The organism is Mediterranea sp. ET5 (assembly GCF_023337025.1).
In the GTDB taxonomy this organism is placed as follows: Bacteria; Bacteroidota; Bacteroidia; order Bacteroidales; family Bacteroidaceae; genus Phocaeicola_A.
On record NZ_JAMBLN010000001.1, the window covers coordinates 1 to 115,343 of the forward strand.

General features: G+C 52.9%; 88 protein-coding genes, 4 tRNA genes, 1 pseudogene and 1 riboswitch (1 of these 94 running past the window's edge). Of the genes and pseudogenes, 57 read left to right on the plus strand and 36 right to left on the minus strand.

Annotated elements, in window-relative coordinates:
• Positions 1-462: 462 nt before the first annotated feature.
• The 6 genes from M3087_RS00005 to M3087_RS00030 all read right to left on the minus strand — a co-directional run bounded on the left by M3087_RS00005 (position 463) and on the right by M3087_RS00030 (position 4,537).
• A tRNA-Gly gene (locus M3087_RS00005) sits at positions 463-535 on the minus strand.
• Positions 536-541: 6 nt separating this feature from the next.
• Positions 542-625 (minus strand) — tRNA-Leu (locus M3087_RS00010).
• 30 nt (positions 626-655) lie between these two features.
• Positions 656-737 (minus strand) — tRNA-Leu (locus tag M3087_RS00015).
• A gap of 43 nt (positions 738-780) precedes the next feature.
• Positions 781-853 (minus strand) — tRNA-Gly (locus M3087_RS00020).
• A 79-nt stretch (positions 854-932) separates the two neighbouring features.
• Complete coding sequence (nspC, locus tag M3087_RS00025; RefSeq protein WP_249092886.1) at positions 933-2,126, minus strand: carboxynorspermidine decarboxylase; 1,194 nt, start codon at positions 2,124-2,126, stop codon at positions 933-935.
• 98 nt (positions 2,127-2,224) lie between these two features.
• Entirely contained in the window at positions 2,225-4,537 is a 2,313-nt protein-coding gene (locus M3087_RS00030) for an ATP-dependent helicase (RefSeq protein WP_249092887.1), read from the minus strand.
• Positions 4,538-4,925: 388 nt separating this feature from the next.
• On the opposite strand from M3087_RS00030, the gene M3087_RS00035 reads away from it, so the two are divergent.
• From M3087_RS00035 to M3087_RS00070, 8 genes are all read left to right on the plus strand, one after another.
• Positions 4,926-7,421 (plus strand): DNA translocase FtsK, encoded by a 2,496-nt coding sequence (locus M3087_RS00035; protein ID WP_022386103.1) that lies wholly within the window; start codon positions 4,926-4,928, stop codon positions 7,419-7,421.
• Positions 7,422-7,444: 23 nt separating this feature from the next.
• The gene (locus M3087_RS00040; RefSeq protein WP_249092889.1) at positions 7,445-8,083 is read left to right on the plus strand and encodes a LolA-like putative outer membrane lipoprotein chaperone; all 639 of its coding nucleotides are present in this window, start codon (positions 7,445-7,447) and stop codon (positions 8,081-8,083) included.
• A gap of 29 nt (positions 8,084-8,112) precedes the next feature.
• Positions 8,113-9,057 carry a thioredoxin-disulfide reductase gene (gene trxB / locus M3087_RS00045; RefSeq protein WP_022386101.1) on the plus strand — a complete coding sequence of 315 codons (945 nt, stop codon included), beginning with the start codon at positions 8,113-8,115 and terminating at the stop codon, positions 9,055-9,057.
• Between the two features lie 123 nt (positions 9,058-9,180).
• Positions 9,181-9,699: a C40 family peptidase gene (locus M3087_RS00050; RefSeq protein WP_022386100.1), complete on the plus strand. Its 519-nt coding sequence runs from the start codon at positions 9,181-9,183 to the stop codon at positions 9,697-9,699.
• Between the two features lie 171 nt (positions 9,700-9,870).
• A complete protein-coding gene (gene rplU, locus M3087_RS00055) occupies positions 9,871-10,188 on the plus strand; it encodes a 50S ribosomal protein L21 (protein ID WP_022386099.1) in 318 nt (105 codons plus the stop codon).
• A 20-nt stretch (positions 10,189-10,208) separates the two neighbouring features.
• Positions 10,209-10,472 carry a 50S ribosomal protein L27 gene (gene rpmA / locus M3087_RS00060; protein ID WP_022386098.1) on the plus strand — a complete coding sequence of 88 codons (264 nt, stop codon included), beginning with the start codon at positions 10,209-10,211 and terminating at the stop codon, positions 10,470-10,472.
• Between the two features lie 128 nt (positions 10,473-10,600).
• Positions 10,601-11,875 (plus strand): serine--tRNA ligase, encoded by a 1,275-nt coding sequence (gene serS / locus M3087_RS00065; protein ID WP_022386097.1) that lies wholly within the window; start codon positions 10,601-10,603, stop codon positions 11,873-11,875.
• A 79-nt stretch (positions 11,876-11,954) separates the two neighbouring features.
• The gene (locus tag M3087_RS00070) at positions 11,955-12,980 is read left to right on the plus strand and encodes a threonine aldolase family protein (protein WP_022386096.1); all 1,026 of its coding nucleotides are present in this window, start codon (positions 11,955-11,957) and stop codon (positions 12,978-12,980) included.
• 95 nt (positions 12,981-13,075) lie between these two features.
• On the opposite strand, the gene M3087_RS00075 is transcribed toward M3087_RS00070, so the two are convergent.
• Positions 13,076-14,476 (minus strand): C1 family peptidase, encoded by a 1,401-nt coding sequence (locus tag M3087_RS00075; RefSeq protein WP_106484744.1) that lies wholly within the window; start codon positions 14,474-14,476, stop codon positions 13,076-13,078.
• A 3,197-nt stretch (positions 14,477-17,673) separates the two neighbouring features.
• Between M3087_RS00075 and M3087_RS14390 the strand changes: the two are divergent.
• Positions 17,674-19,149 (plus strand): annotated as a pseudogene (locus tag M3087_RS14390) (translocation/assembly module TamB domain-containing protein); the annotation flags it as partial.
• A 140-nt stretch (positions 19,150-19,289) separates the two neighbouring features.
• Here M3087_RS14390 and M3087_RS00085 read toward each other — a convergent pair.
• Complete coding sequence (locus tag M3087_RS00085; RefSeq protein ID WP_249092893.1) at positions 19,290-20,105, minus strand: DUF6261 family protein; 816 nt, start codon at positions 20,103-20,105, stop codon at positions 19,290-19,292.
• A gap of 650 nt (positions 20,106-20,755) precedes the next feature.
• On the opposite strand from M3087_RS00085, the gene M3087_RS00090 reads away from it, so the two are divergent.
• The 3 genes from M3087_RS00090 (at position 20,756) to M3087_RS00100 (ending at position 22,943) form a co-directional block, all read left to right on the plus strand.
• Positions 20,756-21,553 carry an RsiV family protein gene (locus M3087_RS00090; protein ID WP_249092895.1) on the plus strand — a complete coding sequence of 266 codons (798 nt, stop codon included), beginning with the start codon at positions 20,756-20,758 and terminating at the stop codon, positions 21,551-21,553.
• Positions 21,554-21,610: 57 nt separating this feature from the next.
• The gene (gene rsmG, locus M3087_RS00095) at positions 21,611-22,237 is read left to right on the plus strand and encodes a 16S rRNA (guanine(527)-N(7))-methyltransferase RsmG (RefSeq protein ID WP_022386090.1); all 627 of its coding nucleotides are present in this window, start codon (positions 21,611-21,613) and stop codon (positions 22,235-22,237) included.
• A gap of 64 nt (positions 22,238-22,301) precedes the next feature.
• Positions 22,302-22,943, plus strand: a complete 642-nt coding sequence (locus M3087_RS00100; protein WP_106484739.1) for an MBL fold metallo-hydrolase — start codon at positions 22,302-22,304, stop codon at positions 22,941-22,943.
• Positions 22,944-23,078: 135 nt separating this feature from the next.
• Here the strand turns inward: M3087_RS00100 and thiD (M3087_RS00105) are convergent, their stop codons facing one another.
• Positions 23,079-23,891, minus strand: a complete 813-nt coding sequence (gene thiD / locus M3087_RS00105) for a bifunctional hydroxymethylpyrimidine kinase/phosphomethylpyrimidine kinase (protein WP_106484738.1) — start codon at positions 23,889-23,891, stop codon at positions 23,079-23,081.
• Between the two features lie 47 nt (positions 23,892-23,938).
• The gene (locus tag M3087_RS00110) at positions 23,939-26,389 is read right to left on the minus strand and encodes a S9 family peptidase (protein WP_249092897.1); all 2,451 of its coding nucleotides are present in this window, start codon (positions 26,387-26,389) and stop codon (positions 23,939-23,941) included.
• Positions 26,390-26,597: 208 nt separating this feature from the next.
• Here M3087_RS00110 and M3087_RS00115 point away from each other — a divergent pair, with 208 nt between their 5' ends.
• From M3087_RS00115 to M3087_RS00235, 25 genes are all read left to right on the plus strand, one after another.
• Positions 26,598-28,463, plus strand: a complete 1,866-nt coding sequence (locus M3087_RS00115; protein WP_249092899.1) for a right-handed parallel beta-helix repeat-containing protein — start codon at positions 26,598-26,600, stop codon at positions 28,461-28,463.
• Positions 28,464-28,492: 29 nt separating this feature from the next.
• A complete protein-coding gene (locus tag M3087_RS00120) occupies positions 28,493-30,745 on the plus strand; it encodes an alpha-xylosidase (protein WP_249092901.1) in 2,253 nt (750 codons plus the stop codon).
• A gap of 23 nt (positions 30,746-30,768) precedes the next feature.
• The gene (locus tag M3087_RS00125) at positions 30,769-32,574 is read left to right on the plus strand and encodes a corrinoid protein (protein ID WP_249092904.1); all 1,806 of its coding nucleotides are present in this window, start codon (positions 30,769-30,771) and stop codon (positions 32,572-32,574) included.
• Positions 32,575-32,707: 133 nt separating this feature from the next.
• Positions 32,708-34,279, plus strand: a complete 1,572-nt coding sequence (locus tag M3087_RS00130) for a sodium:solute symporter (RefSeq protein ID WP_249092907.1) — start codon at positions 32,708-32,710, stop codon at positions 34,277-34,279.
• Positions 34,280-34,570: 291 nt separating this feature from the next.
• Positions 34,571-34,664: riboswitch (TPP riboswitch) on the plus strand.
• Between the two features lie 66 nt (positions 34,665-34,730).
• Positions 34,731-34,931, plus strand: coding sequence for a sulfur carrier protein ThiS (gene thiS / locus M3087_RS00135; RefSeq protein WP_022386082.1), 201 nt, complete (start codon positions 34,731-34,733; stop codon positions 34,929-34,931).
• Positions 34,932-34,936: 5 nt separating this feature from the next.
• A complete protein-coding gene (locus M3087_RS00140) occupies positions 34,937-35,557 on the plus strand; it encodes a thiamine phosphate synthase (protein WP_249092908.1) in 621 nt (206 codons plus the stop codon).
• 27 nt (positions 35,558-35,584) lie between these two features.
• Positions 35,585-36,361, plus strand: coding sequence for a thiazole synthase (locus tag M3087_RS00145; RefSeq protein ID WP_106484732.1), 777 nt, complete (start codon positions 35,585-35,587; stop codon positions 36,359-36,361).
• Positions 36,362-36,425: 64 nt separating this feature from the next.
• Complete coding sequence (thiC, locus tag M3087_RS00150; RefSeq protein ID WP_022386079.1) at positions 36,426-38,126, plus strand: phosphomethylpyrimidine synthase ThiC; 1,701 nt, start codon at positions 36,426-36,428, stop codon at positions 38,124-38,126.
• A gap of 37 nt (positions 38,127-38,163) precedes the next feature.
• Positions 38,164-39,297 (plus strand): 2-iminoacetate synthase ThiH, encoded by a 1,134-nt coding sequence (gene thiH, locus M3087_RS00155; RefSeq protein ID WP_022386078.1) that lies wholly within the window; start codon positions 38,164-38,166, stop codon positions 39,295-39,297.
• A 143-nt stretch (positions 39,298-39,440) separates the two neighbouring features.
• On the plus strand, positions 39,441-40,136 hold the full coding sequence (locus M3087_RS00160) for a HesA/MoeB/ThiF family protein (RefSeq protein WP_249092910.1): 696 nt from the start codon (positions 39,441-39,443) through the stop codon (positions 40,134-40,136).
• Positions 40,137-40,189: 53 nt separating this feature from the next.
• Positions 40,190-40,798, plus strand: coding sequence for a thiamine phosphate synthase (locus tag M3087_RS00165; RefSeq protein WP_022386076.1), 609 nt, complete (start codon positions 40,190-40,192; stop codon positions 40,796-40,798).
• Between the two features lie 165 nt (positions 40,799-40,963).
• Positions 40,964-41,905, plus strand: coding sequence for a ribose-phosphate pyrophosphokinase (locus M3087_RS00170; RefSeq protein ID WP_199881906.1), 942 nt, complete (start codon positions 40,964-40,966; stop codon positions 41,903-41,905).
• 166 nt (positions 41,906-42,071) lie between these two features.
• Positions 42,072-43,196: a TlpA disulfide reductase family protein gene (locus M3087_RS00175; RefSeq protein WP_022386074.1), complete on the plus strand. Its 1,125-nt coding sequence runs from the start codon at positions 42,072-42,074 to the stop codon at positions 43,194-43,196.
• Positions 43,197-43,681: 485 nt separating this feature from the next.
• Entirely contained in the window at positions 43,682-44,512 is an 831-nt protein-coding gene (locus tag M3087_RS00180; protein ID WP_022386072.1) for a peptidylprolyl isomerase, read from the plus strand.
• A 6-nt stretch (positions 44,513-44,518) separates the two neighbouring features.
• Entirely contained in the window at positions 44,519-45,760 is a 1,242-nt protein-coding gene (locus M3087_RS00185) for a M16 family metallopeptidase (protein ID WP_249092911.1), read from the plus strand.
• The gene (locus tag M3087_RS00190) at positions 45,757-47,109 is read left to right on the plus strand and encodes an MATE family efflux transporter (protein WP_249092914.1); all 1,353 of its coding nucleotides are present in this window, start codon (positions 45,757-45,759) and stop codon (positions 47,107-47,109) included. The genes M3087_RS00185 and M3087_RS00190 overlap by 4 nt, the downstream gene beginning before the upstream one ends.
• On the plus strand, positions 47,093-49,615 hold the full coding sequence (locus M3087_RS00195; protein WP_249092916.1) for a hybrid sensor histidine kinase/response regulator: 2,523 nt from the start codon (positions 47,093-47,095) through the stop codon (positions 49,613-49,615). The genes M3087_RS00190 and M3087_RS00195 overlap by 17 nt, the downstream gene beginning before the upstream one ends.
• Before the next feature lie 37 nt (positions 49,616-49,652).
• Positions 49,653-51,017 carry a sigma-54-dependent transcriptional regulator gene (locus M3087_RS00200; protein WP_106484723.1) on the plus strand — a complete coding sequence of 455 codons (1,365 nt, stop codon included), beginning with the start codon at positions 49,653-49,655 and terminating at the stop codon, positions 51,015-51,017.
• A gap of 239 nt (positions 51,018-51,256) precedes the next feature.
• On the plus strand, positions 51,257-51,655 hold the full coding sequence (locus tag M3087_RS00205) for an FKBP-type peptidyl-prolyl cis-trans isomerase (RefSeq protein WP_022386067.1): 399 nt from the start codon (positions 51,257-51,259) through the stop codon (positions 51,653-51,655).
• A complete protein-coding gene (locus tag M3087_RS00210) occupies positions 51,652-51,924 on the plus strand; it encodes a DUF1294 domain-containing protein (protein ID WP_249092918.1) in 273 nt (90 codons plus the stop codon). Before M3087_RS00205 ends, M3087_RS00210 begins: the two co-directional genes overlap by 4 nt.
• Positions 51,925-51,968: 44 nt before the next feature.
• Entirely contained in the window at positions 51,969-52,265 is a 297-nt protein-coding gene (locus M3087_RS00215) for a hypothetical protein (protein ID WP_249092920.1), read from the plus strand.
• A gap of 83 nt (positions 52,266-52,348) precedes the next feature.
• Positions 52,349-53,782, plus strand: a complete 1,434-nt coding sequence (locus M3087_RS00220; RefSeq protein ID WP_249092921.1) for a glycoside hydrolase family 28 protein — start codon at positions 52,349-52,351, stop codon at positions 53,780-53,782.
• A 156-nt stretch (positions 53,783-53,938) separates the two neighbouring features.
• Entirely contained in the window at positions 53,939-54,763 is an 825-nt protein-coding gene (thiD, locus tag M3087_RS00225) for a bifunctional hydroxymethylpyrimidine kinase/phosphomethylpyrimidine kinase (RefSeq protein WP_022386063.1), read from the plus strand.
• 73 nt (positions 54,764-54,836) lie between these two features.
• Positions 54,837-55,727: an ACP S-malonyltransferase gene (gene fabD / locus M3087_RS00230; RefSeq protein WP_106484719.1), complete on the plus strand. Its 891-nt coding sequence runs from the start codon at positions 54,837-54,839 to the stop codon at positions 55,725-55,727.
• Positions 55,728-55,835: 108 nt separating this feature from the next.
• Positions 55,836-57,536 carry an alpha-amylase family glycosyl hydrolase gene (locus M3087_RS00235; RefSeq protein WP_249092923.1) on the plus strand — a complete coding sequence of 567 codons (1,701 nt, stop codon included), beginning with the start codon at positions 55,836-55,838 and terminating at the stop codon, positions 57,534-57,536.
• A gap of 133 nt (positions 57,537-57,669) precedes the next feature.
• Here M3087_RS00235 and M3087_RS00240 read toward each other — a convergent pair whose 3' ends face one another.
• Both M3087_RS00240 and M3087_RS00245 read right to left on the minus strand, forming a co-directional pair.
• A complete protein-coding gene (locus M3087_RS00240) occupies positions 57,670-58,107 on the minus strand; it encodes an outer membrane beta-barrel protein (RefSeq protein ID WP_022386060.1) in 438 nt (145 codons plus the stop codon).
• 24 nt (positions 58,108-58,131) lie between these two features.
• On the minus strand, positions 58,132-59,613 hold the full coding sequence (locus tag M3087_RS00245) for a DUF3843 family protein (protein WP_249092925.1): 1,482 nt from the start codon (positions 59,611-59,613) through the stop codon (positions 58,132-58,134).
• Positions 59,614-59,709: 96 nt separating this feature from the next.
• Here M3087_RS00245 and M3087_RS00250 point away from each other — a divergent pair, with 96 nt between their 5' ends.
• The 4 genes from M3087_RS00250 to M3087_RS00265 all read left to right on the plus strand — a co-directional run bounded on the left by M3087_RS00250 (position 59,710) and on the right by M3087_RS00265 (position 66,323).
• Positions 59,710-61,716: an AAA family ATPase gene (locus tag M3087_RS00250; protein ID WP_249092927.1), complete on the plus strand. Its 2,007-nt coding sequence runs from the start codon at positions 59,710-59,712 to the stop codon at positions 61,714-61,716.
• A gap of 110 nt (positions 61,717-61,826) precedes the next feature.
• Positions 61,827-62,438, plus strand: a complete 612-nt coding sequence (locus M3087_RS00255) for an L-threonylcarbamoyladenylate synthase (protein WP_106484715.1) — start codon at positions 61,827-61,829, stop codon at positions 62,436-62,438.
• Positions 62,439-62,477: 39 nt separating this feature from the next.
• Entirely contained in the window at positions 62,478-65,729 is a 3,252-nt protein-coding gene (locus M3087_RS00260; protein ID WP_249092929.1) for a S41 family peptidase, read from the plus strand.
• A gap of 159 nt (positions 65,730-65,888) precedes the next feature.
• Positions 65,889-66,323 (plus strand): hypothetical protein, encoded by a 435-nt coding sequence (locus M3087_RS00265; protein WP_022386055.1) that lies wholly within the window; start codon positions 65,889-65,891, stop codon positions 66,321-66,323.
• A 291-nt stretch (positions 66,324-66,614) separates the two neighbouring features.
• Here M3087_RS00265 and M3087_RS00270 read toward each other — a convergent pair whose 3' ends face one another.
• From M3087_RS00270 to araJ, 3 genes are read right to left on the minus strand one after another with little or no spacing between them, the layout of a single operon-like run.
• Positions 66,615-67,310, minus strand: coding sequence for an LrgB family protein (locus tag M3087_RS00270; protein ID WP_106484713.1), 696 nt, complete (start codon positions 67,308-67,310; stop codon positions 66,615-66,617).
• Positions 67,294-67,695 (minus strand): CidA/LrgA family protein, encoded by a 402-nt coding sequence (locus tag M3087_RS00275; protein ID WP_249092931.1) that lies wholly within the window; start codon positions 67,693-67,695, stop codon positions 67,294-67,296. The genes M3087_RS00270 and M3087_RS00275 overlap by 17 nt, the downstream gene beginning before the upstream one ends.
• Positions 67,692-68,870 carry an MFS transporter AraJ gene (gene araJ / locus M3087_RS00280; RefSeq protein WP_249092934.1) on the minus strand — a complete coding sequence of 393 codons (1,179 nt, stop codon included), beginning with the start codon at positions 68,868-68,870 and terminating at the stop codon, positions 67,692-67,694. Before araJ ends, M3087_RS00275 begins: the two co-directional genes overlap by 4 nt.
• A gap of 260 nt (positions 68,871-69,130) precedes the next feature.
• Between araJ and M3087_RS00285 the strand changes: the two genes are divergently transcribed.
• Genes M3087_RS00285 through M3087_RS00300 form a run of 4 tightly spaced genes read left to right on the plus strand, consistent with a single transcriptional unit; the run spans position 69,131 to position 74,539 of the window.
• The gene (locus tag M3087_RS00285) at positions 69,131-70,537 is read left to right on the plus strand and encodes an amidophosphoribosyltransferase (protein ID WP_022386051.1); all 1,407 of its coding nucleotides are present in this window, start codon (positions 69,131-69,133) and stop codon (positions 70,535-70,537) included.
• A gap of 37 nt (positions 70,538-70,574) precedes the next feature.
• The gene (gene pepT, locus M3087_RS00290; protein WP_249092936.1) at positions 70,575-71,798 is read left to right on the plus strand and encodes a peptidase T; all 1,224 of its coding nucleotides are present in this window, start codon (positions 70,575-70,577) and stop codon (positions 71,796-71,798) included.
• 5 nt (positions 71,799-71,803) lie between these two features.
• Positions 71,804-74,089 carry a cation:proton antiporter gene (locus M3087_RS00295; RefSeq protein WP_249092938.1) on the plus strand — a complete coding sequence of 762 codons (2,286 nt, stop codon included), beginning with the start codon at positions 71,804-71,806 and terminating at the stop codon, positions 74,087-74,089.
• Between the two features lie 24 nt (positions 74,090-74,113).
• Positions 74,114-74,539 (plus strand): HIT family protein, encoded by a 426-nt coding sequence (locus tag M3087_RS00300; protein ID WP_022386048.1) that lies wholly within the window; start codon positions 74,114-74,116, stop codon positions 74,537-74,539.
• A 171-nt stretch (positions 74,540-74,710) separates the two neighbouring features.
• Here M3087_RS00300 and tpx read toward each other — a convergent pair whose 3' ends face one another.
• A complete protein-coding gene (gene tpx / locus M3087_RS00305; protein WP_022386047.1) occupies positions 74,711-75,214 on the minus strand; it encodes a thiol peroxidase in 504 nt (167 codons plus the stop codon).
• A 268-nt stretch (positions 75,215-75,482) separates the two neighbouring features.
• Here tpx and M3087_RS00310 point away from each other — a divergent pair, with 268 nt between their 5' ends.
• From M3087_RS00310 to bioD, 11 genes are all read left to right on the plus strand, one after another.
• Positions 75,483-76,052: a nucleosidase gene (locus tag M3087_RS00310; RefSeq protein WP_262918834.1), complete on the plus strand. Its 570-nt coding sequence runs from the start codon at positions 75,483-75,485 to the stop codon at positions 76,050-76,052.
• 58 nt (positions 76,053-76,110) lie between these two features.
• Complete coding sequence (locus M3087_RS00315; RefSeq protein ID WP_249092939.1) at positions 76,111-77,430, plus strand: DEAD/DEAH box helicase; 1,320 nt, start codon at positions 76,111-76,113, stop codon at positions 77,428-77,430.
• Between the two features lie 197 nt (positions 77,431-77,627).
• The gene (serC, locus tag M3087_RS00320) at positions 77,628-78,698 is read left to right on the plus strand and encodes a 3-phosphoserine/phosphohydroxythreonine transaminase (protein WP_106484706.1); all 1,071 of its coding nucleotides are present in this window, start codon (positions 77,628-77,630) and stop codon (positions 78,696-78,698) included.
• An 85-nt stretch (positions 78,699-78,783) separates the two neighbouring features.
• On the plus strand, positions 78,784-79,704 hold the full coding sequence (locus M3087_RS00325; protein ID WP_106484705.1) for an NAD(P)-dependent oxidoreductase: 921 nt from the start codon (positions 78,784-78,786) through the stop codon (positions 79,702-79,704).
• Positions 79,705-79,856: 152 nt separating this feature from the next.
• Entirely contained in the window at positions 79,857-81,104 is a 1,248-nt protein-coding gene (locus M3087_RS00330; protein ID WP_022386041.1) for a DUF1015 domain-containing protein, read from the plus strand.
• A gap of 1,072 nt (positions 81,105-82,176) precedes the next feature.
• The gene (gene bioB / locus M3087_RS00335; RefSeq protein WP_249092941.1) at positions 82,177-83,133 is read left to right on the plus strand and encodes a biotin synthase BioB; all 957 of its coding nucleotides are present in this window, start codon (positions 82,177-82,179) and stop codon (positions 83,131-83,133) included.
• Positions 83,123-84,412, plus strand: coding sequence for an adenosylmethionine--8-amino-7-oxononanoate transaminase (gene bioA, locus M3087_RS00340; protein WP_249092943.1), 1,290 nt, complete (start codon positions 83,123-83,125; stop codon positions 84,410-84,412). Before bioB ends, bioA begins: the two co-directional genes overlap by 11 nt.
• Positions 84,413-84,419: 7 nt before the next feature.
• On the plus strand, positions 84,420-85,571 hold the full coding sequence (locus M3087_RS00345) for an 8-amino-7-oxononanoate synthase (protein ID WP_249093228.1): 1,152 nt from the start codon (positions 84,420-84,422) through the stop codon (positions 85,569-85,571).
• Positions 85,568-86,239 carry a DUF452 family protein gene (locus M3087_RS00350; protein WP_249092944.1) on the plus strand — a complete coding sequence of 224 codons (672 nt, stop codon included), beginning with the start codon at positions 85,568-85,570 and terminating at the stop codon, positions 86,237-86,239. The genes M3087_RS00345 and M3087_RS00350 overlap by 4 nt, the downstream gene beginning before the upstream one ends.
• Positions 86,224-86,982, plus strand: coding sequence for a malonyl-ACP O-methyltransferase BioC (bioC, locus tag M3087_RS00355; RefSeq protein WP_249092946.1), 759 nt, complete (start codon positions 86,224-86,226; stop codon positions 86,980-86,982). Before M3087_RS00350 ends, bioC begins: the two co-directional genes overlap by 16 nt.
• Before the next feature lie 20 nt (positions 86,983-87,002).
• Entirely contained in the window at positions 87,003-87,644 is a 642-nt protein-coding gene (gene bioD, locus M3087_RS00360) for a dethiobiotin synthase (protein WP_249092949.1), read from the plus strand.
• Between the two features lie 84 nt (positions 87,645-87,728).
• Here bioD and M3087_RS00365 read toward each other — a convergent pair whose 3' ends face one another.
• Positions 87,729-88,514 (minus strand): META domain-containing protein, encoded by a 786-nt coding sequence (locus M3087_RS00365; protein WP_249092951.1) that lies wholly within the window; start codon positions 88,512-88,514, stop codon positions 87,729-87,731.
• A 279-nt stretch (positions 88,515-88,793) separates the two neighbouring features.
• On the opposite strand from M3087_RS00365, the gene M3087_RS00370 reads away from it, so the two are divergent.
• The gene (locus M3087_RS00370; protein WP_022386032.1) at positions 88,794-90,128 is read left to right on the plus strand and encodes an alpha-L-fucosidase; all 1,335 of its coding nucleotides are present in this window, start codon (positions 88,794-88,796) and stop codon (positions 90,126-90,128) included.
• 288 nt (positions 90,129-90,416) lie between these two features.
• Here the strand turns inward: M3087_RS00370 and M3087_RS00375 are convergent, their stop codons facing one another.
• The 19 genes from M3087_RS00375 to mnmA form a co-directional block, all read right to left on the minus strand.
• Positions 90,417-93,287 carry a bifunctional fucokinase/fucose-1-phosphate guanylyltransferase gene (locus tag M3087_RS00375; protein WP_289551361.1) on the minus strand — a complete coding sequence of 957 codons (2,871 nt, stop codon included), beginning with the start codon at positions 93,285-93,287 and terminating at the stop codon, positions 90,417-90,419.
• On the minus strand, positions 93,277-94,344 hold the full coding sequence (locus M3087_RS00380; protein WP_106484695.1) for a mannose-1-phosphate guanylyltransferase: 1,068 nt from the start codon (positions 94,342-94,344) through the stop codon (positions 93,277-93,279). Before M3087_RS00380 ends, M3087_RS00375 begins: the two co-directional genes overlap by 11 nt.
• A gap of 240 nt (positions 94,345-94,584) precedes the next feature.
• Positions 94,585-95,901 carry a xylose isomerase gene (gene xylA / locus M3087_RS00385; RefSeq protein ID WP_022386029.1) on the minus strand — a complete coding sequence of 439 codons (1,317 nt, stop codon included), beginning with the start codon at positions 95,899-95,901 and terminating at the stop codon, positions 94,585-94,587.
• Positions 95,902-95,953: 52 nt separating this feature from the next.
• On the minus strand, positions 95,954-97,438 hold the full coding sequence (locus M3087_RS00390) for a xylulokinase (RefSeq protein WP_249092954.1): 1,485 nt from the start codon (positions 97,436-97,438) through the stop codon (positions 95,954-95,956).
• A 33-nt stretch (positions 97,439-97,471) separates the two neighbouring features.
• Positions 97,472-98,212 (minus strand): NUDIX hydrolase, encoded by a 741-nt coding sequence (locus M3087_RS00395; RefSeq protein ID WP_410796730.1) that lies wholly within the window; start codon positions 98,210-98,212, stop codon positions 97,472-97,474.
• A gap of 421 nt (positions 98,213-98,633) precedes the next feature.
• Positions 98,634-99,482 (minus strand): mechanosensitive ion channel family protein, encoded by an 849-nt coding sequence (locus tag M3087_RS00400; protein ID WP_022386026.1) that lies wholly within the window; start codon positions 99,480-99,482, stop codon positions 98,634-98,636.
• 162 nt (positions 99,483-99,644) lie between these two features.
• Positions 99,645-100,223, minus strand: coding sequence for a rubrerythrin (gene rbr, locus M3087_RS00405; protein WP_022386025.1), 579 nt, complete (start codon positions 100,221-100,223; stop codon positions 99,645-99,647).
• 269 nt (positions 100,224-100,492) lie between these two features.
• Positions 100,493-101,260, minus strand: a complete 768-nt coding sequence (gene lpxA / locus M3087_RS00410) for an acyl-ACP--UDP-N-acetylglucosamine O-acyltransferase (protein WP_022386024.1) — start codon at positions 101,258-101,260, stop codon at positions 100,493-100,495.
• A 170-nt stretch (positions 101,261-101,430) separates the two neighbouring features.
• Positions 101,431-102,819, minus strand: a complete 1,389-nt coding sequence (locus M3087_RS00415; protein WP_249092956.1) for an efflux transporter outer membrane subunit — start codon at positions 102,817-102,819, stop codon at positions 101,431-101,433.
• Positions 102,816-106,247 (minus strand): efflux RND transporter permease subunit, encoded by a 3,432-nt coding sequence (locus M3087_RS00420; RefSeq protein WP_249092958.1) that lies wholly within the window; start codon positions 106,245-106,247, stop codon positions 102,816-102,818. The genes M3087_RS00415 and M3087_RS00420 overlap by 4 nt, the downstream gene beginning before the upstream one ends.
• Positions 106,248-106,264: 17 nt before the next feature.
• Positions 106,265-107,371, minus strand: a complete 1,107-nt coding sequence (locus M3087_RS00425; protein ID WP_410796763.1) for an efflux RND transporter periplasmic adaptor subunit — start codon at positions 107,369-107,371, stop codon at positions 106,265-106,267.
• Positions 107,372-107,746: 375 nt separating this feature from the next.
• On the minus strand, positions 107,747-108,853 hold the full coding sequence (locus tag M3087_RS00430; protein ID WP_022386018.1) for an Mrp/NBP35 family ATP-binding protein: 1,107 nt from the start codon (positions 108,851-108,853) through the stop codon (positions 107,747-107,749).
• A gap of 54 nt (positions 108,854-108,907) precedes the next feature.
• Entirely contained in the window at positions 108,908-109,666 is a 759-nt protein-coding gene (trmB, locus tag M3087_RS00435; protein ID WP_106484688.1) for a tRNA (guanosine(46)-N7)-methyltransferase TrmB, read from the minus strand.
• Positions 109,667-109,788: 122 nt separating this feature from the next.
• Positions 109,789-110,808, minus strand: a complete 1,020-nt coding sequence (locus M3087_RS00440) for a branched-chain amino acid aminotransferase (protein ID WP_022386016.1) — start codon at positions 110,806-110,808, stop codon at positions 109,789-109,791.
• A gap of 188 nt (positions 110,809-110,996) precedes the next feature.
• The gene (locus M3087_RS00445) at positions 110,997-111,434 is read right to left on the minus strand and encodes an HU family DNA-binding protein (RefSeq protein WP_022386015.1); all 438 of its coding nucleotides are present in this window, start codon (positions 111,432-111,434) and stop codon (positions 110,997-110,999) included.
• Between the two features lie 334 nt (positions 111,435-111,768).
• Positions 111,769-111,978, minus strand: a complete 210-nt coding sequence (gene xseB, locus M3087_RS00450) for an exodeoxyribonuclease VII small subunit (RefSeq protein ID WP_249092962.1) — start codon at positions 111,976-111,978, stop codon at positions 111,769-111,771.
• Between the two features lie 14 nt (positions 111,979-111,992).
• Positions 111,993-113,324, minus strand: coding sequence for an exodeoxyribonuclease VII large subunit (xseA, locus tag M3087_RS00455; protein WP_249092965.1), 1,332 nt, complete (start codon positions 113,322-113,324; stop codon positions 111,993-111,995).
• A 7-nt stretch (positions 113,325-113,331) separates the two neighbouring features.
• Positions 113,332-114,693: a S8 family peptidase gene (locus tag M3087_RS00460; RefSeq protein ID WP_410796733.1), complete on the minus strand. Its 1,362-nt coding sequence runs from the start codon at positions 114,691-114,693 to the stop codon at positions 113,332-113,334.
• A gap of 7 nt (positions 114,694-114,700) precedes the next feature.
• Positions 114,701-115,343: the 3' portion of a tRNA 2-thiouridine(34) synthase MnmA gene (mnmA, locus tag M3087_RS00465; protein ID WP_289551362.1), read on the minus strand. Its footprint extends 482 nt past the window's final position; only the last 643 of its 1,125 coding nucleotides appear in the window; its start codon lies beyond the right edge, outside the window; its stop codon occupies positions 114,701-114,703.

The following is a 115,343-nucleotide window of genomic DNA, read 5'->3' on the forward strand; positions in this document are numbered from 1 at the left end:
AACTTACAAACTTTCTATACATATACTTCGATTTTAAACAATAATATCTTATTCATAACACACAGGAATCAACCACCTATCCGTTCAGCCCTGATAACATCATACTATTCATTATGTTTTATCACGTTGCATTCTACACCTACCACTATTAGTATCCAAAGGTAGGCTCCTGCGATCGGTTTCACAATGGACTGCCATACATAAACCTGCAGTTTTGTTCTTCTACCTTATCAAAAATGACAGAACACATGAAATTACTGTGATTTAAACAAACGTCCATATAGATAAACGAGAGCGTAGACTGCTATGTGCCACCTTGCACATGACAACTGATAATAATAATTCCACAAATGAAAAATAAGCTGAGTGGGGAAAGAAGGAACATAAGAAGAACCCTGTAAATACAGAGCGGTCTGGATACAAAAAAAGGAAGACTATCTTTTCAATAGACTTCCTCTGACGAGCGGAAAACGAGACTCGAACTCGCGACCCCAACCTTGGCAAGGTTGTGCTCTACCAACTGAGCTATTTCCGCAAAGCGTGAAGAGAATGAGACTCGAACTCACACGGCATAATTGCCACTACCCCCTCAAAGTAGCGCGTCTACCAATTCCGCCATCTCTCCAGCATGTCAAAAATTTGCTTTCAAAATCAGTGCCCAAAACAGGACTCGAACCTGCACGGCTGTTAACCACTCGCACCTGAAACGAGCGCGTCTACCATTCCGCCACTTGGGCAACTGATACCGGACACTTCCGGATTGGTTTCATCGATTGATTGAGCGGAAAACGAGACTCGAACTCGCGACCCCAACCTTGGCAAGGTTGTGCTCTACCAACTGAGCTATTTCCGCATCAATCTTTGTTTCTCGATTGCGGTTGCAAAGGTAGGCATAATTTTGAAACCTGCAAACAATTCGACAAAAAAAATCACTAACTCATGCGATTTTTATAGTCTTCATAGGTAAAACGCTTATATACGTCTAATGTCCCATCCGCACGCAACAAGGCGATTCCAGGATGTTGGATGCCATTAAACATATTGGTTTTCACCATTGTATAATGTATCATATCTTCAAAGATGACAGGCTCACCCACTTGCAGGAAGTGATCGAAGCGCCAAGCCCCCATATAGTCCCCGCTCAAGCAACTATTTCCGCCCAAACGGTAAATCGGGTCATTGGGCTTTGCATGTTTCACCGCTTCATCCGGCAATGTTTCCGCTCCACGTACTTTAGGCTGATAGGGCATCTCCAGGCAATCGGGCATGTGACAGGTAAAACTTACGTCCAAAATGGCTGTACGTATACCACGGCTCTCCACGATGTCTACTACCCGACTGACGAGCGGTCCCGTCTGCCAGGTAAAAGCGGAACCGGGCTCCAGGATAAGATGCAGATGGGGAAACCGCGCTTGCAAGCCTTGCAACAGACGGATGAGATGTTCCACATCATAGTCCTCCCGAGTCATCAAATGCCCGCCCCCCAAATTGAGCCATTTCAATTGAGGGAACCAACGGGAGAATTTCTCTTCCAAATGCTGCAACGTATGTTCCAGCTCATAGGAACTGCTCTCACAATGACAATGACAATGAAATCCTTCGATTCCTTCAGGCAACTGCTCCGGCAACAAATCGGCAGTCACTCCAAAACGGGTACCCGGCGCACAGGGATTGTACAGCTCCACTTCCACTTCCGAATATTCGGGATTGACACGGATGCCACACGATATGGGTTCCGCATAAGCTTTCACCTGCGGATAGAAACGTTCATATTGACTGAAAGAATTGAATGTAATATGACTGCTGCACCGCAATATTTCAGAGAAGTCCTCCTCCGTATAAGCAGGAGAATAGGTGTGTGCCTTACTCCCAAACTCTTCAAAAGCCAAACGGGCCTCATAGGGAGAGCTGGCTGTCGTAAAATGAATATATTCCCGGAAAATCGGAAATGACTTCCACATGGCAAATGATTTAAATGCCAATATGATTTCCACCCCGGCACGTTCCTTGACCGAACGAATCAGTTCAAGATTCCGACGAAGCAGTTCCTCTTCCATCACATAACAAGGAGAAGGGATAATGTCCAGATGTTCTGACACCTTTGAAAAATGAAGGTTGCTTTCCATTCTATAAACTATTGTAGATTTATTTATTTCACATTTCGATTCGGCTGAAGCCACTCCCAGCTGCAGCCAGCCGGAAGCAATGGACCGGTTTCCACCGCTTACCCGATAACCTTGAAACGGGCAAACTTCAACAGAAGTTGCTTTACTCCGGCATTTTGGAAACGGACAGTCGCTTTACAGTTCTCTCCCGTCCCCTCCACGCGTTCGATTATTCCTATGCCAAAGCGCTCATGTTCGATCTGTTGACCGGCACATACTCCATAGCTGTTCGTACCCGAAGATGCCACAGGCTCCGTGCTGGTCATTTTCTTCAAGCGGGGAGTCTCCGTAGCTTCCGTCTTGCCCTTCGGACGTTCTTCTGCAAAAAGACGGGAACGTACGGGCTCGGTAGTCTTGCGCACCGGTGTGACACGTCGGGAAGAAGCCTGCATGTTTTGGGGGAGTTCCAAGAATCGTGCATCAATATCACGCAGGAAACGGCTCGGATTGCCAAACTCCATGTGCCCATAACGGAACCGACTCCGTGCAAAAGAAAGGAAGCAATGTTTCTCTGCCCGGGTAATAGCCACATAGAACAAGCGACGTTCTTCCTCCAGTTCCCGATAAGAGTTCTTTGCCATCGCACTGGGGAACAAGTCCTCTTCCAAGCCTACGACAAAGACTGTGTTAAACTCCAAGCCTTTAGCTGAATGTACCGTCATCAAGGTAATCTTCTCTTCGGAATCAGAACGATCCATATCCTGGTCGGACAGCAATGATACTTCAGACAGAAAATCCGGCAGATACACATGTTCCGCCTCTCCTTCTTCCTGACGGGTACTACAGAAATCATGTATACCATTCACCAGTTCTTCCACATTCTCCTGACGACTCAGGCTTTCCGGAGACTTGTCCTGATAGATTTCATTGATGATACCGGACTGACGTATGATGTCTGCTCCAAGTGTGTATGCATCCTCCGTCATCACACGTGCCTGAAAATTCGCTATCAACTGCCGGAACGCCATCAGCTTGTTTGCAGTGCCCTTATTAATGGACAGTGCATACGCCTCAGGCTGGCACAGAACGGTCCACAGACTGACGTGAGCTTCAGTGGCTGCCTGAATGATCTTATTGACAGTCGTATCGCCGATACCACGGGCTGGATAATTGATGATACGCTTGAACGCTTCTTCATCGTCGGGATTCACCACCAGACGGAAATAGGCTATCACATCCTTGATTTCCTTCCGCTGATAAAATGACAGACCTCCATAGATGCGATAAGGCAAAGACCGTTTACGCAATGCCTCTTCAAAGATTCGCGATTGTGCATTGGTACGGTACAGGATGGCGAAGTCGGAATAAGCTATATCTTCCCGCCGATGCAGCTCCACCACCTTATTGGCCACAATCTCTCCTTCTTCCACATCGGAATAGGCATCTGTCACTTTGATGCGGTCCCCGGTCTCATTCTCCGAAAAGACTTCCTTGCGGATCTGTTCCCTGTTTTTCTCAATCAGACTGTTGGCTGCGTTTACAATCGTCTGTGTCGAGCGATAGTTCTGTTCCAGCTTGAACAGCTTGGCATCCTTATACTGGCGGGTAAACTTCAGAATGTTGTCGATATTCGCACCCCGGAAGGAATAGATACTTTGCGCGTCATCGCCAACGACACAGACACGTTGCCGCTCCCTGGTCAGTTGCCACACAATGCTATGCTGGGCAAAGTTTGTATCCTGATACTCGTCGACCAGCACATAAGCAAAACGTTCCGCATATTTATGACAAATTTCAGGATGTTCTTCAAACAATAAATAGGTATAGAGCAACAGGTCATCAAAGTCCATGGCTCCGGCTTGCCGGCAACGTTCCCAATAGCGAAGATATACCTTATATATATCACCCATCTTCGCTTCCCGGTCCGACTCCCGCAATTCCGTATTGGAGGCATACGCCTGCGGTAACACCAGATAGTTTTTTGCATTGGAAATCCGACTCTGAACAGAAGCCGGCTTGTAAGTCTTATCGTCCAGCCCCATTTCCTTGATGATTGCCTTTATCAGGCTACGGGAATCGGTCTGGTCATAAATGGTGAAGTTGGACTTGAAGCCCAGGACCTCAGCCTCCGTCCGCAAGATGCGTGCAAAGATGGAATGAAAGGTTCCCATCCATAAATACCGGGCACGCTCCCATCCCACTTGCCGTGCCACGCGGCTCTTCATCTCCGCTGCGGCTTTATTGGTAAAGGTCAACGCCAATACGGACCAAGGTTCATAGCCCTGTTCCAGCAGATAAGCAATTTTATAGGTCAATACGCGCGTCTTACCTGAACCGGCTCCGGCTATCACCAACGAAGGTCCGTCAATATACAACACGGCCTCCCGCTGACTCTCATTCAATTCATCTATATAATTTGTACTCGCTTGCATCAGAATTTCTATTTGGGCGCAAACTTAGACAAAGTAGAATAAACAGGCAAAAAATCATAGCCCTAAAAAGATTTCCTCTCAAGCAGCTGACCGGCACGTCACCTTTCTCCCCGACAGAGAAACCAAACGCTACAGAAAACGGGCAGTGCCCAACATAATGACAGCTTTCCGCGAAGATTTCTTCGTTTATTCCGGAGAAATTCCGTAAGTTTGCATGAAAATTCGACCCGATTGTTCATTGGCTTTTGAGTGGATTTTTGATTTAAAACGAGTCTGTCCAAACAAGCTAAAGACCGTCCGGGAAGAAACAGTCATGATTGTACAAGCCATGACAGACAAACTAGAGAATGACCATAAACGAAATCATCCGTAAAATTTCGAACAGGCTATGACGAAAAAAAAGACAGAAGCTGCTGCTTCTACAGACAAATTATCCACCTTACGCAATATCATTCACATCCTGAGAAGTGAAACCGTCCAATTCATTTTCGGGCTTTTGTGTATTATATTCTCTTTCTACCTATTGCTGGCATTTACCTCCTTCTTCTTCAACGGAGGTGCCGATCAAAGCATTGTAGCGAATCCGGAGGCAGGAGAGCTACTTTCAGTCGACAACAACATACAGAATTCAACCGGTTCACGAGGAGCTGTTCTTGCAGAATTCCTCATCAATCGCTGCTTCGGTTTTTCCGCCTATTTCATCGCAATCTTCTTGGGGATCGCCGGTCTGCAGCTTGTCAAGGCTGAGTATCATTTCCGGATATGGAAATGGTTCATCAGCTGTACAATTCTGATGATATGGGGTTCTATCTTCTTTGGCTTTTTGTTTGAAAGTACGTTTGGAAACAGTTTTATCTACCCGGGCGGAATCCACGGACATAACATCAGTATGTGGCTGTCTTCACAGATTGGTGCTACGGGAGTTATCCTCCTGCTATTGGGGGTAGCTGTCATTTACCTTGTATATATGAGCCGTTCCACCATCCGTGTCGTACGCCGTATCCTTCATCCGTCTCTCAAGAAGAAGAAAGATACAACCGTGTCTGCTGCTGCGGCGGCTCCTGCTCCACAACAGAATGATACAACAGGACCAGAACGTACGGAAGAAAAGACACCGGACACAACATCTCAGGATGTGGAAGAGGAGTCCCAACCGCTGACTTTCAATCTGGATACGACTCCGTCATCGCCTGCAAACGCCTCCCGTCGCCAGGCAACACTCACAACTACGGAGGAAGAAGCGGAAGAAACGCCTGAGGATGAAAAAAAAAGCACATTAGTACCCCCTCCGACTCCTCCGAAGCCTGACAAGGCCCCGGAAATGGAAGTCAGTATCGGTGGAACGGAAGAAGACAACGAAATCACCCAGCTTCCTCCCTACAATCCCAAACTCGATTTGGAGAACTACCATGCACCGACCATTGACCTGCTGAAAAAATACGAGGACAACTCTCCGTCCATCGACCGGGATGAGCTGGATGCCAACAAGGATCGCATCATCGACGTGCTGCGTAGCTTTGGTGTGGAAATCTCTTCCATCAATGCCACAGTCGGTCCGACCATTACCTTGTATGAGATTACGCCGGCACAGGGAGTGCGCATTGCCAAAATCCGCAACCTGGGCAGTGACATTGCCCTGAGCCTGGCAGCCAAAGGTATCCGCATCATTGCCCCGATACCCGGCAAGGGAACGATCGGTATCGAAGTGCCTAATTCGAAGGCTAAGATTGTCCCCATGCGCGACATCATTGCCAGCAAGAAATTCCAGGAGTCAACTTTCGACCTTCCTATCGCATTGGGTAAGACCATCACCAACGAAGTGTTTGTCGCTGACTTATGCAAAATGCCACACGTCCTGGTTGCAGGAGCTACCGGACAAGGTAAGTCTGTCGGATTGAACGCCATCATTACCTCCTTGCTCTATAAAAAGCACCCGGCAGAATTGAAATTCGTCATGGTTGACCCCAAAATGGTCGAATTCAGCATGTACAATCCCATCGAGAAGCACTTCCTGGCGAAACTGCCCGATGGCAATGAAGCAATTATCACAGACCCGACCAAAGTGATACAGACGCTGCAATCACTCTGTATCGAGATGGACAACCGTTATGAATTGCTCAAAGCTGCAAACGTCCGCCAAATCAAGGAATACAACCAGAAGTTCATCAACCGGCAACTGAACCCGGAAAAGGGACATAAGTTCCTGCCCTATATCGTTGTCATCATTGACGAGTTCGGCGACTTGATCATGACAGCCGGTAAGGAAATCGAGACACCGATTGCCCGTATCGCCCAGAAAGCGCGTGCCGTGGGTATCCACATGATTATCGCGACCCAACGTCCTGCCGCCAATATCATCACGGGAGTCATCCGGGCTAACTTCCCGGCACGGATTGCCTTCAAGGTATCCACGATGATGGAGTCACGCATCATCCTCGACACCCCGGGAGCGGACCAACTCATCGGACGTGGAGACATGCTGATTTCCCAGTCAAACGAACTGACCCGTATCCAATGCGCCTTTGTCGATACGCCTGAAGTGGAAAACATCACGGAGTACATCAGCCACCAGCAAGGCTACCCGTCGGCCTTCTACCTGCCTGAATATGTGGGAGAAGAGAGTGACAGCAGCATGAATGAGGTGGACATGAACCGACTCGACCCGATGTTTGCCGATGCAGCCAGACTGGTTGTCAGCTACCAGCAAGGTTCGACTTCCCTTATCCAACGCAAGTTCTCCATTGGCTACAACCGGGCGGGACGCATCATGGACCAGCTGGAACATGCAGGTATCGTCGGTCCCAGTGAAGGCAGCAAGGCACGTCAAGTGCTATGCGTAGACTTGGATGACCTGGAGACGCGATTGGCTAATTTGCAACAATAAACTTTAGTAAGCTCAATATCATTATGAAAATCAGGAACATTTTATCATGCATATTATTATCCGTCTGCACCTTGGGAGTGCAGGCGCAAAAAGAGACGCAGGCCCGTCAGCTGTTGGACAAGACCGCTGCCATCTTCAACGATAAGGGGGTAGACGTGAAATTCAGATTCTGGACGAATGGGAACAAACAGGATCAAACCTCCGGAAGCATTGCCGTAAAAGGCAACAAGTTTCATCTGACAACCCCATCCGCCATCACGTGGTTCGATGGAAAGACACAGTGGAGCTACCTGCCTGCCAACCAGGAAGTGAACGTCAGCAATCCGACACCTGAAGAGCTGCAGAGTATCAATCCCTATGCTTTCATCGGCCTGTACAAGCAAGGTTACACCTACCGCGTAGGGGCATGCAAGAACTATCAGGGAAAAGCTATCGACGAAATCGACCTGCAAGCGGAAAATCCCAAACAAGAGATTCAGGCTGTCAAGTTGTATGTCGACAAGCGCAATGCGCAACCTCTTTATATCAAAATAACAGATTGTAACAAAAATATCAATGAGATAGAAGTTACATCTCTGAAAAAAGCTCTACTTTTACCGGACAATCGGTTTATCTTTGACACAAAGCAATATCCGAATGTTGAAGTAATTGACTTGAGATAATCAGAATCACATAAATAAGATCAAACAGTATGAGTACAGAAAGAGTTAGATGCCTGATCATCGGTTCAGGTCCTGCCGGATATACAGCGGCAATTTATACCGGTCGTGCAAATATTGCTCCGGTCCTTTATGAAGGAATCCAACCGGGCGGCCAGTTGACTACGACGACAGAAGTTGAGAATTTTCCCGGATATCCGGAAGGTATTACCGGACCGGAACTGATGGAAGACTTGCGCAAACAGGCTGAACGCTTCGGTGCTGACATCCGCAGCGGTATCGCCGTAGCAGCTGACCTCAGCAAAGCTCCTTATAAGGTAACGATTGACGATGGAAAAGAAATCGAAGCCGACACCATCATCATCAGCACCGGCGCAACTGCTAAATACCTGGGACTGGAAGATGAAAAGAAATACGCTGGTATGGGTGTCAGTGCTTGTGCTACCTGCGACGGATTCTTCTATCGCAAGAAAGTGGTAGCCGTAGTCGGAGGTGGTGACACTGCCTGCGAAGAGGCTACCTACCTGTCGGGATTGGCTTCCAAGGTATACCTCATTGTCCGCAAACCTTATCTGCGTGCATCCAAGATCATGCAGGACCGTGTACTGAACAACCCGAAAATCGAGGTGCTTTTTGAACACAATACAGTAGGCTTGTTTGGAGAAAACGGTGTTGAAGGCGCACATGTTGTCTACAAGATGGGTGAACCGGAAGAGAAGCGTTACGACATTGCTATTGACGGATTCTTCCTCGCCATCGGCCATAAACCGAACTCCGACATCTTTAAGCCCTACGTAGACACCGACGAAGTTGGCTACATCATCACGGAAGGAGCAACTCCGCGTACAAAAGTACCCGGCGTATTTGCTGCCGGCGACGTGGCCGACCCGCACTACCGTCAGGCTATCACGGCGGCAGGAAGCGGTTGCAAGGCAGCCATCGAAGTGGAAAGATACTTGAGCGAACATGGACTCTAAGCTCGTGTAACGGATAACGCAGATGACATCAGGCTATCACAAGCCATGCCATCTGCGTTCTTTTCATTGGGCAAGCGAACGAAAGGCTTGCCTATTCCTATTCTTCAACCAACGACTTACGAGATGAGAAAAACTACTCTCCTATCCTTCAGCCTGTGTCTGCTGTTTCTTGTGTTTCTGTCTTCGTGCCGCAGCATCACCCCCTCCTACAATTACCGCGAACTGGCACGTGCCGGTATCACCTTGGGAATGGACATCGAGCAGGAAGACAACCACCGTCTCTACGTGGAAGCATCCAAATGGATTGGAACTCCCTATCGCAACGGAGGAAGCAACCGCAAGGGAGTGGATTGTTCCGGACTGACAGCCGCCCTATATAATAAGGTATATAAGGTCAAGCTGCAACGTTCCAGCGACGGACAACTCAAAAAGGACTGCCGACGCATCAGCAAACGGCAGTTGCAGGAAGGCGACCTCGTCTTTTTTCATGGAAAGCGTTCCCGACGCACTGCCAATCACGTCGGTGTTTACCTGAAGAACAACAAATTTATCCATGCCAGCAGCAGCCAGGGAGTCATCGTCAGTGACTTGGATGAAAGCTATTGGAAACGCTACTGGCTCTCCGGAGGAAGAGTAAAATAACATTTATTAGTAGGGCAAGCCTGATACTGTTCTGTTTTTTCTCTACAAACATTTGTGTATATCAACCGATTGATGTAATTTTGCGCCCGATTTAGTCCGTTCGGGTACGAAGAAGTAATATCGGAAGGCCGATATTCACCTGACGGAGAAACCGTTTAATCTTATTATAAAATGTACGTAATCGTAGAAATTAACGGACAACAGTTCAAAGCTGAAGAAGGCAAGAAGCTGTTTGTACACCACATTCAGAATGCTGAAAACGGCGCAACTGTTGAATTTGACAAAGTTTTGTTGGTTGACAACAATGGTAATGTAACGGTAGGTGCTCCTACTGTAGAAGGTGCAAAAGTTGTTTGCGAAGTAGTTTCTCATCTGGTTAAGGGCGACAAGGTCCTCGTATTCCACAAGAAGAGAAGAAAAGGCTACAGAAAGTTGAACGGTCACCGTCAACAATTCACAGAGTTAACAATCAAACAAGTTATTGCTTAATCATTTAAATTTTAGTAGAAATGGCACATAAAAAAGGTGTTGGTAGTTCAAAGAACGGCCGTGAATCAGCAAGTAAAAGATTAGGCGTAAAGATATTTGGTGGACAAGTTTGCAAAGCTGGTAACATCATTGTTCGTCAAAGAGGTACTGTGCACAATCCCGGTGAAAACATCGGCATGGGTAGTGACCACACTCTTTACGCATTGGTAGATGGTACTGTATGCTTCAAAAAGGGACGTAACAACAAGAGTTACGTATCAATTATCCCGACGGCTGAAGCGTAAACCTCATACTGAAGACATAGAAAGGCTCATGGAAAATCCGTGAGCCTTTTTTGTATTTTATACAAAGGAATCTCTATCTTTGCAAGCGATTCTACATACCATTCAGGAATTTAACAAGACATACAGATATGCTTACCATCAAACAAATTACAGACGACACGGAGAAAGTCATCCGTGGACTGGAAAAGAAACATTTCGAACACGCAAAAGAAGTCATCGCTAAAGTAATAGAACTAAACGATAAACGAAAAGCCTCACAAGCACTACTCGACAACAACCTTGCCGAAATCAATACTACTTCCAAGACAATCGGCGCACTGATCAAGAGCGGAAAGAAAGAGGAAGCCGAAGCGGCAAAAGCACGCGTGGCTGAAATCAAAGAAGCCAACAAAAGCCTGGAGGAAGCCAAGGAAGGGGCTGCCAACGAAATGCAGGCTCTGCTCTACACGATTCCCAACATCCCTTACGACGAAGTGCCTGAGGGCAAGACTGCGGAAGACAACGTTGTGGTCAAGATGGGCGGCATGGAGACAGAACTGCCCAAGAACGCACTGCCTCACTGGGAGCTTGCCAGGAAATACGACATCATCGACTTTGACTTGGGCGTAAAGATTACCGGCGCCGGATTCCCCGTATACAAAGGGAAAGGGGCACGGCTGCAACGTGCGCTGATCAACTTCTTCCTGGATGAGGCACGCGAGGCAGGCTATACGGAAATCATGCCGCCGACGGTCGTGAACGCCGCATCGGGATACGGCACGGGACAGCTGCCTGACAAGGAGGGACAGATGTATCATTGCGAAGTCGATGACCTCTACCTCATCCCGACGGCTGAAGTGCCTGTCACGAATATCTACCGCGATGTCATCCTCGATGAGAAGGACCTCCCGATCAAGAATTGCGCATACACGGAGTGTTTCCGTCGGGAAGCCGGCTCCTATGGAAAGGAAGTACGCGGACTGAACCGCCTGCATGAATTCTCCAAGGTGGAACTGGTGCGCATCGACAAGCCGGAGCATTCCCGTCAGTCACACCAGGAAATGCTGGACCACGTGGAAGGACTGCTGAAGAAACTGGAACTCCCCTATCGCATCCTTCGTCTGTGCGGAGGAGACATGAGCTTCACCTCTGCCATCTGCTATGACTTCGAGGTTTATTCGGAAGCTCAGCAACGTTGGCTGGAAGTCAGCTCCGTATCCAACTTCGACACCTATCAGGCAAACCGCCTGAAGTGCCGTTACCGTACGGCGGAAAAGAAGACGGAACTCTGCCACACCCTCAACGGCTCTGCACTGGCATTGCCGCGTATCGTGGCTGCATTGCTGGAGAACAACCAGACACCCGAGGGTATCCGCATCCCGAAGGCACTCGTTCCGTATTGCGGCTTCGACATGATCGACTGATTCATACTAATAAATTCACACAAAGCACGAATCCGGGGAACTTGCGGGTTCGTGCTTTTATCTTTACACCTGACTCAACATGCTACATTTCGACTGCGACTACATGGAGGGAGCGCATCCGCTCATCCTGGAACGTCTCCTGCAGACAAACCTGGAACAGACACCCGGTTATGGCTGCGACATCTACACACAACGTGCCAAAGAGAAAATCCGGCAAGCCTGCAACTGTCCCGAGGCTGCCGTACATTTCCTGGTAGGGGGCACACAGACCAACGCCACGGTCATCGACGGACTGCTCCGCACGTATGAAGGCGTACTGGCTGCCGAGACCGGACACATCAACGTGCACGAGTCCGGAGCCATCGAAGCCAGCGGGCACAAGGTACTGACCTTGCCACAAACCGACGGGAAGGTCCAGGCAGAGGATGTGGACCGCTACATCACGTCGTTTTACCAGGATGCGACCTACGAACACATGGTGGCTCCGGGGATGCTGTACATTTCCTTCCCGACTGAATATGGCACGCTCTACAGCCGGAAGGAACTGGAGGCGCTCAGCGAAACATGCCACCGCCACCACATCCCGCTCTTCATCGACGGGGCGCGGATGGGCTATGGACTGACGGCCACGCCGGCAGATGTCACGCTGGAAGATATTGCACGCTGGAGCGATGTCTTCTACATCGGTGGGACGAAAGTCGGGGCGTTGTTCGGCGAAGCGGTCGTCGTGACCAATCCTCGGCTGCTGACTCACTTCTTCCCCATCATCAAGCAGCACGGTGCCCTCCTGGCAAAGGGACGTCTGCTGGGCATCCAGTTCGACACGCTGTTCACCGACGGGCTGTATTTCCGCATCGCCCGGCACGCCAACGACATGGCAGAGAAGCTCAAGAAGGGATTTGCTGACAGGCACTACCGTTTCTTCATGGATTCGCCGACCAACCAGCAGTTCGTGATTCTCGACAACCGGCAGAAGGAGGAACTGCACCGCCATGCGACCTTCGAGACGTGGGCGGTCATCGACGAATCGCACTCCGCCGTCCGGTTCGCTACGAGCTGGGCGACCCGCGAAGAGGATGTGGACGCACTGATTGAACTTTTATAAGAATACCTGCTAAAACAAAGGTGGCACCCTCCGCAAAGAAGATGCCACCTTTTTTATGATGCAACAGGATGTTTCCCGTAGGCTGAAATCGTCACTTATTCCTCATCCGCAAACATTGGATCCCAGGCGGGCAGGCGGACGGGTTTCTCCTTCTCAAGCAATTCCAGCACCTTGGCAGGAACATACTTCTTGTTGACAGCCAAGCGGAACATGTATTCATCAAACCATTGGTCGGTCATGATGAGATGGCCTTTGTATCCCACCTGTCCCCAGCTGTTCTCCACCATCCATTTCTTGGGCTTGCCATTGGCGTCCAGGTCTACCGCCATCAGGGTCATGGCATGCGTCGAACCGCTGGCGAAGGTTTGGATGCGTTGCTTCTTGTCCATGCCGAACGTGGTGCCGAAGAGCGAATCGTAATCGTAGTTGCGCAGGTCGAGCAAGCCGCGTTTCTGGTTGAGGAACTTGCCCACATCGCAGGAGAAGTACATCATCGTGCTGTCCTTGATGGAGGCAATCGCCATCGGCTTGATTTCATCCATCGGCAGATTGACGTACAACCAGTTGTGGCCGTCGTAGGCATGCCGGTCGTAGTCGATTTCATACACCTTCCAGTAGGGGCGTGACGGGTCGTTCATCACCATGATGTAGTCGTTCACATAGTCTTCGTTGATGAATTCCTTGAAGAAGGATTGCGGCGTATAGGTCTTCATCTCACCGCGCGGCTTGCCGTCGGCGTCGCGCATCACCCACTGGAACTCGGTGACAGGCTCGCCCAGCGTGAGTACCAACATGCGGTAGATGGTTCCCAGCATCTCCGTCTTGCTCTGTTCCAATTGCTTGGCTTTGGCGCCTTTTGCCGCCTGATCGCGCAACTGCAGACCGAACTCACGCAGCTTCAGCTTGATGAAGTTTGCCATCTGTGCCGTGTTCTCGCTGCTGAAGGTCTCCGGCATTACTCCCTTGGGCACGACACCGTATTTCATCACGATATCCATGACACCGGTGAACTGTCCGCCGTCGCTCAACGGATTCTTGAAGAGATGCTCCACCATGCGGTCGTCCATCGGACGGTCTGCCGTATCGATGATGCCCTGCAGGAAAAGGTTCGACTTCTCCAGCTGATCCCAGAAGAAACCGTAGCTCTGCGAGAATTCCAACGAAGGGAGGTCATACTTGGCAATCATTTTGGCACGCATCACGTTCAATCCCGTGAACAGCCAGCAGCGGCCCGATGATTTCTGGTCGGTGATGCCACGCGACAGGACCTTGTCACTGAAATACGTGTCAAAGTCCGCTGCATTCTCGTGATTCAATGCCAACACACGGATGTCATTGGCTGTAATGGCGTTCAGCAAAGCCTTGTCGGCTGCCGTACCTTTGTACGCTTTTCTGATTTCGCGCAACATGTCTTCAGAGATGCCTCCCTGCTGCTGTGCCTGCAATCCGCCCCATGCCAGGGTCATTAAGCAGACTGAAAGGATAGATTTCTTCATAGATTGAAAGAATTTTAAAAGATATTTGTCGCAAACTTAAAAAAGAATCTTGAGCCTGCAACAATCTTTTACGCTCTTTTTCCGCGGCAAGACGCGAGAATTCGTATTTTTGCTCCTCAAACGAAAAAGACAGACGACTTATCAAACGACTTAGCAACATCGCGCGCATCTGCATCACCGGCATACTCTGCCTCTATGCAGCCCTGATACTCCTGCTGAACATCCCCTATGTCCAGCAGCATCTGTCCGTATGGGTATCAAAAGAATTGAGCAAACTCCTGCAGACGGAGGTCTTTGTGGGCAACGTCGACGTCGGGCTGGTCAACCGCGCCATCATCGACAATGTCAGCATCGAAGACCGCGAGGGCAACGTCCTCCTGAAGGCGGACCGCGTCTCTGCCAAGTTCGACTTGCGCGCCTTGCTGCAGGGAGACATCGTCATCAACAACGTGCAGCTGCACAACATGCACCTCAACCTTGCCAGGCGCGACTCTGCCGCCGTCCCCAACTACCAGTTCCTTATCGACGCCTTCTCGTCCGACGAACCTTCGTCGGGGAGCGACCTGAGCCTCCGCATCAACGCCTTGCTCATCCGCCACGGACGCATCACCTACAACCTGGCGTCTGCAGAGGAGACTCCCGGACGGTTCAACGCCCGGCACCTCGCACTCGAAGACCTCCGGGCGAACATCTCGCTCAAGGCGCTCCGCAACGACTCCATCAACACCACCATACGCCACCTCAGCTTCCGGGAACACTCCGGGCTCACGCTGGAGAACCTTGCCTTCAAGCTGGTCGCCAATCCGCGTCACCTGACGCTCTCGCGCTTTGCCTTGCAGATGCCGGGCACACTCCTGCGGCTCGACACGCTGGAGGCTGCCTACGACTCCGGCGCCCGGGAGCCGTGGAAGACGATGCGTGTCAGGGGCGGCATCGGACGCTCGTCCGTCACGCTGAGCGACCTGCAATGCTTCGTGCCCGCCCTCGCGTCCTTCAACGACCCGCTGTGGGTGCAGGCAGGCATACAGGGCAATGAGAAGGAGGTCACCCTCAGCCACCTGCAGATACGTTCCGACAACAACGACGTCCGCCTGCGCCTGCATTGCCGCGTGCGCAACCCGTTCGAGCCGTCGCGCCGGTTCTTCGACTGCACCTTGCCGGAACTGAACGTCACCAGCACCGGCTTCCACTTCCTGACGCAGAACCTGGGCATGGAGACCATCCATCCGCTGCTCACGAGGCTGGGCTATCTCTCCTTCCAGGGCAGCGCACGGGGCATGCTCAAGGATTTGCAGCTCCAGGGACTCATCCGGAGCGCGGCAGGCGAACTGGACACCAACCTGCACCTGGGACTGGACGGACAGCAGAAGACCTTCCACGGGCAACTCCTCACCGAGGGATTCCAACTCGGAAGCCTCCTTGCCCAACCGGACCTGGGGCGCGTCTCGCTGAACGTCGAGGTCAAGGGACAGCAGACCGGCAGCAGTTACCCGGCACTGAACGTGACGGGACACCTGCCCCTCGTGGAATACAAGGGACACAGCTACGGCGACATCCACCTCAACGTGAACTACCGCGAAGGCTACTACCGGGGCTTCCTCAACCTGGAGGATGCCGACGGGAGCCTCGCCGTCAGCGGGGACTTCAACCCGACGAAATCCATCCCCGAGTTCAACCTCCTCGCCTCCCTCGACCACCTGCGGCCGGACCGCCTGGGGCTGACGGACAAGTATCCCGGCTGCGAACTCTCCGCACGCATCCGTACCAACTTCACAGGAAACACCTTCGACAACTTCACGGGAAACATACACGTCGACAGCCTGCACTTCCGTTCACCGGAAGGCAACTACGTCCTGCACCACTTCACCGTCAGCTCCTACCCCAATGAGCAGAAGGAACGGGAGATTCACATCGACTCCGACTTCCTCAACGGCGAGGGACACGGACACTTCACCTTCGCCGACCTGCCGCGGGGCTTCACACGGATGCTCGGCAACTACCTGCCCCTGTTCATCCGCAAGAACACCGACACGGAGCCCGGCAACAACCGGCTGAGCTTCTCACTCCGTCTGACGGACACCGAGATGCTGGAGAAGATGTTCCGCGTCCCGCTCGACGTCCGCATGCCCGCCACCATCAAGGGATACTTCCACGAACGCAACAACCAGGTGAAAGTCGAAGGCTATTTCCCTGCCTTCAGCTACAAGGGCAAGCGTTACGAGTCGGGCATGGTGCTCATCGACAATCCGCAGGACCGGCTGCAGGCATTGGTGCGGCTCACGCAACAGATGCAGGGCAACTCCATGCTGAACCTCTCGCTGAAAGCCGAGGCACGCGACAACGAACTCAAGACCTTCTTCCACTGGGGCAACAATACCGAGCGCACCTACAGCGGCGAGTTCGCCACCGTGACACGCTTCCGTCAGCGGGACACGAAGCACGACAACCCGAGCGCACGCATCGAGATTCTCCCCTCGGACATCATCATCAACGACACCACCTGGACACTCCGCCCGTCGGTCATCGACATCGACTCCGGACGGGTCGTCGTCAACGACTTCCGCTTTGAACACGGGCCGCAGCACATCCACATCGACGGCAAGCTGACCGAAAACGAGCACGACGCCGTCCGTGTCGACCTCAATGACATCCGCCTGGAGTACATCTTCGACATCATCCAGTTCCATCCCGTCGACTTCCGCGGGTTCGCCAGCGGAAAGGCAGTCGTGACGCAGGCGATGAAGAGCCCCGCGCTCGACGCCGACCTCCGCATCCGCGACTTCACCTTCAACCACGGCTACATGGGCGACATGAAGATTCGCGGACTGTGGAACGCCGAGGAGGGCGACATCCATCTCGATGCCGACATCCGCGACGCCTCCCGCCGTGCCCGCACCACGGTGAAGGGTTGGGTCTCCCCACCCAAGGCGGGGCTGGACCTCCACATCACCGCCGACAGCACCAACCTGGAGTTCCTCAACATGTACACCGCGAGCGTGTTCCGCCACCTGTCGGGACGCGTCACGGGCGACATACGCCTGCACGGACCCTTCGCCAACCTGAATCTCGAAGGCAACGCCTCCGGCAACGCCCGCGTCGACGTCGGTGTACTCAACGCCGCCTACGACCTGCAGCTCGACTCCGTCAGTCTCCTTCCCGGCTCCATCGAATTCCGTCAGGCACGCATGACGGACAAGGACGGGCACACCGGACAGGTGGAAGGCACCCTCGCGCACGACCACCTGCGCAACCTGCGCTACCGCTTCACCTTCGACACCGACAACATGCTGCTCTACAACGCACCCGAGAGCGAGGATGCCCTCATCTACGGCAGCATCTACGGCACCGGCATCACCACCCTGCAGGGCGACGACAGCAGCCTGAACGTGAACACCAACCTGCGCACCGGCAAGAACACCACCTTCGTCTACAACCTCGGGACGCCCGAAGAAATAGCCAGCAACGAGTTCATCACCTTCGTCGACAAGACTCCCCACGCCAAGTGGGAGAACGACTCCATCCCCGACCCCTTCCGCCACCCCGTGTCCGAAGAGACCGACGAAGAGGAGGACGAAGGCACGTCCGACATCCACATCAACGCCCAGCTGGACGTCACCCCCGACGCCACCATCAAGGTCATCATGGACCCCCTGTCGGGCGACTACGCCAACGCGCAGGGCAGCGGCAACTTCCAGGCAAGCTACTACAACAAGGGCGAGTTCAAGCTCTACGGCACCTACACCCTCGACCACGGGCTCTACAAGCTCAGCCTCCAGGAAGTCATCCGCAAGGACTTCCTCCTCCAGCCCGGCGGCAGCATCACCTTCAGCGGACGGCCCGAGAACGGCGACATCAACCTGCAAGCCGTCTACACCGTCAACTCGGCGTCCCTGAAAGACCTTGCGCCCAACGCCGCCTTCACGCAGAACACCGCCAAGGTCAACTGCCAGCTCAACCTCACCGGCAAGCTCGCCACGCCCAACCTGCACTTCGACCTCGAGCTGCCCAACGTCAGCGAGGAAGAACGCGAACTGGTGAAGAGCTACATCAGCACCGACGAGCAGATGGAGATGCAAATCATCTACCTCCTGGGCATCGGCCGCTTCTACACCTACGACTACTCCAACGCCAACGTCGACAACGGCACCCAGTCGTCAGCCATGAACTCCCTCCTCTCGTCGACCCTGTCGGGACAGCTCAACAACATGCTCTCCCACATCATCAACAGCAGCCAGTGGAACTTCGGCACCAACCTCAGCACGGGCGACAAGGGCTGGACGGACATGGAAGTCGAGGGCATGCTCTCCGGACGCCTCCTGAACAACCGCCTCCTCATCAACGGCAACTTCGGCTACCGCGACAACCAGCTCGCCAACACCAACTTCGTGGGCGACTTCGACGTCCAGTGGCTCCTCACCCCCTCGGGCGACATCCGCCTGAAGGGCTACAACCAGACCAACGACCGCTACTTCGCCAAGACCACCCTCACCACACAGGGCATCGGCTTGCTCTTCAAGCGGGACTTCGGTCACTGGAAGGAACTCTTCCACCGCACCGTCCGCCGCCCCGTCGCCGACAGTCTGCGCACCGACACCGTCCCGTCCGCCAAACAGAAGAAGAAGGCGAAGAAGCGCCGGAAGGCACGCCGGAAGAAACTGTCGTGGGACTTCTGACCGCCCGCCGTTCCTTCCCTCGCCGGCACACATGACGGCAGACAGGCGGACCGCCCGCAGGAGATGCCCCTCTGCATCCTCCCTTCCGGATGGTCCGCCTGTCTGCCGTCTGTCTGACTCCGCCTTTTGTTCAGCGGACGTCAGATTCCGTCATCCACGTCCGTATTGTCTTGTTCAGCCGACGGGTGAGCCGGCGTTTCCCCCGCCTCCGTCCGCCCGTCCGGTTGTTCAGCCGACGCCGACGGCGCCTTCGCCCGCTGCCCGAGCACCTCGCGCTTGTAGTGCACCACCTCCGTGTTCACATAGTCGATGAATTCCGCGTAATCCGCCTCGTTGTCCAGCAGGGCGAGCGCGTTGACCCACCTCACCAGCAGACGGTACGCCGCATCCGACGCCTTACGCGCCCGGGCGAGTGCCCCCGGCTCCAGCGTCATCCGCTCATACGTGCGGTCCCTGGTCAGCCGACGCAGACGCTCGTTGACCTCCTTCAGCCCCGTGACAAAAGGCGACAACGACAGCGTGGCGACCTGCCCGGCATAGCGGGTCTCCAGGTCGGCAAGAAAATTCACCAGCAGACCCGTCTCCTTGTCCAGCTGCTCCCGCGGGTCAATCCGATAATCCGTCAGATGCTGGTCCAACTCCCTTGCCGCCTGCGACAACTTCCCCTCCGGCAGGCTGAGGTAACTGCGGACTGCATTCCGGTACGCACCGAACAGCACGTCGCGCTCGTGGTCCGCCTTCCGGATGTCATCCGTCAGCAGACTCTTCCGCGAAACAGCCAGACACCGGTCCTCCTCCTCGACAGCCGTCCGCAGGGCAGCCAATGGCTCCGCCGCCTTGACCGGGAGCTTCCCGTGACTCTCGGCACGCGACAGCATGGTGCTCATGTAGAGGTAATGCGCACCGTTGTTCATCCGTTCCAGGCTGATAGCCTTAATCTCTTTCATTCCTTCCATACTTTTTTAGGTGAAACAACAGGTCAGGTTTCCTATCCTTTCCTTCGAAAGTACGAATGTAAGCAAAAAGCCCCGACAACGGGCTTCCGTCGGTGGAAAAGTGCCCCGCCCCACGCACAATCGCTTCAAACAGCCTTCGAACACCCTTCAAACGGCATTCGATGCTTCCTCCCACCTCGTTTTCCGGACGCTGACGTCCGTTTTTTCCTTCAAACCGACCGACGAGACAAAATATACACTGTATGTAACGCTAAACACATCCGCAACACAAAATATACACTGTATGTAACGCCAAACACATCTGCAATACAGAATATACACTGTATGTAATGCTAAACACATCCGCAACATGAAATATACACTGTAGGTAACGCCAAACACATCTGCAACACAAAATATACACTGTATGTAATGCAAAACACGTCCGCAACACGAAATATACACTGTATGTAACCCCGCGTCGTTCCCGGTGAGCCTGACTTCCGCTGAAAACAGCCCCGAACCGCACGGGGAAACGGAAAAACGGCGTCCGCGAAACCCACCGGGAAAGAAAATAGACAAGAAACAATGCCCGCAAGGGACAAGGACTCCCGGGAATCCAAAGATTATCGCTACTTTTGCACCTGATACCAAAAAAATTCTATGAAGTTATGAAAAAGAACTTGTTTGCTGTATGTATGATAGGTGCAGGCATGAGCGTATTCTTCGCCGGATGCCAGCACCAGGTCGCCCCCGTCGAAAGGGGTGTGGATTCGATTGTCATCAACACCACCGAACGCCTCATTCAGGGCGACAGCCTCTCACCTGCCTGCGACTTGCGCATCAACCTGGCGTACGCCACTCCGGACGACAGCATCAACCGCCTCATCAACGAGGCAGTCGCCCACGCTGCGTTCGACTATACGGGAGTCACCCTCCCCGCCGCTGCCGACTCGTTCGCCAACAGCTACATCGCCCGCTACCACAAGGAGCTGGAGCCTTTCTATGAGAAAGAGAAGCGCAAGGGAGAGGTCGGCGGATGGTACAACTACGAATATGAGCTCAGGGGCAGCTTCGTCCCGGCACGCGACAGCCTGCAGGGCTATCAGCTGGAACTCATCTGCTACGAAGGCGGCGCACACGGCAGCCACACCATCAGCTACATGAACTTCGTGCCCTCCACGGGACAGCTCCTCACGCTCGACGACGTGTTCGCACCGGATTACCAGGAGCCCCTGACGCACATCCTGCTCACGGCACTGGAGGAGAAGCTCGGCGTGAAGACGCTCGACGAACTGCATGACAACGGCTTCCTGACGTGGACCGAGATGTATCCGTCGAAGAACTTCCTGCTCGCCCCCGAGGGCATCCGCTTCTACTACAATGCCTACGAGATTGCCCCCTACGCCGCAGGACCGACCGAACTGACGATTCCCTACGAAGCCGTGAAGGACCTGGAGAAGAAGTAACCGACTCCGTCCGGCTGTAAACCTTGTCACCCATAAAACTTGCCAACTCAAACAATCATGGACATCATCTTGAAATATTTCCCCCAGCTCACCGACCGCCAGAAGGAGCAGTTCGGGGCGCTCTATGACCTCTACACCGACTGGAACGCGAAAATCAACGTCATCTCGCGCAAGGACATCGGCAACCTGTACGAGCACCACGTGCTCCACTCACTCGCCATTGCCAAAATGATTCATTTCCGTCCCGGCACCCGTATCATGGACCTGGGGACGGGCGGCGGCTTCCCCGGAATCCCGCTCGCCATCCTTTTCCCCGAATGCCACTTCCACCTGGTGGACAGCATCGGGAAGAAGATTCGGGTAGCCACGGAAGTGGCGTCCGCCATCCACCTGGAGAACGTGACCCTGCGCCACTGCCGTGCGGAGGAGGAACGCGAGCTGTTCGACTTCGTGGTCAGCCGTGCCGTGATGCCCCTTGCCGACCTGGTGAAGATTGTCACGAAGAACATCGCCCGCGAGCAGCGGAACGCCTATCCCAACGGGCTCATCTGCCTCAAGGGCGGCGAGCTGCAGCACGAGGTCATGCCCTTCAAGCACCGCATGGAGCAGTGCGACCTGAGCACCTGGTTCGAGGAGGAGTATTTTCAGACGAAGAAGGTGGTGTTCGTGTCCATCGACCGTTGACGGCGCTCCGGCAGACCGCCGACGTGCCTCATCAAGCAATTACCGACTTAAAACACACAGGCTCATGTTAAACATCAAGACTTTTGAATTCAATATGCTCCCGGAGAACACGTATGTGGTGTGGGACGAAACGAAGGAAGCCGTCGTCATCGATTGCGGCTGTTATTACGACTCGGAGAAGGAGGAGTTCAAGCGCTTCATCCAGGCGAACGGGCTGCGCATCGTGCGACTGATTGACACGCACCTGCACTTCGACCATGTGTTCGGGAACCGCTTTATCTGGGAAACCTACGGCATCGGCGCCGAGGCGCACCGGGCAGACCAGCCCTGGCTGGACCAGCTGACGGACCGCATCCGCTCGTTCGGCATCATGGAGTGCGAACCGCCCGTCCCGCTGAAGGGATACCTCGACGAGGGGGATGTGGTGAAGTTCGGAAACCATGCATTCACCATCTTCCACGTGCCGGGACATTCCCTGGGGTCGCTGTGCTTCTACTGTGCCGAGGAGCATGTCCTGTTCACGGGCGACGTGCTGTTCCGTTTCAGTATCGGACGGACGGACCTGGGCGGCGGAGGCGAGGAGCTGCTGCTGGACGGCATCCGGCGGAAGTTGCTCCCCCTGCCCGACGAGACACGCATCTACTCGGGACACGGACCCGCCTCGACCATCGGCGAGGAGAAGAAGTACAACATCTACCTCCGCTGAGCGGACCCAACGCCGTGAGCGCCCCGTGCGCCCGGCAGACAAAGCAAAACGACAACGCGGGTGGCGCGTCTTCCCTGTTCCGGAGAAAAGGAACGGGAAGCGCGCCACCCGCGTGCTGTTTGCAGGGACGGAGGGTCAGCGTTTGTCGCCCTTGCGCCAGAGGCGGTAAAAATGGGCGACGGGTCCGAAGCCGGTCCCGAACCGGTACGTGGCGCCGCGGTGGATAGCGCCGTCGATGTAGTCTTCGGCGAGTGTCACGGCGTCCTCCAGGGTGTATTTCTGCGACAGGAAGGCGGCGATGGACGAGGAGAAGGAGCAGCCGGTGCCGTTGACGTTGCGCGTGTCGACTTTCTCCTTGACGAAGGTGCGCATGCCGGTCGCCTCGCTGTAGAACACGTCCATGAGCCCCTCGGGATGGGGGACGGACTTCACGATGGCGGCATTGCCCCAGCGGCAGAGTGCGCGGATGTCGGCTTCGGGTGAAGCGGCATCGAACGTGTGATCCAGCAGGAGGTTTGCCTCGCGGAAGTTCGGGGTGATAATCGTCGCAAGGGGGAAAAGGCTGTCCTTGTAGGCATCGATTGCCTCGCGACGGATGAGCGGGGTGCCGCCGGAGTCGACCATGACGGGATCGACCACAAGCGGGATGCCGCGGTAGTCACGCAGGGTGCTGCCAAGTTCGCGTACGAGTTCTTCGGTGAAGAGCATGCCGGTCTTGATGGCGGTGGCGCGTACATCGTCGAGAAACGAGCGCACCTGCCCGATGACAAGCGCGACAGGCAGGGGATAGACTTCCTTGACACGGGTGGTGTCCTCGTTGACGATGCAGGTCAGTGCACCGGCGGCATAGCTTCCGCAGGCAGAGATTGCCTTGATGTCTGCCTGGACACCGGCGCTGCCCATGGGCTCGCTGCCGGCAATTGCCAGGACTTTGGGATATTCGTTCATTGAGTTATAAAGTTTAGGGAGGGAACAAGTTGACAAGCAGGCGGGGCTCACATCTTCCGTTCGGGATAAAGCGTGTTCCACCAGGTGGAATCGCCCTGCAGGTACTTCGCGAACCAGGCGAAGATGGTGTTCTGCCAGAGGATGCGCTTGCGGTAATCGGTGATGAGGTGGTTCTCGCCGTCGATGGTGACAAACGCGGTCTCCCGTCCGAGCAGCTTGAGGGCGGTGAACATCTGGATGCTCTCTCCGATGGGGACGTTGGTGTCCGCCGTCCCGTGCAGGAAGAGCAGCGGGGTGTGTATCTTGTCGGCATGGAAAAGCGGGCTGTGCCCGGTGTACAGCTCCTCGTTGTTCCAGGGATAACTGTCAGCCGACGCCGCCTCGCTGTAGGAGTATCCCCAGTAGCCTTCGCCCCAATAGCTGGTGACGTTGCTGATGCCGGCGTGGGAGACCGCTGCGGCAAAGAGGTCTGTCTTGGTCTGGAGGTACTGGGTCATGAAGCCGCCGTAGGAAGCGCCGATGCAGCCGACCTTCTTCGCGTCGACAAAGGGGTGCGTCTCGCAGAATCGGCGCGTGCCCTCGATGATGTCGTCGGCGGTGTAATCGCCCCACGCATTGACATGGCGTGCAGAGAATTCCTGACCGAAGCCAATCGCCCCGCTGGGCTCTACGACGTAGACCACGTAGCCCAAGGCGGCATACGCGTGGAGCGGATAGCGGCTTTCGAAGGAGCGGTCGATGGGTGTGCATCCGCCGTAGTAGTTGACGATGAGGGGATACTTCTTGCTGGCATCAAAGCCGGGCGGGAGGTAGAAGCGTCCGCAGATGCTGTCCCCGCGGGAGTTGCGGAAGTTCCAGGCGTGACATTCGCCCAGGCGGACGCCGTCGGTGAGCCGGCTGCCCAGGTCTTCGCGCAGGACGGGCTTGCTGCCTTTCAGGTCAAAGGTGTAGAGGCGTCCTCCGTTGCAGGCGCTCTCGCCGTAATACGCCATCAGGGGTGCTTCCGCTGCCAGGCAGAAACGCTTCACCACTTCCTCGCCCGCGGCAAGCTTGTCGATGCGTCCGCCGGGCAACTGCATGCGGTAGAGGCTCACGCAATCCCGGTCGTTCGCCGTAAAGTAGACGCGCCCGTCCGCCTTGTTCCAGAAGGTCGTTGACACGCTGGGGTCGAAGTCCCGGGTCAGTGCCCGTGCCTTCCGCGAGGCAAGGTCGTAGAGGAAAAGCTGGTTGTCGTAGTAGCTGGACTTCTGCCCTTCGCGGATGTTCAGCCCGATGCCTCCGAACGCGTCGCCCGAGCCGGTGACGAGCAACTGCTTGCCGTCCGGTGAAAGGATGCAGCCGGAGAGGAAGCCTTCGTCGGCGAGCAACGTGTCCACCCGGAGGGTCTGCACGTCCATGCGGTAGACCGACGTCAGGTTGAAGGGCCGCTGGGTGATGCGCTGCCTGCCGACGGAGAAGACAATCTCCCTGCCGTCAGCAGAGAAGCCGCTGAAGTAGGCACTGCGGTAGCCGTAGGTCAGGCGTTGCAGGAGTCCGCTCTGCAGGTCGTAGCGGGCGAGGTAGCTGCGGTTGCGCCATCCCGGCTGCCGGTCGTCGGGTTCCAGGATGCGACGGATGTCTTCCGGCTCCTTCGGTCCCTCGTCGGTCAGTGTATAGAGCAGATAGTCCTCGGAGGGCGCAACCTCGAACGCTCCGTCCGGAATGCCGGAGGCGAGCACCGTTTCACTCAGGTCACGGGCATCGACGGTCACGAGGTCGTTCCCGCTGACATTCTTCCTTATATAATAGTAACGGCTGCCCTTGGGCATCCAGCTGATGTTGCGGTCGGTCTCGGCGACGGTCTTTCCGGTGGCAGTCTCCGTCACACGGAACAGACGGCTCTTCGAGGTGTCGTCGTGCGTCGTGGTGTAGGCGGTGATGAGGTAGCGTCCGTCAGGCGACAGGCTGATGCCGCTGAACCGTGTGCCGTTGAGCACGTCCGCCAGCGTGTAGGCGCGCTTCCCCGTTTCGTTGAGCCGGAAGATGTCCTCCTGTGCACTCTCCAGCGAGACCGAGAGCGTGTCGTCGGTATTGGGCTGGGTGAGGCACTTGATGACGATGCGGTGAGTGGCAGGTTCGAGACTCACCTCCTCCCCCTTGTGCTCCTTGCCGTCGATATAGACGGTGTAGTGCTTGACGCCCCGCACGGTGAGGCGTCCCTTGGCAAAGCGGGTGTTGTCCACCGTGAAGCCGGCGAGGTGCAGGGCATAGCCTGCGGTGTGAAGCAACACGCCGCCTTCGAGCGATTTGCCCGAGCGCAAGGCGTCGAGCGACAAGGTACTCTGCAGGAGGTCCTCCTCGTGGAAGAGCTTCCCGCCCACGTTCGCAGAATCGGTCATGAAGGGCTTCTGCACCACGTAGGGTCCTGCATACCGGAATGTCTTCACGTCGACATTCCCGGCGTTTGATGAGAGTGCTCCCAGACAAAGGGCGCATCCCACGATGATTCCTTTCTTCATAGTCGAGTTGTGTGTTTAGAAAAACAGATGCAAAACTAAGCAATAAATAATTATCTACAAACGCACGGGACATTCATCCGTAAACCAAAGCCATCAAGGCGAAAGGCGATTGCAGAGATTTGTACAATTTATTCGTTTATTACGGAAGAATTGTGTAAGTTTGTCGCCATCTAAGACTATGAAGTCTCGAAAACACAACATTCCTATCATGAAAAGATTTTTCTACATGCTGGCATTGTGCCTGTCATGCAGCTCCGTGGCACAGGCAGGCGACATCTGGGTATCTCCCGCCGGCAATGACAACCATTCGGGGACGCGCGAAGCTCCACTGCGTACCGTGGCACAAGCCGTGAAGCAGGCACGCGAATGGCGCCGTCTGCGCATGCCCGAAGCGGAGGGCGGCATCTGCATCCACCTTGCCGAGGGTGTCTATCCTCAGTCCGAACCCCTGTTCATCCGTCCCGAAGACAGCGGAACGGCCGACAGCCCGACCATCGTGCGTGGCGAGGGGGACGCCGTCATCAGCGGCGGCGTGCAGGTGGAAGGCTGGCGTCCGGTAGCTGCCGGTGAAGCCGCCCGTCTGCCTCTGGCTGTCCGCGGCAAGGTGTGGGTAGCCGACGCGCCTGTCGTGGGCAACCGTCACCTGGAGTTCCGCCAATTCTGGGTCAACGGACGGAAGGCACAGCGTGCGTCGCAGTTCGCCGACGGGGTGATGGAGCGCATGTACGCCTTCGATCCCGTCCGCGAGACCATCACCATCCCGACGCCCGACCTGCCGGACCCGTCCGCAGCCGACCAGCTGGAGATGATCGTCCACCAACGTTGGGCGATTGCCATCCTGCGCGTCCGCAGTCTGGATGTGCAGGGCGATTCGACCATCGTCCGTTTCCATAATCCCGAGAGTCGGCTGGAGTTTGCCCATCCGTGGCCGCAGCCGGTCATCGGCGGAGAGAAGGGGAACTCCTCCTTCTGCCTGGTGAACGACCTCGCGCTGCTCGACGAGCCCGGCGAATGGTTCCAGGCTTATCCGTCCGGGAAAATCTACTATTATCCCCGTCCGGGGGAAGACATGACCCGCGTCGCAGCCGTCGCGCCCGCCCTGGAATCCTTGATGCGGGTGGACGGTTCGCTGGAACGCCCGGTGCATCACCTGACATTTGAAAACATCCGCTTCGAACATACCGCCTGGAACCGTCCTTCACGGGAAGGGCACGTCACCCTCCAGGGCGGACTCCGTCTGCTGGATGCCTACAAGCTGGCAGTCCCGGGACTGCCGGAAAAGGCTTCGCTGGAAAACCAGGCGTGGGTGGCACGTCCCGAAGCTGCCATCCGGGTACGCGGTGCCCACGACATCCGGTTCGAACGGTGCACCTTCCGTCACCTGGGAGCGACGGGACTGGATTATGAATGGGCGGTCCACCACTCGTCCGTCAGCCAAAGCCTGTTCACGGACATCGGCGGGACAGCCCTGCTCATGGGAGCGTTTCCCGACGGAGGCTTCGAGACACATGTCCCGTTCAAGCCGGTCAACGCCGACGAGCTCTGCTCCCACCTCACCGTGACCGACAACCTCATCACCGAAGTGACCAACGAAGACTGGGGCTGCGTGGGCATCGGTGCCGGCTATGTGAACGACGTGGTCATTGCCCACAACGAGGTGTCCCACGTCAACTACTCCGGCATCTGCGTCGGTTGGGGATGGACACTGCGTGAAAGCGGCATGAAGAACAACCTCATCGAGAACAACTACGTGCACCACTTCGCCCGCAGGCTGTATGATGCCGGCGGACTCTACACGTTGTCCTACCAGCCCGGCTCGCGGATGTGCGGCAACCGCATCGAGCACCTGACCGATGCGCCGTACGCCACCAACGACCGCGCCTTCTACATCTACTTCGACGAGGCGACCGACGGATATACCGTTGCCGACAACTGGTGCCCCGAGGAACGCTTCGACTCCAACCAGCCCGGTCCGCACAACGTCTGGAAGACCAACGGTCCGTCGGTGGATGAAGGCATCAAGATGAAAGCCGGACGCAGGACCTCCGCCGGAACCCCGGCAACAACCCGCTAACAACCGTATCAGCAAACAACCCTACATTTATGAAACCAACCAACTATCACCTGTTCGACTTCATGGACTTCGACCTTGACCTGTCAAGGGACGAATCGCTGTGGAAAGCCTGCAAGCCGACTGCCGTCTACGAGAAGGACGGCGACGTCTGCGTGGACGTGCCTTTCCAGAAACAGATGCTGTCGAACGACATGGCAGCCGACACGGCTGTCGCCCGCGAAACATACACATTGATTCTCCGCCAGTACAGCAACAAGGTCCTCCGGCTGTTCTGCGGTTTCGACGAGCATGAGCTGACCGACCGTTCGGAGATGCTCCAGTTCAGCGACCGCGTACAGAAACTCCCCTTGCAGGTGGAAGCCGGAGAGGGAGAATGGGTCATCCGTTCTTCCGACGGGATCTGCCGGGCACGCATCAACGTCAAGGAACCCGTACTCGACCACTGGAGCGACCTGCTCCCCGCCCCGCAGGAGACACTCGACCTCACGGTCTACCCTGACGGGAAACGCGAAATCCGTCTGGCAGCCTACGACCACTTCTCCCCTCCCCGCTACGACGGACTGCCCCTCGCCTACTGCGTCCGCGAAGGACACAAGGAGCGCGCCACCCTCTCCTTCGAATGCAAGGCAGACGAGTGCTTCGCCGGGACGGGCGAACGCTTCACCAAGATGGACCTGAGCGGACACACCTTCTTCCTGAAGAACCAGGACGGACAAGGCGTGAACAACCGGCGTACCTACAAGAACATCCCCTTCTATCTCTCCAGCCGCCTCTACGGCACCTTCTACCACACGTGTGCCCACAGCAAGCTCTCGCTGGCTGACGTCTCGACCCGTTCGGTGGAATTCCTGAGCGACCAGGCGCTGCTCGACGTCTTCCTCATCGCGGGAGACAGCGTCGAAGAAATCCTGCGCGGCTACCGCGACCTGACGGGCTATCCCTCCATGCCTCCCCTCTGGAGCTTCGGCATCTGGATGAGCCGCATGACCTACTTCAGCGCGGACGAAGTGGAAGAGATTTGCCGCCGGATGCGTGCCGAGCATTACCCGTGCGACGTCATCCACCTCGACACGGGATGGTTCCGCACCGACTGGCTGTGTGAATGGAAATTCAATGAGGAACGTTTCCCCGACCCCAAGGCGTTCATCCATCGCCTGAAAGAGCAGGGCTACCGGGTTTCGCTGTGGCAACTCCCGTATGTAGCGGAAGACGCCGAACAAATCGACGAAGCCCGCCGCAACGACTACATCGCTCCCCTGACCAGGCAGCAAGCCTCTGAAGGCTCCAACTTCTCCGCCCTCGATTATGCCGGGACCATCGACTTCACTTATCCGGCAGCCACCAACTGGTACAAGGGTCTGCTGAGGAACCTCCTCGAGATGGGCGTAACGTGCATCAAAACCGACTTCGGTGAAAACATACACATGGATGCCCGCTACAAAGGCATGCCGCCCGAACTGCTCAACAACCTCTATGCCCTGCTCTACCAGAAGGCAGCCTACGAGGTGACCAAGGAGGTGACGGGCGACGGAATCGTGTGGGCACGTGCCGCATGGGCGGGATGCCAACGCTACCCGCTGCACTGGGGAGGCGACTCATGCAGCTCCTGGGACGGCATGGCAGGTTCGCTGAAGGGCGGCCTGCACTTCGGTCTGTCGGGCTTCGCCTTCTGGAGCCACGATGTGCCCGGCTTCCACACCCTCCCCAACTTCATGAACTCCATCGTGGACGACAAGGTCTACATGCGCTGGACACAGTTCGGCGTGTTCTCTTCCCACATGCGCTATCACGGAACCAACAAGCGCGAGCCGTGGCACTACCCCGCCATCGCACCGCTCGTCAAGAAATGGTGGAAACTGCGTTACCGCCTGCTGCCCTACCTCGTGGAGCAGAGCCGCAAAGCCACGGAGACCGGCTATGCAGTGCTGCGTGCGCTGGTATTCGAGCATCCGGAAGACCGCGTCTGCTGGCACATCGACGACGAATATTACTTCGGCGACGACTTCCTGGTGGCTCCGGTCATGAACAGCGACGACTGCCGGGACATCTACCTGCCCGAAGGCGACTGGGTGAACTTCTTCACCGGTGAAAGGCTCCGGGGCGGCCGGTGGCTCTACGGCGTCAAGGTCCCGCTGGAGGAGATGCCCGTCTTCGTACGCGAGGGCGCCGTCATCCCCATCTATCCCGAAGATGTGGAATGCACCGACGAAATGAATCTTACCAAAACGACCGGACTTGTCATCGACACCGGATTCAAAGGCATTTTTAAAACCATTCGATAAACATTCAAAAAAGGCAGAGTATTATGGAAACTTGGAAAAAGAATATGGCTGAAACCAAGCAGCACTACATGGACTGGTGGAACCACAAAGGCATCGTGTTGAACATGTGGGAGCACTTCCAGGAAGGAGTGACCCCGCACGCCGACGTCCCGGCTCCCGAACCGCCCAAGGACTTAAACCAGAAATGGTTCGACCCGGAGTGGCGTGCCGCATACCTCGACTGGTATGTCGCCCACAGCTCGCTCCTGGCAGACATCCTGCCCGTGGCAAATACCCAATTGGGCCCCGGCTCCCTCGCCGCCATCCTGGGAGGCGTGTTTGAAGGAGGGGAAGACACCATCTGGATTCATCCGAACCCCCACTTCACCGACGACATCACGTTCTACCCGGAAAACAATGCCGCCTGGCAGCTGCACAAGGACCTGCTGCGTGCCTGCAAGAAGAAGGCACAGGGACATTACTACGTCGGCATGCCCGACCTGATGGAGGGACTCGATGTGCTGGCCGCCCTCAAGGGCACCGACAAGGTGCTGCTCGACACAGCCATGCAGCCCGAGGTGCTGGAACACCAGATGCAGCAAATCAATGACATCTACTTCCAGGTGTACGACGAGCTGTATGACATCATCCGCGAAGGGGACGAAATGGCGTTCTGCTACTTCTCGGCGTGGGCACCGGGACGCATGACCAAGCTGCAGAGCGACATCTCCACGATGATCAGCGAGGCGGACTACCGGCGTTTCGTACAGCCCTTCATCCGCCAGCAATGCCAGAAGATTGACTACACACTCTACCATCTCGACGGCGTAGGCGCCATGCGCCACCTGCCCGCCCTGCTCGAAATCGAGGAGCTGAACGCCATCCAGTGGACGCCGGGCGTGGGTGAGCCGCAAGGCGGGTCGTCCAAGTGGTACGACCTCTACAAGCGTATCCTCGCCGCCGGCAAGAGCATCCTGGCAAGCTGGGTGACCCTGGACGAGCTGAAACCGCTGCTCGACAACATCGGTGCCGACGGCGTACACCTCGAAATGGACTTCCACAACGAACGGGAGGTGGAACAGGCACTGCGCATCGTCGAGGAGTATCGCGGCAAGTCGTCCTCGACCCCGACAGAGGCACAGGCTCCGTCAGCCGAACAGGAGAAGCCTGCCGACAGCGAAGCCGTCCGTGTACAGACTCCCCGGGAAGAGGATGAAGAGCTGAAGCCGCTGTTCGACGCCATTGTCGGCGGCAAGCTGGAACCGGCTGTCGAGGTGACCCGGAAAGCCATCGAGAAGGGAGTGCCCCCGCAGGACATCATCAACAACTACATGATCAAGGCGATGGGCGAAGTGGGACAACGTTTCCAGGACGGCAAGGCATTCGTGCCCCAGCTGCTGATGGCGGGACGTGCCATGAAGGGTGCCCTGGAGCTGCTGAAGCCCCTTCTTCAGGGCAGTGCCTCGACCACCATCGGACGTGTGGTCATCGGTACGGTCAAAGGCGACCTGCACGATATCGGCAAGAACCTCGTGGCATCGATGCTGGAAGGCAGCGGCTTCGAGGTCATCAACATCGGCATCGACGTGCCTGCCGAGAAGTTTGTGCAAGCCGTGAAGGACCAGCATGCCGACATCCTCTGCATGAGCGCCCTGCTGACCACGACCATGACCTACATGAAGGACGTCATCGATGCGGTGAGCGCAGCCGGCATCCGCGACCAGGTGAAAATCATGGTGGGCGGCGCTCCCGTCAACCAGGCTTTTGCCGACGAGATTGGCGCCGACGGCTACAGCGACAATGCCAACTCCGCCGTCACCGTTGCCAAACGGCTGCTGGGTGTAGCCTGACGCGGCACCCCACATCACTTTTTGAACTTTTGATTTACTGACTCAAGTTTCGCATCCGCCCGGCTTCTCCTGCCAACGGAGGAGCCGGGCATGCGAACACTGAATTACTAACCTTTTATCTGATACAAACATTATGAGTGCAAGATTTCTCGAGCCCCTCGACTGGGTCATCCTGGCTGCCTACTTCGTCATCCTGATGGCCATCGGCATCTGGGCAAGCATGAAGCGTAAGAAGGACAGCAGCCTGTTCATGGCGGACCACTCCCTGAGCTGGCATCACATCGGCTTCTCCATGTGGGGCACCAATGTCGGCCCTTCGATGCTGATAGCTTCAGCCAGCGCAGGCTTCACGACCGGTGTCGTCTCGGGCAACTACGCCTGGTATGCCTTCGTGTTCATCTGCCTGCTTGCCTTCGTGTTCGCTCCCCGCTACCTGGGAGCCAAGGTGACCACCCTCCCGGAATTCATGGGACGCCGCTTCGGTCAGTCCACCCGCAACATCCTGGCATGGTACACCATCGTGACCATCCTCATCTCATGGCTTGCCCTGACGCTCTTTGCCGGCGGCATCCTCATCCGTCAGATATTCGAAATCCCCATGTGGCAGTCCGCCCTGATCCTGCTGCTCATCTCGGCATTCTTCACCATTGCCGGAGGTCTGAAGGCGGTGGCGTATACCAACGTGTTCCAGATGGTGCTGCTCATCGTTGTCTCCGCCATCCTGACGGGCGTCGGACTGGTGAAAGTCGGCGGTCCCGAAGGGCTTGCCGCCGCCGTCCCTGCGGACTACTGGAACCTGTTCCGCCCCAACGATGACCCCGCCTTCCCGTGGCTGCCCATCCTCCTGGGCTATCCGGTCATGGGCGTGTGGTTCTGGTGTACGGACCAGTCGATGGTCCAGCCGGTGCTGGCTGCCAAGAGCCTCAAACAGGGCCAGCTGGGTGCCAACCTGACGGGCTGGCTAAAGATTCTCGACGTGCCCCTCTACATCATCCCCGGCATCATCTGCTTCGCCCTGTTCCCCACCCTCCAGAACCCGGACGAAGCCTACATGACCATGGTCACCAACCTCTTCCCCATCGGCATGGTCGGACTGGTGATGGCCGTACTGACGGCTGCCCTGGTCAGCACGGTCGGCTCGGCACTGAATGCCCTGAGCACGGTGTTCACCATCGACATCTACCTGAAGAAGTACCGTCCGAATGCCTCCACCCGGGAGATTATCAGTGTGGGACGTGTGGTGACGGTCGCCGGCTCCATCATCTCCATCATCATCTGTGTGGCGATTGACAGCATCAAGGGACTGGACCTGTTCAACATCTTCCAGTCGGTCCTCGGCTTCATCGCTCCCCCGATGTCCGCCGTGTTCCTCTTCGGCGTCTTCTGGAAGCGTGCCACCACCCGTGCCGCCAACTTTGCGCTGACCTTCGGAACAGCCTTCAGCATCCTGGTGGGCATCCTCTACCTGTGGGTATTCCCGGCGGAAGAGTATCCCGGCATCTGGCCTCACTTCATGATGCTGTCGTTTGACCTGTTTGTCGCCATCTGTGTGGGCATGACCATCATCAGCCTGCTCGACAAGAAACCCGAAGGCAACAAGCTGGACTATGGCAAGCTGGGCAAGCCTGCCAAGTCGGTCGTATTCCTGTGGGCGGCACTGATTGCAGTCATGATTGCCCTCTACATCTTCTTCAACGGACACTAAGCCCCCGTTCCCATCACATACATCCCCTGCCCGTATCGCATGAAGGCAGGGGATAGACAGACCAAAGTATAATACTTAGGGGGTCTAAGTATAATACTTAGGCAGGCTAAGTATTATACTTTGGTCCATCTATCCGCCACATGTATCAAGTCTCTGACGTACAAAGACGAGCCTGAAAGCCTGCCGGAAGCCGCAGATGACAGAGGTCACAGCCCGGCATGGTCGCAAAATCACGAAAGAAATTCCAAGAAATAAACATGCTTTTCCGGCTTTATTATTACTTTTGCCCCCGAACAAACAAAGGGGTGCCCACTGGCGGGCTGAGATCATACCCTACGAACCTGATGCGGTTAGTACCGCCGAAGGGATTGTTACGGAATCCAACTCTTCTCTCCCATTTGCCTTCCCCGGCAACTCTCTTTGTTTCCCGAACCCATTTAAATACAGGCTTATGAAAATCTATGTAAACAACAAAGAGCACGAGGTTGCCGAACACATCCATGTGGATGCACTGGCAGCCCAACTCGAACTTCCCGGACAAGGTGTAGCCTTGGCAGTCAACAACAAGATGATTCCGCGTACGGAATGGAACGCGACAGAGATTCCCGCCGAAGCGCATGTTGTAATCATTAAAGCTGCCTGTGGAGGATAACGACGATGCTGCCCTTACAATTCATCACTCATTTCACCGAACAGTATTCCTACCTTGACTCTGCCCGCATCGCGCTCGAAGGCGGTTGCAAGTGGGTCCAGCTGCGCATGAAGGACGCGTCCGCTGACGAACTGAAGGCAACGGCCCTCCAGGTGCAGGAACTGTGCCGCCAGCACGAAGCCACCTTCATCATCGATGACCACGTGGAGCTGGTGAAGGAAATCCATGCCGACGGTGTCCACCTGGGAAAGAACGACATGCCCATTGCCGAAGCCCGGCAGCTGCTGGGTGAAGAATACCTGATTGGCGGGACTGCCAACACGTTTGACGACGTACGCAACCATCACCGCGCCGGAGCCGACTACATCGGGTGCGGTCCCTTCCGCTTCACGACCACCAAAAAGAATCTCAGCCCGGTGCTGGGACTGGAAGGCTACCGCGACATCATCCGTCAGATGAGGGAAAGCGGCATCTGGCTGCCGGTGGTTGCCATCGGGGGCATCACCTACGACGACATCCCCGCCATCATGCAGACCGGTGTACAAGGCATCGCCCTGTCGGGGTCCATCCTCCGTGCTGCCGACCCGGTGGCTGAGGTGGCGCGCATCGTCCGAATCAATGTCTAATCTTAATCACAAATTCATCATAACATTATGGAAAAATTAATCATAGCCGGACGTGAGTTTGACTCACGTCTGTTCCTGGGAACCGGTAAATTCAACTCCAACGAACTGATGGAACAAGCCATCCTTGCTTCCGGCACCGAAATGGTGACCGTAGCCATGAAGCGCATCGAACTGGACAACAAGGAAGACGACATGCTGAAGCACATCCGTCATCCGCACATCCAGCTCCTGCCGAACACGTCAGGCGTGCGGGATGCCGAGGAAGCCGTTTTCGCCGCACAGATGGCACGCGAGGCCTTCGGCACCAACTGGCTGAAGCTGGAAATCCATCCTGACCCGCGCTACCTCCTCCCCGACTCCGTCGAGACACTGAAGGCAACGGAGAAACTGGTGAAGATGGGCTTCGTCGTACTGCCCTACTGCCAGGCAGACCCCGTCCTCTGCCGTCAGCTGGAAGAAGCCGGTGCCGCTACCGTCATGCCGCTGGCTGCCCCCATAGGGACCAACAAGGGACTGCAGACGAAAGACTTCATCCGCATCATCATCGAGCAGGCGGGTGTCCCCGTCGTCGTGGATGCAGGCATCGGCGCTCCCAGCCATGCAGCCGAAGCCATGGAGATGGGTGCATCGGCCTGCCTGGTCAACACTGCCATTGCCGTTGCCGGCAACCCTGTTGAGATGGCAACAGCCTTCAAGGAAGCCGTCATCGCCGGACGCCGTGCCTATGAAGCCGGACTGGGCAGCGTAGGCAACACACTGGAAGCGTCCGCCAGCTCTCCCCTGACAGCCTTCCTGAACAACTGATTCATCCATCCCAACCCACTACCAATAGGAACTACTTATACACCTTATATAAATAGACACTATCATGGAAAAGAAGACAGAAAACAAAGCATACGCACATGCAGAGAAAGCCTATATGCAAGGGACCATGTATCCTTTCGTCCGTGTAGGCATGCAGAAGGTGAACCTCGCGCCGACCGTAGAAGTTGTCAACGGCGAACGTATCGTCACCCCCAATGCTCCGGTGTACGTTTATGACACCAGCGGCCCCTTCAGCGACCCCAATGTGGAAATCGACCTGAAGAAAGGCCTTCCCCGTATGCGTGAAAGCTGGATTACCGGACGCGGCGATGTCGAGCAGCTCGACTCCATCACGTCCGAGTACGGGAAGATGCGCCGGGACGACCACAGCCTCGACCACCTGCGCTTCGAACACATCGCCCTGCCCTACCGCGCCAAAGAAGGCAAGTGCTGCACGCAGATGTATTACGCCAAACAAGGCATCATCACCCCGGAAATGGAGTACGTCGCCATCCGCGAGAACATGAACTGCAAGGAGCTGGGCATCGACACCTACATCACACCGGAATTCGTCCGTCAGGAGATTGCCGCCGGACGTGCCGTGCTGCCTGCCAACATCAACCACCCGGAAAGCGAACCGATGATTATCGGCCGCAAGTTCCTCGTGAAAATCAATACCAACATCGGCAACTCCGCCACCACCTCGAGCATCGACGAGGAAGTCGACAAGGCTGTCTGGAGCTGCAAGTGGGGAGGCGACACCCTGATGGACCTCTCCACGGGAGCCAACATCCACGAGACACGCGAATGGATTATACGCAACTGCCCCGTCCCGGTAGGCACCGTGCCCATCTACCAGGCATTGGAGAAGGTAGACGGCAAGGTGGAAGACCTGACGTGGGAGATTTACCGCGACACACTCATCGAGCAGTGCGAGCAGGGAGTGGACTACTTCACCATTCATGCCGGCATCCGCCTGAAGAATGTACACCTGGCAGACAAGCGCCTGTGCGGTATCGTCAGCCGTGGCGGCAGCATCATGAGCAAGTGGTGCACGACACACAATCGCGAGAGCTTCCTTTACGAACACTTCGACGACATCTGCGACATCCTCGCCCGCTACGACGTAGCCATCTCCCTGGGCGACGGTCTGCGTCCCGGCTCCATCGCCGACGCCAACGATGAGGCACAGTTTGCCGAGCTCGACACCATGGGCGAACTGGTCACCCGTGCCTGGGACAAGAACGTACAGGCATTCATCGAAGGTCCCGGCCACGTGCCCTTGCACAAGATTCAGGAGAACATGGAGCGTCAGATCACCCACTGCCACAACGCGCCGTTCTACACCCTCGGGCCGCTCGTGACCGACATCGCTCCGGGATACGACCACATCACGTCCGCCATCGGAGCTGCCCAAATCGGCTGGCTGGGAACTGCGATGCTCTGCTACGTGACTCCGAAAGAACACCTGGGACTCCCCAACCGCGAAGACGTACGTACCGGAGTAATCACCTACAAGATTGCTGCCCATGCCGCAGACCTTGCCAAGGGACATCCCGGCGCACAGATACGGGACAACGCCTTGTCGAAGGCACGGTATGAGTTCCGCTGGCGCGACCAGTTCCACCTGAGCCTTGACCCCGACCGTGCCTTGGAATACTTCAACGCAGGCGGTCATGCCGACGGAGAATACTGCACCATGTGCGGTCCGAACTTCTGTGCCATGAAGCTCAGCCGCGACCTGAAAGGTGTCAAGAAAGAATGAGTAACCGACTATAACAATCAATAGAAAAGCAAGAATCATGTTTAGTGATGAACTGGAAAAGATTTCGTGGGATGAGACCACGAAGAAAATCCTTTCAAAGACTGACGCCGACGTACGCCGAGCCTTGAGTAAAGAACACTGTGACGTGGAAGACTTCATGGCTCTGATTTCGCCGGCGGCAGAACCCTATCTGGAGACCATGGCCCGCCTGAGCCAGAAATATACCTTGGAGCGCTTCGGCAAGACCATCTCGATGTTCGTACCGCTCTACATCACCAACTCGTGCACCAACTCGTGCATCTATTGCGGCTTCCATGCCAGCAACCCGATGAAGCGTACCATCCTCACCGAGGAGGAGATGGTCAACGAATACAAGGCCATCAAGAAGCTTGCCCCCTTCGAGAACCTGCTGATCGTGACCGGAGAGAATCCAGCCAAGGCAGGTGTACCCTACATTGCCCGTGCGCTCGACCTGGCAAAGCCCTACTTCAGCAACCTGAAGATTGAGGTGATGCCGCTGAGCGCCGAGGAGTATGAGGAGCTGACCCATCACGGACTGAACGGGGTCATCTGCTTCCAGGAGACGTACAACAAGGCAAACTACAAGATTTACCATCCCCGTGGCATGAAATCCAACTTCGAATGGCGTGTAAACGGCTTTGACCGCATGGGACAGGCTGGAGTGCACTCCATCGGCATGGGCGTCCTCATCGGTCTGGAAGACTGGCGCACCGACGTCACCATGATGGCCTATCACCTGCGCTACCTGCAGAAGCATTACTGGAAGACCAAGTACAGTGTCAACTTCCCGCGTATGCGTCCTTCGGAAAATGGAGGCTTCCAACCCAACGTCATCATGAGCGACCGCGAACTGGCACAGTTGACTTTTGCCATGCGCATTTTTGACCACGACGTGGATATCTCCTATTCCACTCGCGAGAGCGCAGAGTTCCGTGACCACATGGCTACGCTGGGCGTGACCACCATGAGCGCCGAGAGCAAGACGGAACCGGGTGGATACTACAGCTACCCGCAGACCTTGGAACAGTTCCACGTCAGCGACGAACGTAAGGCTGTCGAAGTATGGAAGGCACTCCAACGTCTGGGACGCGAACCAGTCTGGAAAGATTGGGACGCCAGCTTTGATGCGACAAGAGCTGCCGGAAGATAATTCCTTGCAATACCCCTGACACCGATGGCACGGACGAACGGAAGCTTCCCCTCCCCGGAAAGCATGAAACCGTCCGTGCCATCCTGTCATTGGACAATTCCCCCCGTTTATACTTATTCACCCACCTTATATATATACTCAACATGGACCGATATAACCGACAAACCATGCTCCCCGAAATCGGAGACGCAGGACAGGAGAAAATCCGTCGTGCCAAAGTGCTGCTCGTCGGAGTAGGCGGACTGGGCTCTCCCATCGCCCTCTATCTTACCGGCGCCGGCATCGGTACACTGGGACTGGTCGATGACGACGTGGTCGACCGCAGCAACCTGCAACGGCAAGTACTCTATGCCGAAGACGAACTGGGACTATCAAAGGCCGAACAAGCCCGGCAACGCCTGGAGCGGCTCAACAGCGAAGTCCATATCCAGACCTATCCTTACCGACTCACAGCCGAAAATGCGGACAGCCTCATCGCTCCCTATGACCTGGTCATCGACGGATGCGACAACTTTGCCACCCGTTATCTCATCAACGACGCCTGTGTCCGGCTGGGAAAAATCTATGTCTATGGCAGCATCCGCGCCTTCGACGGACAAGTCGCCGTCTTCAACCATCCGGAGCATCCAGTCAACTACCGGACCCTCTATCCCGATGAAGAAGAGATGCTCTCCATGCCCGCTCCACCCAAGGGAGTCATGGGCGTTACCCCCGGCGTAGTAGGCTGCGTAGAGGCATGCGAGGCCCTCAAAATCATCACGGGATTTGGCGAACCCCTCATCGGCAAACTGTGGACGATTGATTTAAGAACGATGCAATCAAACATTATTTTGCTCTAAACTGTTCGCACTTAGAACAGATGTTACTACTTTTGCGGAAAATTGGAACCAGAATGAAACTTATAGTCATAACTACCCCGACATTCTTCACCGAGGAAGACCAGATCATCACCGCCCTGTTTGAAGAAGGCCTGGACTACCTGCACCTGCGCAAACCGGGAACAGAGCCTATCTATGCAGAGCGTCTGCTGACACTCATCCCCGAACAATACCACAAACGTATTGTCGTCCATGACCATTTCTACCTGACGGAAGAATTCAATCTATTGGGTATCCACCTGAACCACCGTAATCCGGAAATACCGGCTTCCTATAAAGGACACATCAGCTGTTCATGCCATTCCATCGACGACGTAAAACGCCGCAAGGTCCTCTGTGACTATGTCTTTCTCAGTCCGATTTTCGACAGCATTTCCAAGAACAACTACAGCTCGGCCTATTCCGGCTCACAACTCATGCAAGCATCCAAAACCGGAATCATAGACCGCAAGGTGATTGCCCTGGGCGGCATCCAGTCCAACAACATACGCCACGTCAAGGAGCTGGGGTTTGGAGGTGCAGCCGTATTGGGAGACATCTGGAACCGCTTCGACTCATTCAACACCGTCAGCTATAAAAGCATCATCGACCACTTCAAGAAACTGAAAAAACTGGCGGAATAACAACAGCCAAAGGACAGCCATTCAACGGTCAATCAGCCCGGACACAGGATAACATGCCACAAGACAAGAACCAAAAAAACTAAAGGTATTGCCCGGCAAGTAAGGAAGAAATTCATACCTTTGCAAAAAATTAAAAACGAATAGATAAACTCTATTGTAAAAATCATGAGCGAAAAAGCACCTTTTATGGTATTCTCCGGTACAAATTCGAGATACCTTGCAGAAAAGATTTGCAACAGTTTAGGATGTGAACTGGGAAACATGAACATCACCCACTTTGCGGATGGTGAGTTTGCCGTTTCCTATGAGGAATCCATACGTGGCCGCCACGTATTCCTAGTGCAGTCAACGTTCCCCAACTCGGACAATCTGATGGAACTTCTCCTGATGATTGATGCTGCCAAACGAGCTTCTGCCAAAAGCATCATCGCTGTCATCCCCTACTTCGGTTGGGCCCGTCAGGACAGAAAAGACAAGCCCCGTGTATCCATCGGTGCAAAACTGGTTGCCGATCTGTTGAGCGTTGCGGGCATTGACCGTCTGATTACGATGGACTTGCATGCAGACCAGATTCAAGGCTTCTTCGATGTACCCGTAGACCACCTCTATGCTTCAACGGTCTTTGTCCCCTACATCCAGTCATTGAAGCTTGATGACCTCGTGATTGCTACTCCCGACGTCGGTGGTTCGAAGCGTGCCAGCACTTATTCCAAATACCTGGCTGTACCCTTGGTGCTTTGTCACAAGACCCGCGAAAAGGCCAATGAAGTTGCCACCATGCAAATCATCGGCGATGTACAGGACAAGAACGTCATCCTGATTGACGACATGGTCGATACCGCCGGAACCATTACCAAGGCTGCCGACATCATGCGTGAAGCCGGAGCCCGTTCCGTACGTGCCATCGCCACCCACTGCGTCATGTCAGGTCCGGCATCCGAACGCGTGCAAAACTCCATGCTGGAGGAGTTGGTATTTACTGACAGTATCCCCTACTCCAACCGCTGTGCCAAGGTGCGTCAGTTGTCCATTGCCGACATGTTTGCCGAAACGATACGTCGCGTGATGGCCAACGAATCCATCAGCTCGCAATACATTATGCCGTAACACTTTGTACGGAAAATTCCAATTAATACAAGCGTTGCCCTTTCTTCAAAAGTATGAATGGGCAACGTTTTTGATTTAATATTACCAAAATATTACATAAGATTCTTTTGCAGATAGAAAAGAATATCTACCTTTATCGCATCTCTTAAAAAACAAATCATTTAATATGAAAAAACTTACTTATTTATTAGCTAGCGCAGCTATCCTCGCTGCCTGTCAATCTCAGCCGAGCGGTTATAAAATTACAGGTACGATTGACGAAGGAGCTTCCATCAAAGACAGTACTCTGGCCATCCTCTTCAAACAAGAGGGCAGAAACATGGTTTACATGGATACCGTGGAGGTACAAAACAAACAGTTCGTCTTTGAAGGGAAAGCTGACTCTACTGAAATCCTCAACATCGGTTTCTTCAATAAAGGCGAAGAGAGACCTTACAATGGTGTAACTTTCGTTCTTGAGAACGGTAACATCAATATCAAATGTACAGCAGAGGGTGACCTCATCAGCGGTACAACCCACAACGACCTGCTGGGCGACTTCATGCACAAGAACGACAGCATCAGCGCTCCTGCCAAAGCTGCCTACATGGCTCTCCAGGACACCACATTGAGCGAAGAAGACCGCAACGCCAAGATGGCTGAGTTCATGGAACTCCGCAGAAAGATTGGCGAGGAGACTTCCAACCTCTACAAGTCATTCATCCAGACGAACATCACAAACATCCTGGGTTATACCTTCTTCACTCAGGCATATTCTGAATTCACAACGGAAGAGCAAGAAGCTCTCATCGGTCAGCTTCCTGCCAACTATGCCAACACAGAAGCTATCCAAAATATCAAGAGCATGATTGAAGCCGAGAAGAAGACTGCTGTCGGACAGAAGTTCATCGACTTCGCCATGAAGACCCCTGACGGAAAAGACCTCAAGCTGTCTGATGTCGTAGCCAAGAACAAAGTGACTTTGGTTGACTTCTGGGCAAGCTGGTGTGGTCCCTGCCGCGCCGAAATGCCGAACGTGGTAAATGACTACAAGAACTTCAAGAGCAAAGGTTTTGGCATCGTAGGTGTTTCCTTGGACAATGATGCAGAGGCTTGGAAGAAGGCTATCAAAGAACTGGGCATCACTTGGGAACAAATGTCTGACTTGAAAGGATGGCAATGTGAAGGCGCCAAACTGTACAACGTTCGCGCTATCCCCGCTACCGTCCTGATTGGTCAAGACGGCACGATCCTGGCAAAGAACCTTCGTGGTGAAGATTTGACCAATAAGTTGAGCGAACTGCTGAAATAAGCTTTACCCAACAAATTTCCTATAAGTAAAGAGGGTGTCGGTCCGTCCGGCATCCTCTTTTTTTCTTTGCATCAAGTTATAAAGACATTTGGGTTTAAAGTCCCAGGCTTTGGAACTGAGAGTCCCAAGCCGTGGAACTGGGAGTCCCAAGCCGTGGAACTGGAAGTCCCAAGCTTTGGAACCGGGAGTCCCAAGCCGTGGAACCGGGAGTCCCATGCCGTGGTCATCGGATTACCTTGCCCGAAGAGGAAAATCGGGATGAGCTAGAATTCTTTTTTTATTCCTGTATCCGCCTCCACGCCCTCCAGTATCGCGGCCGCCCAGACCTTCACCTGATTGGGGGCAATGTGAAATGTAGGGGCGACCGGTCTGGTCGCCCGGTCCAACAAAAGTATTCTCCACATTTTTTACAGCCCTTGCAACTCACAGAGCATAAATACGAGATTAATCATGTATCTTTGCGAAGCCTAAAAGAAGGAATCAATATGAAAAAAACATTTATAAGCATCTTTTGCATCTTGACACTCTGCAGCTTTATTGCCTGCGGAAATAAAAACAAAAAGAATATGGAAGGAACTGTACTTTTATTAGAGACCAGTATGGGGGACATCCGCCTGCGTCTGTTCGACGATACCCCCAAACATCGTGATAACATCGTGAAACTTGCCAAAGAAGGATTCTATGACGGCACCCTCTTTCATCGCGTCATCAAAGACTTTATGGTACAGGCCGGAGACCCCAAATCAAAGAATGCGTCAGATACTGCCACTCTGGGGTCCGGTGATACGGGATACACCATCCCTGCCGAGTTCGTCTATCCGAAATACTTCCACCGCCGCGGAGTACTCGCTGCTGCACGCATGGGAGACGACGTCAATCCGAAACAAGAATCTTCAGGTTGCCAGTTCTATATCGTCACCGGAAAGAAATTTTCAGAAGCGGAACTGGACGGACTGGAGACCCAACTGAACCAGCAGAAACTGCAAGCGACCTTCGACCGCCTGGCACGCCAACACATGAAAGAGATTTTCATGATGCGCAAGACGAATGATACCATCGGACTGAAGAAGCTGGAAGATGAAGTGTTTGAACAGGCTAAAGCAGAAGTCCTGGCACACATGTTCCGCTTCACGGATGAACAGAAGAAAGCCTATACGACCGTAGGAGGAGCTCCCCATCTGGACGGACAATACACGGTGTTCGGCGAAGTCATCGAAGGTATGGACGTAGTCGATGCCATCCAGAACGTGAAAACGGGACGAGCTGACCGTCCGGTAGAAAATGTCATTATCAAAAAAGTAACCGTAGAAGAGTAACCGGAAGTGATTGCTATCAATAAATACACGCTACCCAATGGATTGACTGTCGTGCATAGCGAGGACAAAAGTACGCAAATGGCTGCACTCAATCTCCTCTACAAGGTGGGTGCCCGTGATGAGGCTCCGGACCACACGGGCTTTGCCCATCTGTTTGAACACCTGATGTTCGGCGGGTCCGTCCACATTCCCAACTATGACACTCCCCTGCAAAATGCAGGCGGAGAGAACAATGCGTGGACGAACAACGACATCACGAACTATTACCTGACCCTCCCGGCACACAACATCGAGGTTGCCTTCTGGCTGGAGTCCGACCGCATGCTCAGCCTGGACTTCAACCCGAGAAGTCTGGAGGTACAGCGGCAAGTCGTCATCGAAGAGTTCAAACAGCGGAACCTGAACCAGCCCTACGGAGACACCTCCCACCTCGTACGCAGCCTTGCCTACAAGGTCCACCCGTATCAATGGCCGACCATCGGAAAAGACATCAGCCACATCGCCGGGGCTACGCTGGAAGAGGTGAAAGACTTTTTCTTCCACTACTACGCACCCAACAATGCGATACTCGCTGTCACCGGCAATGTTTCGTTTGACGAGACGTTACAGTTGGCTGAAAAGTGGTTCGGACCGATTCCGGCACGGCAAGTCCCCGTACGTAACCTGCCGCAGGAACCCCGTCAGACGGAAGCGCGAAGGCTGGAAGTGACACGTCCCGTCCCTGTCGATGCCCTCTATCTGTGTTTCCACATGTGCGACCGCCTGCATCCGGACTATTACGCCTTTGACATGTTGTCCGACATCCTGTCGAACGGCAAATCGAGCCGCCTCATCCGTCGGCTGGTCGTCGAACGGCGCATCTGCTCCAGCATCGATGCCTACATCTCGGGCAGCCTGGATGCCGGACTCTTCCACATCATCGGAAAGCCTGCCCCGGGCTACACCCTTCAGGATGTGGAAAGGGCCGTCTGGGAGGAACTGGAAGAAATCAAGCGTACGCCGACTGACCAGCATGAACTGGACAAAGTGAAGAACCGCTATGAAGCGGAACAAATCTTCGGCAACATCAACTACCTGAACGTGGCAACGAATCTTGCCTATTTCGAGATGCTCAGCCGCGCGGAAGACCTCAACGATGAGGTACGCAAGTATCGCAATGTGACAGCCCAGCAACTGCAACGGGTCGCTCAGGAAACATTCATTCCCGAAAACAGTTGCACGCTCTATTATAACGCAGAAGCCAAATGAACCAACCCATCAGCTACAAACGACACTACAAAGAACTTATCTATCTCGGGGTCCCCATCATGGTCGGACAGTTGGGCACCATCATCCTGGGATTCGCCGACACCATGATGATCGGGCACCACAGTGCTGCGGAACTTTCGGCAGCCGGCTTTGTGAATACGCTGTTCAACCTCGCCATCATCTTCGGATTGGGTTTCTCCTACGGACTCACGCCCATTGTCGGGGCGCTCTACGGTCGTGGCGAAGAGGAAGAGGCGGGAGGCAAACTGAAAAACAGCCTGCTCGCCAATCTGCTGATAGCCGTATTCCTGTGCATCGTTATGGGAATCCTTTATCTCAACCTCGACAAGTTGGGACAGCCGGAAGAACTCTTGCCTTTCATCAAGCCCTATTACCTGATTCTCTGGGCTTCGCTTCCCCTCATCATGCTTTTCAATGCCTTCAAGCAATTTGCCGACGGAATCACCGACACACAGACTCCCATGTGGATTCTCTTGGGAGGCAATGTGCTCAACATCGTCGGGAACTACCTGCTCATCTATGGTACGTTCGGATTCCCGGAACTGGGATTGCTCGGTGGCGGACTCTCCACGCTCTTTGCACGCCTGATGATGCTGGTCGTATTTATCGGAATCTTCTTTTTATCACCCAGATACAAGACCTTCCTGAGAGGATTCCGACGCTCGTATGCCAACCGGGCAGACTTCAGGCTGCTCAACAAACTGGGCTGGCCCATTGCCCTACAGATGGGCATGGAGACCGCCTCGTTCAGCCTGTGCGCCATCATGCTGGGATGGCTGGGCGAGACTCCTCTGGCAGCCCACCAGATCATGAATACCATCACCACCCTGTGCTTCATGATTTATTATGGCATGGGGGCAGCCATCGCCGTCCGTGTGAGCTACTTCCGCGGACAGGAAGACATGCCCAACCTGCGACGTTCGGCATACGCCGGCTTCCACCTCATTCTGGTGTGGGGACTGTTCCTGTGCACCATTGTTTTCTGCATCCGTCATCAGCTGGGCAGCTGGTATACGGACAGCGAGGAAGTCAGACAGCTGGTTGCCGTCCTGGTCATCCCCATGCTCGCCTATCAGTTTGGCGACGGTCTGCAAATTGCCTTTGCCAACGCCCTTCGTGGACTGGCGGACGTCAAGCCCATGATGTACATCGCCTTTGTCGCCTACATCATCCTCTCGTTGCCGACAAGCTACATCTTCGGATTCCTCCTGGACTGGGGCACAGTCGGAATATGGATGGGCTTTCCGATCGGTCTGACCAGTGCCGGCATTGCCTTCTACCTCCGCTTCCGTCAGCAAACACGAACCAACTATGTCCACCAACTATAAAGCGACGCAACTGAAGGTCATCATCGGCTATGTCCTGCTCATCCTGCTGCTGGTCTACTCGGTCAACTACATTTATCAGAAGATGAACATACTGACTGAAAGCGAGACCTATGAAGACAAGCTGAACGAACAGCGCCGCATCACCTATCGGGTACTGAGCCAGCTCTACCAGGCGGAAGTCATCGGTCAGTCGGTCAGTGCCGGACAGCAAAGCGAGTTCCGCCGCTACCAGTGTGCACTGGACAGTTCACGCCAAGCCATCGAGGACCTTCAGGCTATCCAGAGCGACGAGATACAGGCAAACCGACTGGACACGATTGTATTCCTGCTGAAGCGAAAGGAATGGAACATGTACAACCTGCTGCAGGCAATGAACGAAGCCAACACCGGTCAAATCTACCAGCAGAAGATCGAGCGTATCATCCAGCGGCAGGACACCCTGACTGTCCCCCGCCCCAAGAAAATACAGCAGAAGGTCGTCGTCCGCGAGAAATCCTACGTGGTCAAGCAGAAACGTCCGGGATTCTTCAAGCGGCTGGCGGAAGTCTTCGTGCCTCCCAAGGAGGACTCCACACTGGTCACCAACACACAACGCGAACTGGTGACCGACACACTGGTCAATGCCTATAATCCTGCCGACACCGTAGCCACCATCCTGCGGACCATCCAGACCCAGGTGAGCGACAGCATCCTGCACGTACAAGGCAACGTCCAGGAAAAGATAAACAGCTTCAAACGGACCGGATGGGACTTGAGCCTACGCATGAACCAGATTCTGCAGGCCTTCGAACAGGAAGAACAGGCACTCATCAACCAACGGCTGCAACTGGAACAGAACGTACGTTCCAAGTCCGTACACACCATTGCCATTGTCGCCATCATGGCCATCATCCTGGTGGTTGTCTTCCTGTTCTTCATCGAACGGGATATCCTGCGCAGCAACCATTACCGTCAGGAACTGGAAAAATCCAAACGCCGTGCAGAAGGCCTGCTGATGGCTCGCGAGAAGCTGATGCTGACCATCACACATGACATCAAGGCTCCCGTCGGCTCTATCCTGGGCTATATCGACCTGTTGACCCGTCTGCTGAAAGAGGAACGCCAACGCTTCTACTTGCAGAACATGAAAAGTTCCGCCCGACACCTGCTTGACCTTGTCAGCTCCCTGCTCGACTACCACAAGCTGGAATCACACAAGATGGAAGTGAACCAGATTCCGTTCAACCCCTATGAATTGTTCCAGACCATCTATACCAGCTTCGAACCGCTGGCGAACAAGAAGAACCTGCAACTGCGGTTTGAAGGAGACGAGCGGCTGAACCGTTTTTACATGGGAGACCCCTTCCGCATCCGGCAGGTTGCCGACAACCTGTTGTCAAACGCCCTCAAGTTTACCCGGCAAGGCAGCATCACCCTCCACATTGAGTTGCGGGATGCCCGCTTCCACTTTTCGGTGACAGACACAGGCAGCGGCATCTCCATGGAAGAGCAGAAGCACATGTTCGAGGAGTTCACCCGACTCCAGAACGCACAAGGCCAGGAGGGCTTCGGACTCGGACTGGCCATCACCCAACGGCTGATTGTCCTGATGAACGGAGACATCCGGGTAGACAGCCATCCGGGACAAGGCAGCCGGTTCACCGTCAGCCTGCCCCTTCACCTGGCTGCAGGCGATACGTCCCCGAAAGCTGCTGAAGAAAAGGTTCCGGCTGCCACCGTACGCCCCAAGGTTCCCCTGCCCGACGGGCAACAGATACGCCTGCTCTTCATCGATGACGACCGCATACAGCTGGACCTGACCAAAGCCATGCTGCACCATCCCCAACTGGAAGTCCACTGCTGTGAAAGCCCCGACGTCCTGTTCCAACAGTTGGAAAAGAACACGTACGACCTGCTGTTCACCGACATCCAGATGCCGGGACTCAACGGGTTCGAACTGCTGAAAGAGCTGCGCCGGCTGCCCTGTGAACAAGCCCGGCGCATCCCGGTCATTGCCCTGACTGCCCGCAGTGAGATTGATGAACAGCAATTCATAGCCGAAGGCTTCTCGGGATGCCTGCACAAGCCTTACAGTAAGAAAGAAGTCATCCGGCTCATCGAGCAGCAGACCGGATGGACACTGGCAGCCATCTCCCTGCCCACTCCATCGGCTACCACCCTGCTCCGGACAGACGACGGTTCGTTCAACTTTGCTGCGCTGACAGCCTTCTCGGAAGACGACGCTGAAGCCTCCGACGAGATTATCCGGTCGTTCATCGAGGAAACCCGGCAGAACAAGGCACGACTGGAAGAAGCAGTCAAAGCAGGCGACTGCCAGGCCATCCGGTCCATCGCCCACAAGCTGTTGCCTCTGTTTACCATGATTGAGGCCAAGGAGTGCGTGCCCATCCTGAAAGAACTGGAGAGGGAACCGTATGAAGAAGTCACGGCATCCGTCGCACAAAAAATCAACATTGTGTTACTTCAAATGGAAAAAATAATTAAAGAAGCACAGCACAGACACTAGAAACACCTACCTTTGCTTACAAAAAGAACAAAGAACAATGTCAACATCCATCCTTATAGTAGAAGATGACCTTACATTCTCATTGATGCTGAAGACCTGGCTCGGCAAAAAGGGGTTTCAAGTAGACACGGTAAGCAACATCACACGTGCCCGCCGCGAACTGACCGACAACCACTATGACGTCATCCTGTCCGACCTGAGACTTCCGGATGAAGATGGCATTGCCTTACTGAACTGGATGCATAAGCAGGGCATCGGGTGTCCGCTCATCATCATGACCGGCTATGCGGACATACAGACCGCCGTACAAGCCATGAAATGTGGTGCATTCGACTACATCTCCAAACCGGTGCAACCGGATGAACTGCTGAAGAAAATCGAGGAAGCCCTGCGCAACGGCACGTCCGCCGTCAGCAGCCCTACCCCCGCACCGACAGCCAAGCCCACTTCAAACTCCATCTATACAGACCCCCAGAACTACTTGGAAGGAGAAAGTGAAGCCGCACACCAACTCTACAATTATGTCCGCCTGGTCGCTCCGACACAGATGTCCGTGCTCATCAACGGAGCCAGCGGAACGGGCAAAGAGTACGTAGCCCATCACATCCACCAACTGAGCAAACGGGCGGACAAACCCTTCATCGCCATCGACTGCGGTTCCATCCCCAAGGAACTGGCAGCCTCTGAGTTCTTCGGACACGTGAAAGGCTCGTTCACCGGTGCCGTGACCGACAAGACCGGAGCTTTTGTCGAAGCCAACGGCGGCACCTTGTTCCTCGACGAAATCGGTAACCTGGGCTACGACGTGCAGGTGCAGCTGCTGCGTGCGTTACAGGAGCGCCGCATCCGCCCTGTCGGGTCGACCAAAGAGATTGAAGTCGATGTACGGGTGGTCAGTGCCACCAACGAGAACCTGGAACAAGCCATCGAAAAGGGTACTTTCCGGGAAGACCTTTACCACCGTATCAATGAGTTTACCCTACGCATGCCGGCACTCAAGGACCGCCAAGAAGACATCCTGCTCTTTGCCAACTTCTTCCTGGACCAAGCCAACCGGGAGCTGGACCGCCATCTCGTCGGCTTTGATGCTCCCACCATGGCTGCCTTGCAACGTTACTCGTGGCCGGGCAACCTGCGTCAGCTGCGCAACCTGGTGAAACGTGCCACCTTGCTGGCGCAGGGCGACTTCATCACACTTCGTGAAATCGGACAGGACCTGATAGAACCGGTCAGCTCACAAGCCACTCCTTCACTGGCGCTGCATAACGAGGAAATGGAAAAACGGCAAATACTGGATGCACTGCGTCAGACAAACAACAACAAGAGCAAAGCCGCCATCCTGCTGGGCATTGACCGGAAAACACTTTATAACAAGCTGAAGCTATACAATCTGCAGGCATAAGAAAGATTAAACCGCCGCTTAACGGGACCAAAGTATTATACTTAGGTAGGCTAAGTATTATACTTAGGGGGTCTAAGTATCATACTTTGGTCTGTATAAGCCTGCCTTCGTTCACATCTATCCCTATCTTTGAAGAGGTCTCTTGCAACATACGTCCCATACATGTACCTTTGCCTGCGATATCACGAACCGGAGTCTTCCGACAGACTCCTGAACAGAAAGACAAACATTGACCCATCATGAGTAAAGGAGCATACGCACAGTCCAACCAAGCATGGTTGGCAACCAAAGCACAAGAAGAGGGCGTCAAAGCACTGCCCAAAGGCATCTATTATAAAGTATTGGCTGAAGGCAAGCAGGACGGACGCCACCCTTCTCCCCGCAGTATCATTACCGCACATTACACCGGAAAGACCATCGACGGCAAACAGTTTGACAGCAGCCGCGGAGGTGCACCGCTAGCCATCCGTCTCTGCGACTTGATAGACGGATGGATTATCGCCCTGCAGCAAATGTGTGTAGGGGACAAATGGGAAGTGTATATCCCGGCGGAAATGGGGTATGGCAGATTCTCACAGCCCGGCATCCCCGGAGGGTCGACACTCATATTCGAGATTGAACTGCTGGGCATCGCATGAGCATGAGTTACGTCTCCATCCTGCTGATTTGCCTGCTCAGCCTCAACATCCTCACCTTCATCATCTATGGCATCGACAAGTGGAAAGCACGCAAAGGACGATGGCGCATCCCTGAGTCCTCGCTGCTCCTGCTTGCAGCCTGCGGAGGAAGCATCGGTGCATGGTGCGGCATGCGGGTATGGCACCACAAGACCCTTCACAAGAAGTTCAAGTATGGCATTCCGCTCATCCTCCTCTTGCAGCTGGTCCTGACATACTGCCTTGTATGACGGTCCGACGTTTCACACACGGTTATCCATTCATCCAAACGATTATGTATCAGAAATTCATTATCAACCAAGACGGCGTGCTGAGATTCGGGCACGTCTATATGCACCGCGACCTGCTGGACTTCGATGAGACTTGCCCTTATGGCGGAGGATTCTGGAAGGCAGACGACAGCCGGGGTGCCATCTTGCTCTATGGACGTTCATTCGACTTCGGTGCTCCTGACGTGAACCAGGTCCGCCGCATCGAATGGACCGGCATCGGTGGCACGTCTCGTCCCCTCTTCTACCTGCCCCATTGGCCCGACGAAGACTTGCTGATTCCGGTGTACGCAAAATCCTAATTGAGAAATGGTTTTACCAAAACACATTTTGCCACCTTCTTCGAAACGTTTATATTTGCGAAGAATTCATCACAAATCATATTATGAAAAAGACAACCCTATTACTTTCCATGCTCCTGGCCGTATGCAGTGCCTTCTCCCAGACGATGGAGGAAGCATTCCAACAGGCAGAGCAAATCGTGCAGAACATCAAACGTACACAGTTCCCGGATCGTACGTTCCTTGTCACCGACTTTGGAGCCATTGCCAATAATCCTGACAAACTGAATCATGAAGCCATCAACCTGGCTATCCTCGCATGCAACCAGGCAGGTGGCGGTACCGTCATTGTCCCCAAGGGTGACTTCTACACAGGTCCCATCACGCTGAAGAGCAATGTCAATCTTCATCTGGAAGAAGGGGCGACCTTAAAGTTTACGACCGACCAGTCTTATTACTTCCCCGCCGTGATTACCCGTTGGGAAGGAGTTGACTGCTACAATGCACATCCGTTGATTTATGCATACGGCGAGACCAATATCGCCCTGACCGGCAAGGGAACAGTCGACGGACAAGGCTCCGCCGATGCCTGGTGGTACATGAAAGGCGGCCGTTTTGCCAAAGAGGGCAAACGCACCCAGCTGATGGGCGGACGCGACCGTCTGTTCGGACTGGCGGAAACGTTTGCTCCCATTGACCGACGCGTCATGACACCGGAAGACGCCCTTCGCCCCCAACTGGTGAACTTCTACCGCTGCAATGCCGTTCTCATCGAAGGCGTCACCTTGAAGAACTCTCCGTTCTGGGTGATTCATCCGCTGTTCTGCAACAACCTGATTGTACGCAACGTGACCATTGACGGATTGGGCCCCAACAACGACGGTTGTGACCCCGAATCCTGTCAGAACGTCTTGATTGAGGGTTGCTCGTTCAACACGGGCGACGACTGCATCGCCATCAAGTCCGGTCGTAATGCCGACGGACGTCGTTGGGCCGCTCCCAGTGAGAACATCGTAGTCCGTAACTGCAAGATGCGCAACGGTCACGGCGGTGTAGTCATCGGCAGCGAAATCTCGGGCGGTTACCGCAACCTGTATGTGGAAGACTGTGAAATGGACAGTCCGTTACTCGACCGCGTGGTACGCATCAAGACCAGCAACTGCCGCGGAGGCATCATTGAGAACATCTTCGTACGCAATATTCAAGTAGGCGTATGCAACGAAGCAGTCATGCGCATCAACCTGCAATATGAGAACAAGGAGAAGTGCGACCGCAGCTTCCCGCCCGTCGTACGGAATGTCAACCTGGAGAACATCACGTGCAACAAGAGCAAATTCGGAATCCTGATCAACGGACTGGACGAGGATGACAACATCTACAACATCCATGTCAAGGACTGCGAGTTCAACAACGTCTCCTCAAAAGGGAACAAGATGACCGGGAAATACCATGATATCCGGTTCGACAACTTGAAAATCAATGGTAAGACCGTGAAGAAAGTAAAATCGGATGCCAAAGGAGATTTTGAAGTATTCTGATAAAGCTCCTTCATCCGTCAACCAACCATACAGGCACAGCCACAGAAGAAAGGAGATTCACAGACAAGAGCCGTGACTTATCCCCGGACGCAGCCCCTGCAACACGGAACAATCTGTGGCTGTGCTTTCATTAACCGTTAAAATACCACCTTAATTATGAAACATTACATTCCCGTACTCAGTATTGCCGGCAGCGATTGTAGTGGAGGTGCCGGTATCCAGGCTGACCTGAAGACCATCTCAGCACTGGGAAGTTATGCCGCTACAGCCATCACGGCCATCACCGTGCAGAACACATGTGGCGTACGTGCCATCCACCCGGTCCCGGCAGAGATTGTCAAAGGACAGATTGCCGCCGTCATGGAAGATATCCATCCCGAAGCAATCAAAATCGGTATGGTCAACGACACAGCCGTCATTCGTGCCATTGTAGAATCCCTGAAGTTCTATCATCCCCGCCATGTGGTGTTTGACCCGGTCATGGTCTCAACCAGCGGACACAAACTCATAGAAGATGATGCCATCCGGCTCATTACCGAGGAGTTGATGCCCCTGGCAGACGTCATCACTCCCAACCTACAAGAAGCCGAAGTGCTCTGTGGCAAACAGCTCTCAACAGTCAGTGACATGCAACAGGCAGCCAAGGAACTGCTCAAGTTCGGCTGCAAGGCAGTCTTGCTCAAAGGAGGACATCTGGGAGGAAATCAAATGGTCGATGTACTGCTCATGGTAGGAAGGACAGCCCCCCGGCTCTATTCCGCCACGAAAGTTGAAAGCCGGAATACCCATGGCACCGGTTGCAGCCTTTCCTCCGCCATTGCCACGTTACTGGCACAGGGCCGTTCATTGCCGGAAGCCGTAGACGGAGCCAAAACCTACGTCCGGGAAGGAATCAGAAAGGGAAAAGACATCGAAATAGGCAGTGGACACGGACCGTTGAATCATTTCTTTGCCCCTATTCCCATGAAAATAAAAGAATAGACCTTGCAGAAACAGGCAAAATGCCTACCTTTGCGCCGTCAAATTAAGAAAATCATTTAAACATTATATCAATATGAAAGCATTTGTATTTCCCGGACAGGGAGCACAATTCGTAGGTATGGGTAAAGATCTTTATGAAAACAACCCGCTCGCCAAGGAATTGTTTGAAAAAGCCAATGATATTCTCGGTTACCGCATCACGGACATCATGTTCGAAGGAACGGACGAAGACCTCCGTCAGACCAAGGTAACCCAGCCTGCGGTATTCCTGCATTCCGTCATCTCTGCACTCTGTATGGGAGACGCATTCAAGCCTGAAATGACAGCCGGTCACTCACTGGGTGAGTTCTCTGCGCTGGTTGCTGCCGGCGCCTTGTCTTTCGAAGACGGTCTGAAACTCGTCTATGCACGTGCAATGGCCATGCAGAAAGCTTGTGAAGCCGCTCCTTCCACCATGGCTGCCATCATTGCCCTTCCGGATGAGAAAGTAGAGGAAATCTGTACGCAAGTTACCAAAGAGACCGGCGAAGTTGTCGTTGCCGCCAACTATAACTGCCCGGGACAAGTGGTCATCTCCGGTTCCATCGAAGGCATCAACAAGGCATGTGAACTGATGAAGGCTGCCGGTGCCAAACGTGCCCTTCCGCTGAAAGTGGGCGGTGCCTTCCACTCTCCGCTGATGAATCCTGCCAAAATCGAGTTGGAAGCTGCTATCCGTGCTACTGAATTCCATCAGCCCAAATGCCCGGTTTACCAGAATGTGGACGCTCTGCCCCACACCTCTCCCGAAGAAATCAAAGCAAATCTGGTCGCACAATTGACCGCTTCCGTCCGCTGGACACAAACCGTCAAAAACATGATTGCCGACGGCGCAGATGAATTCACCGAATGCGGACCGGGTGCAGTGCTTCAGGGCTTAATAAAGAAGATTGACAAAGACGCCAACGCACACGGCATTGCCTGATACTCCTGAACTCCAGGAACGTTACAATGAACGCAGATTACGCCAACCAATAAGGGAAAGCCGTAATCTGCGTTTATTTATAGACTAACACATAAACAACAAAATACAATGGACACTCACACATCTAAAATTGTCATTTACCAGGTCTTTACCCGCCTTTTCGGGAATTCGCAGATTCCCACCTGCCCCAACGGGACTCTCAGAGAGAACGGTTGTGGCAAGATGGCAGACTTCACCCTCAAAGCGCTCAATGAGATTAAGAAGCTAGGAATCACCCATATCTGGTATACAGGCATCATCGAACATGCCACCCAGACCAGCTATGCACGCCACCGCATCCGTCCGGACCATCCTGCCGTAGTCAAGGGGAAAGCCGGTTCACCCTACGCCATCAAGGATTATTATGATGTAGATCCTGACCTGGCAACCAGTGTGCCTGACCGCATGAAGGAGTTTACCCATCTGATTGAACGGACACACCGTGCCGGACTGAAAGCACTCATCGATTTCGTACCCAACCACGTGGCACGTCAATACTACTCGGACAGCAAGCCCAAAGGAGTAAAGGACCTCGGAGAGGACGATGATGTCCAAAAGGCATTTGATCCCCAAAACAACTTCTACTACATTCCGGGCACTCCCCTGACCGCCTCCTTTGACATGAAGGGAGATGCAGAAGAACCCTATGTGGAGAATCCGGCCAAAGCTACGGGCAACGATCGTTTTGATGCTTGTCCCAACAGGAACGACTGGTATGAGACCGTCAAACTGAACTACGGGGTAGACTATTGTAACGGACACATCTGTCACTTTGACCCCATTCCGGATACGTGGAACAAGATGCGTGACATCCTTCTCTTTTGGGCATCGAAAGGCATTGACGGATTCCGTTGCGACATGGCAGAGATGGTCCCCGTGGAGTTCTGGGGATGGGTCATTCCCCAAATCAAGGCTGCTTATCCGGACCTCGTCTTTATTGCCGAAGTATACAACCCGAACGAATACCGCAACTACATCTTCAAGGGGCAGTTCGATTACCTTTATGACAAAGTGGGGCTGTATGATACCGTACGCAATGTGACGTGTGGATATGCATCCGCTTCCGACATCACAAACTGCTGGAAGAGCCTGGAAGGCATTACCGGCCACATGCTCAATTTCATGGAGAACCATGACGAACAGCGTCTCGCCTCCGACTTCTTTGCCGGCTCAGGACGCAAGGGACGCCCCGGTATGATTGTCTCCACCTGCATGAATACGAACCCGGTAATGATTTACTTCGGGCAAGAGTTCGGTGAAAGAGGAATGCAGAGCGAAGGTTTCAGCGGCCGCGACGGACGTACAACCATTTTTGACTATTGGAACGTCGACACCATAGCCCGCTGGCGCAACAAAGACAAGTTTGACGGAAAGTTGCTGGAGAAGGACGAAAAGGAACTGTACCACTTCTATACCCGCCTGCTGAATCTGTGCAAACAGGAGAAAAGCATCTATGACGGACAGTTCTTCGACCTCATGTACGTCAACTATGAGAACTGGAACTTCAACCAGCATAAGCAATATGCTTTCCTGCGTAAGAAGGACAATGAAGTGCTGCTCATCGTGGTCAACTTCGATGAAATCCCGGCGCATATCGGCATCAATATTCCTGCCCATGCACTTGAGTTCCTGGGTATTCCCCCGAGAGAACACCAACAGGTCATTGACCTGCTGACAGGCAAGGCTGAACGCATCGACTTCCTCCCCGACCATGCTGTCCAGACCGATGTCGAGGGCTTTAATGGCAAAATACTGAAGTTCACGTTCTGACCCGACAAAGTCCTCATCAACACATCAGACACCTGCAAAAGAGAAGCCAGCACACAGAAGCCATCTGCCCCAAAGGGCGACAGAAAGCTGCCTGTGTGCTGGCATCTGTTTTATCTCTTCTTCCGAACGTGAATCAGAACCGGTAAGACACACCGACACTGAAATACAAATCATCCCAGTGTTTCACGAACTGGTATTTCAATTCACCTTTCAAGGCCCATTCGGGTGAGAAGTTATAGGTCACACCTCCACCCAGATTCAAACCGAGGTATCCCTTGCTGCAATAGAAATAGCTGACACCTCCCAACGGATAAAGTTCCACCAACGGAGCCACCTCGAAATTGTAATGCAAGTCGGCATCCACATGCCAGGCGTTGGCCCCGCTGCGAAAATAGTAATTGAACGAAGGAGCCAGGTCCAGATTAGGAACCATCATATTGATAGTCGTCCCCACCCCGAACCCGAAGTCAGAACGAAAATTAGCCTTGACATCAAACGAACGGAATATCTGCGCCGAAGCAGCGCCAGCTCCCATCATGCAAATCACCAGTAGCAATAAGAATCTTTTCATAACAATCTCTATAAATGGTTATACTCAATAGTCAGCCGTACGCATGAAGCGGGCTATAAAATCCATATTCTCCTGCACCAGCTGTTTCCCATGCTCGGCATCTTTAGCCGACGACAGTGCGGCATCCGGCAACAAACGGTTGTCCAGCAGGTAATGCAGCATGCGTGTCGAGAGATTTCCCGGCGTAATCAAGAGAGACAGACTTCCTCTCCGTGCCTGACCGGCATTGTAACATGGATTATGTTCTCCGTCGCAGATGAAACGTGCCTCGTTGGGTACAAGTGTCATCCCTTCTTCGGGAGAGGCAAAGAGTACCAGACACTTGCCTCTCTCCATCTCACGCGTCGGCTTGAACTGTTCCTCCAATTCCAGATGTTGCTTGGCCCAATCCATGAAAGCCGTCCAATCCTGGAAATAGACAATCGAACGTCCGGCATTACCCTCCATTACTTTCCGGTAAGCCTCCTCATTGATTTTCCTGCGTTCCGTCATCATGGTCCTGTATTGCTCAAACAGGTCGGTCGTCGGATACCAGGACACGGCTCCGGCTGTCGTCCAAGTGTCCCCATAATGTACGAGCGTCGTTAGACAAACCTTATTGATATTCATCAACTGTTCCACCAAAGGCTGGAAGGCATCACGGGGCAAGGTATAGGTTGTTCCGTCAAAACCCTCCAAGGTAAGGTTCTCCGCATCATACGTCTGCAGACGATAGTATGCCAGAGGGACCACCTCCATCTCAGCTACCCGGCGGCTCTCGTCAGGCAATCCCCACAACTCCAGCCAGGCAGACATCCATTCTGCTCCTCGCAAGGCCAGTATGCCGGTATTCTTGCCAAAGACCTGCATGAAGCGCACCGTATACTCGCGCAACGACAACTGCGTGCCGGGAGTCAACAGGCTGTTGACCTCACGGACCACTACCCCTTCCGTCATCTTCACAAACGGACGGAACAGATAAGTCCCACCCAGCATCTTCATTCCCACTAACGAAAGACGGCTGAAATCACTGTATGTGTCCGGATTCTTCAATTGCGCCAACAAGTCGTCATTGATAGGTGCCCGCTCAAATTCCTTGTCCAACTGACGGTACAGCATCTCCGACAGTTCCGTCAGATAGGGATTCTCCGGATTGACCAAAGCTTCGCGCTTATTGTCCTGCACAGACATCCACAACAGGAAACAGACATCCGGCTGGTTGATTTCATCCAGATAGTAATCCTTCTCATCCACTTCAAAGAAAGGCAGGTATTTACCATAAAGCGCCTTGTGCTTCGTCACAAACGTACGCCAGAATCCCAGTCCGCTGACCACATCCTCCAGATAGTATGCCAGGGTCATGGCTGTTTCAGCCACCCAGTCTTCCGTACTCTGCCGACCAACATCGGTATTACGGATTGTATGGTATAAGCGACGGGTAAAATTGACATAGTAGAAATCGGAAGCACTCTCCACAAGCAACGGATGTCCCAGCCTCCAATATGTAAGTGTTATATAATCTTTCATAGCGATAGGTTTTCTTTTCAAGCGGTAAAAGTATAGCAAATTCTTGAAACAGGAAACAGATTAGCTCAAAAGAAGTCCGTATCTTTGCTATCGTTTATGAAATCAGAAACCATCGACAAAGACAATCCGGAGTTTCAGGACGCCTTGAAACTCATCCAATATACCCGTCAGTCTGTGTTTCTCACGGGCAAAGCCGGAACAGGCAAGTCCACCTTCCTGCGCTACATCTGCGAACACACGAAAAAGAAACACATTGTGCTCGCACCGACCGGCATTGCAGCTATCAACGCCGGCGGCAGCACCATGCACAGCTTCTTCAAACTGCCTTTCCATCCGCTTCTGCCCGATGACCCGCGCTTTTCCACTGCGCCCAAGCTGAAAGACTTCCTGAAATATCCGTCAAGCCACCGGAAACTCATCCAGCAGGTTGAGCTGATTATCATCGACGAAATCTCCATGGTGAGGGCGGATATCATAGACTTCATCGACAAGATTCTAAGAGTCTACACGCGCAACTTCCGCGAACCGTTCGGAGGCAAACAGCTGTTGCTGGTGGGTGATGTCTATCAGCTGGAGCCTGTGCTCAAAAGCGACGAACGTGAGATCCTGAACCGCTTCTACCCGACACCCTATTTCTTCTCAGCCCGCGTCTTCAATGAGGTTGAACTGGTCAGCATCGAGCTGCATAAAGTCTACAGGCAGAGTGACTCGGTCTTTGTGAATGTGCTAGACCGTATCCGCAACAATACGGCCGGCATCCCCGACCTGCAACTGCTCAATACACGTGTCGACACGGATACTGAAACCAAGTCCGACGACATGCGCATCACACTTGCCACCCGACGTGACCAGGTGGACTATATCAATGACAAACATCTGGCGGAACTAGCCGGAGAACCTGTGACCTTCACCGGAGAAATCCATGGCGAATTTCCCGCCAACAGCCTTCCGACATCCATGGAACTGCAATTGAAGCCCGGCGCCCAAATCATCTTTATCAAGAATGACATGGACAAACGGTGGGTCAACGGCACTATTGGCGTGGTCGCAGGCATCGATGAAGACGAGGGCACCATTTACATCATTACCGATGACGGACGGGAATGCGATGTCAAAAGGGAAGTCTGGCGGAACATCCGCTATACCTATAATGAGGAAGAGAAGAAGATTGAAGAAGAAGAACTGGGCACATTCACCCAGTTCCCCATCCGACTGGCATGGGCCATCACCATCCACAAGAGTCAGGGACTGACCTTCAGCCGTGTCGCCATAGACTTTACCGGCGGAGTATTTGCCGGGGGACAGACTTACGTGGCGCTCAGCCGATGCACTTCACTCCGGGGCATCACGCTGCGTAAGCCCATTGCGCGCAGCGACATCTTTGTCCGTCCGGAGATTGTACGCTTTGCGGAACATTTCAACAACCGGCAGGCTATTGACCGCGCCCTGAAGAAGGCACAGGCCGATGTGCTCTATGTCCAGTCCGTCCAACAATTTGACAAGGGACAATTTGACGAGTTCCTCGAGACCTTCTTCCGTGCCATACATTCCCGCTACGACATTGAGAAGCCCGTCATCAAAAGACTTATCAGACGCAAGCTGGGCATCATCAACCGCCTCAAGGAAGAGAACCGGCTATTGAAAGAGGAAAGACGGCAGCAGCAGGAACGGCTGAAGATCTATGCCGAAGAATACTGCCGCATGGGCAATGAATGCATCACGCTGGCACACGACAGCAAAGCAGCCCTGGCCAATTATGACAAGGCACTGGACTTATGCCCGACACTGGTGGAGGCATGGATACGAAAGGGAGTCACCTTGCATGACGAAAAGAACTATCATGACGCGGCTCATTGCTTCAATGAAGCCGTAAGACTCAGCCCGCGACTCTTCAAAGCCGTGTTTAACCGTGGCAAGAACCGTCTGATACTGGGAGACATAGAAGGTGCCGCATCCGACCTGGACCGCGCCACCACACTGAAACCCGAACATATCCGGGCGCATGAACTGTATGGAGATGCTCTTTCACGCGCCGGAAAGACCGACGAAGCTGCCCTCCAATGGGCCATAGCCGAAGAATTGAGAGAAAAAAAGCGGAAATAGCCATTCGAGGGAAGATTGTCACACCGTACCCCCAATTACGACATAATGAAATGAAATAAATACGATTCAAATGTCGTATCTTTGTGACCACTTATCAATTTGACAACATTATGTTACTGAAACTATACGACAAAAACAACAATCCTCACGACCTGCAACGCATCGTCGACTTGCTGCAGGAGGGGGGATTGCTCATCTACCCGACCGATACGACCTACGCCATCGGCTGCCATGCGCTGAAAGAACGTGCCGTGGAACGTATCTGCCGCATCAAAGGCATCGACCCGGGAAAGAACCGGCTCGCCATCATCTGCTACGACCTGAGCAACATCAGCGAGTATGCCAAAGTGGATAACAACACATTCAAACTGATGAAGCGCAACCTCCCCGGGGCATTTACCTTTATCCTTCCCACAGGCAGCCGCCTGCCAAAGATATTCCGCAACCGCAAGGAGGTGGGCATCCGTGTACCGGACAACCCCATCATCCGTGAAATATGCCGGATGCTGGATGCTCCCATCCTGACTACAACCTTGCCCCACGACGAAGAAGAGGACATTGAATACGTCACGGACCCGGAACTGATTGACGAGAAGTTCGGGCGTCAGGTGGACCTCATCATCGACGGAGGCATCGGCGGTTATGAAGGAAGCACCGTCGTCGACTGCACCGGAGATGAACCGGAAATCGTACGTCAGGGCAAAGGGGAACTTATCCTGTAAGACAAAAGCTTTAACAACCTAACACACAATAAACACATCATGAAAAGACTCATCACTAGCCTTGCCATCGGACTGGCAGCAGCCGGTGTCCATGCAGCCACTCCCCTGTGGATGCGTGACGTCCGCATCTCGCCCGACGGCAAGCAGATTGCCTTCTGCTACAAAGGAGACATTTACAAGGTAGCAGTCAACGGAGGTGAAGCCGTGCGTCTCACCACTCAAGACTCGTATGAATCTACCCCGGTCTGGTCGCCCGACGGGAAATACCTGGCATTTGCCAGCGACCGGAACGGGAACTTCGACGTGTATATCATGCCTGCCGATGGGGGTGCCGCCCGACGCCTGACCACCCATTCGGCTTCCGAACTTCCCACCGCATTTACTCCAGACGGCAAACAGGTGCTCTTCACCGCCTCCATCCAGGACCCTGCAACGAGTGCCCTCTATCCGACCGGTGCCATGACCGAGCTGTACAGCGTGCCTGTGAAAGGCGGAAAGACCCGCCAAGTCCTGGGGACACCGGCAGAAATGGTGTGCTTCAACGCGAAGGGAGACCGCTTCCTCTATCAGGACCGCAAGGGATTTGAGGACGAGTGGCGCAAGCATCACACATCATCCATCACCCGGGACATCTGGATTTATGATACGACGACCCGGAAACATACCAACCTGACGGCACGTGCCGGAGAAGACCGCAACGCCGTATTCGCTCCCGACGGCGAACAGGTATACTTCCTGAGCGAACGGAACGGCGGCTCGTTCAATGTCTATTCATTCCCCCTCAGCAGCCCGCAGGATGTCAAAGCCGTAACCTCATTCAAGACACATCCCGTGCGGTTCCTGTCCATAGGCACGGACGGCACACTCTGCTATACCTATGACGGAGAAATCTATACGCAGAAACCGGGCAGCCGTCCGCAGAAAGTGGCCATTGACCTGGTTTGCGACGATGAAAACCTTCCGGCAACCCTGAACTACAGCCGTGGTGCGACTTCGGCAACTCCGTCCCCGGATGGAAAGCAGGTGGCATTCATCGTACGCGGCGAGGTATTCGTCACTTCCGCTGAATACGGGACAACCAAACAGATTACCCATACGGTAGAAGCTGAACGGGGACTGTCGTTTGCTCCTGACAACCGCACATTGGCATACGCCAGCGAACGCGGAGGCAATTGGGGGCTTTATCTTGCCAAAATAGGGCGTAAGGAAGACGCCAACTTCCCCAACGCTACCTTAATCGAAGAAGAGGCATTGCTCCCCTCCAAGACGGTCGAACGCACCTATCCGCAATTCTCTCCGGACGGCAAGGAACTCGCCTTCATCGAAGGGCGTAACCGGCTGATGGTCGTCAATCTCAAGACAAAGAAGGTACGCCAGGTAACGGATGGCTCGACCTGGTATGACACGGGTGGAGGATTCAACTACGCATGGTCACCCGACGGCAAGTGGTTTACCCTGGAGTTCATCGGCAACCATCATGACCCCTATACCGACATAGGCATCGTGAAGGCGGACGGCACAGGCAGCATCATCAACCTGACCCAAAGCGGATACTTCAGCAGCTCTCCCCGCTGGGTACTGGACGGCAACGCCATCCTCTTCGAGAGCGAACGGTACGGTATGCGCAACCATGCCTCCTGGGGCTCACTCAACGACGCCATGCTGGTGTTCCTCAACAAGGACGCTTACGATAAGTTCCGTCTGAACAAGGAAGACTATGAACTGCTCAAGGAGCTGGAAGCCGAACAAAAGAAAGAGGAAGCCAAAGCGAAAGCTGATGAAAAGAAAAAGGATAAGGATGCCAAGAAGGAAGACAAGAAAGAGGCTAAGAAAGACATCGAAGTGGAACTCGACGGCATCGAAGATCGCATCGTACGTCTGACACCCAACTCCTCCAACCTGGCTTCAGCCATCCTGTCAAAAGACGGGGAGAAGCTCTACTACCTTTCCGCTTTCGAAGGACAGTATGACCTATGGAAGATGGAGCTGCGCACACGCAACACCCGCCTGCTCCACAAGATGAACACGGGATGGGCAGACATGGAGATGGACGAGAAAGGCAACATCTTCATCCTGAGCGGAAGCTCCATCCAGAAAATGGCTGCTGCCGGTGAAGCACTCAAACCGGTCAATTACCGCGCTTCTGTCAAAATGGACCTGGCTGCCGAGCGTGCCTACATGTTCGACCACGTCTGCAAGCAGGAAGCCAAACGGTTCTATGAGACCAACATGCACGGTGTCGACTGGGAGAAGATGTCGGCTGCCTATCGCAAGTTCCTCCCCCACATCAACAACAACTACGATTATGCCGAGCTGCTGAGTGAGTTGCTTGGCGAACTGAACGTCTCACACACGGGAGGCCGTTACAGTGCCCGTCTCGGTGGTGAAGCGACGGCAAATCTGGGATTGCTCTACGACTGGGACTATACGGGCAAAGGCATCCGCGTGGCAGAAGTAGTCGAGAGAGGACCCTTTGACCGTGCCAGCTCCAAAGTCCAGGCCGGCGACATCCTAGAAAAAATCAACGGAACGGAAATCGACGGTGACACGGACCTCTCCGCGTTGCTCAACGGACTGACCGGCAAGAAGACCCTCCTCTCCTTCCACAACCCGAACAACGGAGAGCGCTGGGATGAGGTCATCAAGCCCATCAGCAACGGACAATTCAACGGACTGCTCTACGACCGGTGGGTAAAACAGCGTGCCGAGGATGTGAAGAAATGGTCCAACGGACGCTTGGGATACGTACACATCGAGTCCATGGACGACAATAGCTTCCGTACCATCTATTCGGACATCCTGGGCAAGTACAACAACTGCGACGGCATCGTCATCGATACCCGCTTCAACGGAGGAGGTCGTCTGCATGAAGACATCGAGGTGCTGTTCAGTGGCAAGAAATACCTGACTCAGGTCATCCGTGGACGCGAAGCCTGCGACATGCCAAGCCGCCGCTGGAACAAGCCCTCCATCATGCTGCAATGCGAAGCCAACTACTCCAACGCCCACGGCACACCATGGGTCTACAAACACCAGAAGCTCGGCAAACTGGTGGGTGCACCTGTACCGGGAACCATGACCAGCGTATCCTGGGAAACCTTGCAGGACCCGTCGCTCGTCTTCGGAATCCCCATTATCGGATACCGCCTGCCCGATGGCAGCTATCTGGAAAACAAAGAGCTGGAGCCTGACATCCCCGTACTGAACCGTCCGGAGGATATTGTCAAAGGAGAAGACACCCAGCTCCGTACAGCCGTAGAAGAACTGCTCAAGGAAATAGACGCACGCTAAACCGTGCAACTTCCCCTCTCTCGTCAATATGTTAAACAGCCTTAATATATTGACGAGATGATGGTGAAGTATCTAAAAACAGATAATTTTGTTTGCCTTAACAACAGAAAGGTTGTTAATCTTATAATTTAGAAACTATAAAACAAAAACAGAACAAACATGAAAACAAGAGATTTAGTCATTGAAACGCTGAAGAAAGTGGGTTGCCAACCCGAAGTGGATGATAAGGACAACATCTGCTTTAAGTATCAAGGCGAATCATTATATGTATCTGCTGACAACAACTTCAAATTCATCACTATCTGGGATCCCTGGTGGATTGCCATGGACCTGACCGACGCGGATGCTGAAACAGTAAAAGAAGCTGTCAACCTCGTGAACACGGACCTTCCCTTGGCTCATGTCATCTACTCCATCGATGAAGAGAACGGCAAGTTGGGCGTACACACCCGCTGCGATACCGTATTCACCGACGAACTTCCCCAGTTGGAAGACCTCGTAAAATCACTCATGGAGCATTTCTTCATGGCACACGAACGCCTGAAACAAGCTTTTGCCTTCCTGAAGAAACGCAAAGAGCAACCGCTGAACTGATAGACTGAAATCATACTTCATAAAGAAGCCGCAGACCTCCTCACGCTGAAGTCTGCGGCTTCTTTTTATTTCCGACCGTCCAATACAAGCGTTTGACACAGGAAACACAAGCCTTCCATCCATCAAACATAGTAGTTTGACCGACCAAAGTATTATACTTAGACCCCCTAAGTATTATACTTAGGCCACCAAAGTATTATACTTTGCCTCATCAAACGTATATGTTTACCACATCAAACGCCTGTGTTTGTCCTGTCAAACTCAGGTGTTGGAGTCAGCAAACTCCTCTTATCAGATAATACCCAACAAATGAAGCACGGTAGGCGTCAGCAAGGCTGTGAACAAACCGTTCAGCGTCAGTCCCAGGCTGGCAAAGGCTCCATACTTGCGTCCGCGTTCCATAGCGGTTGACGTACCGACGGCATGACTGGCTGTCCCCATTGACAAGCCTTGGGCGATAGGACTTCCCACATGCCCCCAGCTCAGCACCTTGAATCCGAACACGGCACCGAACAAACCGACGCACACCACCACAGCCGCCGTCAGCGAAGGGATTCCTCCCACACTCTTGGTCACCTCCATGGCAATGGGGGTCGTCACGGACTTGGCAGCCAGGGAAGTGATAATGGCAGGAGATGCACCCAGCCACTTGGCTGTAAAAACCACCGAAACAATGCCAACCAGACAGCCCACCAGCTGTGACAGAAGGATGGGCAACAATTGCTTCTTGATGGCCTCCAGCTGGAGATACAGAGGCACCCCAAGTGCTACCACGGCCGGCTTCAGCCAGAACTCGATGAGATGTCCACCCTCGTTATAGGTCTCATAGCTGATGCCTGTCAACTTCAAGAACACGATAAGCATGGCTATGGTAAGCAGAATCGGGTTCAAGATAACCCATCCCGTACGCTGCTGAATCAATTTGGAGATAAAGAACAGTCCGAATGTCAGTGCCAACAAAAAGAAATCATTACTTAGATAATCCATCGTCTTGTGCTTTAGAGCGGTTTGAAGAATTTTCGTATTTAGAAAAACGGGCATGTCTGCGGATGTACTGATGCACCCATCCCGTAGATACCAGCACCAGTATCGTACTGATTACCGTAGATACCACAATCGGAATAAACTCCGCCTTGATGACATCGAAATAAAGCATTAACGCAACACCGGGCGGAACGAAGAAAAATCCGAGGTTGGCTACCAGAAAATCGCTCAGTCCCTGTACCCAATGGAGCTTGACCCACTTCAATTTGAGGAAGAGTGTGAGGAGCAACATGCCGATGATGCTCGAAGGAAGTTTGATGCCTGTCAGGTAAACAATGAGTTCCCCCAATGCCAGGCAACCAAACAAAATAAAACACTGACGTATCATGCTTGGTTCAGTTTGTTGGTTTTCAAGAGTTGACGTTCATAACGATAGCTGTACAGGGCTAATGACAAAAAGCCCAGGAAGCTTAATCCGGCTCCGATGAGCGCAGGATATTCATAACCCAATCCTGCCTCCAGCGGCAGTCCGCCACAATAGGCTCCAAACGCATTGCCTAAGTTAAAAGCAATCTGTACGCATGCTGCTCCCATCATTTCGCCACCTTCAGCGTTCTTGAGCAACAACAGTTGCTGGGGCGATGAAAGGGCAAACAGACACAGGGTGCAGACACACATCAAGACTGCCGTCAGATAGGTCAGCGGAGCAAGGAAAAATATGGAAAGCAAGGTCAGACAGATGAGACACTGAGTCGTTGCCGCGACAATGCCGGGTTGGTATTTATCCGAGAAGTGACCGCCCAGCAGATTGCCCACACACATCCCGGCTCCTGCCAGCACCATCAGCAGAGACATTGCCGACGGCATGAAGCCCGCAACCTCCGTCATCAGGGGAGTGATGTAGCTGTACCAGCTGAACACGCCTCCATTGCCGAACATGGTGGCACAAATGACCAGCCAGGGCGCAGGATTCTTCAGGAAGCGGAATTGTCCCTTCAGTCCGGTGTTAGGCAGCGGCTCCATGAAGGGGACCCACTTGTAAATGGCATAGAATGTAAATATACCCCACAGACCTGTGAGCAGAAAGATGATACGCCACGAAAAAGCATGACTCAGGAAAGTCCCTAAAGGAATGCCAATCAGGTTGGCCACCGTCATACCCGCCACCATGACAGCTATTGCCTGAGCGCTTTTACCCTTGTCCGCCACGCGATCGGCTATGATAGACCCGACTCCGAAATAGGCTCCATGAGGCAGACCGGCTATAAAACGCATCAACAGCATCGTTCCGAAAGTGGGAGATGCTGCTGTCAACAGATGGCCTATAATAAAAAGAGTGATCAGTCCAAGAAGAATTTGTTTCAACGGACGGGTACGCGCTATAAAAACAGTAAGAGGAGCGCCCACACAAACACCTAACGCATACGCAGAAATCAGATGTCCCGCCGTAGGAATAGACACGCACAAGTCGATGGCAACATCGGGCAGGATACTCATCATCACAAATTCAGCAATTCCTAACCCAAGAGTGCCGAACGACAGTGCCAACAAACTTTTTTTCATAAAAAAACTAATACCTTAAAGACTAAAGCTAGATCTTCAGAAACAAAATCTTTTTACCTTTAATACCTTGAAAACTGTTGCAAAGGTAATAGGGCATACCTGTTTTATCCAAATAAACGGTCTGCTTTTTTCGATAAAATATTCTTTTCTTGATGCAGGTCAAAAAACGGTAAATGGATAGAAAACGATTCAAAAGATTTGAGTACTTTTGAAGCCAAAAACAAGAAATAAGTATATAACCTAAAACTTGTATTGCATATATGGGAGGTTTTTTTGGAACAGTTTCAATGAAAGATTGCGTGACAGACCTGTTTTATGGGACAGACTACAACTCGCATCTCGGTACTAAACGCGGCGGTATGGCAACGTATGACAAGGACAAAGGATTCATCCGTTCCATCCACAGCCTGGAAAGCGCTTACTTCAGGAGCAAGTTTGAAGATGAATTGCCAAAGTTCAGCGGGCATGCGGGTATAGGAATTATCAGCGACACCGATTCACAACCACTGGTCATCAATTCTCATTTGGGAAAGTTCGCCATTGTCACTGTTGCTAAAATCAACAACATTGAAGAACTGGAAAAAGAACTTCTGGAACGTAACATGCACTTTGCGGAGTTGAGTTCCGGCAAGACAAACCCCACCGAGCTGGTCTCACTGCTCATCATACAAGGAAAAAATTTTGTCGACGGTATTGAAAATGTCTATCGCTCCATCAAGGGTTCATGCTCCATGCTGCTGCTCACCGAAGACGGTATCATTGCAGCTCGTGACCAATGGGGACGTACACCTATAATAATAGGTAAGAAAGAAGGCGCTTATGCCATGACCAGCGAATCCAGCAGCCTGCCCAATCTGGACTTTGAAATTGAACGCTATGTCGGACCGGGCGAAATCTTGCGCATACGCCCCGAGGGAATCGAACAGATGCGCAAGCCCAATGAAGAGATGCAAGTCTGCTCCTTCCTGTGGGTCTACTATGGATTCCCGGTATCTTGCTATGAAAACAAGAACGTCGAAGAGGTACGTTTTGCATGCGGATACAAGATGGGACAAAAAGATGAATCGGTCGTAGACTGCGCCTGCGGCATTCCCGATTCAGGTGTCGGCATGGCGCTGGGGTACGCTGAAGGCAAAGGGGTCCCCTATCATCGTGCCATTGCCAAATACACCCCGACATGGCCCCGCAGCTTTACCCCCAGCAATCAGGAGATGCGTTCGCTGGTTGCAAAAATGAAACTGATTCCCAACCGTGCCATGCTGCAAGGGAAACGTATCCTGTTCTGCGATGACTCCATCGTACGCGGCACCCAACTGCGGGATAACGTAAAAATCCTCTATGACTACGGAGCAAAGGAAGTACACATGCGCATCGCATGTCCGCCGTTGATTTACGGATGCCCCTTCATCAATTTTACGTCCTCCAAGGGCGACCTCGAGCTCATCACCCGCCGCATCATCCAGGAGTTTGAAGGAGACCATAACAAGAATCTGGATAAATATGCCACCACCGACTCCCCCGAATACAAGCGCATGGTCGACACCATTGCCAAGCGCTTCGGGTTGAGCTCCCTGAAGTTCAACACACTTGAAACATTGATTGAGGCTATCGGCCTTCCCAAATGCAAGGTGTGTACACACTGCTTCGATGGCAGCAGCCACTTTTAGACAATTAACCTAACTATAAACCAAAAATACAATCGCCATGACATTCATTGAACGTTTTTTGAAATATGTGAGCTTCGACACACAGTCGAGCGAAGACTCACAGACAACTCCAAGTACAGCCAAGCAAATGGTATTTGCCGAGTACCTGAAAAGCGAACTGGAAGAAATCGGCTTGGAAGAAATCTCTTTGGATGAGAACGGCTACCTGTTTGCCACTCTTTCCTCAAACACCGACAAGGAAGTCCCTGTCGTCGGCTTCATTTCCCACATGGACACCAGCCCCGACATGACCGGAGCCAATGTCAATCCGCGCATCGTGAAGAACTATGACGGCGGAGACATCGTTCTCTGTGCTGAAGAAAACATCGTCCTTTCCCCCAAACAGTTCCCCGAACTGCTCGACCACAAGGGAGAAGACCTGATCGTAACCGACGGCAAGACCCTGCTGGGAGCTGACGACAAGGCAGGTATTGCAGAAATTGTTTCAGCCATCGCTTATCTGAAGGAACATCCTGAAATCAAGCACGGGAAAATCCGTATCGGCTTTAACCCCGACGAAGAAATCGGCTTGGGAGCCCACAAGTTTGACGTGGAGAAGTTCGGATGCGACTTTGCTTATACCATGGACGGCGGTGAAGTCGGAGAACTGGAATTTGAGAACTTCAATGCTGCGTCGGCTAAAATAACGGTGAAAGGCCGCAACGTACACCCGGGCTATGCCAAGAACAAAATGATCAACTCCCTCCTGGTAGCAAACACCTTCGTCTCCCTCCTTCCCCAAGTAGAAACCCCGGGACATACGCAGGACTACGAAGGTTTCTTCCACCTGGTAGGCATGAAGGGCGAAGTGGAGCAGACAACCGTCTCATACATCATCCGCGACCACGACCGCAATAAGTTTGAGGCCCGCAAACAACAGATGCAACGCGTGGCAAACTTCCTGAACGCCGAGTATGGCGAAGGTACCGTCTCGGTTGAAATCAAAGACCAATATTACAACATGCGTGAGAAGATCGAACCGGTAATGCACATCATCGACATTGCATTCCATGCCATGGAAGAAGCCGGTGTTACCCCGAAGGTGAAGGCCATCCGTGGAGGGACGGACGGTGCACAGCTTTCCTTCAAGGGGTTGCCTTGCCCGAACATCTTCGCCGGAGGATTAAACTTCCACGGACGCTATGAATTTGTGCCGGTTCAGTCCATCGAAAAGGCCATGAATGTGGTCATCAAGATTGCCGAGCTGACAGCTAAACGCTAAAAAAGATGTCCGAATTATCTCCGTTGATTATTGACCTGGCGCTCATACTGATGTGCGCCGGGCTCACAACTCTCATCTTTAAGCGACTTAAACAACCATTGGTATTAGGATACATTGTTGCGGGCTTCATTGCGAGCCCGCACATGCCCTATACCCCCTCCGTACAAGACACAAACGACATCAAACTGTGGGCAGACATCGGAGTCATATTCCTCCTGTTTGCCCTGGGACTGGAATTCAGCTTCAAGAAACTGATGAAAGTCGGCGGGACAGCCATTATCGCTGCCTGTTCGGTCATACTTGTCATGATTGTACTGGGCGTCCTGGTAGGCATGTCGTTCGGTTGGGACCGCATGGACTGCATCTATCTGGGAGGAATGCTTGCCATGTCGTCCACAACCATCATCTACAAAGCATTTGACGACATGGGACTGCGGCAACAACGCTTTGCCGGACTAGTACTAAGCGTTCTTATCCTGGAGGATATCCTGGCCATCGTACTCATGGTGATGCTGTCCACCCTGGCAGTCAGCCAGAACTTCGAAGGCATGGAGATGGTACAGAGCGTAGTAAAGCTGGTCTTTTTCCTGGTCCTTTGGTTTGTCGTCGGCATCTATATCATACCGACTTTCCTGAAGCGGGTGCGCAAATGGATGTCTGCCGAAACCTTGTTGGTAGTTGCTGTCGGCATGTGTTTCCTGATGGTCGTACTGGCAGCTGAAGCCGGTTTTTCTGCCGCATTCGGAGCCTTCATGATGGGTTCCATTCTGGCTGAAACCGTAGAAGCCGAATCCATCGAGAAACTTGTTGCACCGGTAAAGGACCTGTTCGGTGCCATCTTTTTCGTATCGGTGGGTATGATGGTTGACCCTGCCATGATTGTAGAGTACAAGATTCCCATCATCGTCATCACGCTTACCATCCTACTGGGACAAAGCATCCTCGGTTCCGGAAGCTTCGTGCTTGCCGGACAACCTCTGAAGGTTGCCATGCAGTGTGGATTCAGCTTGACACAAATCGGTGAATTCGCCTTCATCATTGCTTCGTTGGGTGTCAGCCTGAACGTCACCAGCGATTTCCTCTATCCCATCGTAGTAGCCGTATCAGTCATCACGACCTTCACGACTCCCTACATGATCCGTCTGTCTGTTCCTGCCTACAACTGGGCAAGCAAACGGATTCCAAGCAAATGGATGGGCTTGCTGGAACATTACTCCATCCATTCGCACACCACTGTCAATCAGGAGAACAATTGGCGCAAATTCCTGAAGGCCGTGTTCCGCATGATGCTGGTCTACTGCATTGTGACTGTAGCAACCATTGCCATCTGTACCCAATTTATCACCCCCTTCCTGCTGGCATGGCTTCCCAGGCAATGGGGTGACCTGGTCGGTATGGTCATCACCATTCTTGCCATCTCTCCTTTCCTGCGTGCCATCATGGTGAAGAAAAACCACTCGGTCGAGTTCCAGGCCTTGTGGCGGGACAACCGTTTTAACCGGGCACCACTCGTTTCGATTATCCTGCTGCGTATTGTATTGGCAGTATGCTTTGTGATGTATGTCATCTCAGCCTATTATCATGCTTCGGCCGCTTTAGCCGGAGGGGCAGCCATCGTTCTCGTGCTGCTGATGATTTATTCACGTTGGCTGAAGAAGCACTCCATCGTCATGGAGCGTACTTTCATGCAAAACCTGAATCTGCGCGACCGCTACGAAGAGTATCGGGGAGAAAAGCAACCGGAATACGTCGGTCATTTGCTTTCACACGACCTGCACCTCTCCGATTTTGACATTCCGGCAGATTGTGCATGGGCAGGACAAACTCTGAAAGAGCTGAACATGGGACGAGACTACGGTGTACATGTAGCGTCGATTCTACGTGGTAGCCGGCGCATCAACATCCCCGGAGGTGACGAACGCATCTATCCGAATGACCGCTTGCAGGTCATCGGCACGGATGAGCAGCTCGCGACGTTGGGCAAAGCCATGAGCCGGCTGGAAGAAGAGACGAAAGACAATGAACAGCAGAACTGGGAACATCAGGAAATGCGTCTGAAGCAATTCATTATCGATGCCGATTCCCCCTTTCTCGACAAGAGCATCCGGCACAGTGGCATTCGCAACCAATACAACTGCCTGATTGTCGGTATCGAGAAAGCTGACGGCACCTTGATGAGTCCCGATGCAGACGAGGTTCTCCATCAAGGGGAAGTCATCTGGGTAGTCGGCGAAGAAAAAGATGTAGCCCACCTGCTGGACAAGACCAAAGAGAAGGCAAACGAACCATAACAACCATTTTAAACGATAAATACTATGAGAAGTAACCCTGAAGAATGTCTCTATTGCCAGAACAATGAGACCTTACACAATCTGATGATTGAGATTGCCCCGCTGAGCGTATCGCGCGTATTCCTGTTCAAAGAGCAGACCTATCACGGACGTTGCCTGGTGGCTTACAACGGACATGTCGACGATTTGTGTGAACTGAGTGACGAAGAGCGCAATGCCTTCATGGCAGATGTAGCCCGTGTTACCCGTGCCATGCACAAGGTGTTCCATCCGGAAAAGATCAACTATGGTGCTTACAGCGACAAGCTCTCTCACCTCCATTTCCACTTGGCACCGAAATATGTAGACGGCCCGGACTACGGAGGTGTATTCCAAATGAATCCCGGCAAGGTATACCTGACTGATGCCGAATATCAGAAGATGATTGATGAGCTGAAGGCAGCGTTGTAAAGACCGAGTACCTGCCGGATTGGTCCAGCCTCCTGGAAGCATGTAATGATGACAAGACTGGCTTCCGCCAGAAACATACGGGAACAGCTAAAAAAGAAACGTGCATGCCCGCTATCCGAAAGATAGTAAACATGCACGTTTATGCTAATAAGAAGACCCTAGCAGGCCTACTTATTTCAATGCGGCAATGGCAGCATCGTAGTTCGGCTCTGTAGTAATTTCCGGAACCAATTCGGCATAAACAACCTTACCTTCCGGATTCACCACAACAACCGCACGGGCCAACAGACCAGCCAAAGGCCCGTCTACCATGCCCACACCATATTTCTGTGCGAAATCAGACAAATTTCTGAAGTCTGACAAGGCAACCACGTTCTTAATGCCTTCAGTAGTACAGAAACGGCCCTGTGCGAAGGGCAAGTCCTTGGAGATGGCCAGCACGACAGCATTAGGCTGAGAAGCCGCCAACTGATTGAATTTGCGTACAGAGGTTGCACAAACGGCTGTATCCATGCTCGGGAAGATATTCAACACAGCATATTTGCCTTTTACCTCATCAAGCGTAAAGGTAGACAAATCACCCTTCACGAATGCAAACTCCGGTGCTTTTGCACCAACAGCGATAAATTCACCTGTTAAAGCCACAGGATTTCCTTTGAATGCAGTTTTTGACATACTTGTATTCTCCTTTCAGTTATTTTAGTTTGACAGATAATCTTCTTTTGCAACCGTTACAATTTTGTATAAACAAAGGTACGAAATGAATTGGTATTCCCAACAGGCCGGAGGCTTTTTTAATGTTCTTTAGGTATCATCTGCCCTTTATTCCCGAGCACTCCCCTGCCTCACGGACTTACAATCCCGTACGACAAATTTCACCTTGTCAATAGGCGCATTATCGGTTTATGCGTACTTTTGTACATCCATTTAACCCAACAGACAAATGAAAGAACCCATCAAACTACTCGTCGTGCAAGCTTTGCCCGACGAATATACCCCCACCCCACTGCCGGGAGCTACAGTAGAACATGTCTATACCGGTGTAGGAAAAGTCAATGCAACGTTTCGACTCACGGAGGCCATCTATCGGGTACATCCCGATGTGGTACTGAATGTCGGAACAGCTGGCACAACAAAGCATCGGCTGGGTGATATTGTGCTCTGCACACAATTCATTGACCGAGACATGCGTGTTCTGGCAGATTTTGGAGTAACCTGGCAACTGAATACCGGGGAGTCACTCAAAGCATTTCCCTGGAAATGGAATCTGCCAACGGACGGATGTTGCAACACAGGAGACAGTTTCGTGACCGATGCTTCCGGTGTGGAAGGCGACGTGGTCGACATGGAAGCCTTTGCACAAGCACAAGTCTGTATGGAGCTGAGCGTCCCTTTCATGGCTATAAAATATGTGACAGACCTGATTGGACAAAATTCGGTAAAGCATTGGGAAGACAAGCTGGCTGATGCCCGCCGCGACCTGGAGACCTTCTTTGTAACCCAAATCGGGTAACACCGTAAGGCAACCTTCCACTTTTCAGTCTATATATAATAAGGTATAAAGAACGACTATGTTAACGATTGAACAAATACTTCAAAACCTACACATCGAACAATTAAATCCGATGCAGGAAGCTGCCTTGGATGCCGGCCGCGAGCAAAAAGACCTCATTTTGTTGTCGCCTACGGGTTCCGGTAAGACACTGGCCTACCTGCTTCCGCTCTTGGAACACTTAAAAGAGGGAATCCAGGGAGTGCAAGCTGTTGTACTGGTGCCTTCCCGTGAGCTGGCCCTACAGACAGAACAGGTATTCAAGTCGATGGGAACCCCCTTCCGAGTGATGAGTTGCTATGGCGGACGTCCGACTATGGATGAACACCGGACGATGAACGGCATCCATCCGTCGGTCATCATCGGTACCCCGGGGCGCATGAACGACCATCTATCCAAGCAGAACTTCGATGCCTCTACGGTACACACCTTAATCATCGATGAGTTTGACAAGTGCCTGGAATTTGGCTTTCATGATGAGATGTCAACAGTCATCGCCCAACTACCAGCCTTGAAAAAACGAATCTTGCTGTCTGCGACTGATGCTGAGGAGATACCTGAGTTCACCGGTCTGCATCGAATCATCAAGCTGAACTTCCTGACAGAAGATGCTACCCTGTCAGACCGAATCCGGTTGCATGTAGTACATTCTCCGGAGAAAGACAAACTGGAGACATTAGCCCGCTTGCTCTGTATGCTTGGGACCCAGTCATCCATCGTATTTTGCAATCATCGGGAATCAGTAGAACGTGTCAGTACCTACCTGACCTCCCGGAAAATACAGAACGGCATGTTTCATGGCGGCATGGAACAGGCAGACCGCGAGCGTGCACTATACAAGTTCCGCAATGGAAGTTGCAATGTGTTTGTATCGACGGACCTCGCGGCACGTGGACTTGACATTCCGGAGATAGACAATGTGATACATTATCATCTTCCCCTCAACGAAGAAGGATATATCCATCGGAACGGACGGACTGCACGCTGGGATGCCGAAGGAAATTCGTTCCTCATTCTTCATCCGGAAGAAGTATTGCCCGCCTATATCAATGAATCACCCGATGAGTTCATCCTTGATGAAGGTCCACTCAAGCCCGTGCGCCCCTTATGGGTAACATTATATATAGGTAAAGGAAAAAAGGACAAAATCAACAAGGTCGATATTGCCGGATTCCTATATAAAAAGGGACACTTGCAGCGCGATGAAATCGGCCGGATTGACGTAAAAGACCACTACGCCTATGTAGCAATCTGTCAGAAGAAGTTAAAACAAACCCTGAATTTGATAAAAGGAGAGAAAATTAAAGGGTTAAAGACTGTCATAGAGGAAACAAAATGACAGTATTTGTATAAATAAGCCTGTTTTCCTGTTATCAAAGTATCAAAGTGTCATCCATTTGGCTCAATATTATATCATTTAGATTAAATATAGCTCCAAATGTCACTTTTCTACTAAAAAAGTTGTAAGCTGAATAATAATGTGTAAATTTGCATCACGACATTATAACAAACAGTATTAACCAAAACTTATATCAAATGAAAAAGCATAATTTCAATGCGGGACCGTCTATTTTACCTCGTGAAGTAATCGAGCAAACAGCTCAAGCAGTGTTGGACTTCCATGGAGGAGGACTCTCTATTCTGGAGATTAGTCACCGTGCAAAAGACTTCCAGCCAGTCGTTGATGAAGCCGTTGCATTGTTTAAAGAAATTCTTCAGATTCCCGAAGGCTATTCAGTATTATTCTTGGGTGGTGGTGCCAGCTTGGAATTCTGTATGGTTCCTTACAACTTCCTCGAAAAGAAAGCAGCTTACCTGAACACAGGTACATGGTCAAAGAAGGCCATCAAAGAAGCTAAGAACTTCGGCGAAGTGGTAGAAGTGGCCTCTTCAGCAGCCGACAACTTTACGTATATCCCCAAAGACTTCGTCATCCCGACCGATGCTGACTATTTCCATGTAACAACGAACAATACCATCTTTGGTACTGAACTTCATAAGGACCTCGACAGTCCGATTCCCATGATTGCCGACATGTCGTCCGACATCTTCTCCCGCCCGGTTGATATCAGCAAGTATATCTGCATATACGGTGGTGCACAGAAGAACCTGGCTCCTGCGGGTGTGACCTTCGTGATTGTGAAGAATGATGCCGTAGGCAAAGTCAGCCGTACCATCCCGACAATGTTGAACTACCAGACCCATATCGACGGTGGCTCCATGTTCAATACACCTCCTGTACTGCCTATCTATTCTGCCATGTTGACTTTGCGCTGGCTGAAAGCCCAAGGTGGTGTAGAAGAAATGCAGCGTCGCGCCAAAGCACGTGCTGAAATGCTTTATGGTGAAATCGACCGCAACCGTCTCTTCCGTGGCACAGTAACCTGTGAAGAAGACCGCTCATACATGAACATTTGCTTCGTGATGAAAGACGAATACAAAGAACTCGAAGCTGACTTCTTGAAATTTGCTACCGAACGTGGTATGGTAGGTATCAAGGGACACCGTTCCGTAGGTGGATTCCGGGCTTCCTGCTACAACGCCATGCCGTTGGAGAGCGTGAAAGCGCTGGTAGAGTGCATGCAAGAGTTTGAAAAGGCACATTAATCATTGTGAGGAGTGAAGAGTGACCGAAAACGAACTGTCATTCTTCACTCCTTATTCTTAAATTCTTCATTAAAAAAGTCTTCTTATGAAAGTATTAGTAGCAACCGATAAGCCGTTTGCCAAAGTGGCTGTAGACGGCATCCGTAAAGAGATTGAAGCCGCAGGTTATGAACTCGTATTGTTGGAAAAATACGGAGAGAAAGCCAAATTGTTGGAAGCTGTGAAAGATGCCAATGCACTGATTATCCGTAGCGATGTGATTGATGCTGAGGTATTCGATGCTGCCAAGGAACTGAAAATCGTGGTACGTGCCGGTGCCGGTTATGACAATGTTGACCTCGCTGCCGCTACTGCACATGGTGTATGCGTGATGAACACGCCGGGACAAAACTCCAACGCTGTGGCTGAACTTGTGTTCGGTTTGTTGGTTTATGCCGTACGCAACTTCTACAACGGTACTTCCGGAACAGAGTTGAAAGGCAAGAAACTTGGTATCCATGCATTTGGAAATGTCGGCCGCAACGTGGCACGCATCGCTAAAGGCTTTGGCATGGAGGTGTATGCCTACGATGCTTATTGCCCGAAGGCTGCCATTGAGGAAGCTGGTGTAAAAGCTGTTGATTCTGTGGAAGAACTTTACAAGACCTGCAACATCGTATCCTTGCACATCCCGGCAACTGCTGAGACCAAGAACTCCATCAACTACGCTTTGGTAAATCAGATGCCCAAGGGAGCTATCCTGGTAAATACTGCACGCAAGGAAGTCATCAATGAGGCAGAGCTTATCAAACTGATGGAAGAACGTGCGGATATCAAATACATCACCGATATCATGCCGGTAGCTAATGAAGAATTTGCAACCAAATTTGCCGGACGTTACTTCTCGACCCCGAAGAAGATGGGTGCCCAGACTGCGGAAGCCAATATCAACGCAGGTATCGCTGCTGCCAAGCAAATCGTAGGCTTCATCAAGGACGGTTGCGAGAAGTTCCGCGTGAACAAGTAAACATTTAGTGAAAGTGTACTATAATGGAACTGATGAACACAGAGACACAAAGACTGGAATATCATCCGAAGTCAATGAGTCTCTGTGTTTATTTTTGCCTACAGGTACCCTTCCTTTAACATAATCCCTAACTCTCAAAACTCTATTTTACTATGGCTATTGTAAAACCTTTCAAAGGTATTCGTCCCCCGAAAGAATATGTGGAGCAAGTAGAATCACGCCCGTATGACGTGCTCAATTCAGAAGAAGCACGCAAAGAGGCTGAAGGCAATGAAAAGTCGCTCTACCACATCATCAAACCTGAAATAGATTTCCCCGTTGGCACGGACGAGCATGATCCCCGTGTCTATGCCAAGGCTGCCGAAAACTTCCAAAAGTTCCAGGACAAGGGTTGGCTGGTACAAGACAAGAAAGAAAACTACTACATCTACGCACAGACCATGAACGGCAAGACACAGTATGGTCTGGTGGTTTGCGCATACGTGGACGATTATCTGAACGGAGTCATCAAGAAGCATGAGCTGACCCGCCGTGACAAGGAAGAAGACCGCATGAAACACGTCCGCGTGAACAATGCCAACATCGAACCGGTGTTCTTTGCCTATCCCGACAATGCCGAATTGGATGCCATCGTGGCACGTTACACCGCTCAGGAACCGGTATATGACTTCATCGCACCGATTGACGGATTCGGACACAAATTCTGGATTATCGACAAGGAAGATGACATCCAGGCTATCACCAAAGCTTTCGCTGCCATGCCGGCACTTTACATTGCTGACGGACACCACCGTTCGGCTGCAGCTGCCTTGGTGGGTGCTGAGAAGGCAAAACAAAATCCCAATCACAGAGGAGACGAAGAGTACAACTACTTCATGGCTGTATGCTTCCCTGCCAATCAGCTGACCATCATCGACTACAACCGCGTCGTAAAAGACCTGAACGGATTGACGGCTGCTCAGTTCCTTGATGCCCTGCGCGAGAACTTCGTGGTAGAAGAAAAAGGTGAAGCTGAATATCGGCCGAACAAGTTGCACAACTTCTCACTCTATCTGGAAGGCAAGTGGTACAGCTTGACGGCTAAAGAAGGTACATACGATGACAACGACCCGATTGGGGTATTGGATGTCACTATCTCATCCAACCTGATTCTCGACAAGATTTTAGGAATCAAGGACCTTCGTTCCGACAAGCGCATCGACTTCGTGGGCGGTATCCGCGGATTGGGTGAGCTGAAACGTCGTGTGGACAGCGGAGAGATGAAGATGGCATTGGCTCTCTATCCTGTCACCATGAAACAAATCATGGACATCGCAGACACGGGCAACATCATGCCGCCGAAGACCACTTGGTTTGAACCCAAACTTCGCTCCGGACTCATTATCCATAAATTGAGCTAAACACATCTTACGCTAGAATTACTCCTCGGCTTGAGATATTCTCGGAATATTCTTATCAATCAAGGAGCAACATACAACAATCAAAGGCTATTCGCCAGGTGCGGATGGCCTTTGTTGTTTTATCCAGTGACACCTTGCGCTTCTCCTGATAACGAGATGCTCGTCTCCTCGTGGCGAGATGCTCATCTCCCCGGTATCGCTTTGCGCAAAAGAGTGATAAGGAGATGCGCATCTCCTAAACCAGACTTAAGCACGATGAAACAGAGGTTTACAGAGAATGACAGTCGGGAGATGCGCAAGAGGATGGCCGGGACCTGCTCAAGAAGGAAATTCCAAGGGCGCATAACGGAGAGACAGACTCCTGGACGGAAAGCTAGAAAGAATGAATAAAGCAAGCAGAAAAACAATGAAACGACGCAGGATAGGGGCAATAAAAAAGGGCTCCGCTGAGCCCAACCTTTGTTAACCTTAAATCTAATACTATGAAAAACACACTGCAAAGATAAGCTCATTTCAACCATTCCTGCAAGAAAGGTTCAAACGAAATGCGATTATACAACATCATTTAACAAAACATCCTTCCATAGAGTCTATATTTAAAAGGTTCGTTTACATTTACGTTTCAAAATCAGGAGCAAATTAGTTGCGCATATAGCATTATTCTCTATCTTTGCAACCATGCACAGCCAAAATCCATCCCATAAAAATCGCATGATTCGATTCCGTCAATGGAGCCGGAAGGGGTATGCCATCTTTGCAAGCTTGGGCAAACACGTGACCATCGGACATGTGTGCAAGAGCATCGCCGAAGCTTCGCTCACCAAAACCGGATGGCTGGACAAGCCTTGTCTAAACCGGAAGAACAAGACGGATGAAACGGATACGTTACCGCCGGAAGAGGCCGACGAATGCAGACTTTGGCTGTATGAGATGGATTTATGTACAATTGTATCCCCGTCTCTGACCGTCTCAGAGGAGGGACAGGTACGTCTTTTTAATAACTTGTCGGATAAGAAGAGCAATATCGGAACAACAGTGATTCCGGTATTGCTCTTCTTTTGTTTTTAGAACTATGATACACGAACTGAAAGAAAAGGTATTGCAAGGGCACCAGGTGACCTTCGATGAAATGAAAGAACTTGCTTCCTGTACAGACAATGAGAGCCTGTTTGAAGCGGCACGGGAGATCACAGCCAAGTGTGCCTCCAAGGTATTTGACATGTGTTCCATCGTGAATGCAAAATCGGGGTTATGCTCGGAAGATTGCAAATGGTGCGCCCAGTCGGCCCATCACCGGACCGGTGTGGAGACCTACGGACTGTTGCCGGTCGAAGAATGCGTGACACACGCCAAGGAGAATGCCCGGCATGGCGTCGGACGTTTTTCACTGGTGACAAGCGGCAAACGGATGACCGATAAGGAAGTGGATGCCATTTGCGACCGGGTACGCGCCATCCGCCAGAACTGTTCCATTTCCGTCTGCGTATCCTTGGGACTCCTGTCAGAGCAACAAATGAAACGGCTGCACGAAGCCGGCGTGTCACGCTATCACTGCAACCTGGAGGCAGCCCCCTCCTACTTTTCGCATCTGTGCACCACGCACACCCAACAGCAGAAACGGGAAACGTTGCTGGCAGCCCAACAGGCAGGCATGGAGATCTGCTCAGGAGGTATCATCGGTATGGGAGAGACGGAACTGCAACGCATCGAACTGGCATTCTCCCTGCGCGGATTGGGGGTACAGTCGATACCGATTAACATATTGCAGCCCATCAAGGGAACTCCCCTACAGGACATGCAGCCGTTATCGTCGGAAGAACTGCTGCGCACCATTTCCTTCTTCCGCTTCATCCATCCCACCGCTCACCTACGGTTTGCCGGCGGACGGGCAAAGCTCGACGAACAAACATTGCGCCGGGCATTGACGATCGGCATAAACGCAGCAATCGTCGGGGATATGCTCACCACCTTGGGCTCCGACGTCGAAACGGATAAACAACGAATCAAAGAAATCGGTTATGAGCTATAATTATCAATGTGACACCTTTGACCGCGACCACCTGTGGCATCCTTATACTTCTACCACAAACCCGTTGCCTACCTACAAGGTGAAAAGCGCCAAAGGCTGCACCATCACCTTGGACGACGGGACTGAACTGATTGAAGGGATGTCTTCCTGGTGGTGTGCCGTCCACGGATACAACCATCCGGTGCTGAACCATGCCATCGAAGAACAGTTGCACCGGATGTCACACGTCATGTTCGGAGGACTGACGCACGACCCTGCCATTGAACTGGGAAAGTTGCTGCTGAAGATTGCCCCTCCCTCGATGCAGAAAATCTTTTATGCGGACAGTGGCTCAGTTGCCGTAGAGGTCGCCTTGAAGATGGCGGTCCAGTACCAGTTTGCAAAGGGTAATCCCCGGAAAAACAACTTCGTCACCATACGCTCCGGCTATCATGGAGATACCTGGAATGCCATGTCCGTATGCGACCCGGTCACCGGCATGCACAGCCTCTTCGGGAATGCCCTGCCGGTGCGCCACTTTGCTCCGGCTCCCCAATCCCGCTTTCACGGGACGTGGGACAGCACGGACATAGAGCCTTTAAAAGCCATCATCGAGCAGCATCATGCCGAACTGGCCGGCCTCATCCTCGAGCCCATCGTACAAGGAGCCGGAGGCATGCGCTTCTACCATCCGGAGTATCTGCGCGAAGCTGCCGCACTCTGCCGCCGTTACGGGCTTTTACTCATCTTTGACGAGATAGCGACGGGCTTCGGACGCACCGGCAAGCTGTTTGCCTGGGAACATGCCGGCATTGAACCGGACATCATGTGCATCGGGAAAGCCCTGACCGGAGGATACATGACCTTCTCTGCCGTACTGGCAACCGATGAAGTCGCCACGACCATATCCGACCACGAACCGCATGCTTTCATGCACGGACCGACCTTCATGGGCAATCCGCTCGCCTGCTCTGTCGCGTGTGCTTCCATCAACCTGCTCCTGGCGTCCGGATGGCAACAGAAGGTAAAAGCCATCGAGCAGCAACTGGAGAAGGAACTGGCTCCGGCACGGAGCTTGCCCCAGGTAGCTGACGTACGGGTATTGGGAGCCATCGGGGTCATCGAAACCCGTCAGCCGGTAGACATGGCATGGATACAACGGCGCTTTGTGGAGGAAGGTGTCTGGGTGCGTCCCTTCGGACGGCTGGTCTATGTGATGCCGCCCTTCATCATCCGTCCGGCAGAACTGCACAAGCTGACAACAGCCCTGGTAAAGATTGTTTCCGAGATTAAAAACTGACGATATGATGGACAACGATCAGATGCTAACCCGGGATTTGGAAGTCCTGCGGGAGAAAGGGAACTTCCGCCAACTGCCTTCCGTGGAACATCTCGGACGGTGGGTCCGTTCCGGAGAACAGCCGATGCTGAACCTGTCGTCAAACGACTACCTGGGATTGGCTACCGACGAATCGCTGCGCAAAGCGTTCATGGAGGAACTGTCAGCTGAAGACTCCCTCCTCTCCTCCTCCTCGTCCCGTCTGCTGACCGGAAACTTCGCCGTCCACGACAGGCTGGAACGTCTGCTGGCAGAAAGCTTCGGGAAAGAGGCGGCACTGGTGTTCAGCAGTGGTTATCACATGAACACCGGTATCCTGCCGGCAGTAGCGGATGCCCATACGCTGATACTTGCCGACAAGCTGGTGCACGCCAGCCTGATTGACGGCATCCGTCTCTCTGCTGCCAAGTGCATACGCTTCAGGCATCAGGACTATGCCCAGCTGGAAGCCTTGTTGCAGAAACATCACGCAGACTTTCACCGCATCCTCATCGTGACGGAAAGCATCTTCAGCATGGACGGCGATGTGGCGCCCTTGCAACAGCTGGTCGAACTGAAACAACGCTACCCGGGAACCATGCTCTATGTCGACGAAGCCCATGCCATCGGCGTGCGTGGTCAGAACGGACTGGGAGTAGCCGAAGAGCAGGCGTGCATCCCGGGCATCGACTTCCTCTGTGGGACCTTCGGGAAAGCGGTCGCTTCAGTGGGTGCCTATGTGGCATGCAGCCTCCCCGTACGCAACTACCTGATCAACCGGATGCGCACACTCATCTTCACGACCGCCCTACCTCCGCTCAACGTAGCCTGGACGGAGTTCATCGTGAAACGGCTGCCGGACATGAACGAACGCAGGAAGCGGCTCGCCACCCTGTCGGAGCAACTGCGGACGGCACTGAAGGAGAAAGGATATGCCTGTCCGTCGGAAAGTCACATCGTGCCCATGTTGGTCGGAGCCAGCAAAGAGACGGTCCTGAAAGCCGAAGAGCTGCAACGCAAAGGCTTCTACGTGCTGCCGGTTCGTCCGCCGACAGTGCCCGAGGGTACTTCGCGCCTGCGCTTTTCACTGACGGCAACACTCTCGTCCGGAGAGTTGGAACAATTAATTGATGTATTATGAAACAGTCATTTATACAACAGAAGGGAAGCTCCCGGCTGACGCTCTTCTTTGCAGGATGGGGCATGGGCGAAGGACTGCTGGCTCCGCTGCCGGAAGGTACGGACGACGTCATGCTGTGCTTTGACTACCGGGACCTGCAGTTTGACGCCGCTCCCCTGGCGGCGTATGCCTCCATCCGTGTCGTCGCCTGGTCGATGGGCGTATGGGTTGCCGGTCGGATCCTGCCATCCCTGGCTCTACCCTGGGAACATGCCCTGGCTTTCAACGGAACACCCTGGCCTGTCGATGACCTCCGCGGCATCCCCGAAAGCATCTTCAAAGGAACACTGGACAACCTGTCCGAACAGACCTTGTCCAAGTTCCGCCGCCGCATGTGCGGCAGTGCACCGGCCCTGAAGGACTTCCTGCAACATGCGCCTGACAGGAGTTGGGAGACGCTCCGCGACGAGCTGGCTGTCCTGTATGAGGCCATCACCCGGACCGGACCAGCCACAGACTGGCACTGGGACAAAGCCTTTATCGGAACGGAAGACCACATCTTCCCCTCCGCCAACCAGCTGCGTGCCTGGGAGAACCTGACAACCCAAACGGTACATGCAGCCCATTACGACGCGGACTGCATACAACAACTCGCTGAAGGAAAGGAAACCTTATGGATAAATCACTGATACGACAACGCTTTGCCCGCGCCATCCCCACCTACGACTGTCAGGCGACCGTGCAACGGACCATGGCGCAACGGATGGTGACACTGCTGGACCGACACCTGCCGCCCGATGCCCACCAACGGGTCTGGGAGGTCGGTTGTGGCACCGGACTCTTCACACATGCCTACCTGCAACATCACCGTCCGCAGGAATACCTGCTCAACGACTTATGCCCGGAAATGCAAACAGCCCTGGAAGACATTCTGGATGCCCGTACCCGCTTCGTCCCCGGAGACGTGGAGAAGGCATCTCCGCAAGGCTGCTTCAGCCTGATTGTGTCCTGCGCCTCGCTGCAATGGCTGGAAAATCCCTTGTGCTTCCTGCAACGCTGCCGGACCATGCTGACCGCCAGGGGGCATGTCGCCTTCTCGCTCTTTGGGGAAGAGAACCTGAAGGAGATACGTGCGCTGTCCGGAGCAACCTTGGACTATCCTTCTCTCCATGACTGGTGCAGCAAGCTGTCAGCCCTGGGCTATCAGCCCCTCCATGCGGATGAAGAGCGGGTCACCCTGTGCTTCGATAGCCCCGGCGATGTCCTGCGTCACTTACGCCAGACCGGCGTGACGGGCATCCGGAAGGAGGCATGGACACGGAAGCAACTGGAAGATTTCACCACGGAATATCAGCGTCGCTTCTCCACGACGGACGGGAAAGTCAGCCTGACCTACCACCCCGTCTACATCCTGCTGACCAATCCTGTATAACAACAAAACAGAATGATAAAATGAAAGACAACGTATTCTTTGTAAGTGGCATCGACACGAACATCGGGAAGAGTTATGCCACCGGATTCCTTGCCCGCCAATGGAATGAGGCAGGCAAACGTACCATCACCCAGAAACTGATTCAGACCGGCAACACCACGATGTCTGAAGACATTGAGCTTCATCGCCGGCTGATGGGCACCGGTCTATTGCCCGAGGACCGGGAGGGACTCACCATGCCCGAGATATTCACCTATCCCTGTTCCCCCCATCTGGCAGCTAAGATTGACGGACGCCCCATCAATTTCGAACACATCAAGCAGGCGACAGAGCAGCTCTCCGAACGCTATGATGCCGTGTTGCTGGAAGGTGCCGGAGGACTCATGGTCCCTCTGACGCCCGACCTGCTGACCATTGACTATGCGGCACAACAGGATTATCCGCTGATATTCGTCACTTCGGGACGGCTGGGCAGCATCAACCACACGTTGCTGAGCCTGGAGGCAGTCAAGGCGAGGAAACTCCGGCTGCACAGTGTCCTCTACAACCTCTATCCGTTGGAGGAAGACAAGATTATCCAGGAGGACACGCAGCACTACATCCGGGAATACCTGAACCGTCATTTCCCGGAAGCCCGGTTCCTGACTGTCCCCTGTCTCTGACAGACAGACAAATGCGGACCTGAACGGGAGATGGCAAGTCCTTGCCGGTGCCTCCCTCAGGTCCGCATCTTAACTATTAACCAATCATTTAACTTCAGCCAGTTCCAGCACGAGCTTGCCATCGGCATAAAGGGCGAGATGCCCGTTACCCAGCCTGCCATAACTCCGGACAGCATTCAGCGCCTGCATGATGCTGTTCTCCAGCTCCATGTCTGCACACATCATCCGGGTAGACGCCAAGGCAGGGAACGCAATGGACTGACTCTGCGCGGCATCCACGGTAAAACCGCCGTGTATGTTGTTGCAACCAGCACAGCCACTGACCTTTCTGGCAGCCACGTCAAAGTGCAGGAAGGGTTGCTTCTCCACGTTTCCCGGCACTTCCTTGCCATTCACTGCCAGGATATTCCACTTCCCGGACAGCTCATTCAGCGCCATCGTCTGGTTTCTTTTCTTCAAGATGACCAACGGACGCTTCTTCTCATTACACAGTGCGATTTCATTTTCACTGACGGGCAGATAGCCCTTGACCTGTCCCAGGGCATTGAGCACATTACGCTCCACATCCATGTTCGGACCTGCCATCATCGTACTTGCCAGCTTGCCCAGTTCAAGCGTGCCCGGTTTGCTGTTCAAGTCAAAGGAACCCATCACGTTGTTGCATCCGGTATTGCCATAGATGCGTCCGTTCTCCGTATCAAAACCAATATAAGGATAGTCCTTGAGGTTGATGGCACTTCCGTTTACCTCCACGATGTTCCACTCTCCATTGAAGTCTGCCGACGGAAGTACGGCAACATTCCGGGTAGAATGACAGGAAGACAATGCGAAAACAACCATCGCAGCAAGGGGCATAAATCTCTTTTTCATAATCTCTTTCGTTAAAGTTACAGTTCTATCGGACAGGTCACTGTTTCGCCTGTTCTCGATGAGTAAACGCCGAAGACTGCCAAATACTGCACGGAGAAATCTTAATAAGCAATAAAAGCTGTACTCATTTGTATACCTTTCTGAGGGCACTCTCGCACTGAGGGACCTGCCGGGAACTGCCTCAGGAGTTTTTTTCTGCTCCGTATGTCCGTTTTTCGTATGAGGATTTGATTAAAAAATGTACCTTTGATTCCATTAACAATGATAGCCTTATAGAATATGAAAGCAACAGTTTGTTTAAAATCCTTATGCCTGTGTGCGGCTCTGGCTCTACCGACCTTTGCCAAGGCCGCATTCCCGTCCGCTGATGACAAGCAGACGAGCTATGTTCCTACACAAGAGAACCTCCAGTCGCGCGAAGCCTTCCAGAACGACAAATTCGGCATCTTCCTTCATTGGGGGTTGTACAGCATGCTCGCCCAGGGCGAATGGGTCATGACCAACCAGGACCTCAACCGCGACGAATATGCCAAGCTGGCGTCCGGCTTCTATCCTTCACGCTTCAATGCACGTGAATGGGTCGCCGCCATCAAGGCTTCCGGGGCACGATACATCTGCTTCACAACCCGCCACCATGAAGGCTTCTCCATGTTCGACACGCAATGGTCGGACTACAACATCGTGGATGCCACCCCCTTCGGACGCGACGTACTGAAAGAACTGGCGGACGAATGCCACCGGCAGGGCATCGCACTCCATCTGTATTATTCGCATCTGGACTGGTACCGGGACGACTACTATCCGCTGGGACGCACCGGAAGGGGAACCGGACGTACCAAACATGGGGAATGGAAAACCTACTATGAATTCATGAACCATCAGTTGGAGGAGCTGCTGACGAACTATGGTCCGATACGTACCATCTGGTTCGACGGATGGTGGGACCAGAAGCCTGACTTCGACTGGCAGTTGCCTGACCAGTATGCCCTGATACACCGCCTGCAACCGGGATGCCTGATTGCCAACAACCACCACGAGACACCCTTCGAGGGAGAAGATATCCAGATTTTCGAGCGCGACCTGCCCGGTGAGAATACAGCCGGCCTGTCGGGACAAGCCATCAGCCGCCTTCCCCTGGAGACGTGTCAGACGATGAATGGCATGTGGGGATACAAGATTGTCGACCAGGACTACAAGTCGACCAAGACGCTCATCCATTACCTGGTCAATGCCGCCGGAAAGAATGCCAACCTGCTGCTGAACATCGGGCCGCAACCCAACGGGGAACTTCCGGCTGTGGCAGTGGAGCGTCTGAAGGAAATCGGTCAGTGGATGCAGACATACGGGGAAACCCTCTACGGGACACGTGCCGGACTGGTCGGTCCGCGTGACTGGGGAGTGACCACGCAAAAGGGCAACCGGCTCTTCGTACACATCCTCAACCTGCCGGACAACGGACTTTATCTGCCCCTGACGCAGAAGGTAACCCGCGCCATCTCCTTCAAGGACAAGACCCCGATAAAGTTCCGTCAAGATAAAAACGGTATTTTAATGGAGTTTGAACAGGCTCCGAATGACATCGACTTCGTCGTAGAGCTGACGCTGAAAGACTGAAGTCCCGAAACACAGCCGGCATGAGACGCTTCTCCCCAGAAGGATGAATGAGACTCATGCCGGCTTTTCCTTTATCCAAGCCCGGGATAGACACAAACCAAGCCGGACTTCAATGGACCAAAGTATTATACTTAGCCTACCTAAGTATTATACTTTGGTCTGTATAAGCCCGGCTTAGTCCGCATCTATCCCCTACCTTGGCAAGATTAAACCCCAATCGGTCATTAGACCACTCGAAGCCTAATGACCGATTGGGGTTAACAACAGCCAGGTGAACAGCCGGTATGGTCAGCTACGGCTCACCTTCAGTCCTTTATCCGACAAAGACATCTCCACAAAGCGCGCGCAGGCGTTCGGCGGCGTTTCCGTCAGAATGGTCTTAATGCGTACGGCAGCCTCGGGGCTCTTTGCCACCATGTACAAGTAGCCGCCGCCTCCGGCTCCCGGAAGCTTGTATCCCAGGCAGTAGTCCTGCACCAGGCTGATAATCTGCTCTACCGAGGGCGGATTGGTGCCGGGGTCCAGCCGCTTGTTCTGAGCCCAAGTCTTGCCTATCAGCCGACCCATCTCCTCAAACCGTCCACACTGGATGGCTTCAAACACATCGAGGGCGTGTGCCTTCATCTCGTTGAGCATATCCAGATGTTCCGTCGAATTCAGGAACATGCCCCGGACAATCTCTGCCAGGATATTCTTCGCCGTCCGGGTAATGCCCGTGTAATAGAGCAAATGACACTTCTGATATTCCGGACTGGTGAACAGGAAGTCAGGCAGCCAACGGACGACCGGACACTGCTCGAAGCCACTCTGTGTCTGGAGCAGCTTGACGCCCTGAAGCACCCCTCCATATTGGTCCTGCCAGCCTCCTCCCGTAGTCAGCAACTGCTCCAGCACCAACGTACGCCGGCCAATCTCGTTCTTGTCCCACGGCAGTCCGCAGAAATCGGCAACCGCACCCAAGACGGTGGAAGCAAGGATGGAACTGGTTCCCAACCCGGAGCCTGCCGGTACAGCCGACAGCAACGTCAGCTCGATGCCGGAACCGAACGCCCGCAACTGTGCCTCCAACGAGGCGTAGGTCTCTTTCGAGAACCCCGGTTGGAAACCTGCCAGCACCAGCGCAGCCTTGGGGATGGAAAACGGAGACCCCACTTTGGCAAAGTCGCGCAGCTCTTCGTAGGTATGCACCTCCTCCATGGCACCCAGGTCGATGGAGCGCAGGACAATCTTGAAGTCCTTGCATGGCTTCACATACGACTGCAACGGGGGCTGTCCGTTCAACTCAATGGCCATGTTGACCACATTGCCTCCATCATTCAGGCAATAGGGCGGCGTGTCTGTCCACCCGCCTGCCAGGTCGATGCGCACCGGACTTCTCGCCCACACAATCTGGTCGGCATAGACAGCCAGACGAGGCGTTTGTCTGTCGGCAAGCACGGTGGAGGTCAATCCCTCACGCAGCAGGGAGAAGGCCTTCGTCTCTTCCTCACGTCCGTCTTTGCCCTGCAACTTCAGGTAGTGTGAACGGAATATATGGTCATGGATGCGGGTCATCAGGGATGCTCGTTCGGGCAAAGGCGCGGGCAAGAGCAACCGTGCATCCACAAACTCCTCGGCGGCATCCTTCAGATTCAGCTGGTAAAAGACGCTCTTCTCGTAGTTCTTTGCCAGCAGGGGCCATGCCTCTGCCCGGAAGCTGCGCCGCTGGGCGACCAACCGACGCAAGTTGGCTTCCGCTGAAATCTCGTCAGCCGACAACCGACGCCTTTCGAGCCAGATGCGTCTGCCCTCCTCCAGAGAGGCTTCGCCAATCATCCAACGGAACACCTTGTCGAGTTCGTCGGTATCGGCGCAGAGAGGAAATATCCGTGCAGACTGCAAATCGCCGGCTCCCTCGATGGACTGCGGCTGCAAGCCACGCTCTGCCAGCCATTCACAAACGGGCTTTCCCATAAACAGCGTCCGTTCGTCGTCCAATGCGCCCTTGAAGGCATCCGTAAAGCCATAGCAACGTGCGACGTAACCGATCTCTCCCACCGGGACTACATCCACACAGACGCCGGACGGAAGATTCAGTGCCCAGTCATTCCGAGGCACGCCCGTGATGATGTGTTGGTGAGACAGCTTCCAGTCGGCACCGACGCAACTGTTCTCAATCCAGACTTCTGAGTTTTCAGCCTTCAAGGTCAAGGATACCTGCGCATTCTGGACAAACATGGCAGGATGAGGTTTCACCTTCAGGTGCATGATTTCACGCTGGTCATCCACCAGATTCTGCACCGCAACCGTCGAGGACAACAGCTCACGGCTGGTCCCGTAGTGATAGAACTCCCCTCCCGGCAACGGCAGTATTGCCACGCTCAACTGACGGAGCTCCTCATCATCCAGCTGGGGATGCTCGCCCAAGGCTCTCCCGAAGTCGGAATACAAATCGTAATACCTCCACTTGTCTCCCTGCCTGGAACGCTTCCGCAGCAGCTCCACTGCCCGGTCGCTCAAGAGCCAGATGCCGATGTCCATCAGGAAGAGATGGGTCTGCATCAACCGTCCCAGTTCCTCGACCGACGGCTTCTGCAACATGAAGTCCAGGCGGTCGGGAGTCTGACGGGAAGAGACGAACACACCATGATTCTTTGCCAGATTCGGGTCGACCCACAGTCCGTAGCAGACCACATCGGCATCGGGAATCTCCTGCAAGGGCTTCTCGCTGCGGATATAGACATCCCCACTGGCAATCAACGTATGCAGGGACTCCGGAGCCTTCTCCATAATCCGACGGTACAAAGGCAGTTGCAAAGACAGCAGGTTCTGCTTCAGCCGCTGCCCTTTCGCCCAACGGAACACCGGTATCGGGGTCAGGATTTTACCCGACGGTGCGTAGCCGGGCAACCTGCGGCTCTGCCCACCGGCATGCAGCAGGATGCGCTTGTCTTCCGCCAGCCATTGCGAGAAAGTCTCTCCGGGTGCCCATTGTGCCCGGCAGGATTCCAGGAGCCAGGTCGTTCCTCCTCCGGAACCCAGTTTCTCCCCGATGGGATCGGACGTACAGAACCACTCCTGGGGGTCGACCCCCTCCAACTCATGAAAACATTCCACCAGATTGGGAGGCAGGGAAAGTAACTTCTTCATCATCCTTCGGGTATTCCTCTTATTTGATATCTGTAAGCAGTTTGATTTTCTGTTCTTCACTCAAGCGACAAATCAGCAAGGCGTTGTCTTTCTCGGCTACGATGTATCCATCCAGCCCCATCACGACGACCTTCTTCTCCTGAGTCGTATGAATCACACAGTTGCGGGTGTCATAGAGGCGGATATCTTCACCGATGCATACGTTCTTGTTCAAGTCCTGGGACATCTGTTCATACAGGGAACCCCATGTACCCAGATCGCTCCAGCCGAAGTCTGCGGGAAAGACAAAAATCTCTTCCGCCTTTTCCAGGATGGCGTAGTCCACCGATATGTTTTCGCAATTGGGGAACTCACGGTCGATGACCTCCTGCTCCTTTTCCGTATAAAAGTACGGACGTACATTCTCGAAAATCTTGGCAATGGCCGGACAATATACTCGGAAGGCATTCACGATGGTAGAGATGTTCCACACGAAGATGCCTGCATTCCAGAAGTAGTTGTTCTGTTCGATATAGCGTAAGGCAGTCTCTGCATCGGGCTTCTCCTTGAAGGAATCCACACGGAACACTTCCTTGTTGGTTGCCGAGGAAGCACGCAGGTCCGTCTCGATGTATCCATATCCGGTCTCAGGGCGTGTCGGTTTCATGCCCAGGGTCAGGATGGCGTCGGAGTCTCTTGTAAAGTTCATAGCCGAATGAATCACCCGCTGAAACTCCGGAACGTTCATCACAACATGGTCACTCGGAGTGACAACGACATTGGCTTTCGGGTTGCGAGCCTTGATTTTCCAGCTTACGTATGCGATGCACGGTGCTGTGTTGCGACGGCAGGGTTCTTTCAGGATATTGTCTTCAGGGATGTCAGGTAACTGTTCCTTGACCAGCCCGGCATATTTCTCAGAAGTTACGACCCAGATATTTGCAGGTTCACAAATTCCCTTAAAACGGTCGGCGGTCAACTGAAGCAACGTACGTCCACATCCGAGGACGTCAATGAACTGCTTGGGTTTCTCAGGAGTACTCATCGGCCAGAAACGGCTGCCGACTCCTCCGGCCATAATCACAAGATGGTTGTCACTTTTTGCCATAATTTCGTTATTTTGCTCTAATTGGTTTCACATCCAAAGACTCAAGCCGCGTTGACAAGGTAACGGGATACCAGCCAACCCGGCTTTAATTGGAGCAAAATTAAGAAATATTCCAGGAGTGTAAGCCCTTTTAGGTGAAAAAGAGCGTACGGCAATATGAAACAAGGGTGTGCCGGTTCTGTTGCGACACACCCTTGCCTGTCAATATTTCTGCCCGAAGACAGAAACTATGGGAGAAAATCAGCAATACAAGCTTACGATTCTTTCATAGAGTTCCTGCTTGCCGCTTACTTGCTTCGGCTCACCTACAGTCTTGGCATATTCAACCAACTGTTCCAAAGACATCTTGCCTTCTTCGAATTCCTTACCCTTACCGGAGTCAAACGAAGCGTAACGGTCAGCAAGCATCTTCTTGTAAGGAGACTCTTCGAGCAATTTGGCAGCGCACTCCAATGCACGTGCCATGGCATCCATACCGGAGATGTGTGCAATGGCAATGTCCTCCAAGTCGGTAGAGTTACGACGAGTCTTGGCGTCGAAGTTGCAACCGCCATTACCCAAACCACCGTTGCGGATGATCTGCATCATGGCCTGTACCAACTCATAGTTGTCAATGGGGAACTGGTCAGTATCCCAACCGTTCTGATAGTCACCACGGTTGGCATCGATAGAACCCAACATGCCATTGTCAACAGCCACAGCCAACTCGTGTTCGAAGGTGTGTCCTGCCAAGGTTGCGTGGTTTACCTCGATGTTTACCTTAAAGTCTTTCTCCAAGCCGTGTGCCTTCAAGAAACCGATAACCGTTTCAGTATCCACATCATATTGATGCTTGGTCGGTTCCATCGGTTTCGGCTCGATCAGGAACGTGCCGGTGAAGCCTTTGGCACGGGCATAGTCACGAGCCATGGTCAACATCTGAGCGAGGTGCTCTTTTTCACGTTTCTGGTCTGTGTTAAGGATGCTCATGTAACCTTCACGGCCACCCCAGAACACATAGTTGGTACCACCCAGCTCAATGGTAGCGTCAATTGCATTCTTGATTTGAACGCCAGCGCGGGCTACAACGTCAAATTCCGGGTTGGTAGCAGCACCGTTCATGTAGCGTGCGTGACCGAATACGTTGGCTGTACCCCACAGCAACTTGATGCCGGTTTCAGCTTGTTTCTGCTTGGCATAAGCCACGATTTCCTTCAAGTTAGCCTCATATTCTTCGATGGTATCGGCCTCTTCGCACAAGTCGATGTCGTGGAAGCAGTAGTACTCGATACCCAGCTTCTGCATGAATTCAAAACCGGCATCCATCTTGTTCTTGGCAGCCTGAACCTTGTCGGGGTCACCGTTCCAGGGGAACTTCTTCGTACCACCACCGAACTGGTCACCACCTTCAGCGCACAATGTGTGCCACCATGCCATTGCAAACTTCAACCAGTCTTTCATCTTCTTACCCATGATTACCTTTTCAGCATCATAATAGTGGTAAGCCATCGGGTTCTTACTATCTTTTCCTTCGAATTTGATTTTTCCTATTCCAGGAAAATACTCTTTTGTTGCCATAAGTCTTTTGTTTTTAAAGGTCAATTAATATGTTGTGTTTTATAAATCGTGTTTAGCGAACTACGTTAGCCAGACGCTCCTTCCACAAAGCGTATGCTGCCTGGTATTGTTCGGCCGCCTGTACGTCCGGCTCGATGACCTGCAGCTTCTTCAGTGTAGAGAAGGCTTCCGTGTTGTCTTTATAGATTCCGGCTCCCATACCGGCACCCTTGGCAGCTCCCACGGAACCATCAGTATCATAAAGCTCAATGGTGGCTCCGGTGACTCCGGCAAGTGTGTTGCGGAATATCGGGCTCAGGAACATGTTGGCATTACCTGCATGGATATTCGTAATGTGCATGCCCATCTGTTCCATCACTTCCATACCATATTTAAATGAGAACACAATACCCTCCTGTGCAGCACGCATGATGTGTGCACGTGTATGCGAGTTGAAGTTCAGCCCTTGCAAGGAACATCCCGGCTCCTTGTTGCCCAAGACACGCTCCGCACCATTGCCGAAAGGTATCACACTCAATCCCTGGCTGCCGATAGGTACTCCTGCCGCCAAATCATTCATTTCGGCATAAGAAACGTCCGTACCCATTGTCCGCTTGATCCAAGAGTTCAAGATACCCGTTCCGTTAATGCAAAGCAATACGCCCAAACGGGTCTGCTCGTCAGTATGGTTGACATGTGCAAAGGTGTTCACACGCGATTGGGGATCATAGTTCACAGTCCCGTTCACACCGTAAACGACTCCGGATGTTCCTGCCGTCGAAGCGATTTCACCGGGATTGAACACATTCAGGGAAAGCGCATTATTGGGTTGGTCACCGGCGCGATAAGTCACAGGGATACCTGCACGCAGTCCCAGTTCCTCAGCCACGGCAGCCGTCATGCGGCCCTGTTCGGAGAAAGTCGGACGTATGTCAGGGATCAAGGATTTATCAAAGCCGTAATACTCCATCAGGAAATCAGCGACACAGTTGTTCTTGAAGTCCCAGAACATTCCCTCGGAAAGACCCGATACAGTCGTGCAAACTTCTCCAGTCATCCGCATGGCTATATAGTCACCCGGCAACATGATTTTGTAGATGCGGGCATAGACATCCGGCTCGTTCTCTTTCACCCAAGCCAGTTTAGAGGCCGTAAAGTTGCCCGGAGAGTTCAACAGATGCGACAGGCATACCGATTCGCCAAGAGTCTCCAATGCTTTCTGTCCATACCCCACGGCACGGGAATCACACCAGATAATGGCAGGACGGAGCACCTGCAAATCCTTGTCAACACAAACCAGACCATGCATCTGATACGAGATACCGATGGCTGCAATCTGTTCTGCCGATACAGCCGACTGTTCCATGACAGCAGCAGTTGCCAGTTTCAGGTTCTGCCACCACATCTCAGGCTTCTGCTCTGCCCAACCCGGCTGGACAGCAATAATTTCAGCCTCTACTTTCGGATAGAATGCAGAAGCGATACATACGCCTGTTTCCGCATTCACCAAGCTAGCCTTTACCGAAGAGCTACCTATATCATACCCTAATAAATACATACTACTTATTATTTAATCTATTTTTAGTTACTGTTAGTTACGCATCTGGTTGTAAATAACCCGGTCAAACCGATAATATCGGGCGGCACGATGGGATACTCCCTGCTCCTTTTCCTCCAGGGGTACCACGTATTTCATCATGGAAATTCGTTTGTGGAAATTACGGACGTCGAACGAACGGTCGTAAACAATCTCATAAAGCCGTCGCAACTGTGCCGCGGTGAATTTACGAGGAAGCAAATCGAACAACACGGCCGGAGAATTTTCTACGTACTGACGGACATAAGCCAATGAGGCCTCCAAAATCTGGTTATGGTCAAAAGCCAACTCACCCACATCTTTTACAGACACCCAGCTAGCTTCATATTTATGAGACAGACGAGTATATTTACGGTCGATTTTCAACAGAGCCAGATAGGCAATCGTCACAATACGATCAATCTGGTTCGGCAAACTGTGGAAACGCTCCAACCAACCAACATCTTTCGGGTTACGAGTACGGTTCTTCGAGCCAAAAGCACGGAATTGAACCATCGGGACACTCTTCAACCCTGTCAATTCGTACAACACCCGTTTGGCTGCCTCATCCAAATCTTCGTCAACATAAATCAAACTTCCCGGGAGCTTATACATCGTTTCCTGTTCCGATTCGGATGCACCTACCTGCCTTACCAACAGGACGCGGAGCTCTTCTCCGTCAAATCCGATCAAAGAACAATCGACCGAGATATTAGGGCTTACTTGATGGTTTTCTTCACTCATCTGTGTTTTCATTGGTTTCCTTCATTTTTGCGTGACAAAAGTAGAGTAGTTCTTCCATATAAACAAATATATCAACTTCTTTTTTCTATGTTTTAAAACATTATTTTCCAAAGTTGTAAATATCGTCAATCGTACGATAAGCGTATAAGGCTTATCTTCCTCGATACAACTAGAAATCATTGACCCCTGTTCTGACCCTAAAAAGGCCTTATTCCAACATTTACAGCCTTGCAAAATACCTGTAATCCGATAAGATTTTGTAGAAAGAAAGATTATAAAAAAGCCGACGCCAATCAGTAATATCGGAGCAAATAAAAAGAAATGTCCTTATCAGCTCCCTTTCCTTCAGCCGGTCCGGCCAAGGAAGAGTTCCAATAAAGACATTTCTTTTTACTATTCAAACGGTTTTCAAACCGTCTTCAAACTCGCATTTTCAGTCTTTTGCCTGATGAACGGTAAGTTGCGGGAAGGGGAATCCGATGCCTTCCTTATTGAATGTTTCATAAACCACCCGGTTCATGTCAAAGTAGACATCCCAATAATCTGAGACTTTCGCCCAAGCACGCACCTTGATGTCCACGCTGCTTGCCGAGAGTGAGGAGAGTGCAATAAAAGGCTCCGGAGTCTTCAAAATGCGGTCATCAGCCGCAATGATTCTTTCCAAAACCGCTTTCACACGTTCGTAGTCTTCTCCATACTCCACTCCGAATGTCCACTCGGCACGGCGCATCTGCTGACGGCTGTAATTCGTAATGGCATTGCTGCTGAGCACGCCATTGGGTACATAGATGATACGGTCATCCAACATGGTCAGAATGGTATGGAAAATCTGTATTTCCTTCACCGTACCACTTACCCCATCGGGGCCATCGATAAAATCGCCCACTTTAAATGGTTTGAATACCAGAATGACAAGTCCTCCGGCAAAGTTTGAAAGATTGCCCGACAGTGCCATACCAATAGCAACACCGGCAGATGCCAACAAGGCTGCCAGACTGGTTGTTTCTACGCCCAGCTTACTGATGATGGCGAATGCCAGTACCAGATTGAGGAGGATACTGAGCAAACTCTTCAAGAAGGTCTGTACACTGCTTTCAAACTTACGGCGTTCCAGAATATTAGCAACCAGACGCATGATCTGGCGGATGATGAAACGTCCGATGACATAGATCAAAATTGCTCCCAAGATGTCCTTACCGGTCTCTACGCCCCAAGTAATCAGCTTATCGACCACCTGCTCGACATTGACCAAGGAAGTAGCATTTAATAAAGTAAACAACATAAAAATAATAGTTAGAATTAATAGTTCACATAAAATCGACCACAAAGATACAAACAGCCGGTCAATACACACAATCTGGAATGAAAAAGGTCAGGAAGAACAGACATGTGTCATGTTCTTCCCGACCCTTGGTCATTAATCAGCAATAACGCTGCCAGATTCTCAATAATTAGTCGGCTTCACCTGGAAGTAAGCTTGCGGATGAAGACATGCCGGACATACGGCAGGTGCCTCGGGACCTTCGAAAATGAAACCGCAGTTGCGACATTGCCAGATCACATTTTCCTTTTTCTTGAACACTTCTCCGTTTTCAACGTTGGCAAGCAGAGCACGGTATCTCTCCTCGTGTCCCTTCTCAGCCACAGCAATGTTGCGATACATGATAGCGATGGCAGGGAATCCTTCCTCATCGGCAATATCAGCAAACTTCGGATAATCAAGCGACCACTCTTCATGCTCGCCTGCAGCAGCTGCCTTCAGGTTCTCGGCTGTTGTACCAATAACACCGGCAGGATAGCTGGCTGTAATCTCAACCATTCCGCCTTCCAACCACTTGAACATACGCTTTGCATGCTCTTTCTCCTGATCTGCTGTTTCTGTGAAGATGGCAGCAATCTGCTCATAGCCTTCCTTCTTGGCTGCACTTGCAAAGTAAGTGTAGCGCATTCTTGCTTGTGACTCACCAGCGAAAGAAATCATCAGATTCTTTTCGGTACGTGTACCTTTCAATGACTTTTCCATAAATTATTGCTTTTAGTTAGTTAGTTTTCTTTGATGCAAAGGTATAAAATTATTTCTAAGATTGTAATTATTACAAAGTAATATTACGGTCCAGAAAGTTAAAAAAGCACAAACGGATGTTCCGCTTGACAGAACCTTTCTCCGGAAGCATACAGACATCCGAAGGCAATAAGCCTTTTCCCCTTCCGAAAAGTAAAAGGCAGCCCGAAGACTCTTGACCGGGGTCTTGGGCTGCCTATATATTATAAGGTATAAGGGTCAAGGCAGCATCACTTGATGATGCCTACTTTTGACTCTGTGATAAACTTGATGATGTTGTTGATTTCCTCTCCACGCGGCACCTGCTGCTCCACACGATAGATGGCATCGTCTACGGACGTATTGGCATGGTAGATGATGCGATAAGCATGGGCAATGTGCTTGATAATGGTTTCAGAGAAGCCGTTATGTTGCAGTACCTTTGTATTGATGCTGTAGAACGCGGCGGGTTCATGTGCTACTACCACGTAAGGCGGAACATCGTTCGAAAAGCGACATCCTCCCTGAATAACCGACCAGTCGCCCACCCGGATATGACCGGTCATGATAACCGACGAAGCGAGAATGGAATAATTGCCGACCGTTGAGCGTCCTGCCACTTGCGAACCATTGCCGATAATACAATGATTGCCGATGGTGGCATCGTGCGAAATACGAACTGCCTGCATGATGAAGTTACCGTCACCGATAACCGTCTCATGTTCGGGAGCTGAAGCGCGTATGATGACGGCATTCTCACGGATGACATTGTTGTCACCAATACGGACGATGGTATCTTCGCCCTTATGTTTGAAATCCTGGGGAGGTGTTCCGATAACTGCTCCCTGATAAATCACATTTCCACTTCCAAGGCGTGCGCCACTCATTATGCTTGCATATGGCATCACGACACAGTTGTCACCAATCACGACATTCTTGTCAATGTAAGCAAATGGATGGATTGTGACATTCTTGCCAATCTGTGCCGACGGATCGACATAAGCTAACGGACTAATCATAATCGTTATATTTAGAAGGTTAATATTTCGATAAGGTAACTAAGTGTGACAAAGCTATAAAAAAGGTTACATATTTACAAGCCTTTTCCACTGTGACTATGTAAAAAAGTCCGCTATTGAAGCTCAATAACGGACCTCTTATTTATCAACATTTCATTGTAAGCTCACCTTTATTCACCGGTCCTTCCACCACCCAATGCCTGGTAGAGACTGATGACTGACTGCAAGTAGTCATAATTGTCTTGAACCTGTGTAAGCTGGGCACTGAGAAGTGATTGCTGGGCTGTGATAACATCCAGGTAGGTGGTCTGTCCCACATCCATCAGCCCGATGGTTGCATCCACGGCCTCTTCCAAAGCTTTCACCTGCTTATCACGTTGCTGGCTCTTCTCACCGACGGTCTGGTAAGCAAACAGAGCGTTGCTCACCTCAGCACCGGCATCCAACACGGTCTGTTGGAAAGCGAGTTTTGCCTGCTCCTGCTGTGCCTTTGAAATCTTCAGGTTAGCAATCAGAGCGCCCCGGTTGAAAATGGGCTGGGTCAACGAAGCGATGGCGTTCTTCATGATTTGTGCCGGGTTCAAGTTGCCCGTAGTTCCGTTCGTCCATCCCAAGGTTCCGGTCAAGGAAATTTTCGGATAGAATGCCGAACGGGCCTTATTGGTCAGATAGAATGCATTGGCAAGCGACATCTCTGCGGCACGTACATCCGGACGGTTTGACAACAACTGCAAAGGAACTCCGGCATTGATGTCCTCAGGCATCTGCTGGTCTTCCAAACGTCCACGTTCAATGTGTTGGGGTGCCATACCCAGCAAGGTGGAAAGTGAGTTCTCGGTCTCACGGATGGTCTGACGAATCTCGGCAATGCTGGCAGCCACGGCATAGCAACTGGCTTCCGTCTGGGCAACTCCTGCCTTGTTGGACATACCTGCCTCCATCATATCCTGCATCATGGAGAGGGTCTGCGACCACTTCGCATGTGTCTCTTCGCTGATCTCCAGCTGACGGTCAAGCATCAGCAACGTATAATAGAGACTGGCAATATTGGAAATCACCTGCGAACGCACCGCCTGTTCGTATGCCTCGCTTTGCAGCAAAGTGGCGCGTGCACTCCGTGAAGCGTTCAGCAAGTTACCGAAGAGGTCAACCTCCCAGCTAGCGCTCAGCGGAGCCTGCCACGTACGATACGAAGAGGTATTCTCCATCTTGGTGATACCGCCTTGCGGAGAAAGGGTAAATGCAGGCAAGAAGGACAAACGCGCACTTGTCAGAGAGGCTTTTGCCTGCTCCACTTGCAGGATGGCGGTCTGCAAGTCGGTATTGTTGGTCAAGCCTTGCTCGATGAGCGCCTGCAACTTCGGGTCACGGAACATCTCACGCCAGGAGATATTACCCATGTTGGTCGTATCGCTGACCAGCGTATCGTTGACGGATACCGTATCCCGATATATCCCTTCAACGGAAATATCACTCGGGCGCTTATAGGAATTGTAGATGCCGCAGCTGCTGAACAAAGCAGCTGCGCCCATCAGTAATATTATCTGTTGTTTCTTCATTTTTCGTCTTTGTTTGAATATTGTTCAATATCCGGTTCAACCTCACTGCCGTCCATATCGGTCCATTCGATCGGTTTGAACTTCTCTTGCAGCCATTGGAAGACTACGAACAAAGTCGGTACGATGAAGATCTGGCATATCATACCGATCAACATACCGCCAATGGCAGAGGCTCCCAACGTACGGTTACCATGAGCACCGACGCCAAATGCGAACATCAACGGAAGCAAACCGATAATCATGGCGAGTGAAGTCATCAAGATAGGACGCAGACGGGCGGAAGCTCCGAGCACGGCAGCCCACGAGATACTCATACCCTGTTTACGACGGTCAAGAGCGAACTCGACAATCAGGATGGCGTTCTTCGCCAACAGACCCATCAACATAATCAAGGCAATCTGCATATAGATATCGTTTGACATGGTACCCAGCACCATCTTCAGTGCCGGGATGCTGCCCAACGCCGCAAATCCGTTCACAAACAGGAAGCTTCCCAACAGACCGCAGGGGATGGAGAGCAACACAGCCAACGGCAGCACGTAGCTTTCATACTGGGCACTCAACAGCAAGTAAACGAAGACGAGACAGAGCACGAAAATCAATCCGGTCGTGTTGGTTGTCTGAGCCTCCTCACGTGCCATACCTCCCAACTCATAGCCGAAACCTGTGGGCAGGTTCTGACTGGCAACTTCCGAAATGGCCTGCAACGCCTGACCGGAAGTGTAGCCGGCAGCCGGCGATACCATTACCTGAATAGAGGTGTACAGGTTGAAACGGCTGATTACATCCGGACCATAGATTCTCTTCATGGTCACGAACTGGGTAATCGGAGCCATCTCACCGTCACTGCCACGCACCTTGATGCTGTTCAGCGACTCCATATTCTTGGTTGCATCCGGCTCTGCCTGAATCATGACACGGTACATCTTACCGAAACTGTTGAAGTTCGACGCGTAGATACCTCCGAAGTATCCTTGCATGGTCGACAAGATGGTGCTCGGACTGATTCCGGCACGTTTGCAGGCCGCAACATCGATATCCATCTGATATTGGGGGAAGCTCGGGTTAAAGTTCGTGGAAGCCGAGCTGATTTCCGGACGTTCTTCCAAGGCAGCCATGTAAGAGTTGACAACCTCAAAGAAGTGGTCCAGCGAACCTCCGGTCTTATCCTGCATGTTCAACTCGATATCGGTTGAAATGGAGTATCCCGGAATCATAGGCGGAGCAAAGAACAATACCTGTGCATCCTTAAACAACTTCTGTGAACGCATGAACAGCGAAGCGACCACAATATCCGAGCTCTGCTGCATGGAACGTTCTTCCCAGTCCTTCAACTTGATAATGATTGAACCGTAGGAAGGTCCCTGACCACTACCGATAAAGCTGAAACCGGAGATCACGGTACGGGACTGTACGGCAGGCTCTGCGGCAATCAGGCTGTCAACCTTGTTGAGCACTTCCTGAGCACGCTCCTGAGAAGTACCCGGCGGCAAGGTTACGGCACCCATGATGGTACCGGTATCTTCATTCGGCACCATACCGGTCGGTGTAATGTTCATGAAGAATACCATCAAGGCAATCAATGCTCCCAGAAGACCGAAGGACAATCCTTTCCGGTGAATGAAGAACACGACATACTTGCGGTACTTGTTCAAGAGTGAGTTATAGGACTTGTTGAACGAAGCCTTGAACTTGTCAGTCGTCATTCCGGCAAAAGCCAGGATACTGATGATGATGAACAATATACAGAGCACCGGATGCTGGTCAAAGTTGAACATTCCGAAAATCATACCCAAGATGGCAACAATCACAAAGAGGATGACAATCTTCGGATTCAACCGCTTACCGATAGCGTCGGTGTACTTGCTGACCATAATCCGACGTGACTCCTTGTAAGCCGTATCCATACGCTCCTTCAGCGTCGTGTTCGAATTGTGAGGCTTCAGGAACAGGGCACACAAGGCAGGAGACAAGGTCAATGCGTTGATAGCCGAGAAACCGATAGCCAACGCCATGGTAATACCGAACTGCTGGTAGAACGTACCGGCTGTACCACCAATGAAGCTGACAGGAATAAACACGGACATCATGACCAATGTAATGGAAACGATAGCGCCACCCAACTCACTCATGGCGTCGATGGAAGCCAAACGCGAAGACTTGTAGCCTTGGTCCAACTTCGCATGGACGCCCTCGACGACGACTATCGCATCGTCGACGACGATCGCAATGGCAAGCACCATAGCCGACAACGTCAGCAAGTTCAAACTGAAGCCAATCAGCTTCATGGCGAAGAAGGTCGCAATCAAAGCCACCGGAATGGCAATTGCCGGGATCAACGTAGAACGCATATCCTGCAGGAAGATATACACGACGATGAACACCAGAATAAATGCCTCGATCAACGTCTTGACAACCTCATGAATAGAAGCGAACAAGAAGTCATTGGCACTCTGTGCAATACTGAGTCCGATGCCGTCGGGGAGATTCTTCTCATAGTCTGCAAGTACCTTCTCCAGGTTCTGGATGGTCTCTGTTGCGTTGGTACCAGCCATCTGATAAATGATACAGGTCACAGCCTTGTGTCCATTTACCATGTTGTTGAAACTGTAGTTCAAACGTCCCAGCTCCAGGTCGGCAACATCACCCAGACGGAGAATCTGTCCATCGGGAAGTGCCTTGATAACAATATCCTCAAACTCTGTCGCGCTGGACAAACGTCCCTTATAACGGATGGTGTACTGGAACGACTGGTTACCACGTTCACCGAACTGACCCGGTGCTGCCTCCACGTTCTGCTCGGACAATGCCGAAGTGATATCGCTGGGCAACAGCTTATACTGAGCCATCACATCCGGTTTCAACCAAATACGCATGGAGTAGTCGGCACTCATCGCATTGGCATCACCGACACCGTTCACACGTTTGATTTCCGGAATCAGGTTGATACTGGCATAGTTCTCCAAGAACTCAATGTTGTATTTGTCCTCCTTGTCATAAAGAGAGAAGATCATCAACATGGATGTCTGGCGCTTCATTGTCGTCACACCCACCTGGGTTACCTCGGAAGGCAGGAGTCCCTGAGCCTGTGTCACACGGTTCTGCACGTTGACCTGTGCCATATCAGGGTCTGTTCCCTGCTTGAAATATACTGTAATACGTGCCGAGCCGTTGTTTGTAGCGGTAGACTGCATGTACATCATGTTCTCCACACCGTTGATCTGGTCTTCCAACGGAGAGATTACAGAGTTCAGCACCGTCTGGGCGTTGGCACCCGTATAGTTTGCGCTCACAGAGATCGTCGGCGGCGCAATGTCCGGATACTGGGTGATAGGCAAGGTTGCCAAGCCTATGAAACCCAAGATTACCAACAAGATTGAGATTACGGTTGATAATACCGGACGATTAATAAACTTATCTAGCCTCATAGTTGAATCATCACTTTTTAATTAAATGCTGTTTCCAAATTACCTTCACGCTGGTCTTTCAGAGCCTGCTGGTATTTGGCCTCTTTCTGTTGCGGAGTGATCGGCACAATCTTCTGTCCGTTCTTCAGAGTCTGAACGCCTTCGGTCACAATCTTATCACCGTCCTTCAAGCCCTCTGTCACAACAAAAGTCTTTCCGTCATTCAGGTTATACACCTTGATTTCCGTATGCTTCAAGGTACTGTCCGGCTGCATTACATAAACGAACTTCTTGTCCTGGATTTCCTGTGTCGCACTTTGCGGAATGACACAGACGTTCTCCAACGCATAAGGGAAGATGATATTACCCGAGCCACCGCTACGCAACACATTTCCCTTGTTGGGGAAGACCGCACGCATACTTACCGAACCGGTGGTCTGGTCGATGACTCCACTCACGGCATCAATCTTACCTTCGGCATCATACATCGTACCATCGGAGAGCTGCAGCTTCACTGCCGGCATCTTTTCCAGCTGTTCCTTCAGGGTTCCACCGGCTTTTGTCATGTTCAACAGTTGCTTTTCGGTCATCGAGAAGTAAACATACATATCGCCGATTTCCGAAACCGTAGTCAACGGCTCTGCAATCGAAGCGCTGACCAGACTACCGACACGGTAGGGGAAAGTTCCGACTACACCGTCCGAGGGGCTGGTCACTGTACAAAAGCCCAGATTCTGCTGAGCGGCAACCAAGCTGGCTTTGGCTTGTGCCAAGGTAGCTTTGGCAGTCTCCAGGTTGTTCAACGCCGTCTGATAGTCAAACTGGCTGATAACCTTCTTATCATACAAAGTCTTCTTGTTCTGAGCCGTCAGCTCCATCGTGTGCAAGTTGGCTTCTGCCGATGCAACATTCGCTTTTGCCTGATTGGCTGCTGCTGCATATTGAGTCGGATCAATCTGGAACAAAGCCTGTCCCTTACGGACAGTGGCACCTTCATCCACGCACAATTTGACAATGAATCCTGAAACTTGCGGACGAATCTCGATATCCTGCATACCTTTGATTGTTGCGGGATACTGGGTAGTCTGCTGGCTTGAGGTGGAAGACACCGTCTCTACGGTGAATTCATTGTCACCCATCTTCATACCTTGGCTGCCGCCGCAGGCATTAAACAATAAGAGTGCCCCTGCACAAAGGACACCTGCACTTGAATAAGTGAACTTTTGTTTTGACTTCATATCCATATTATCTATTATAAATTGTTTTCTTTATACCCTGTTCTTTAAAAACTAAAAACTACAAAAAAGTTTCTCGTGCGCAAAAGTATATATTTGTTCGCTTTGTATCATACGCACAAGTAGAAGTTTGGCGAACTTTAACTAAAAGGCAAACTCCCCTATAGGATGATTAACAGTCACGGCACAACCATACAAAAAACTTACCCCTGTCTCTCCCAGGGAAGGTATCTTCGGCATGAGAAAGACAGGGGCAAGTTTTCAATTCAGAGAGGTGGCAGTTCCCTACTTGTGGACTTCAACAATCCGTGTAGGAGCCTGCTCGGCGTTCCGTTTTTCCGTCTGACGGACAAGTTCTTCTGCCAGTTGGATGAATGCCTGTCCCGTAACGGTATCTTCGTTGAGGGCAACTGGTTTGCCGTCATCGCCTCCTTCACAGATGCTTTGTACGATAGGAATCTGACCGATCAAGGGAACCTTCATTTCAGCAGCCAGCTTCTTGGCTCCTTCCTTCCCGAAAATGTAATAACGGTTCTGCGGAAGTTCAGCCGGGGTAAACCAGGCCATGTTCTCGACCAAGCCCAGTATGGGGACATTGACCTTCTCATTTGTAAACATATTAATACCTTTGCGGGCATCGGCCAACGCCACCTGCTGCGGTGTACTTACCACTACGGCACCGGTCACTGCCAACGTCTGCACGACGGTGAGGTGTATGTCGCTGGTTCCGGGGGGCAGGTCAATCAGGAAATAGTCCAAATCGCCCCAGGCAGCATCGCCGATGAGCTGCTTCAACGCGTTGCTTGCCATTCCGCCACGCCACAAGGTAGCCTGGTCCGGGTTGACAAAGAAGCCGATGGACAACAGTTTCACACCGTATTTCTCAATGGGGACAATCAGCTCCCGTCCGTCAATCATCTCGGCATAGGGGCGGGCATCCTCCACCTGGAACATCTTCGGCATGGAAGGACCGAAGATATCGGCATCGAGCAAGCCGACCTTATAGCCCAACTTCGCCAATGCCACCGCCAGATTGGCTGCAACCGTAGACTTCCCCACTCCTCCCTTACCGGAAGAAATGGCGATGATGTTCTTCACCTGGGGCAGCAGCTTCCCTACTTCGGGACGTGCCTGCTGTACGGTTGTCACCGAAATGTTGCCGGCAATCTCGACATCTTCACCCACATACGTCAGGATTGCTGTTTCCGCCGCCTTGACAACCGACTTCATGAAGGGGTCGGTCGGCTTTTCAAAAATCAACGAGAACGACACTTTGTTCCCATCAATGCGGATATTGTCGTCCACCATACCCGCCTCCACGATATTCTTGCCTGTCCCGGGATAACGGACCGTAGACAAGGCATCTAATATAAGTTTCGGATAAATTGCCATATCAACTAGGTCTTAAGATTATGTTCATTCATAAAGTGTTCAAAGGTCAGCAGACTACTTGCTGGTTTGCAGACCGCTGCGTTTGCTGCGGTTATAGCTTCTGTAGTCATCCAGCTCGATTTCCACGTCCGGTTCCTGCAAGGCTCCGTCCTTCGGCAAACGGAACTTCACATACTTGATGGTCAGTCCCCGGTCCAGCCATTGCTGCTCGTAGTAAGTCCGGATGCCCAGAATGTCGTCCACCAGACCGGAATGGTACAAGTCATCGGTCATGAACTCCACCGGCAGCCGGTTCGTCTCAAGCATGTAGCGCGTATAGGTGAACATGAAGTTGCTGTCGGTCTTGACATGTATCAGTCCGCCATCGCACAGGAAACGGCGATAGCGTTCCATGAAATAGGTGGACGTCAGACGTTTCGTAGCCTTCTTCATCTGCGGGTCGGAGAAGGTCAGCCAGATTTCACTGACTTCGTCCGGAGCAAAGAAGCGGTCGATGATTTCGATATTCGTACGCAGGAAAGCCACGTTCTGCAAACCTTCCTGCAAGGCTTCCGTCGCTCCGGTCCACATGCGTGCCCCCTTGATGTCCACCCCGATGAAATTCTTGTCAGGATACTTGCGTGCCAGTCCGACGGTGTATTCGCCACGTCCGCATCCCAGCTCCAGCACGATCGGATGGTCGTTCTTGAAAAAGTCCGCCTTCCATCTGCCTTTCATCTCAAAAGGTACATTATCTATCACTGAGTAAGGATACTCGAACACGTGCGGATAGCTCCGCATGTCTGCAAATTTCTCCAGTTTGTTCTTGCCCATCTGCTTCACTTTAGTTGTTAACGCCGCAAAATTACGAAGAAAATGGAGCATACAAAAACGCAGGTTGCACAAATGTCGGTCTGTGCAACCTGCGTCAAGCATCTATAATCGAGCGGTTCCGCTTAGTCAAGCACGGTTACCCATCCGTAAGGATCGGGCACATCGCCATACTGGATGGCACGCAACTGCTGGTAGAGTCGGGTAGAAATCGGACCCGGCTTACCATCTTTGGCAATCACGTATGACCGCTTGTTCTCCAGGTCATCGATACGTTCGATCGGGCTGATGACTGCTGCCGTACCACAAGCTCCTGCCTCTTCAAAGGTAGCCAGCTCTTCTTCAGGCACCGGACGACGTTCCACCTTCAGCCCCATATCCTCTGCCAACTGCATCAGGCTGCGGTTGGTGATGGACGGAAGGATGGACGTTGACAGCGGAGTGATATAGGTATTATTCTTGATACCGAAGAAGTTGGCGGCGCCACACTCGTCGATGTACTTCTTCTCTTTTGCGTCGAGGTAGAACTCGCAGGAATAACCCAGGTCGTGTGCCATCTTATTCGCACGCAAGCTGGCTGCATAGTTGCCACCCACCTTGAAGGTTCCCGTTCCGAGCGGAGCCGCACGGTCGAACTCGCGGATGATGACATAGGGATTGGTTGCGAACCCGCCCTTGAAGTAGGGTCCTACCGGTGTTACGAAGATGACAAACAGATATTCGCTGGCTGGATGCACGCCCACCTGGGCACTTGTACCAATCAGCAACGGGCGGATATACAGCGAAGCGCCACTCTCATAAGGCGGGATGAAACGTTCGTTCAGCTTCACCACCTTCTTCACCATCTCACAGAAGCGTTCAGTCGGAAGTTCCGGCATCAGGATGCCCCGGCAGGTGCTCTGCAGACGTTCCGCATTGGCTTCCATGCGGAAGATACGGATCTTGCCATCCTTGCAACGGTAGGCTTTCAAGCCTTCAAAAGCCTCCTGACCGTAGTGCAACGAGGTAGCAGCCATGTGCAGGTTGATGGTCTCCTCGGAAGAAACTTCTATTTCTCCCCATTTTCCGTCGCGATAGTAACAGCGCACGTTGTAGTCGGTCCGCATATAGCCGAACGACAAATTCGCCCAATCTATTTCTTTCATTGTATCTAAAATTTTAAGGGTCTATGAACACCGCGTCAGGCTATCACTCTTCCGTGTGCGAAGCTGTCGCCCGGCCGATGCTCATATAAAAGAATTTACATGCAGCAAATGTATAGGAAAAGATTGCATAAAGCAAAGAAAACGAGGAAAGAATTTCACGCCAGCTGCAAACCTGCCGCAACGTAAGGTTACATTCTGTCACTCCGCGACCTCTTCCTTCCTCCCAGTTTGTCCATGTCCACCCATTCCACTTTATCGGCGACCAGCGGTCGTCCTACCACATTGTTACCGGCACTGCGGCGTGTCTCCGGAATAAAACGGACACTGACTCCGGTAATCTGCTCGGCACTGACTTCCTCGCGCGTGTCCACTCCCTGCCCCTTCATGCGCGGGGTATAGAAGAAGGTTCCTACGCCATCCAGCTTCACGGTGTTGCCTACCGCCATGTAGTCGCTCATCACCTGACCCAGATTGGCCAATACCGCATACACGTCCCCGGGAGTCAGTGTGGACATCTCCGACAGTCTGTCGGCAATTTCACGTGTCCCGACGGGTCCTCCTAAAGCGACTCCCTGTGGATACCACTTCCCATTGATCGCCTTTTTTACTTTCTTGAAAAATGCCATAATCGTTTATTTTAATAGTATTCAAATGCCATTCGAAGCCTTCCTGACTGCTGTCTGAGCCGCCCTCCCCGACCCTCCTTCCAGGACCAGCTGCATCCATACGGCGGTTAAAGGACATACGGGTACGGGACAGACGAGATTAAACCCCGGCTTAGACAGACCAAAGTATAATACTTAGGCACCCTAAGTATTATACTTAGCCTGCCAAAGTATTATACTTTGGTCCTTCAAAGGTACGCATAATCGATGACTATCCCATGCAGGAACAGCCTTAATCTTTGGTCGGGACGTTTTTGTGCACGGATGGGGGTCTGATGCGTCAGTGTTAATCCACTCAGGACTCTTCCTGCTGGAAGCCGTCGAGCATCTTGCTGATTTCGGCGTCCGCCTTGTACAGCTTTTCCTTGCAGAAGGTGAGCAGTTCCTGCGCCTCCTTGAGCGACGCGCTCAACTGGTCGATATTAAGCTCGCCGTTTTCCACCTGGGAAACGATTTCTTCCAACCGTTTCACCGCCTTCTCATAAGTCATTGTTTTTGTCGCCATATCGTTGTTGTTCGTTAAACTTGGGTTTCCGTTTGAGTGCCACCCGAGGGCTGTTCCACGACACTCGTTATTTCTCCCTTTGCCACGCGGGTCACCAGACGGACGCCTGCTGCCACCTGGGAGGGGTCCGTCACGGCACGTCCGTCCAGCAGCGTAATGCTGTATCCCCGTGCCAGCAGACGCTCGGGTGACAATGCCTGCGTCCGCTGTTCCAGCAGTTGCAGCCGGTGCCGCTCCCGGTCTATCCGGGAAGCTGTCAGCCAGGGAATACGCTGCGCCCATTTCTCCAGTCGGTAGCGCTCCTCCAGCAACCCGGACTTCACCGCTGTGCGCAGGCGGTGGGAGCAGCGGTCCAACCGACGCTCCTCCCGCAACTTGTAGTTGGCAAAGAGTGCAGGCAGCCGGGACGAGCACTGTGCCATGCGCTGTTTCTCCCGTTCCAGCAGCGACAGGGCTCCCCGACGGAGGCGTTCGCCGCTGCTTTCCACCAGACGGGCGGACTCATGCACCCGTGCGATGAGGTACTCGGCAGCTGCCGTCGGTGTCTTGACCCGGGTATGCGCCACGGCATCCACCACCGTATCGTCGCGTTCATGGCCGATGCCCGTAATGATGGGCAGGGGGAACTGGGCGCAATTGGCTGCCAGCAGGTAGGAGTCGAAGCTGGACAGGTCGGAGGTCGCTCCGCCACCCCGGATGATGACCACGGCATCCCACGCCTCGGTACGAGCATAGATGCGGTCCAAGGCAGCGATGACGCTTGCCTCCACCCGTTCTCCCTGCATCATGGCAGGGAAAAGGCGGGGATAGAAGACATAGCCGTAGGGGTTATTTTCCAGCTGGTTGCAGAAGTCACCGTACCCTGCCGCCGTGGCAGAAGAGATGACTGCCACCCGTTGGGGGAGCAAGGGCATCTCCAGCTCCTTGTTCAGGGTCAGCACGCCCTCCTCCTCCAGCTGTGCCAGTATCTCCCGACGCCGACGCGCCATGTCGCCCAACGTATAGGAAGGGTCGATATCCACGATGTTGAGGGAGTAGCCGTAGAGTTCGTGGAAGCTGACGGTGACCTTCACCAGCACCTTGATGCCGGACACGAATGCCTGTCCCGTCTCCTGCTCGAAGTAAGGCTTCAGCAGCCTGTAGACCGGACTCCATATCATGCCGCGTGCCTTGGCTATCAGGTTGTTTCCACGGGCATCCTTCTCTATCAGTTCCAGGTAGCAGTGTCCGGACGCATTGCTGCGGACGTCGCTCAGCTCAGCCTGCACCCAATATTCGTCCGGGAAAGCCAGTTCCAGCCGGCTGCGTACCAGGTTGTTCAGTTCATAGAGTGACAGTGCTTCCATGAGACAGTCAGCGGTTTGCGTTCAGGTAGGCTTTCCACAGACTCGGGATGCCATAGCCGAAGATGTTGTCCGGACACTCGAACCTGTCGCCCGAACGTCGCACCAGCTCCATGACTTCTTTCGCCGTCAGCTGCGGACAGGCCTGCCACAAGCAGGCAACGCCCCCACACAGCACCGGGGCGGAAAACGAAGTTCCGTTGGCGGCGCTGACCCGTCCGTTAGGGCGAATCAGGGCGGTATGTCCGCCACGTGCCATCACGTCGGGCTTCACCCGTCCGTCAGCCGTACAACCGACGGACGAGAACGTGGTGTTCATGCCCCGTGCGTCCACGGCGCCCACGGTCAGCACATGGTCGGCGTCAGCAGGAGGCGTAATCTTCTTCCACTGCTTGTCTCCCGAGTTCCCGGCACTGCACACGACAATCATCCCCTTGTCCGCTGCCATGGATGCCGAACGGGTCATCAGCGAGGTGCGCCCGTCCAGGTCACGATAACGGTAGTTCCTGGACCGGTCGTCAAAGGCATAATATCCCAGCGACGTGTTGACGACGTCCACCCCCACGCTGTCGGCATACTCCACCGCCTGTGTCCAGTAGTCCTCTTCCGCGAGGCATTCGCAGTCCGGGTCTTCCGAACAGAACAGCCAATAGGATGCCTCCGGCGCCGTACCGACCAGGGTATAAGGATGATTGGCCGCCATGCAGGAGAGCACACTCATCCCGTGGTCCAACTCGGCATAGACATCCCAACCCGGATGGACAAAGTTCCGGGTGCCTTCAATCTTCACATTCTGCAACAGGGGGATGGCATCGGCATTCAGGAAACCGCCGTCAATGACTGCCACGGTCATCCCCTGTCCACGGAATCCTGCCTGATGAAGCTTGTCTGCCTCAATCATCTCGACCTGATTCTGGGCTGGACCGTAATAGTCCTTGAACTCCTGCCGGAAGGGATTCACCTGCTTCTTCCGGTTGGCATCCCGGGGAGGAATGCTGTCCGGAGACGTCCAGACTTTCAGAACGCCTGTGACGAAAGGCAGGGCTTCCACACGCTCCATACGCGCCGTGTCTGCCGTCTCGACCAGTGCCGTATTGTTCCACCGGCTGGTGCCGACGACCTTCACGCCCTCCGTTTCCAGGCGGCTCAGATAAGCCGACGGCACAGGCAGGTCGGTGGAATCGACGGCAAGTCCTTGCCGCTCCCGACGCTCCAGCGCCTTCTGTGACAAGAACTCCTGCGGCTTCGACAGACTGTACGTGGTCGCCTGCTTGTCGGCAAGCATCACGCGATAGCGATACAAAGGATTGCCGGCAAACAGGGTGCCGGCAAACAACATACTAACAAATAAGATACAACAAGTCTTCTTCATGATTACGTTATGGTTGTTCAATATACATTCCTATTCCGCGTTGGGAAGCTATCAAGGCTCCCCCGACGACCCGCTTGCCCACATAGAAGACGGCGGACTGCCCCGGAGTGATGGAGGAAGCCTCCGCTTGGAAGTGGACGAGCCAACGTCCGTCATCGAGCACCTTCACGTCACAAGGGATGGGCGTACTCCGGTAGCGGATGCGTACACTCAGTCCTTCTTCCCGGAAGAACCGCTCCGCATCGACCATCTTGGGTTGCTCCACCAGCATGTACTCCGTTCTCAGCTGTTCCGCGTCGCCCAGCATCACCGTGTTCTTCTCCGGGTTCAGCTTCAAGACGTAAGCCGGCTTTCCCAAGGCGATGTCCAGTCCCTTGCGCTGTCCGATGGTGTAATAGGCAAAACCTTTATGCGTTCCCAGCGTCACGCCGGCTGCATCGACAAACTTACCGGTCCCGATACGCTCATCCAGGTCGGGCACTTGCTGACGCAGGAAGTCCCGGTAGTCTCCGTCGACAAAACATACCTCCATGCTCTCCGCACTCTCCGATTTGGCAACGAGCCCCTTCTCGCGCAAATATTCACGCACCGAGACCTTGGTATAAGTCCCCAGGGGGAAGATACACCGGCGGAACACCTGTTCGTCCACC

Excerpts from the sequence above, each read along its gene's own strand:
- bioA (WP_249092943.1), top strand. The coding sequence starts at position 83,123 with ATGAGCTATAATTATCAATGTGACACCTTTGACCGCGACCACCTGTGG.
- M3087_RS00220 (WP_249092921.1), top strand. The coding sequence starts at position 52,349 with ATGAAAAAGACAACCCTATTACTTTCCATGCTCCTGGCCGTATGCAGT.
- M3087_RS00200 (WP_106484723.1), top strand. The coding sequence starts at position 49,653 with ATGTCAACATCCATCCTTATAGTAGAAGATGACCTTACATTCTCATTG.
- M3087_RS00190 (WP_249092914.1), top strand. The coding sequence starts at position 45,757 with ATGAACCAACCCATCAGCTACAAACGACACTACAAAGAACTTATCTAT.
- M3087_RS00250 (WP_249092927.1), top strand. The coding sequence starts at position 59,710 with ATGAAATCAGAAACCATCGACAAAGACAATCCGGAGTTTCAGGACGCC.
- M3087_RS00170 (WP_199881906.1), top strand. The coding sequence starts at position 40,964 with ATGAGCGAAAAAGCACCTTTTATGGTATTCTCCGGTACAAATTCGAGA.
- M3087_RS00440 (WP_022386016.1), bottom strand. The coding sequence starts at position 110,808 with ATGAAAGAAATAGATTGGGCGAATTTGTCGTTCGGCTATATGCGGACC.
- M3087_RS00100 (WP_106484739.1), top strand. The coding sequence starts at position 22,302 with ATGTTAAACATCAAGACTTTTGAATTCAATATGCTCCCGGAGAACACG.
- M3087_RS00345 (WP_249093228.1), top strand. The coding sequence starts at position 84,420 with ATGGACAACGATCAGATGCTAACCCGGGATTTGGAAGTCCTGCGGGAG.
- M3087_RS00070 (WP_022386096.1), top strand. The coding sequence starts at position 11,955 with ATGCTACATTTCGACTGCGACTACATGGAGGGAGCGCATCCGCTCATC.
- M3087_RS00210 (WP_249092918.1), top strand. The coding sequence starts at position 51,652 with ATGAGCATGAGTTACGTCTCCATCCTGCTGATTTGCCTGCTCAGCCTC.
- tpx (WP_022386047.1), bottom strand. The coding sequence starts at position 75,214 with ATGTCAAAAACTGCATTCAAAGGAAATCCTGTGGCTTTAACAGGTGAA.
- M3087_RS00235 (WP_249092923.1), top strand. The coding sequence starts at position 55,836 with ATGGACACTCACACATCTAAAATTGTCATTTACCAGGTCTTTACCCGC.
- M3087_RS00365 (WP_249092951.1), bottom strand. The coding sequence starts at position 88,514 with ATGAAAAAGAGATTTATGCCCCTTGCTGCGATGGTTGTTTTCGCATTG.
- M3087_RS00285 (WP_022386051.1), top strand. The coding sequence starts at position 69,131 with ATGGGAGGTTTTTTTGGAACAGTTTCAATGAAAGATTGCGTGACAGAC.
- pepT (WP_249092936.1), top strand. The coding sequence starts at position 70,575 with ATGACATTCATTGAACGTTTTTTGAAATATGTGAGCTTCGACACACAG.
- M3087_RS00260 (WP_249092929.1), top strand. The coding sequence starts at position 62,478 with ATGAAAAGACTCATCACTAGCCTTGCCATCGGACTGGCAGCAGCCGGT.
- thiS (WP_022386082.1), top strand. The coding sequence starts at position 34,731 with ATGAAAATCTATGTAAACAACAAAGAGCACGAGGTTGCCGAACACATC.
- M3087_RS00180 (WP_022386072.1), top strand. The coding sequence starts at position 43,682 with ATGAAAAAAACATTTATAAGCATCTTTTGCATCTTGACACTCTGCAGC.
- trxB (WP_022386101.1), top strand. The coding sequence starts at position 8,113 with ATGAGTACAGAAAGAGTTAGATGCCTGATCATCGGTTCAGGTCCTGCC.
- M3087_RS00115 (WP_249092899.1), top strand. The coding sequence starts at position 26,598 with ATGAAAAGATTTTTCTACATGCTGGCATTGTGCCTGTCATGCAGCTCC.
- M3087_RS00415 (WP_249092956.1), bottom strand. The coding sequence starts at position 102,819 with ATGAAGAAACAACAGATAATATTACTGATGGGCGCAGCTGCTTTGTTC.
- M3087_RS00160 (WP_249092910.1), top strand. The coding sequence starts at position 39,441 with ATGGACCGATATAACCGACAAACCATGCTCCCCGAAATCGGAGACGCA.
- M3087_RS00390 (WP_249092954.1), bottom strand. The coding sequence starts at position 97,438 with ATGTATTTATTAGGGTATGATATAGGTAGCTCTTCGGTAAAGGCTAGC.
- M3087_RS00300 (WP_022386048.1), top strand. The coding sequence starts at position 74,114 with ATGAGAAGTAACCCTGAAGAATGTCTCTATTGCCAGAACAATGAGACC.
- thiC (WP_022386079.1), top strand. The coding sequence starts at position 36,426 with ATGGAAAAGAAGACAGAAAACAAAGCATACGCACATGCAGAGAAAGCC.
- M3087_RS00315 (WP_249092939.1), top strand. The coding sequence starts at position 76,111 with ATGTTAACGATTGAACAAATACTTCAAAACCTACACATCGAACAATTA.
- rbr (WP_022386025.1), bottom strand. The coding sequence starts at position 100,223 with ATGGAAAAGTCATTGAAAGGTACACGTACCGAAAAGAATCTGATGATT.
- bioC (WP_249092946.1), top strand. The coding sequence starts at position 86,224 with ATGGATAAATCACTGATACGACAACGCTTTGCCCGCGCCATCCCCACC.
- M3087_RS00030 (WP_249092887.1), bottom strand. The coding sequence starts at position 4,537 with ATGCAAGCGAGTACAAATTATATAGATGAATTGAATGAGAGTCAGCGG.
- thiD (WP_106484738.1), bottom strand. The coding sequence starts at position 23,891 with ATGAACGAATATCCCAAAGTCCTGGCAATTGCCGGCAGCGAGCCCATG.
- bioB (WP_249092941.1), top strand. The coding sequence starts at position 82,177 with ATGATACACGAACTGAAAGAAAAGGTATTGCAAGGGCACCAGGTGACC.
- xseB (WP_249092962.1), bottom strand. The coding sequence starts at position 111,978 with ATGGCGACAAAAACAATGACTTATGAGAAGGCGGTGAAACGGTTGGAA.
- M3087_RS00215 (WP_249092920.1), top strand. The coding sequence starts at position 51,969 with ATGTATCAGAAATTCATTATCAACCAAGACGGCGTGCTGAGATTCGGG.
- rsmG (WP_022386090.1), top strand. The coding sequence starts at position 21,611 with ATGGACATCATCTTGAAATATTTCCCCCAGCTCACCGACCGCCAGAAG.
- M3087_RS00270 (WP_106484713.1), bottom strand. The coding sequence starts at position 67,310 with ATGGATTATCTAAGTAATGATTTCTTTTTGTTGGCACTGACATTCGGA.
- trmB (WP_106484688.1), bottom strand. The coding sequence starts at position 109,666 with ATGGGCAAGAACAAACTGGAGAAATTTGCAGACATGCGGAGCTATCCG.
- serS (WP_022386097.1), top strand. The coding sequence starts at position 10,601 with ATGCTTACCATCAAACAAATTACAGACGACACGGAGAAAGTCATCCGT.
- M3087_RS00165 (WP_022386076.1), top strand. The coding sequence starts at position 40,190 with ATGAAACTTATAGTCATAACTACCCCGACATTCTTCACCGAGGAAGAC.
- M3087_RS00085 (WP_249092893.1), bottom strand. The coding sequence starts at position 20,105 with ATGGAAGGAATGAAAGAGATTAAGGCTATCAGCCTGGAACGGATGAAC.
- M3087_RS00425 (WP_410796763.1), bottom strand. The coding sequence starts at position 107,371 with ATGAAGATGGGTGACAATGAATTCACCGTAGAGACGGTGTCTTCCACC.
- fabD (WP_106484719.1), top strand. The coding sequence starts at position 54,837 with ATGAAAGCATTTGTATTTCCCGGACAGGGAGCACAATTCGTAGGTATG.
- M3087_RS00265 (WP_022386055.1), top strand. The coding sequence starts at position 65,889 with ATGAAAACAAGAGATTTAGTCATTGAAACGCTGAAGAAAGTGGGTTGC.
- M3087_RS00075 (WP_106484744.1), bottom strand. The coding sequence starts at position 14,476 with ATGAAGAAATCTATCCTTTCAGTCTGCTTAATGACCCTGGCATGGGGC.
- M3087_RS00240 (WP_022386060.1), bottom strand. The coding sequence starts at position 58,107 with ATGAAAAGATTCTTATTGCTACTGGTGATTTGCATGATGGGAGCTGGC.
- araJ (WP_249092934.1), bottom strand. The coding sequence starts at position 68,870 with ATGAAAAAAAGTTTGTTGGCACTGTCGTTCGGCACTCTTGGGTTAGGA.
- M3087_RS00050 (WP_022386100.1), top strand. The coding sequence starts at position 9,181 with ATGAGAAAAACTACTCTCCTATCCTTCAGCCTGTGTCTGCTGTTTCTT.
- M3087_RS00330 (WP_022386041.1), top strand. The coding sequence starts at position 79,857 with ATGGCTATTGTAAAACCTTTCAAAGGTATTCGTCCCCCGAAAGAATAT.
- M3087_RS00295 (WP_249092938.1), top strand. The coding sequence starts at position 71,804 with ATGTCCGAATTATCTCCGTTGATTATTGACCTGGCGCTCATACTGATG.
- M3087_RS00110 (WP_249092897.1), bottom strand. The coding sequence starts at position 26,389 with ATGAAGAAAGGAATCATCGTGGGATGCGCCCTTTGTCTGGGAGCACTC.
- M3087_RS00275 (WP_249092931.1), bottom strand. The coding sequence starts at position 67,695 with ATGATACGTCAGTGTTTTATTTTGTTTGGTTGCCTGGCATTGGGGGAA.
- M3087_RS00245 (WP_249092925.1), bottom strand. The coding sequence starts at position 59,613 with ATGAAAGATTATATAACACTTACATATTGGAGGCTGGGACATCCGTTG.
- M3087_RS00380 (WP_106484695.1), bottom strand. The coding sequence starts at position 94,344 with ATGGCAAAAAGTGACAACCATCTTGTGATTATGGCCGGAGGAGTCGGC.
- M3087_RS00395 (WP_410796730.1), bottom strand. The coding sequence starts at position 98,212 with ATGAAAACACAGATGAGTGAAGAAAACCATCAAGTAAGCCCTAATATC.
- M3087_RS00460 (WP_410796733.1), bottom strand. The coding sequence starts at position 114,693 with ATGAAGAAGACTTGTTGTATCTTATTTGTTAGTATGTTGTTTGCCGGC.
- M3087_RS00420 (WP_249092958.1), bottom strand. The coding sequence starts at position 106,247 with ATGAGGCTAGATAAGTTTATTAATCGTCCGGTATTATCAACCGTAATC.
- M3087_RS00445 (WP_022386015.1), bottom strand. The coding sequence starts at position 111,434 with ATGGCATTTTTCAAGAAAGTAAAAAAGGCGATCAATGGGAAGTGGTAT.
- M3087_RS00430 (WP_022386018.1), bottom strand. The coding sequence starts at position 108,853 with ATGGCAATTTATCCGAAACTTATATTAGATGCCTTGTCTACGGTCCGT.
- M3087_RS00090 (WP_249092895.1), top strand. The coding sequence starts at position 20,756 with ATGAAAAAGAACTTGTTTGCTGTATGTATGATAGGTGCAGGCATGAGC.
- M3087_RS00255 (WP_106484715.1), top strand. The coding sequence starts at position 61,827 with ATGTTACTGAAACTATACGACAAAAACAACAATCCTCACGACCTGCAA.
- M3087_RS00325 (WP_106484705.1), top strand. The coding sequence starts at position 78,784 with ATGAAAGTATTAGTAGCAACCGATAAGCCGTTTGCCAAAGTGGCTGTA.
- M3087_RS00125 (WP_249092904.1), top strand. The coding sequence starts at position 30,769 with ATGGAAACTTGGAAAAAGAATATGGCTGAAACCAAGCAGCACTACATG.
- M3087_RS00175 (WP_022386074.1), top strand. The coding sequence starts at position 42,072 with ATGAAAAAACTTACTTATTTATTAGCTAGCGCAGCTATCCTCGCTGCC.
- rplU (WP_022386099.1), top strand. The coding sequence starts at position 9,871 with ATGTACGTAATCGTAGAAATTAACGGACAACAGTTCAAAGCTGAAGAA.
- M3087_RS00040 (WP_249092889.1), top strand. The coding sequence starts at position 7,445 with ATGAAAATCAGGAACATTTTATCATGCATATTATTATCCGTCTGCACC.
- lpxA (WP_022386024.1), bottom strand. The coding sequence starts at position 101,260 with ATGATTAGTCCGTTAGCTTATGTCGATCCGTCGGCACAGATTGGCAAG.
- M3087_RS00145 (WP_106484732.1), top strand. The coding sequence starts at position 35,585 with ATGGAAAAATTAATCATAGCCGGACGTGAGTTTGACTCACGTCTGTTC.
- serC (WP_106484706.1), top strand. The coding sequence starts at position 77,628 with ATGAAAAAGCATAATTTCAATGCGGGACCGTCTATTTTACCTCGTGAA.
- M3087_RS00205 (WP_022386067.1), top strand. The coding sequence starts at position 51,257 with ATGAGTAAAGGAGCATACGCACAGTCCAACCAAGCATGGTTGGCAACC.
- bioD (WP_249092949.1), top strand. The coding sequence starts at position 87,003 with ATGAAAGACAACGTATTCTTTGTAAGTGGCATCGACACGAACATCGGG.
- M3087_RS00035 (WP_022386103.1), top strand. The coding sequence starts at position 4,926 with ATGACGAAAAAAAAGACAGAAGCTGCTGCTTCTACAGACAAATTATCC.
- nspC (WP_249092886.1), bottom strand. The coding sequence starts at position 2,126 with ATGGAAAGCAACCTTCATTTTTCAAAGGTGTCAGAACATCTGGACATT.
- xseA (WP_249092965.1), bottom strand. The coding sequence starts at position 113,324 with ATGGAAGCACTGTCACTCTATGAACTGAACAACCTGGTACGCAGCCGG.
- xylA (WP_022386029.1), bottom strand. The coding sequence starts at position 95,901 with ATGGCAACAAAAGAGTATTTTCCTGGAATAGGAAAAATCAAATTCGAA.
- rpmA (WP_022386098.1), top strand. The coding sequence starts at position 10,209 with ATGGCACATAAAAAAGGTGTTGGTAGTTCAAAGAACGGCCGTGAATCA.
- M3087_RS00120 (WP_249092901.1), top strand. The coding sequence starts at position 28,493 with ATGAAACCAACCAACTATCACCTGTTCGACTTCATGGACTTCGACCTT.
- thiH (WP_022386078.1), top strand. The coding sequence starts at position 38,164 with ATGTTTAGTGATGAACTGGAAAAGATTTCGTGGGATGAGACCACGAAG.
- M3087_RS00400 (WP_022386026.1), bottom strand. The coding sequence starts at position 99,482 with ATGTTGTTTACTTTATTAAATGCTACTTCCTTGGTCAATGTCGAGCAG.
- M3087_RS00140 (WP_249092908.1), top strand. The coding sequence starts at position 34,937 with ATGCTGCCCTTACAATTCATCACTCATTTCACCGAACAGTATTCCTAC.
- M3087_RS00130 (WP_249092907.1), top strand. The coding sequence starts at position 32,708 with ATGAGTGCAAGATTTCTCGAGCCCCTCGACTGGGTCATCCTGGCTGCC.
- thiD (WP_022386063.1), top strand. The coding sequence starts at position 53,939 with ATGAAACATTACATTCCCGTACTCAGTATTGCCGGCAGCGATTGTAGT.
- M3087_RS00370 (WP_022386032.1), top strand. The coding sequence starts at position 88,794 with ATGAAAGCAACAGTTTGTTTAAAATCCTTATGCCTGTGTGCGGCTCTG.
- M3087_RS00350 (WP_249092944.1), top strand. The coding sequence starts at position 85,568 with ATGAAACAGTCATTTATACAACAGAAGGGAAGCTCCCGGCTGACGCTC.
- M3087_RS00195 (WP_249092916.1), top strand. The coding sequence starts at position 47,093 with ATGTCCACCAACTATAAAGCGACGCAACTGAAGGTCATCATCGGCTAT.
- M3087_RS00310 (WP_262918834.1), top strand. The coding sequence starts at position 75,483 with ATGAAAGAACCCATCAAACTACTCGTCGTGCAAGCTTTGCCCGACGAA.